The 114583-nt window shown below is 62.0% G+C and carries 100 protein-coding genes and 1 pseudogene (2 of these 101 running past the window's edge); 59 read left to right on the top strand and 42 right to left on the bottom strand.

What is annotated here, in order from left to right; genetic code table 11:
- On the top strand, positions 1 to 774 hold the end of the coding sequence (locus BLS27_RS12880; RefSeq protein ID WP_043213115.1) for an NAD(P)/FAD-dependent oxidoreductase. 840 nt of this gene lie to the left of the window's left edge; only the last 774 of its 1614 coding nucleotides appear in the window; its start codon lies beyond the left edge, outside the window; it ends in the stop codon at positions 772 to 774.
- 221 nt (positions 775 to 995) lie between these two features.
- The gene (gene nhaA, locus BLS27_RS12875) at positions 996 to 2186 is read left to right on the top strand and encodes a Na+/H+ antiporter NhaA (protein WP_090345075.1); all 1191 of its coding nucleotides are present in this window, start codon (positions 996 to 998) and stop codon (positions 2184 to 2186) included.
- A gap of 67 nt (positions 2187 to 2253) precedes the next feature.
- On the opposite strand, the gene BLS27_RS12870 is transcribed toward nhaA, so the two are convergent.
- Complete coding sequence (locus BLS27_RS12870) at positions 2254 to 2718, bottom strand: outer membrane lipoprotein (RefSeq protein ID WP_043213112.1); 465 nt, start codon at positions 2716 to 2718, stop codon at positions 2254 to 2256.
- A 146-nt stretch (positions 2719 to 2864) separates the two neighbouring features.
- On the opposite strand from BLS27_RS12870, the gene BLS27_RS12865 reads away from it, so the two are divergent.
- Positions 2865 to 3098 (top strand): hypothetical protein, encoded by a 234-nt coding sequence (locus BLS27_RS12865; RefSeq protein WP_043213111.1) that lies wholly within the window; start codon positions 2865 to 2867, stop codon positions 3096 to 3098.
- Here BLS27_RS12865 and pdxH read toward each other — a convergent pair.
- The 5 genes from pdxH to dinG form a co-directional block, all read right to left on the bottom strand.
- On the bottom strand, positions 3095 to 3742 hold the full coding sequence (gene pdxH / locus BLS27_RS12860) for a pyridoxamine 5'-phosphate oxidase (protein ID WP_090345073.1): 648 nt from the start codon (positions 3740 to 3742) through the stop codon (positions 3095 to 3097). The genes BLS27_RS12865 and pdxH overlap by 4 nt on opposite strands.
- A 19-nt stretch (positions 3743 to 3761) precedes the next feature.
- The gene (locus tag BLS27_RS12855; protein ID WP_090345071.1) at positions 3762 to 4739 is read right to left on the bottom strand and encodes an OmpA family protein; all 978 of its coding nucleotides are present in this window, start codon (positions 4737 to 4739) and stop codon (positions 3762 to 3764) included.
- Between the two features lie 99 nt (positions 4740 to 4838).
- Complete coding sequence (locus BLS27_RS12850; protein WP_043213107.1) at positions 4839 to 5984, bottom strand: EstA family serine hydrolase; 1146 nt, start codon at positions 5982 to 5984, stop codon at positions 4839 to 4841.
- 154 nt (positions 5985 to 6138) lie between these two features.
- The gene (locus BLS27_RS12845; RefSeq protein ID WP_090345069.1) at positions 6139 to 8364 is read right to left on the bottom strand and encodes a beta-galactosidase; all 2226 of its coding nucleotides are present in this window, start codon (positions 8362 to 8364) and stop codon (positions 6139 to 6141) included.
- Between the two features lie 75 nt (positions 8365 to 8439).
- Positions 8440 to 10584, bottom strand: a complete 2145-nt coding sequence (gene dinG, locus BLS27_RS12840) for an ATP-dependent DNA helicase DinG (RefSeq protein WP_090345067.1) — start codon at positions 10582 to 10584, stop codon at positions 8440 to 8442.
- 98 nt (positions 10585 to 10682) lie between these two features.
- On the opposite strand from dinG, the gene BLS27_RS12835 reads away from it, so the two are divergent.
- Positions 10683 to 11147, top strand: a complete 465-nt coding sequence (locus BLS27_RS12835) for a CopD family protein (RefSeq protein ID WP_043213103.1) — start codon at positions 10683 to 10685, stop codon at positions 11145 to 11147.
- Between the two features lie 313 nt (positions 11148 to 11460).
- Here the strand turns inward: BLS27_RS12835 and BLS27_RS12830 are convergent, their stop codons facing one another.
- The 4 genes from BLS27_RS12830 to BLS27_RS12815 form a co-directional block, all read right to left on the bottom strand.
- The gene (locus BLS27_RS12830; RefSeq protein ID WP_090345065.1) at positions 11461 to 12219 is read right to left on the bottom strand and encodes a hypothetical protein; all 759 of its coding nucleotides are present in this window, start codon (positions 12217 to 12219) and stop codon (positions 11461 to 11463) included.
- Entirely contained in the window at positions 12212 to 12487 is a 276-nt protein-coding gene (locus tag BLS27_RS12825) for a DUF1145 domain-containing protein (protein WP_090345063.1), read from the bottom strand. The genes BLS27_RS12830 and BLS27_RS12825 overlap by 8 nt, the downstream gene beginning before the upstream one ends.
- 95 nt (positions 12488 to 12582) lie before the next feature.
- Positions 12583 to 13299 (bottom strand): PA1041 family peptidoglycan-binding anchor lipoprotein, encoded by a 717-nt coding sequence (locus tag BLS27_RS12820; RefSeq protein WP_090345061.1) that lies wholly within the window; start codon positions 13297 to 13299, stop codon positions 12583 to 12585.
- 85 nt (positions 13300 to 13384) lie between these two features.
- Positions 13385 to 14074, bottom strand: coding sequence for a PA1041 family peptidoglycan-binding anchor lipoprotein (locus BLS27_RS12815; RefSeq protein ID WP_090345059.1), 690 nt, complete (start codon positions 14072 to 14074; stop codon positions 13385 to 13387).
- 158 nt (positions 14075 to 14232) lie between these two features.
- On the opposite strand from BLS27_RS12815, the gene BLS27_RS12810 reads away from it, so the two are divergent.
- From BLS27_RS12810 to BLS27_RS12775, 8 genes are all read left to right on the top strand, one after another.
- Positions 14233 to 14727, top strand: a complete 495-nt coding sequence (locus BLS27_RS12810; protein WP_043213092.1) for a DUF6231 family protein — start codon at positions 14233 to 14235, stop codon at positions 14725 to 14727.
- Positions 14728 to 14731: 4 nt separating this feature from the next.
- Positions 14732 to 15208 carry a YchJ family protein gene (locus BLS27_RS12805; RefSeq protein WP_043213090.1) on the top strand — a complete coding sequence of 159 codons (477 nt, stop codon included), beginning with the start codon at positions 14732 to 14734 and terminating at the stop codon, positions 15206 to 15208.
- Between the two features lie 2 nt (positions 15209 to 15210).
- Positions 15211 to 15687, top strand: coding sequence for an LEA/WHy family protein (locus tag BLS27_RS12800; protein WP_090345057.1), 477 nt, complete (start codon positions 15211 to 15213; stop codon positions 15685 to 15687).
- A 7-nt stretch (positions 15688 to 15694) separates the two neighbouring features.
- Positions 15695 to 15898: an SEC-C metal-binding domain-containing protein gene (locus tag BLS27_RS12795; protein WP_011532538.1), complete on the top strand. Its 204-nt coding sequence runs from the start codon at positions 15695 to 15697 to the stop codon at positions 15896 to 15898.
- Between the two features lie 203 nt (positions 15899 to 16101).
- Positions 16102 to 18543 (top strand): penicillin acylase family protein, encoded by a 2442-nt coding sequence (locus BLS27_RS12790; RefSeq protein ID WP_090345056.1) that lies wholly within the window; start codon positions 16102 to 16104, stop codon positions 18541 to 18543.
- Positions 18544 to 18661: 118 nt separating this feature from the next.
- Positions 18662 to 19675, top strand: coding sequence for a ligase-associated DNA damage response exonuclease (locus BLS27_RS12785; protein ID WP_043213082.1), 1014 nt, complete (start codon positions 18662 to 18664; stop codon positions 19673 to 19675).
- Positions 19672 to 21330 carry an ATP-dependent DNA ligase gene (locus BLS27_RS12780; protein WP_090345053.1) on the top strand — a complete coding sequence of 553 codons (1659 nt, stop codon included), beginning with the start codon at positions 19672 to 19674 and terminating at the stop codon, positions 21328 to 21330. Before BLS27_RS12785 ends, BLS27_RS12780 begins: the two co-directional genes overlap by 4 nt.
- Positions 21331 to 21437: 107 nt before the next feature.
- A complete protein-coding gene (locus tag BLS27_RS12775) occupies positions 21438 to 22553 on the top strand; it encodes a succinylglutamate desuccinylase/aspartoacylase family protein (RefSeq protein ID WP_090345049.1) in 1116 nt (371 codons plus the stop codon).
- A 21-nt stretch (positions 22554 to 22574) separates the two neighbouring features.
- Here the strand turns inward: BLS27_RS12775 and BLS27_RS12770 are convergent, their stop codons facing one another.
- Positions 22575 to 22805, bottom strand: coding sequence for a hypothetical protein (locus BLS27_RS12770; protein WP_080642124.1), 231 nt, complete (start codon positions 22803 to 22805; stop codon positions 22575 to 22577).
- Between the two features lie 97 nt (positions 22806 to 22902).
- Positions 22903 to 23469 carry a dCTP deaminase gene (gene dcd, locus BLS27_RS12765; RefSeq protein WP_043213075.1) on the bottom strand — a complete coding sequence of 189 codons (567 nt, stop codon included), beginning with the start codon at positions 23467 to 23469 and terminating at the stop codon, positions 22903 to 22905.
- Between the two features lie 326 nt (positions 23470 to 23795).
- Here dcd and BLS27_RS12760 point away from each other — a divergent pair, with 326 nt between their 5' ends.
- The gene (locus tag BLS27_RS12760; RefSeq protein ID WP_043213073.1) at positions 23796 to 24008 is read left to right on the top strand and encodes a cold-shock protein; all 213 of its coding nucleotides are present in this window, start codon (positions 23796 to 23798) and stop codon (positions 24006 to 24008) included.
- A 147-nt stretch (positions 24009 to 24155) separates the two neighbouring features.
- Here BLS27_RS12760 and apbC read toward each other — a convergent pair whose 3' ends face one another.
- On the bottom strand, positions 24156 to 25250 hold the full coding sequence (gene apbC / locus BLS27_RS12755) for an iron-sulfur cluster carrier protein ApbC (protein WP_043213071.1): 1095 nt from the start codon (positions 25248 to 25250) through the stop codon (positions 24156 to 24158).
- Between the two features lie 161 nt (positions 25251 to 25411).
- Here apbC and metG point away from each other — a divergent pair, with 161 nt between their 5' ends.
- From metG to BLS27_RS23830, 8 genes and pseudogenes are all read left to right on the top strand, one after another.
- Entirely contained in the window at positions 25412 to 27451 is a 2040-nt protein-coding gene (metG, locus tag BLS27_RS12750; RefSeq protein ID WP_090345047.1) for a methionine--tRNA ligase, read from the top strand.
- 93 nt (positions 27452 to 27544) lie between these two features.
- Positions 27545 to 28093, top strand: a complete 549-nt coding sequence (locus BLS27_RS12745; protein WP_090345108.1) for an Rnf-Nqr domain containing protein — start codon at positions 27545 to 27547, stop codon at positions 28091 to 28093.
- Positions 28090 to 28914: pseudogene (rsxB, locus tag BLS27_RS12740) on the top strand (electron transport complex subunit RsxB); the annotation flags it as partial. The gene BLS27_RS12745 and the pseudogene rsxB, both read left to right, overlap by 4 nt.
- Positions 28915 to 28918: 4 nt before the next feature.
- The gene (locus BLS27_RS12735) at positions 28919 to 29890 is read left to right on the top strand and encodes an RnfABCDGE type electron transport complex subunit D (protein WP_090345043.1); all 972 of its coding nucleotides are present in this window, start codon (positions 28919 to 28921) and stop codon (positions 29888 to 29890) included.
- Positions 29887 to 30489, top strand: a complete 603-nt coding sequence (locus BLS27_RS12730) for an RnfABCDGE type electron transport complex subunit G (protein WP_090345041.1) — start codon at positions 29887 to 29889, stop codon at positions 30487 to 30489. Before BLS27_RS12735 ends, BLS27_RS12730 begins: the two co-directional genes overlap by 4 nt.
- Positions 30482 to 31006 (top strand): NADH:quinone oxidoreductase, encoded by a 525-nt coding sequence (locus BLS27_RS12725; RefSeq protein ID WP_090345039.1) that lies wholly within the window; start codon positions 30482 to 30484, stop codon positions 31004 to 31006. The genes BLS27_RS12730 and BLS27_RS12725 overlap by 8 nt, the downstream gene beginning before the upstream one ends.
- A 4-nt stretch (positions 31007 to 31010) precedes the next feature.
- Positions 31011 to 31649 (top strand): endonuclease III, encoded by a 639-nt coding sequence (gene nth / locus BLS27_RS12720; protein WP_043213057.1) that lies wholly within the window; start codon positions 31011 to 31013, stop codon positions 31647 to 31649.
- Between the two features lie 104 nt (positions 31650 to 31753).
- Positions 31754 to 31930 carry a PA3496 family putative envelope integrity protein gene (locus BLS27_RS23830; protein ID WP_043213055.1) on the top strand — a complete coding sequence of 59 codons (177 nt, stop codon included), beginning with the start codon at positions 31754 to 31756 and terminating at the stop codon, positions 31928 to 31930.
- A gap of 45 nt (positions 31931 to 31975) precedes the next feature.
- Here BLS27_RS23830 and BLS27_RS12710 read toward each other — a convergent pair whose 3' ends face one another.
- The gene (locus tag BLS27_RS12710; protein ID WP_043213052.1) at positions 31976 to 32608 is read right to left on the bottom strand and encodes a response regulator transcription factor; all 633 of its coding nucleotides are present in this window, start codon (positions 32606 to 32608) and stop codon (positions 31976 to 31978) included.
- Between the two features lie 367 nt (positions 32609 to 32975).
- Between BLS27_RS12710 and BLS27_RS12705 the strand changes: the two genes are divergently transcribed.
- Positions 32976 to 33437: a hypothetical protein gene (locus BLS27_RS12705; RefSeq protein WP_043213051.1), complete on the top strand. Its 462-nt coding sequence runs from the start codon at positions 32976 to 32978 to the stop codon at positions 33435 to 33437.
- A gap of 57 nt (positions 33438 to 33494) precedes the next feature.
- On the opposite strand, the gene BLS27_RS12700 is transcribed toward BLS27_RS12705, so the two are convergent.
- Both BLS27_RS12700 and BLS27_RS12695 read right to left on the bottom strand, forming a co-directional pair.
- A complete protein-coding gene (locus BLS27_RS12700) occupies positions 33495 to 34712 on the bottom strand; it encodes an argininosuccinate synthase (RefSeq protein ID WP_043213048.1) in 1218 nt (405 codons plus the stop codon).
- 128 nt (positions 34713 to 34840) lie between these two features.
- A complete protein-coding gene (locus tag BLS27_RS12695) occupies positions 34841 to 35818 on the bottom strand; it encodes a flagellar protein MotY (RefSeq protein WP_043213047.1) in 978 nt (325 codons plus the stop codon).
- Between the two features lie 130 nt (positions 35819 to 35948).
- On the opposite strand from BLS27_RS12695, the gene pyrC reads away from it, so the two are divergent.
- Both pyrC and rnt read left to right on the top strand, forming a co-directional pair.
- A complete protein-coding gene (gene pyrC, locus BLS27_RS12690) occupies positions 35949 to 36995 on the top strand; it encodes a dihydroorotase (RefSeq protein WP_043213044.1) in 1047 nt (348 codons plus the stop codon).
- Positions 36996 to 37051: 56 nt separating this feature from the next.
- Complete coding sequence (gene rnt, locus BLS27_RS12685; protein ID WP_230387848.1) at positions 37052 to 37663, top strand: ribonuclease T; 612 nt, start codon at positions 37052 to 37054, stop codon at positions 37661 to 37663.
- A gap of 61 nt (positions 37664 to 37724) precedes the next feature.
- Here rnt and BLS27_RS12680 read toward each other — a convergent pair whose 3' ends face one another.
- On the bottom strand, positions 37725 to 38327 hold the full coding sequence (locus BLS27_RS12680; RefSeq protein ID WP_043206522.1) for a peroxiredoxin: 603 nt from the start codon (positions 38325 to 38327) through the stop codon (positions 37725 to 37727).
- Between the two features lie 212 nt (positions 38328 to 38539).
- Between BLS27_RS12680 and BLS27_RS12675 the strand changes: the two genes are divergently transcribed.
- A complete protein-coding gene (locus BLS27_RS12675) occupies positions 38540 to 38761 on the top strand; it encodes a bacterioferritin-associated ferredoxin (RefSeq protein ID WP_043206521.1) in 222 nt (73 codons plus the stop codon).
- A gap of 202 nt (positions 38762 to 38963) precedes the next feature.
- Positions 38964 to 39437: a bacterioferritin gene (gene bfr, locus BLS27_RS12670; RefSeq protein WP_043206520.1), complete on the top strand. Its 474-nt coding sequence runs from the start codon at positions 38964 to 38966 to the stop codon at positions 39435 to 39437.
- 104 nt (positions 39438 to 39541) lie between these two features.
- Here bfr and grxD read toward each other — a convergent pair whose 3' ends face one another.
- Positions 39542 to 39877 carry a Grx4 family monothiol glutaredoxin gene (gene grxD, locus BLS27_RS12665; RefSeq protein WP_043206518.1) on the bottom strand — a complete coding sequence of 112 codons (336 nt, stop codon included), beginning with the start codon at positions 39875 to 39877 and terminating at the stop codon, positions 39542 to 39544.
- A 421-nt stretch (positions 39878 to 40298) separates the two neighbouring features.
- Between grxD and argF the strand changes: the two genes are divergently transcribed.
- A complete protein-coding gene (gene argF, locus BLS27_RS12660; protein ID WP_043206517.1) occupies positions 40299 to 41219 on the top strand; it encodes an ornithine carbamoyltransferase in 921 nt (306 codons plus the stop codon).
- Positions 41216 to 42325 (top strand): ABC transporter ATP-binding protein, encoded by a 1110-nt coding sequence (locus tag BLS27_RS12655; protein WP_043206516.1) that lies wholly within the window; start codon positions 41216 to 41218, stop codon positions 42323 to 42325. Before argF ends, BLS27_RS12655 begins: the two co-directional genes overlap by 4 nt.
- Positions 42326 to 42404: 79 nt before the next feature.
- Here the strand turns inward: BLS27_RS12655 and ybaK are convergent, their stop codons facing one another.
- Positions 42405 to 42875 (bottom strand): Cys-tRNA(Pro) deacylase, encoded by a 471-nt coding sequence (gene ybaK / locus BLS27_RS12650; RefSeq protein ID WP_043206515.1) that lies wholly within the window; start codon positions 42873 to 42875, stop codon positions 42405 to 42407.
- A gap of 302 nt (positions 42876 to 43177) precedes the next feature.
- Between ybaK and BLS27_RS12645 the strand changes: the two genes are divergently transcribed.
- The 4 genes from BLS27_RS12645 to glpD all read left to right on the top strand — a co-directional run bounded on the left by BLS27_RS12645 (position 43178) and on the right by glpD (position 48310).
- On the top strand, positions 43178 to 44029 hold the full coding sequence (locus BLS27_RS12645) for an MIP/aquaporin family protein (protein ID WP_043206514.1): 852 nt from the start codon (positions 43178 to 43180) through the stop codon (positions 44027 to 44029).
- A gap of 65 nt (positions 44030 to 44094) precedes the next feature.
- A complete protein-coding gene (gene glpK / locus BLS27_RS12640; RefSeq protein ID WP_043206513.1) occupies positions 44095 to 45585 on the top strand; it encodes a glycerol kinase GlpK in 1491 nt (496 codons plus the stop codon).
- Positions 45586 to 45760: 175 nt separating this feature from the next.
- Entirely contained in the window at positions 45761 to 46516 is a 756-nt protein-coding gene (gene glpR / locus BLS27_RS12635) for a DNA-binding transcriptional repressor GlpR (RefSeq protein WP_043206512.1), read from the top strand.
- 255 nt (positions 46517 to 46771) lie between these two features.
- A complete protein-coding gene (gene glpD / locus BLS27_RS12630) occupies positions 46772 to 48310 on the top strand; it encodes a glycerol-3-phosphate dehydrogenase (RefSeq protein ID WP_090345037.1) in 1539 nt (512 codons plus the stop codon).
- A gap of 56 nt (positions 48311 to 48366) precedes the next feature.
- Here glpD and BLS27_RS12625 read toward each other — a convergent pair whose 3' ends face one another.
- Entirely contained in the window at positions 48367 to 52584 is a 4218-nt protein-coding gene (locus BLS27_RS12625) for an NEL-type E3 ubiquitin ligase domain-containing protein (RefSeq protein ID WP_244155238.1), read from the bottom strand.
- A gap of 490 nt (positions 52585 to 53074) precedes the next feature.
- Here BLS27_RS12625 and BLS27_RS12620 point away from each other — a divergent pair, with 490 nt between their 5' ends.
- The 7 genes from BLS27_RS12620 to BLS27_RS12590 all read left to right on the top strand — a co-directional run bounded on the left by BLS27_RS12620 (position 53075) and on the right by BLS27_RS12590 (position 59943).
- Positions 53075 to 53992 (top strand): glutamate/aspartate ABC transporter substrate-binding protein, encoded by a 918-nt coding sequence (locus BLS27_RS12620; protein ID WP_043206509.1) that lies wholly within the window; start codon positions 53075 to 53077, stop codon positions 53990 to 53992.
- A 144-nt stretch (positions 53993 to 54136) separates the two neighbouring features.
- Entirely contained in the window at positions 54137 to 54883 is a 747-nt protein-coding gene (locus BLS27_RS12615; protein WP_043206508.1) for an amino acid ABC transporter permease, read from the top strand.
- The gene (locus tag BLS27_RS12610) at positions 54884 to 55555 is read left to right on the top strand and encodes an amino acid ABC transporter permease (protein ID WP_043206507.1); all 672 of its coding nucleotides are present in this window, start codon (positions 54884 to 54886) and stop codon (positions 55553 to 55555) included.
- Complete coding sequence (locus tag BLS27_RS12605; protein WP_043206506.1) at positions 55552 to 56286, top strand: amino acid ABC transporter ATP-binding protein; 735 nt, start codon at positions 55552 to 55554, stop codon at positions 56284 to 56286. The genes BLS27_RS12610 and BLS27_RS12605 overlap by 4 nt, the downstream gene beginning before the upstream one ends.
- 62 nt (positions 56287 to 56348) lie before the next feature.
- On the top strand, positions 56349 to 58253 hold the full coding sequence (gene aauS, locus BLS27_RS12600; RefSeq protein ID WP_090345033.1) for a two-component sensor histidine kinase AauS: 1905 nt from the start codon (positions 56349 to 56351) through the stop codon (positions 58251 to 58253).
- A gap of 13 nt (positions 58254 to 58266) precedes the next feature.
- Positions 58267 to 59592 (top strand): two-component response regulator AauR, encoded by a 1326-nt coding sequence (gene aauR / locus BLS27_RS12595; RefSeq protein WP_043206502.1) that lies wholly within the window; start codon positions 58267 to 58269, stop codon positions 59590 to 59592.
- A gap of 24 nt (positions 59593 to 59616) precedes the next feature.
- The gene (locus BLS27_RS12590; protein WP_167358097.1) at positions 59617 to 59943 is read left to right on the top strand and encodes a GlpM family protein; all 327 of its coding nucleotides are present in this window, start codon (positions 59617 to 59619) and stop codon (positions 59941 to 59943) included.
- Positions 59944 to 60001: 58 nt separating this feature from the next.
- Here BLS27_RS12590 and BLS27_RS12585 read toward each other — a convergent pair whose 3' ends face one another.
- Positions 60002 to 60997, bottom strand: coding sequence for an alpha/beta fold hydrolase (locus BLS27_RS12585; RefSeq protein WP_090345030.1), 996 nt, complete (start codon positions 60995 to 60997; stop codon positions 60002 to 60004).
- A 359-nt stretch (positions 60998 to 61356) separates the two neighbouring features.
- Here BLS27_RS12585 and BLS27_RS12580 point away from each other — a divergent pair, with 359 nt between their 5' ends.
- Both BLS27_RS12580 and metR read left to right on the top strand, forming a co-directional pair.
- Entirely contained in the window at positions 61357 to 66654 is a 5298-nt protein-coding gene (locus BLS27_RS12580) for a dermonecrotic toxin domain-containing protein (RefSeq protein WP_139205751.1), read from the top strand.
- A gap of 114 nt (positions 66655 to 66768) precedes the next feature.
- Positions 66769 to 67686 carry a transcriptional regulator MetR gene (gene metR, locus BLS27_RS12575; protein ID WP_043206532.1) on the top strand — a complete coding sequence of 306 codons (918 nt, stop codon included), beginning with the start codon at positions 66769 to 66771 and terminating at the stop codon, positions 67684 to 67686.
- Here the strand turns inward: metR and BLS27_RS12570 are convergent.
- On the bottom strand, positions 67670 to 68083 hold the full coding sequence (locus BLS27_RS12570; protein ID WP_043206497.1) for an NUDIX hydrolase: 414 nt from the start codon (positions 68081 to 68083) through the stop codon (positions 67670 to 67672). The genes metR and BLS27_RS12570 overlap by 17 nt on opposite strands.
- A 124-nt stretch (positions 68084 to 68207) precedes the next feature.
- Here BLS27_RS12570 and BLS27_RS12565 point away from each other — a divergent pair, with 124 nt between their 5' ends.
- The 3 genes from BLS27_RS12565 (at position 68208) to BLS27_RS12555 (ending at position 75033) form a co-directional block, all read left to right on the top strand.
- Complete coding sequence (locus BLS27_RS12565) at positions 68208 to 72494, top strand: DNA glycosylase AlkZ-like family protein (RefSeq protein WP_090345025.1); 4287 nt, start codon at positions 68208 to 68210, stop codon at positions 72492 to 72494.
- 218 nt (positions 72495 to 72712) lie between these two features.
- Positions 72713 to 74332: an FMN-binding glutamate synthase family protein gene (locus BLS27_RS12560; RefSeq protein ID WP_090345024.1), complete on the top strand. Its 1620-nt coding sequence runs from the start codon at positions 72713 to 72715 to the stop codon at positions 74330 to 74332.
- 155 nt (positions 74333 to 74487) lie between these two features.
- The gene (locus BLS27_RS12555; protein ID WP_090345022.1) at positions 74488 to 75033 is read left to right on the top strand and encodes a DUF417 family protein; all 546 of its coding nucleotides are present in this window, start codon (positions 74488 to 74490) and stop codon (positions 75031 to 75033) included.
- Positions 75034 to 75085: 52 nt separating this feature from the next.
- On the opposite strand, the gene BLS27_RS12550 is transcribed toward BLS27_RS12555, so the two are convergent.
- The gene (locus BLS27_RS12550; protein WP_090345020.1) at positions 75086 to 76504 is read right to left on the bottom strand and encodes an amino acid permease; all 1419 of its coding nucleotides are present in this window, start codon (positions 76502 to 76504) and stop codon (positions 75086 to 75088) included.
- A gap of 418 nt (positions 76505 to 76922) precedes the next feature.
- On the opposite strand from BLS27_RS12550, the gene BLS27_RS12545 reads away from it, so the two are divergent.
- The 3 genes from BLS27_RS12545 (at position 76923) to BLS27_RS12535 (ending at position 81459) form a co-directional block, all read left to right on the top strand.
- On the top strand, positions 76923 to 80045 hold the full coding sequence (locus BLS27_RS12545) for a biosynthetic peptidoglycan transglycosylase (RefSeq protein ID WP_090345017.1): 3123 nt from the start codon (positions 76923 to 76925) through the stop codon (positions 80043 to 80045).
- 113 nt (positions 80046 to 80158) lie between these two features.
- A complete protein-coding gene (locus BLS27_RS12540) occupies positions 80159 to 80701 on the top strand; it encodes a PadR family transcriptional regulator (RefSeq protein ID WP_043206492.1) in 543 nt (180 codons plus the stop codon).
- Positions 80698 to 81459 carry a siderophore-interacting protein gene (locus tag BLS27_RS12535; protein ID WP_043206491.1) on the top strand — a complete coding sequence of 254 codons (762 nt, stop codon included), beginning with the start codon at positions 80698 to 80700 and terminating at the stop codon, positions 81457 to 81459. The genes BLS27_RS12540 and BLS27_RS12535 overlap by 4 nt, the downstream gene beginning before the upstream one ends.
- A gap of 150 nt (positions 81460 to 81609) precedes the next feature.
- On the opposite strand, the gene BLS27_RS12530 is transcribed toward BLS27_RS12535, so the two are convergent.
- Both BLS27_RS12530 and BLS27_RS12525 read right to left on the bottom strand, forming a co-directional pair.
- A complete protein-coding gene (locus tag BLS27_RS12530) occupies positions 81610 to 82251 on the bottom strand; it encodes a Pr6Pr family membrane protein (RefSeq protein ID WP_043206490.1) in 642 nt (213 codons plus the stop codon).
- The gene (locus BLS27_RS12525; protein WP_043206489.1) at positions 82251 to 82472 is read right to left on the bottom strand and encodes a VF530 family protein; all 222 of its coding nucleotides are present in this window, start codon (positions 82470 to 82472) and stop codon (positions 82251 to 82253) included. Before BLS27_RS12525 ends, BLS27_RS12530 begins: the two co-directional genes overlap by 1 nt.
- A gap of 177 nt (positions 82473 to 82649) precedes the next feature.
- Here BLS27_RS12525 and BLS27_RS12520 point away from each other — a divergent pair, with 177 nt between their 5' ends.
- The 4 genes from BLS27_RS12520 to lon all read left to right on the top strand — a co-directional run bounded on the left by BLS27_RS12520 (position 82650) and on the right by lon (position 91325).
- A complete protein-coding gene (locus tag BLS27_RS12520) occupies positions 82650 to 84683 on the top strand; it encodes a TonB-dependent receptor (protein ID WP_090345015.1) in 2034 nt (677 codons plus the stop codon).
- A 295-nt stretch (positions 84684 to 84978) separates the two neighbouring features.
- On the top strand, positions 84979 to 86325 hold the full coding sequence (locus tag BLS27_RS12515) for a carbohydrate porin (RefSeq protein WP_043206487.1): 1347 nt from the start codon (positions 84979 to 84981) through the stop codon (positions 86323 to 86325).
- 30 nt (positions 86326 to 86355) lie between these two features.
- Positions 86356 to 88767 carry a glucose/quinate/shikimate family membrane-bound PQQ-dependent dehydrogenase gene (locus BLS27_RS12510; RefSeq protein WP_090345013.1) on the top strand — a complete coding sequence of 804 codons (2412 nt, stop codon included), beginning with the start codon at positions 86356 to 86358 and terminating at the stop codon, positions 88765 to 88767.
- A gap of 134 nt (positions 88768 to 88901) precedes the next feature.
- Entirely contained in the window at positions 88902 to 91325 is a 2424-nt protein-coding gene (gene lon / locus BLS27_RS12505; protein WP_090345011.1) for an endopeptidase La, read from the top strand.
- Between the two features lie 31 nt (positions 91326 to 91356).
- Here the strand turns inward: lon and BLS27_RS12500 are convergent, their stop codons facing one another.
- The 3 genes from BLS27_RS12500 to BLS27_RS12490 form a co-directional block, all read right to left on the bottom strand.
- On the bottom strand, positions 91357 to 92295 hold the full coding sequence (locus BLS27_RS12500) for a hypothetical protein (RefSeq protein ID WP_090345009.1): 939 nt from the start codon (positions 92293 to 92295) through the stop codon (positions 91357 to 91359).
- A 64-nt stretch (positions 92296 to 92359) separates the two neighbouring features.
- Complete coding sequence (locus BLS27_RS12495) at positions 92360 to 93358, bottom strand: alpha-xenorhabdolysin family binary toxin subunit B (protein WP_090345007.1); 999 nt, start codon at positions 93356 to 93358, stop codon at positions 92360 to 92362.
- Between the two features lie 20 nt (positions 93359 to 93378).
- Positions 93379 to 94539 carry an alpha-xenorhabdolysin family binary toxin subunit A gene (locus tag BLS27_RS12490; protein ID WP_043206481.1) on the bottom strand — a complete coding sequence of 387 codons (1161 nt, stop codon included), beginning with the start codon at positions 94537 to 94539 and terminating at the stop codon, positions 93379 to 93381.
- Between the two features lie 125 nt (positions 94540 to 94664).
- On the opposite strand from BLS27_RS12490, the gene BLS27_RS12485 reads away from it, so the two are divergent.
- From BLS27_RS12485 to cmoB, 3 genes are all read left to right on the top strand, one after another.
- Positions 94665 to 95063: a protease inhibitor I42 family protein gene (locus BLS27_RS12485; RefSeq protein WP_043206480.1), complete on the top strand. Its 399-nt coding sequence runs from the start codon at positions 94665 to 94667 to the stop codon at positions 95061 to 95063.
- A gap of 77 nt (positions 95064 to 95140) precedes the next feature.
- Complete coding sequence (cmoA, locus tag BLS27_RS12480) at positions 95141 to 95884, top strand: carboxy-S-adenosyl-L-methionine synthase CmoA (RefSeq protein ID WP_070574921.1); 744 nt, start codon at positions 95141 to 95143, stop codon at positions 95882 to 95884.
- Complete coding sequence (cmoB, locus tag BLS27_RS12475) at positions 95881 to 96837, top strand: tRNA 5-methoxyuridine(34)/uridine 5-oxyacetic acid(34) synthase CmoB (protein WP_090345004.1); 957 nt, start codon at positions 95881 to 95883, stop codon at positions 96835 to 96837. Before cmoA ends, cmoB begins: the two co-directional genes overlap by 4 nt.
- Positions 96838 to 96905: 68 nt before the next feature.
- Here the strand turns inward: cmoB and BLS27_RS12470 are convergent, their stop codons facing one another.
- A complete protein-coding gene (locus BLS27_RS12470; protein ID WP_043206477.1) occupies positions 96906 to 97109 on the bottom strand; it encodes a DUF2790 domain-containing protein in 204 nt (67 codons plus the stop codon).
- A 264-nt stretch (positions 97110 to 97373) separates the two neighbouring features.
- Here BLS27_RS12470 and BLS27_RS12465 point away from each other — a divergent pair, with 264 nt between their 5' ends.
- Both BLS27_RS12465 and BLS27_RS12460 read left to right on the top strand, forming a co-directional pair.
- Positions 97374 to 98048 (top strand): heavy metal response regulator transcription factor, encoded by a 675-nt coding sequence (locus BLS27_RS12465; protein ID WP_043206476.1) that lies wholly within the window; start codon positions 97374 to 97376, stop codon positions 98046 to 98048.
- The gene (locus BLS27_RS12460) at positions 98045 to 99427 is read left to right on the top strand and encodes a heavy metal sensor histidine kinase (RefSeq protein WP_090345002.1); all 1383 of its coding nucleotides are present in this window, start codon (positions 98045 to 98047) and stop codon (positions 99425 to 99427) included. The genes BLS27_RS12465 and BLS27_RS12460 overlap by 4 nt, the downstream gene beginning before the upstream one ends.
- Positions 99428 to 99470: 43 nt before the next feature.
- Here BLS27_RS12460 and pdxJ read toward each other — a convergent pair whose 3' ends face one another.
- From pdxJ to rpoE, 10 genes are all read right to left on the bottom strand, one after another.
- Entirely contained in the window at positions 99471 to 100193 is a 723-nt protein-coding gene (gene pdxJ, locus BLS27_RS12455) for a pyridoxine 5'-phosphate synthase (RefSeq protein ID WP_232111557.1), read from the bottom strand.
- A gap of 62 nt (positions 100194 to 100255) precedes the next feature.
- Positions 100256 to 100939 (bottom strand): DNA repair protein RecO, encoded by a 684-nt coding sequence (recO, locus tag BLS27_RS12450; protein WP_043206473.1) that lies wholly within the window; start codon positions 100937 to 100939, stop codon positions 100256 to 100258.
- 130 nt (positions 100940 to 101069) lie between these two features.
- The gene (gene era / locus BLS27_RS12445) at positions 101070 to 101972 is read right to left on the bottom strand and encodes a GTPase Era (RefSeq protein ID WP_043206472.1); all 903 of its coding nucleotides are present in this window, start codon (positions 101970 to 101972) and stop codon (positions 101070 to 101072) included.
- Positions 101965 to 102654 (bottom strand): ribonuclease III, encoded by a 690-nt coding sequence (rnc, locus tag BLS27_RS12440; RefSeq protein ID WP_043206471.1) that lies wholly within the window; start codon positions 102652 to 102654, stop codon positions 101965 to 101967. The genes era and rnc overlap by 8 nt, the downstream gene beginning before the upstream one ends.
- Before the next feature lie 164 nt (positions 102655 to 102818).
- On the bottom strand, positions 102819 to 103673 hold the full coding sequence (lepB, locus tag BLS27_RS12435) for a signal peptidase I (RefSeq protein WP_043206470.1): 855 nt from the start codon (positions 103671 to 103673) through the stop codon (positions 102819 to 102821).
- A gap of 5 nt (positions 103674 to 103678) precedes the next feature.
- Positions 103679 to 105478, bottom strand: coding sequence for a translation elongation factor 4 (gene lepA / locus BLS27_RS12430; protein WP_043206469.1), 1800 nt, complete (start codon positions 105476 to 105478; stop codon positions 103679 to 103681).
- Positions 105479 to 105716: 238 nt separating this feature from the next.
- Positions 105717 to 107117, bottom strand: a complete 1401-nt coding sequence (locus BLS27_RS12425) for a DegQ family serine endoprotease (protein ID WP_371906690.1) — start codon at positions 107115 to 107117, stop codon at positions 105717 to 105719.
- Between the two features lie 202 nt (positions 107118 to 107319).
- Positions 107320 to 108285: a MucB/RseB C-terminal domain-containing protein gene (locus BLS27_RS12420; RefSeq protein WP_043206467.1), complete on the bottom strand. Its 966-nt coding sequence runs from the start codon at positions 108283 to 108285 to the stop codon at positions 107320 to 107322.
- Positions 108286 to 108297: 12 nt separating this feature from the next.
- Entirely contained in the window at positions 108298 to 108888 is a 591-nt protein-coding gene (locus BLS27_RS12415; RefSeq protein ID WP_043206465.1) for a sigma-E factor negative regulatory protein, read from the bottom strand.
- Positions 108889 to 108919: 31 nt separating this feature from the next.
- Positions 108920 to 109501 (bottom strand): RNA polymerase sigma factor RpoE/AlgU, encoded by a 582-nt coding sequence (gene rpoE / locus BLS27_RS12410; RefSeq protein ID WP_010220971.1) that lies wholly within the window; start codon positions 109499 to 109501, stop codon positions 108920 to 108922.
- A 435-nt stretch (positions 109502 to 109936) separates the two neighbouring features.
- On the opposite strand from rpoE, the gene nadB reads away from it, so the two are divergent.
- Entirely contained in the window at positions 109937 to 111541 is a 1605-nt protein-coding gene (gene nadB, locus BLS27_RS12405) for an L-aspartate oxidase (RefSeq protein WP_043206464.1), read from the top strand.
- 60 nt (positions 111542 to 111601) lie between these two features.
- Here nadB and BLS27_RS12400 read toward each other — a convergent pair whose 3' ends face one another.
- Positions 111602 to 112060 carry a protein YgfX gene (locus BLS27_RS12400; protein WP_090345000.1) on the bottom strand — a complete coding sequence of 153 codons (459 nt, stop codon included), beginning with the start codon at positions 112058 to 112060 and terminating at the stop codon, positions 111602 to 111604.
- Positions 112044 to 112298: an FAD assembly factor SdhE gene (locus BLS27_RS12395; protein ID WP_043206462.1), complete on the bottom strand. Its 255-nt coding sequence runs from the start codon at positions 112296 to 112298 to the stop codon at positions 112044 to 112046. The genes BLS27_RS12400 and BLS27_RS12395 overlap by 17 nt, the downstream gene beginning before the upstream one ends.
- Before the next feature lie 133 nt (positions 112299 to 112431).
- Between BLS27_RS12395 and ygfZ the strand changes: the two genes are divergently transcribed.
- Both ygfZ and BLS27_RS12385 read left to right on the top strand, forming a co-directional pair.
- A complete protein-coding gene (gene ygfZ / locus BLS27_RS12390) occupies positions 112432 to 113373 on the top strand; it encodes a CAF17-like 4Fe-4S cluster assembly/insertion protein YgfZ (protein WP_043206461.1) in 942 nt (313 codons plus the stop codon).
- A gap of 55 nt (positions 113374 to 113428) precedes the next feature.
- Positions 113429 to 114235, top strand: a complete 807-nt coding sequence (locus tag BLS27_RS12385) for an HDOD domain-containing protein (protein ID WP_043206460.1) — start codon at positions 113429 to 113431, stop codon at positions 114233 to 114235.
- Between the two features lie 113 nt (positions 114236 to 114348).
- Here the strand turns inward: BLS27_RS12385 and BLS27_RS12380 are convergent, their stop codons facing one another.
- A protein-coding gene (locus BLS27_RS12380) for a sensor histidine kinase (RefSeq protein ID WP_043206459.1) crosses the window boundary here: on the bottom strand, positions 114349 to 114583 show its 3' end. The gene runs 1145 nt beyond the window's last position; 235 of the gene's 1380 nt are visible here — the last part of the coding sequence; its start codon lies beyond the right edge, outside the window — the gene reads right to left on this strand; its stop codon occupies positions 114349 to 114351.

The following is a 114583-nucleotide window of genomic DNA, read 5'->3' as shown; positions in this document are numbered from 1 at the left end:
ATGGAAGCCAAGCCGTTCTCGGTCGGCTTCCGCATCGAACACCCGCAGTCACTGATCGACAAGGCGCGCCTGGGTAAATATGCCGGGCACCCGAAGCTGGGCGCTGCCGACTACAAGCTGGTGCACCATGCCAAGAACGGCCGCTCGGTCTACAGCTTCTGCATGTGCCCGGGCGGCACCGTGGTCGCCGCCACCAGCGAGCCGGGCCGAGTGGTCACCAACGGCATGAGCCAGTACTCGCGTAACGAGCGCAACGCCAACTCCGGCATCGTTGTCGGCATCGATCCGGAGCGCGATTACCCGGGCGGCCCGCTGGCGGGTATCGAACTGCAGGAACGCCTGGAGTCCCATGCCTACGTGATGGGCGGCAGCAATTATCAGGCGCCTGCGCAGTTGGTAGGCGATTTCGTCGCCGGCCGTCCCTCTACTGAACTGGGCAGCGTTGAACCTTCCTACAAGCCAGGTGTGACCCTGGGCGACCTGGCGCCGAGCCTGCCGGACTTCGCCATCGAGGCCATCCGCGAAGCGCTGCCGGCGTTCGATCGCCAGATCAAGGGCTACAACCTGCACGACGCCGTGCTGACCGGCATCGAGACACGCACGTCCTCGCCGGTGCGTATCACGCGAGGTGCGGACTACCAAAGCCTCAACCTGAAGGGGTTGTTCCCGGCAGGTGAAGGCGCAGGCTATGCCGGCGGCATCCTTTCCGCAGGCGTCGATGGCATTCGTATCGCCGAAGCCGTGGCACGGGACATGCTCGGTCTCGATGCCTGACTCAAATGGAAACGAGGGCTGCAGCACAGCCCTCAACTGAGTTCAAAGATCAGAAAGAACCCTCACACCCGCCAGACTTTTTCCATCACCGTGTCCGGCAAAAGCCCTTTAGGCTTCGCAGATCGAGCCGTAAAAACCTATAACAAAAGCGCAGGGCGTTTTTGTTCCAATACCCCACGCCCCCACGCTAGGGTGTACGTCTTTTTCATCCGAGCCCGTTCATGGAGACCCGTCAGGCCGTGCGTACCCTCATTACCCGTTTTCTCCAGCTGGAGGCCGCCGGTGGCCTGCTACTGATCGCCGCGGCGGTCCTTGCCCTGATCATCAACAATTCTCCCCTTTCGTATCTGTATGGCGGCCTGCTCGACGTGCCGGTCGCCGTGCAGGTCGGCGCCCTGCAGATCGCCAAGCCTCTGCTGCTATGGATCAACGATGGCCTGATGGCGCTGTTCTTCCTGCTGATCGGTCTGGAAGTCAAGCGCGAAGTCATCGAGGGACAGTTGTCCAAACCTTCCCAGGTGATCCTCCCGGCCACCGCAGCCATTGGCGGCATGGTGGTGCCCGCGCTGATCTATTGGCTGATCAACCGGGACAACCCGGCTGCCATCGCCGGCTGGGCCATTCCCACCGCCACCGATATCGCGTTCGCCCTGGGCGTGCTGGCGCTGCTCGGCAAGCGGGTACCGGTGTCGCTGAAACTGTTCCTGATGACCCTGGCGATCATCGACGACCTGGGCGCCATCGTCATCATCGCCCTGTTCTACTCCGGTACCCTGTCGAACGTTTCGCTGATGCTGGCGGGTGCTTGCCTGCTGACCCTGCTGGCGATGAACCGGCTGGGCGTGATCAAGCTGACACCCTACCTGCTGGTGGGCCTGATCCTCTGGGTCTGCGTGCTCAAGAGCGGCGTCCACGCGACCCTGGCCGGTGTGGCCCTGGCCCTGTGCATTCCACTGCGCACTCGCCACGCCGCCTCCTCGCCACTGCTGCGACTGGAGCACGCCCTGCATCCCTGGGTCGCCTATGCCATCCTGCCTCTGTTCGCCTTTGCCAATGCCGGTGTCTCTCTCGCGGGCATGAACCTGGACAGCTTCACTCATCCGGTTCCCCTGGGTATCGCCGTCGGCCTGTTGTTGGGCAAGACGGTCGGCGTGTTCGGCCTGACTTGGCTTGCGGTCAAGCTGCGCCTGGCTGCGCTGCCTGCAGGCGCAAACTGGGGGCAGGTGCTGGGTGTTGCGACCCTGTGTGGCATCGGCTTCACCATGAGCCTGTTCGTCGGCTCCCTGGCCTTCGTACCTGGGGACAGCGAGTTCGCCGGCATGGACCGCATGGGCATCCTGACCGGCTCCCTGTTCGCGGCCCTGATCGGTTACGCAATGACTGCGATGGCCAGTCGCAAGCCCATCAACTGAACACTACGGCACTAAAAAACCCCGACCGGCGTAAACCGAGTCGGGGTTTTTCATTGCCACAGAACGATCAGTGCGTCACACGGCTAGTGCCATCGACGGTCATGATGCGCACGCGCTCACCCACACGGAAGATTTCGTTCTGCTGCACTTGCTGCACATAGGCACGCATGCTGCCATCGTCTTCACGAACGGTGATTTCCACACCCTGGGTGCGGGTCAGGCCTTCTTCGGCGGCGGAGCCTGCCAGGCCACCGGCCACGGCACCGATCACGGCGGCGACGATACTGCCGCGACCGCCACCAATGGCGCTACCCGCCACGCCGCCGACCACGGCACCTGCACCACCACCGATCGGGGTCTTGGTGCCTTCGATTTTCACCGGACGCAGGGACTCGATGGTGCCCATACGCACGGTCTGTACGCGACGGGCCTCATCTCGGGAATAGCTGTCGCCGGTCAGACTGGAAGCACAACCGCCGAGCAGCAGCGACATGGTGGTGAAACTCGCCACCAGCAAAACGGATTTACGCATGGGAAACTCTCCATAAGTCAGGTGTCCATTAGACCCCGCGCGTTGATGACTGTCACGACACAGACGTTACAAATTTGCTTTTATTCAGCTGCAGTACAGCCTGCACACCCCATTGCGGGCTCGACTATCGAAAACCAAGGATAGCCATGGATTACTTCATCGTCGTTGTGGTGACTGTTACAGGCCTGTACTTCCATTGGTGGCTGTATGTGCGCATGCGCCGCTGGATGGACCGCGACCTGGCCTTGTCACTGGCGGGCGAGGACCCGGTCAAACGGGCCTACATGCTTGATTGCCTGGAGCAGGCGCGGGGACAGAAGATCAAGCGGAAGGAATTGGCAGCCTGGCTTGAACGCCAGGCCGCCGCTTACACAGGTTAAGGCGCCAGGCGCTCACGCAGCCACTGCCCCTCTACCCATCGATAGTTCAAACGATCATGCAGCCGGCTGGCGCGCCCCTGCCAGAACTCGATACGCTCAGGCAGCAGGCGGTACCCCCCCCAATGCTCGGGACAGTGGGGCTGAGTATCGGAGAATCGCGCCTCGGTAGCCTTGACCAGGCCTTCGAGTTCCTCACGACCGGCAATCACTCGGCTCTGCGGCGAAGCCCAGGCCCCCAGGCGACTCCCCAGCGGACGCACCTGGTAATAGTCGTCAGACTCCTTGGCCGTAACCTTTTCCACCCGCCCCTCGATACGCACCTGGCGTTCCAGCGCCGGCCAGAAAAACGTCATGGCAGCGTATGGATTGGCCAGCAGTTGCTGGCCTTTGGCACTGTCGTAGTTGGTGAAAAAGGTGAAACCACGCTCGTCGAGCCCCTTTAGCAACAGCACCCGGCAATGGGGACGCCCTTGCTCATCGACAGTGGCCAGGGTCATGGCGTTCGCCTCAACCGGTGCCTGCTCGGTTTTCACGGCTTCGCCGAACCACTGGTGGAACAAGGCGAACGGCTCACCCGGTGCCTGGGGTTCGGCCAGGCCATCACGGGTGTAGTCGCGCCGCATATCGGCCAGAGATTGGGTCATGACTGCGTTTCCTTGACGATCAATTGGTCTTCGCAGAGGCTACTTTCTTTTCAGTCGTGGCCTTCTTTGCAACCGGCTTGGCCGGTGCGGCTTTCTTTTTCGCAGTGGCTTTGGCAGGAGCCTTGGCCTTGACGGCTGGCTTTTTGGCGGCCGGCTTGGCGGCTGCCTTCGCCGCAGGCTTGCCGGCGGCTGCCTTGGCTGCGGGAGCCGGAGCGTCCTGGGTGGCAACCATCGACGCAGGCGCAGGTGCAGGCGCTGCCTGTTGGTACTTGGCCAGCAGCGCAACCATGGTGTTCTGCGGGGTCAGCAGCATTTCAACGCGGCGGTTCAGAGCGCGGCCTTCGGCGCTGTCGTTAGCAGCACGTGGCATTACCGAGCCCATGCCCTTGAGGGTCAAGCGGTCACGCTGCAGGCCGCTGAGGCGGAAAATCGCCGATACCGAAGCTGCGCGCTCCAGGCTGAGCTTCTGATTGGCTGCGGCGGCGCCGCTGGTGTCGGCGTGACCGAGAATCAGCACGGCGGTCTTGGGGTCGGTTTCGACGGTCTTGGCCACGCGAGTGATCGGGCCCAGGGTCATCGGTAGCAGCATGTTAGGGCGATCCGGGTTGTAGGAGCCGTCCACGGGGATGGTCACTGCGAGCACGTTGTCACGGCGTTCCAACTCGAACTTGCTGTCTTTGATGGCTTCACGCAGCTTTGGCTCGTATTCATCGAGCCAGGCCTGGGTGGCCTTCTGGTCGATCTTGGGTGCAACCGGGCCCTTGGCCTGCTTGTCGTCCCCGCCAAACGGCCACCACCAGCGGCTGCCGCTCTCGGACTTGGCATCGGCCTTGGCCACCTTTTCAGTCACGGCTTCCTTCACTTCCTGCTCGGCCACTTTGTCCGAGCCGAACGGCCACCAGCTGTGGCCTGCGTCGCTCGACGCATTTTGCGAATGCTGGGCACAGCCGGTAACGGCCAGGCACAGAGCGAGTGCTAAGGTTTTATGTGAAGACATCAGCGATACACCATGAAATAGAAAGAAATTTTGCCAACACACATCAGGCGTTGGCATTGAGGATAGTCAAAGGGCCTGGGCATTACCCGCACTACCCGATCAAAGGCAAGTGCCAAGAACGCGTACCAGCTTCTGGGCACGAGGGTCCATCAGCACATAGGGGCCCAGCGTATTGGTCACGAAACCAAAGGCTACGTCGTACTCCGGATCGGCAAATCCGACCGAACCGCCGGCCCCTGGGTGACCGAAGGCCCGGGCGCCCAATCCGAACGTCGCGTTGGCCACATCAGGCTGGTCGAGCATGCAACCCAGGCCGAAGCGTGTCTGGGTCAACAAGGTTCGGTCCTGGCCAAGGCTGTGCTCACGGGTCAGCTCATCGAGCAGTTCCGACTCCAGCAAGCTGCCGTCGAGCAGGCCGGCGTAAAACCCCGCGAGGCTACGGGCATTGCCATGGCCATTGGCCGCTGGCTGCTGCATGCGTCGCCACTCAGGTTTGTTGGTGCTGGTGAGAATGGCCGGGGGATTGGTGAAGGCACGAGTGGACAAGGCCTCGGGCTCACGCAGGGTCACCTGTAGCAGGCGCTGGGCCGCCGCGTCGCCGGGGTTACCCTTGCCGCGGGCGATGTGCGCCACGCGATGGAACTCTTCGTCGGCCAGACCGACATGGAAATCCAGCCCCAGGGGACGAGCAGTACGGGCGACGATCGACTCGCCTGGGCCACGCCCATCGACACGCCGGATGAGCTCACCGATCAGCCAGCCATAGGTGATAGCGGCATAACCGTGCTCGGTGCCCGGCGTCCACCAGGGGGCTTCGGCTGCCAAGGCGTCGACCATGGCTTGCCAGTCGTAAAGCGCCTCGGCCGGCAGCAGTTCGCGAATGGCCGGTAGGCCAGCCCGGTGGCTGAGCAATTGGCGTAAGGTCACGGACGCTTTGCCGGCCTGGCCGAACTCGGGCCAGTAGCGCACCACAGGAGCATCCAGGCTGAGCTTGCCCTCCCCGACCAGTTGCAACGCGGTGACGGCAGTGAAGGTCTTGGTGCACGAGAACAAGTTGGCGATGGTGTCGCTGTGCCAGGCCTCGCGGCCGTCCTTGTCGGCACTGCCGGCCCACAGATCCACCACGGTTTCGCCGCCAACCTGGATGCACAGTCCCGCACCACGCTCCTGGGGATCGTCGAACAACGCGGCGAAGGCTTCTCGCACCGCCTCGAACTTCAGCTCATAGTGACCCTGGATCTGCACCCGACAGCTCTCCGTACGACTCATCTCAACGAAAGTCGTGCATTGTTCCAGTAGTTGGCCAATTTGCAAACTGAATGTGGCCGGATGGTCATACGTGGCACGGGGCCGCTACGCTCTGTTGGTACTGCCATATAGCCGCCTAGCGGCCCTGCCCTCATTGCACAGGCTGCTCCAGGCCTTTGCGTAGGTGCTCGAGCGCCTGCTGGTTGCTCTTGCGCACCGCCTCCACAAACCCCGGATACGGCACGTCGGTGATGGCGACCAGGCCAAGGTGGCCGTTTTCCCCATCGAGCAGGCGCCCGCTGGCTGGCTGATCAAGGTACTGGAACCAGTGCGCACCGACGATCATCGGCTGGCCCAGAGCCGCCTTGAGGAAGTTGCCATAGGCCGGCCCACGGTCCTCCTCCCTTGCGACCTCCACCGGCCCCGGCCAGAACGGTCCACGATCGCGCGAGCCGAACTGGAACTCCGAGACCAGTACGGGCTTGTCCAGTTCAGCCAAGCGAGCGAAGTCATAGCCGTCCTCAGGCTTGAGGGTATAGAAATTGAAGCTGAGCACGTCGCAGAACTCGGCGCAGGCCTTGACCGCTTCCGGGGTGCTCACTGCATATCGACCGCCCAGCAACAGGTGGTTGGGTGCATGCCATTTGAGCGCGTCGGAGATGGTCTTGAAATACGTCTCGGCAAATACCTGCTGGAAGTACTGGTAGTCGCGCTCAATCTCGGGATGCTCGGGGTTCGGCAAAGGCGCTTCGAAACCAGGGTCTTCCATCAGCTCCCAGGCCTGCAGGTCGATGCCCCAAGCCTTGGACAAACCTTGCTGGTTGCGGTACTTGTCGCGCAACTGTTTGAGGAAGGCGCGCTTGGCCGGCACATCGGTCGTCAGGCGCAAGGTGCCGTAAGCCAGGCCATAGCGGGCCTTGGGGTCTTCGCCAGGGGCCGCCCAGGCCAGTTCGTTGTCAGCGAAGTAGCCGATCAGCCATGGGTCATCACGGTGATCCCGAGCCGCGATGGCGACCGCACGCTCGGTCGCCATGGCAAAGCGCGGGTCGAACGGATCGGGCATGCGGCCCCACCAATCCATGCCGGTGCTGATGCTGGTGTAGTCGCCGACGATTGACAACGGCAGGGTATAGGGCATCCGCCGAGCCTGCCCCAGCGCCGGATCGCTCCAGTTGCCCAGGGTGTTGAAGCCCCAGACCTGCAGCCGGTCCAAGGTATGGGCCTGCCAGCGTGCAGCATCCAGGGAGGCTGGTGGGCACGGCACCGCTGGGCTTGCCGGACAAGGCTCGCCATAGGTGCGGTATAGATTGGCTGCATAGAAGTCGAACCAGCGACCTTGCTTGAAATTGCGCCCCAGGGATGAGGCATTGCCATCGTCGTTGTTACCCTGCCCATAGAAGGCTGCCAGCGGTTCACCCTCGCCAGGTAAAGCCTTGAACATGCTTTCGCGGCCCGCCACATATGTGCGCCCGCCATCGGCGGCCACTGCATTGACGCCCAGGGAATAGAACGCGTGCCCATCCGGCGTCACCAGGTACCAGCGTCCGTCGCGCTTCTCGGTTCGAAAGAACCCTTTGGCTTCGAATGCAGGCCCGGCCAGCAGCCCCCCGTAGGCATCGAGCTGCTGTTTGCCGCGGGCATCAAGCCAGCCCTTGAGCTGCTGCTGCTCACGTCCTCGGGCGGCTTTCAACTGCTCATCACTGGTGATTTTTTCAGGCCATCGCCCGCGCGTAGACTGGCCGTAGGCATCGAGCAGCCCTTCGTAGGCGGCCGTGAAGACCTGGTCATCGTCCTGGATACCGACCCTCTCGATCAGCAGACTCTGGGCCACCTTCGGATTGGGGATGCTCAGGCTGACGCCAACCACCTGCGCAAGATCCACCTCCCCTGCACTGCTGGCGAGCAATACGCGCTGCCCCTCATACATCCAGGGCATTGGCGGCCCGGCGCGCATGCCCTGGCTCGATGGTGAACGGGCCCGCAAAGGCACCAGCACCGTCTGAGCAGGGCCCGCAGGTAGGTCGATACGGCTGCTCAGGGTGCGACCGTCGCTACTCTGCACCGTTACGTCCACAGTCAATGCCCAGTCCATGGCGCTTTGCAATCGTAGGGTCAGGGCCTGGCCGGCTGACCAATCCCAGGCGCCATTCTGCGGGCTCAGGCGCAAGGTCGGCTGCTGCACTGGGTTGAACACCACGCGCCGCAGCACCTCGCCTTCAGTGGTCTGCTCGGCGTTGTATTGCGGCATATGGGCATCGGTTGTAGTCACATTGACCACCGCTGCCGGACGCACGAAACTGAACAACGTCTGCTGCCCGGCCAGCAAGGGCGAGCTGAACAACAGGGCGAGAACGGCAGGCAGGGTGCGGCGGATCATAGGGTTGAAGCTCTCCTTCAGGACCATGGGTCCGTGACAGGTAATGAACAGCAGGTCGCAGCCGAGCCGCGACCGTCAGGAAATTTCCCGCCGGAACGGCGGCAGCGCATTGAGGATAGCCTTGCCATAGCGCTGGGTGACCAGGCGACGATCGAGCAACGTGATCACCCCGCGGTCCTGCTCGGTACGCAGCAGGCGACCGCAGGCCTGGATCAAGCGCAACGAGGCGTCGGGGACGGCGATCTCCATGAACGGGTTGCCGCCACGGGCTTCGATCCACTCGGCCAGGGCCGCTTCGACCGGATCGTCCGGTACGGCGAAGGGGATCTTGGCGATGACCACGTGTTCGCAGTAAGCGCCGGGCAGGTCGACACCCTCGGCAAAGCTCGCCAGGCCGAAAAGCACACTGTGCTGGCCGTCATCTACGCGCGCCTTGTGCTTGTTCAGGGTTTCCTGCTTGGACAGGTTGCCCTGGATGAGCACCAGCTTGCGCCAGTCTCGATCCAGGCCATCGAACACGTCTTGCATTTGCTTGCGCGACGAGAACAGCACCAACGCGCCACGGGCCTCCTCGAGCATGCCCGGCAGTTCGCGGATGATGGCTGCAGTGTGTCCCGGCACGTCGCGCGGGTCGGCTCCCAGGTCAGGGACCCGCAACAGGCCTGCATCGCCGTGCACGAACGGACTGGGTACGACACAGGTGATCGCATCGCGTGGCAGGCCCGAGCGCATGCGGAATCGATCGAATTTACCCAAGGCAGTGAGGGTCGCGGAGGTCACCAAGGCGCCATGAGCGACGTTCCACAGGCTGCGACGCAGCATTTCAGCAGCCAGAATGGGGCTGGCGTTGACCTCAATGTCGAACAGCGCACCACTTTCGGCAAGTGTGAGCCAACGCGCCATGGGCGGGCTGTCTTCGGGGTCCTCGGCGGTAAAGGCGGTCCATAGCTCCCAGTTGCCCTGGGCACGGGTCACCAGGCTGCCGAACAGCGGGTACCATTCCTCGGCCTGATGACTGGCGATACCGATGTTGACCTCACCGTCCATGCCTTCCTTGAGCAGGTCGGCCAGCCGGGTGAACACATCATTGAGACGGGCGAAGCCTTTCTTCAGCTCGATCCCAATCTCGCGAATCTGCTCCGGCACCACACCGCCCTCGAAGCGGTAGCGTGGACGCTCCCGGCCTTCCATGTCTTCACCGGGACGGAAATCCGCGACCTGCTCGCACAGGGTGAACATGAACTGTTGCTGGGTACGCACTTCCCGCGCCAGTTCCGGCACTTGTTCGATCAGCTTGCCCAGGTCACCCGGCAAAGGATGCTGAGCCAAGAGCTTGGTGAGGTTCTTGGCGGTCTGCTCCAGCCAATCCGCGGTCGAGCGCAGCCGCGAGTAATGGGCGAAGTGGCCAATGGCCTTATCCGGCAGGTGATGGCCTTCGTCAAAGACGTAAATGGTATCGCGCGGATCGGGCAATACGGCACCGCCGCCCAGGGCCAGATCGGCCAGGACCATGTCATGGTTGGTGACGATCACATCGACCTTGCCCATACCCTCACGGGCCTTGTAGAACACGCACTGCTGGAAGTTCGGGCAGTGGCGCCCCGTGCATTGGCTGTGGTCGGTGGTCAGACGGGCCCAGTCCTGGTCCTCGAGTGCCTCGGGCCAGCTGTCGCGGTCGCCGTCCCAGCGGTTGCCGGCGAGCCGCTCGATCATGCTGTTGAACAGCTTCTGGCTCTTTTCATCGACCTCGATGCGGAAGCCCTCTTCCTCGAACAGCTGCGCGGTGGCCGATTGGGCATGCCCCTCCTGCAACAGGATGTCGAGCTTGGACAGGCACAGATAGCGGCCACGGCCCTTGGCCAGGGCGAAACTGAAGTTGAGCCCGCTGCTGCGCATCAGGTCGGGCAGATCCTTGAAGACGATCTGCTCTTGCAGGGCGACGGTTGCTGTGGCGATCACCAACCGCTTGCCGGCAGCCTTGGCGGCGGGAATGGCGGCCAGGCTGTAGGCGACCGTCTTGCCGGTACCGGTACCGGCCTCGACCGCGACCACGGCGGGCTCGCCTGCACGGCGTCCTTCATCGTCACAGGCGATGTCGCCGAGCACCTTGGCCACTTCGGCGATCATCAGGCGCTGGCCGTAGCGGGGCTTTAGGCTCTTGGCTTCGAGAAAACGCGAGTAGGCGCCCTGGATGGTGGCTTTGAGTTCGTTGCTGATCATGGTCTGCAGGCGCCCGGAGGGCTGGATAAATTTTCAGTGTTTCGCATGGGCCGGCTATCATACCCCGCTATTGCCCTTTATGCCGCATGGAGATCCGGATGCTTGCCTTTGCCCTGCCCTACACATTGCATGTCCTCGCGGCCCTGGTTTGGGTCGGCGGTATGTTCTTCGCCTGGCTGGTACTGCGGCCAGCGGCGGTTTCAGCCCTCGAAGGGCCTGCACGACTGAAGTTGTGGGTGGAAGTTTTCCGACGGTTCTTCCGATGGGTCTGGCTGGCAGTGGTCATTCTTGCGATAAGCGGTATCGGGATGTTGCACCTGCGCTTCAATGGCTTCGAGACCGCACCGCGTTACATCCAGGTGATGATTGGGGGTGGGATTGCCATGTTTGCGTTGTTCATGCGGGTTCAGGCGCTGTTGCTGCCACAGCTGCGGGCGGCAGTGACGGCTGAGGACTGGGCGACGGGGGCTGGCGTGCTTGGGCAGATTCGTCGAATGGTCGGGGTTAATTTGCTGTTGGGGATTTTGGTTGTGGTGGTGGCCAGTTCGCGGGTTTTGGTTTGAGGTTGTGCTTGGGCTTCTCCGGCTAGCGGTGCAAGCCTCCATCTCGCGACTTCGGCTCACGCCGAAGGGCACTGCGCGCCAGCTCTACATAAACCTCCACGCGGCCTTGAGGTCGCCATTGGTAGCGCCTGGACTATCGCGCATCAAAGGCGAAACAGCACAGAACCTGGCGCTGGCGAAGCCTGCGATGGGCCGCGCAGCGGCACCAACTTGAATGGTTGACGGTCGCTCCACCGTCCCAAACGGGCCACCATCAGCGCGCCGAGTGGAGGTGCTTGGGACGAACTGAACCAGCTTCGCCCCAAGAATCAACTCATAAGCGCTCCAGGACCAACTCCCCAGCCGCTCCTGCCAACCCGGGCTGCCCCTCCACGCCTGGCCGCCCATCCGCACCGGCGTCGGTTCGATAAACAAGGCATCCCTTGCTGGCGCCGCCCAAGCCAGCCTTGCCCGCCGCACCCGGCTTGCCCGGCGCACCGCCATCGAGCCGAACCTGGATACGCTCCGGCGGGAACCCCTCCGGCACAGCCAGGCGAATGCGCCCACCGGAAGCGCCATCATGCCCGTTTCCACCGTCGTCTCCATTGGCGCCGCGGCTAGCCTGGCCCCAGGTACAACCGCCGGCTTTGCCGTTGGCACCATCGAGCCCGACATAGCCTGGCGCACCGGTGCCGCCTCGGGCATCGATCGACAGCCGCTGCGCCTGCAACCCGTTCAGCCTGAGTTCCAGATCCCGCCCAGGCCGAGCGGCGCGTTCATAAGTGCCGGCAGCGCCGGTGGCACTGAATTCGCTGCCGTCACCCAGCTCGGCAACACCGGTCTCGATACGCAAAGGGGCCTCGGCGGGGGTAATGGCTATGCGCGCATCGCGCCCCAGCACCAGACGATCCACCTTCAGTTCCGTCAGCGTCGCGGGCAGCAACAGTGTCGCCGAATCGGCGATCTGCAATTGCTCAAGGTGCACGCTGCTCGCTTTGTTCGGTAGGCGCAGCACCGAATGGGCCGCAACGTCCAGGCTTTCGGCCTGGACCATGGGACTGGTCAACGCCAGCATCAACATCACCTTACGCATGGCGTGGCGTCTCCAAGGGCTTGGGAATGGACATGACATGAAAAATGCCCGTCAGCAGGATCTGCAGCCGATCGAACCAACGGTGGCTACGCCCGCGCAAGCTGGCATTGAAGAACAGCACTTCCAGGCAGTGCAGGCTCAGCAGGAAGATCCCCACGGCATTGAGTAACAGATTGAACGGCAGCGGTTGCGGCATGAACAGGTTCACCAGCACCACCCACCAGAACACCACCGTCAGGGCCTTGCCCAGGCCCAGGATGAATTTCATACCCGCCCCCTGAATTTGTTGTTATGGCTGCAAGGCCCGAGCGAGCAGGCCGTGCAGCCAACAGTAAACCTATGCCAGGGTAGGCGCTAGAGGTGTCAATTCAGGTGCAGTTCTACCCGTCGATTACGAGCCCGACCTTCTTGTGTGTCGTTGTCGGCCACAGGCTCACTTTCGCCGCGGCCTTGGCTGGTCACCTTGTCCGCGGCCAGACCCTGAGCGATCAGGAACTCCGCGACACTGCCGGCACGCTGCTCAGACAGGCCCTGGTTGTAGGCATCGGTGCCGACGCTGTCGGTAAAGCCAATGACCTTGATACGGGTCACCTGCGGATCGCTCAGCTGAGGGAGCAAGGCACGCAGGCGTTGCTGGGCCTCGACGGTCAACTGTGCCGAGTCGAAGGCGAACAGCACCTGCCCCTGGTCATCCAGGGTAATGACCTCAGGCACCGGCGCTTCGCCTGCCGGTGGCGTTGTCGGATACTGCGGCAACGGGCAGCCCATGTGATTGACCGACGTCCCGGCCGGGGTATCAGGGCAGCGGTCGCGACGGTCGAACACGCCATCACCATCTCCGTCACCGTCCTGGGCGTAACAGATCAAGCCACCGGCGATAGCGCCGAGCGCTCCGGCACCGGCAGCCCAACTGGAATTCTCGATGGCACCCAGGCCGCCGCCGACCAGCCCGCCTAGCAGGCTGCACAGGGGCCAGGTCCTTTGATTGAGGGGCGCGCTGCCATCGCTGTGGGTGGCACAACCGGCGAGCAGGCCTGTAACCAGCACCAGCGGCAACGCCGCCTTCGACATAACACCCATGATCAAGCTCCTGTGTCACCGGTCTCTACCGGTCACCCGAGTAAAGACGCGCCCATGCCACTGCTCAAGGCATGGGCGCATGCCGTCAGCGCTGGATCTTGATCTCGGTGCGGCGGTTCATGGCACGGCCATCAGCCGTCGCGTTGTCGGCAACCGGCTGGGACTCCCCGGCCCCTACCACCGAAACGAAGCTGCTACGTGGCACACCGCTTTCGACCAGATAGTCGGTGACCGAATGCGCACGGCGCTCGGACAGTTTCTGGTTGTAGGTATCAGAACCCACACTGTCGGTATGTCCGGTGACGGTCAGGCGGGCGCTGGGCGCTTCCTGCTTCAGTCGGGTGGCAATGGTGTTCAGTCGCTCCTTGTCGGTGGCAGTCAGGCGGGCGGAATCGAATTCGAAGTGCACGTCGCGGATGACGATGACCTCTTCCTTCTGTACCACCACCTCCTCGACCGGCGCCGGTGCCGGTGGGCAGCCGTTGGCATCGACCTGTACACCGCGTGGCGTGCCAGGGCACTTGTCCCGGCTGTCCGGTACGCCATCGCCATCTTCGTCGCCATCGCCGTGGGCCCAGCAGTAGCCCGCCGCCAGGCCACCGCCAAGCAGCGCGCCCCAACCCGCCCAAGTGGAACTCTCGATGGCGCCGAGGGCTGCGCCACTTACACCCCCGACGGCAGCACACTTCGGCCAGTCGGTTTTTTGCAAACCTGCACAACCAGTCAACACGCTGGTGAGCAGGACCAGGGGTATCGCTGTGCGTACTATGCTCATTTTGTCGCATCTCCTAGGGGGAATCGGCATAAGACCGATCCTTCGGAGTAAAGACCGCCCGCTTCCTCTCTGCCAGCAATAAGCCACACAGGGCACCACGCCTCTTTGCCGAGCGCGCCCGGCCCGATAGGCTAGGACGACCTGAACGAGGATTGGCAATGACCGACAGTTTCTCCCAGCGCACCCCACAGCAGGCCCTGGCAGCCTTGCTCGAGCGCTTCACACCCCAGCGTCTGCTGCTGGTGGGCACGCGCTTCCCGGCCTTGGAAGCCTTCGCCCAGGCGCATCCGCAAGTGCATATCGAAGTGGTCCCGCCAGGCCCGCTGCCCGCACCGGCCGCCGCCCAGCGCTTCGACCTTGCGGTACTGGTGGATTGTCTGGAGCACCTGCCCAAGCGCACCGGCCTTCAGTTGCTCGGCGGCATCCGCAACCTCAATGCCAGCCGGGTTGCAGTGCTCGCCGACCTGCAAGCCTGCGGCTGGCAGGACACGGACTTCTTCGCCCTGGCGCTGTCGGCCAGCGAGAAGTTCCGGCGAGACGAGCAGGTATTGAGCCTGTTCACCTATGATCTACATGACTACAAGCAGGTCCCGGACTGGCTCAACGCCAAGTTCTGGGCAAACCCTGAAAACTTCGGCAAGTACTGGTGGTGATTCAATGAGTGTCTCGGTCTGTCCATGCGGCAGTGGCAACCTGCTCGATGCCTGTTGCGGGCGATACCATGCCGGCACCCCGGCGCCCGACGCCCAGGCCCTGATGCGCTCGCGCTACAGCGCCTATGTGCTGGGCTTGGTCGACTATCTGGTGGACACCACCCTGCCGGCCCAGCAGGCCGGCCTGGACCGCGCCGCGATCGCTGCCTGGAGCGCCCAGAGCACCTGGCTTGGCCTAGAGGTCGAGAACGCCGAGGTATTGGGCGGACAGCCTGAGCACGCCTTCGTAAGCTTCACCGCACGCTGGCATGACCAGCACGGCGATCACCAGCACCGCGAGCGCTCTGCCTTCGTTCAGAACAGTGGTCGTTGGTACTTCATCGACCCGACAGTTTCACTCAAGGCCGGACGCAACGACCCTTGCCCCTGCGCCAGCGGACAGAAGTTCAAGAAATGCTGCGCCAGTTACATTGGTAGCTGACCATGAGCACCCTGGCCCGCCTGCTTGCCCTGTCATTGCTGATGACGCTCCTGGCGGGCTGTGCGAGCTGGGGTGACGACGAATGGCGCGAACCGCAGGTGCACCTGGTCCGGGTCGAGACGGTCAAGGCCCGGTTGCTGCAACAGGAGTTCATTCTCCACGTGCGGGTCGAAAACCCCAACGACAGCCGCTTGTTCATCCGCAGCCTGGACTACTCGGTACGCCTGAACGACCTGTTGCTGGTGCAGGATGGAGCCAGCCTGTGGCGAAGCGTCGGCGGCCACGCCCAGCGCACGTTCAAGATCACGGCCCGAACCAACCTGTGGCAAAAGCTCAAGCCCTTGGCCAAGATGCTCAAGCGCGAGCAGCCTCTGCACTACCGCCTGCAAGCCGAACTGCACACGGGACTGATCATCCATCGGGACCTGCACTTGTCGCGCAGTGGTGAGATAATCCCCGGCGATCTTCAACCGGAGTAACCCTGCAATGACCCAGCAACCCCATGTTCATGGCCCGGACTGCAACCACGGTCACGACCATCACCATGATCACGACCACGGCCACGTGCACGGCCCGCACTGCAACCATGGCCATCAGGAGCCGGTGCGCAACGCTCTGAAAGACGTTGGCCGCAACGACCCGTGCCCGTGCGGTAGCCAGAAGAAATTCAAGAAGTGCCACGGGGCCTGACCCCGCGGCAGCGGCACGTTTCAAGCGACAAGAAAAAGCAGACTCGCCCTCGACCTGCTTTGACTTGAAGCTTGAAACTTCAGGTCCGGCCAACCACTGGGCAGCCCCCTGAAAATAAAGCCTACAGGCACCTTGCATGGCGACCGCGCGCTCACTAACGTAGCGCCTTTCCGAATCCCGCCACGCCCTGCAGGAGCCTTGTCATGGCAGCCCCCGTCCTTCCCCCCTTCCGCCTTCGGTTCGGCCCCGCTGCCGTCGTGCTCGGCATGTTCGGCCTTGCCGGCTGTCAGGTGGGCGGCTACCAGGACAGCGTGCCTCCGACCACTGGTGTGCAACCGCTCAAAGGCCTGGCACAGAATGTCTCGGTACGCCGCAACGCCATGGGCGCACCGCTGATCGAAAGCAGCAGTTTCCATGATGCCCTGTTCAGCCTGGGCTACGTGCAGGCCGGCGATCGCATCGAACAGATGGTCGCCATGCGCCTGCTGGCCCAAGGGCGCCTGGCTGAACTGGCCGGCCCTGACGCCTTGGACATCGATCGTCTGATGCGCGCTGCCAACCTCAAGCAAAGCGCTGGACAGCTTTACGCCGACGCCTCGCCACGCCTGAAGCGGTTCTTCGAGGTCTATGCCCGCGGCGTCAACGCCTATCTGTTCCGTTACCGCGACAAGTTGCCTGCGGACCTGGCCCGCAGCGGCTATCGCCCGGAATATTGGAAGCCTGAGGACTCGGCGCTGATCTTCAGCCTGTATGCCTTCAGCCAGTCGGTGAACCTGCAGGAAGAACTGACCGCCCTGACCCTGGCGCAGAAAGTCGGCAGCGACAAGCTCGCCTGGCTCCTGCCAGGTGCTCCCGACGAGCCACTGGCCGAAGCCGAACTGGACAAGCTCAGGGGTTTGAACCTCAAGAGCCAACTGCCAGGCCTGGAGCGCTTGAGCTCTGCAGGGCAGAAGCTCGCCGACCTGGGCCTGCTGGGCAGCCCCGGCTCGGCCAACCTGGCACTGTCGCCGCAACGCAGCCGCAGCGGCAAGAGCCTGTTGGCCAGCGATAGCCGCGCCACGTGGGCCCTCGCCCCGGTACAGATCCACACCGGCAAGTATCAAGTCGCAGGCCTGGCACTGCCGGGCCTGCCCATCATCCTCGCCGGCTACAACGGCAAGCTGGCCTGGAGCAGCAGCGCGGTGATGGCCGACAACCAGGACCTGTATCTGGAGCAATTGCGTCACCAGGGCAGCCAGGTGAGCTACTTGGCCGATGGCAAGTGGCAACCTGCCCGCGCACGCAGCGAAACCTTCTTCGTCCGCGGTCAACGTCCCCTGCGTGAAGTCATGTACGACACCCGCCACGGCACTCTGCTCAGCCAACCGGCCAATGCCAGCCTCGGCCTGGCCCTGAACCTGCCACAACTCAAAGGCGATCGCAGCCTTGACGCGCTGTTCGACCTGACCCGCGCATCGTCGGTGGAGCGGGCCTTCGACAATACCCGTGAAGTCGGCGCCGCTGCCCTGAACTTCGTCTTCGCCGAACCGCAGCACATCGGCTGGCAGGTCAGCGGCCGCTACCCCAATCGCCGCGAAGGCCAGGGCCTGCTGCCCTCGCCCGGCTGGGATAGCCGTTACGACTGGGATGGCTACGCCGATCCAATGCTGCACCCTTACGACCAGGACCCGGTCGCCGGCTGGGTCGGCCATGCCAACCAACGCAGCCTGCCACGTGGCTACGGGATGCAGCTGTCCAACACTTGGTACTACCCCGAGCGCGCCGAGCGCCTGGCCCAGCTGGCCGGCAACGGCCGCCACGACAGCCGTAGCCTGATGGCCCTGCAGAACGACCAGGTCGCTCTGCTGGCAGACAAACTCAAGCAGATGTTCGACGCCCCCGGCATGGCCCAGTCGCTCACTCAAGCGATCGACGCATTACCGGCCGCCCAGCGGGACAAAGCGCGTGAAGCACTGACCCGGCTAAAGGCTTTCGATGGCCGCCTGAGCCCGGTATCGGCCGATGCCGCGCTGTATGCATTGTTCCTGCAGGAGGTCGCTCGCCAGACCTTCCTCGACGATCTGGGCCCAGAGTCCAGCCCGGCCTGGCAAGCGTTCATCGGCAATGCGCAGCTTTCCTACTCGGCCCAGGCCGACCACTTGCTGGGCCGCGAGGACAGCCCGTTCTGGGATGACCGCAACACGCCGCAAAAAGAAGACAAGCCTGCCATTCTCGCCCGTAGCCTGGCAGGGGCCCTGGATGCTGGCGTCGCCCAGCTGGGCAGCGACCGTCGCGCCTGGCAATGGGGCAAGCTGCACCAGTATCGCTGGCCAGCACCGACCTACCATGGCCTGGGTGATGCCATCAGCCGCAACCCCATGGCCGCAGGCGGCGATTTCAGCACCCTGGCGCTGACGCCTTATGCCTGGGGCGGCAGCTTCGATACCTACCTGCCGGCATCGGCGCGCATGATCGTCGATTTCGGGCAGGCCGAACCGCTGCAGGTGCTGACGAGCAATGGCCAGTCCGGCAACCCGGCGAGCCGGCATTACAGCGATGGCCTGGACGCCTGGTTCCAGGGCCGTTTCATGAACCTGCCGCTGCAACAGCAGAACTTCTCCCGCGCCTATGGCTCGCAGCGACTCACCCTGGTCCCTGGCCGCTGATCGCAAGCCCCCTTTGAACCGCGACGTCCGCCGTTGGACGCTCGCGGTTCCTTCACCAAGAACTTCCGTGACCCTGTCGTGCTCTGAGGTTACAAGCCCTTAGCCAACCGGCACGCCTATGGATCTCGTCATCGCCCGCCCCGAAGGCCTCTATTGCCCGCCCGGTGATTTCTACATCGACCCGTGGCGCCCGGTGGACCGCGCAGTGATTACCCACGGCCACGGCGATCACGCCCGGCCCGGCAATCACCATTACCTGACCGCCGCCCCCGGTGCAGGCATCCTGCGCAGCCGATTGGGGCCGGACATCCAGCTGCAGACGCTTGCCTATGGCGAACGCCTCGAACACCGGGGCGTGACCTTGAGTTTTCACCCCGCTGGCCACGTGCTCGGCTCGGGCCAGGTGCGCCTGGAATACCGAGGCGAGGTCTGGGTCGCCTCGGGAGATTACAAGATCGAGCCGGACGGCACCTGCGCTGCGTTCGAGCCGGTGCGCTGCCATACCTTCATCAGTGAGTCGACTTTCGGCCTGCCGATCTACCGCTGGCAACCTCAGGCCGAGGTGATGGCGCAGATCGATGCCTGGTGGCGGGCCAATCGTGAACAGGGCAAAACCAGCGTGCTGTTCTGCTATGCCTTCGGAAAGGCCCAGCGGATCCTCCACGGCTTGGACCCGCACGCCGGCCCAATTCTGGTCCATGGCGCGATGGAACCTCTGAACCGCGTCTATCGGGAAGCGGGCGTGCACCTGGCCCCGACGCACTATGCAGGCGACATCCCCCGCAACGATCCGATGTTGCGCCAGGCCCTGGTGCTGGCTCCGCCTTCGGCGGCCGGTAGCAGTTGGATGAAGCGCTTCGGCGATTACAGTGACGCCTTGGCCAGCGGTTGGATGCGCCTGCGCGGCACCCGACGACGCCGCGGCGTGGACCGCGGATTCGTGCTCTCCGATCATGCCGATTGGCCGGGGCTGCTATGGGCGATCGAGCAGACCGGCGCCGAGCGGGTGATGGTCACTCACGGCTCGGTCGATGTGTTGGTGCGCTACCTCAACGAACAGGGCCTCGATGCCCGCGCCTTCGCTACCGAATACGGCGACGAGGACGAGACCGACACCGAGGCTGGCACATGAAGACCTTCGCCGAGCTCTATCTGCGCCTGGACGCGACCACATCCAGCAATGCCAAGCTCGAGGCTCTGCGCGACTACTTCGCAGACGCACCTGCCGAGGATGCAGCCTGGGCCGTGTACTTCCTGGCCGGCGGCCGTCCGCGGCAAATGGTCCCTACCCGTCTGCTGCGCGAGCTCACCCTTGAACTTTCGCACTTGCCCGACTGGCTGTTCGAAGAAAGCTACCAGGCTGTGGGCGATCTGGCAGAGACTATTTCCCTGGTGCTCCCGGACAACCCGCATGGCAATGACGAGGGACTGGCCTTTTGGGTCGAGGAGCACCTGCTGCCCCTGCGCGGCCTACCGCCGGAAACCATCCGTCAACGCCTGCCAGGCTTGTGGTCGCAGCTGGATCGGCCCGGTTTGATGCTATGCCTGAAACTTATCACCGGCAGCTTGCGCGTCGGGGTGTCCAAACTGCTGGTGACCCGCGCCCTGGCCCAGCTCGCCGGTCTGGATGCCAAACGCGTGGCGCAGCGTCTGGTGGGCTATACCGATCTCAGCCACCGCCCGACGGCGCAAGACTACCTGCAGCTGATCGCCGCCGAATCTGCCGACGAACATCGCCAACGCGGCGGCCAGCCCTACCCGTTCTTCCTCGCCCACGCGCTGCAGGCTCCCGTCGAGCAGTTCGAGACGTTGCTCGGCTCGGTGTCTGCCTGGCAGGCGGAGTGGAAGTGGGATGGCATTCGCGCACAGGTGGTCAAGCGCGATGGCCAGCTGTGGATATGGTCGCGGGGAGAGGAACTGGTCACCGAGCGCTTTCCGGAACTGCACAGCCTGGCCACCACTTTGCCTGACGGTGTAGTGCTCGATGGTGAAATCCTGGTCTGGAAACCGGGCAGCCAAGCCGGCGATGTCGCCGTGCAACCTTTCGCCCTGCTGCAACAGCGCTTGGGCCGCAAGACGCTGGGCAAGAAGTTGCTCACCGAGGCGCCGGTGGTGCTGCAAGCCTATGACCTGCTCGAATGGCAGGGTGAAGATTGGCGCAACCGGCCTCAACATGAACGTCGGGCCCAACTGCAACACCTGACGCAGCAGTACCCACTGGCCCCGGTGCTGTTGTCACCGTTGCTACAGGGCAGCGACTGGCATGACCTCGCCCGCCAGCGCGAGCAGTCACGCAGTCTGGGCGTCGAAGGTCTGATGCTCAAGCAGCGCGATGCCCTCTATGGCGTGGGCCGCACCAAAGACATGGGCCTGTGGTGGAAGTGGAAGATCGATCCTTTCAGCGTCGATGCCGTGTTGATCTACGCCCAGCGCGGTCATGGCCGTCGTGCCAGCCTGTACAGCGATTACACCTTTGCCGTCTGGGACGGGCCACCGGGGACTCCCGGACGCACCCTGGTGCCTTTCGCCAAGGCGTATTCCGGACTGAGCGATGCAGAAATGCGCCAAGTCGACGCCATCATCCGCAAGACTACGGTGGAAACCTTCGGCCCGGTGCGCAGTGTGACCCCGACACTGGTGTTCGAGCTGGGCTTCGAGGGTATTGCCTTGTCCAAACGCCACAAGAGCGGCATCGCGGTGCGCTTTCCGCGCATGCTGCGCTGGCGCCATGACAAACCTGTGCAAGAAGCCGACGACCTGGCCACCTTGCAGGCCTTGCTTGCCTGAGTGCGGGCAAACCCGCGCAAGGAGGCTGCGCAATGGCAGAAGTTATGCTTCTATCTTTCTGCCGACTGTCATCGCAGACCGTATTCGCCACTTCAGCCAGGACCACCATGCATCATTCGACCCACGACCTGCTGTCCCCTGTCCCGGGCATTGCCCGCCAGCTTCATAGCTTCCACTTCGGCCCTCGCGGCGGTGGCAAGGTGTACATCCAGGCGTCACTGCATGCCGACGAGCTACCCGGCATGCTGGTGGCCTGGCACCTGAAGCGCCGTTTGCTGGAGCTGGAACAGGACGGGCGGCTGCAACGCGAGATCATCCTCGTTCCGGTGGCCAACCCCGTGGGCCTGGAACAGGTGCTCCTGGACGCGCCCTTGGGGCGCTTCGAGCTGCAAAGTGGCGAAAACTTCAACCGCAACTTCGTTGATTTGTCCGACAGTATCGGCGATCAGATCGAGGGCCATCTGACCCACGATCCTTCGCACAACCTGGAGCTGATCCGCGAGTACCTGCGCCGGGGCCTGGATGCGCATCCCGCGCGCACCCCACTGCAATCCCAGCGCCTGACCCTGCAACGCCTGGCGTGCGATGCCGATATGGTTTTGGACCTGCATTGCGACTTCGAGGCCGTGGAGCATCTGTACACCACACCGGAGGCCTGGGATCAGGTAGAGCCGCTGGCCCGCTATCTGGGCGTGCAGGCCAGCCTGCTGGCCACGGACTCCGGCGGCCAGTCTTTCGATGAATGCTTCAGCCTGGTGTGGTGGCAGTTGCAGCAACGTTTTGGCAAGCAGTTCCCCATCCCTCTGGGCAGTTTCTCTGTGACTGTCGAGCTACGCGGGCAGGCAGATGTCAGCCACGACCTAGCCACTCAGGATTGCCAAGGGATACTCAATTTCCTGACCCATGCTGGGGTGATTTCAGGAGAAGCGCCCGCCCTGCCGCCATTGGCGTACCCGGCAACGCCGCTGGCCGCCGTGGAGCCTGTGGTGGCGCCGTTGGGCGGGCTGTTGGTCTTCCACGCGACACCCGGCCAATACCTGGAGGCGGGCGAGCTGATCGCGGAAGTCATCGATCCGCTGAACGACCGGGTGACCGCGGTGCGCAATACCCAGCCTGGCCTCCTTTATGCACGCAGCGTCAGGCGCATGGCCACAGCGGGCATGGTCGTCGCCCACGTGGCGGGCGAGCAGGTCTGTCGCAGCGGTTACCTGCTGGCCAACTGAGCCCGTCGTGCTGGCTGGCCCTCAGGCCACCGGCGAAGGAGGTGGTTCGTCAGGCAAGGTCGGCTCTCCCGGCTCCATGGGTGGCGACTCGCCAGGATCCGGGGGCTGAGGTGTGTCGGGGTCGGGCTGATGGGGTACGCCACCGGCTTGTACGGGCGTTGAAGGGTGCGCCAGCAATGACCAAGCCAGCAGCCCTATCTGGTTGGGCTGCAGGACGGCGAGCTTCGCACTGATTGCGGGGTGAAGTTTCATTGGCGGCTCCCGGCGATGCCCGATGCGCGTCATGCGCACCGGATCGTTCTAGCCATTGGAGTGCCTGGCGGACGAGGAATTCCCCGCGCTCGTCGCCTCAGGTGCGTGGCAGGGTGACGCCGCGCTGCCCTTGGTATTTACCACCGCGATCCTTGTAGGACACTTCGCACTCCTCATCGGATTCGAGGAAGAGCATCTGCGCCACGCCTTCATTGGCATAGATCTTCGCCGGCAAGGTGGTGGTATTGGAGAACTCCAGGGTCACGTGACCCTCCCACTCCGGTTCCAGCGGCGTGACGTTGACGATGATGCCGCAACGCGCGTAGGTGCTCTTGCCCAGGCAGATGGTCAGCACATTGCGCGGAATGCGGAAGTACTCGACGGTGCGGGCCAGGGCGAAGGAGTTCGGAGGAATGATGCACACGTCGCTCTTGACGTCGACGAAGCTGCCGGCGTCGAAGTTTTTCGGGTCGACAGTGGCCGAATTGATGTTGGTGAAGACCTTGAATTCATCGGCGCAGCGCACGTCGTAGCCGTAGCTGGACACGCCGAAGGAAATGACTCGGCTGTCCTCGCCGCCGCGCACCTGGCGCTCGACGAACGGTTCGATCATGCCGTGTTCCTGCGCCATGCGGCGAATCCACTTGTCCGATTTGATGCTCATGGCGGGAGTGTCCTGAAAGTGCTAGGTGAAAAACGAGACGCGCATCTTACCGGTCCCGGCGGCTACGGCAAAGTTCCATCCCGCAATCCCGCGCCGGACGGGAGCTGCAGCCGCCGCCGATCCGATTTTCGACAAAGCCGTCATTGACCATTGGCAGGTCGGGGAAAGTGGGTTAAGGTGGCGCCACTGTGCTGCACGTGACACCGAGAATCTCTGTTTGATGCACGATTCCTATCGGCCCATCGCTGAATTTTCCGCTCTCTTTGCACTCAGTCCCGGCCAGGGTGTTCCTGTGCCGAAATCTACTTTGTCCAAGGAGACATACCATGTCCAACCGCCAATCCGGTACCGTCAAGTGGTTCAACGATGAGAAGGGCTACGGCTTCATCACCCCTCAGTCGGGTGACGATCTGTTCGTACACTTCAAGGCCATCCAGGCTGACGGCTTCAAAACCCTGAAAGAAGGCCAGGCTGTTACTTTCGTCGCTACCCGCGGCCAGAAAGGTATGCAGGCTGAAGAAGTTCGCATCGAAGGTTAATCCTTCTTTCGCGCTTCAAAAAAACCCGCCATATGGCGGGTTTTTTTATGCCTGACGCAGAAATTTGCAGGCTTCTTCGCGGATTGAACCCGCTACCACAGCGGCGGGAGCGGGTTTACCCGTGAAGCAAACTGTCGGTCCTGCGGGTCAGTCCTCGCTGATGGTGATGTTCGGCATCGCAGGCGCCGCAGCTTCCTGCAGCACGATCCGCGCCCCTACCTGGCGGGCCAATTCCTGGTAGACCATGGCGATCTGACTTTCCGGCTCGGCAATGGCGGTCGGCTTGCCGTTGTCGGCCTGCTCGCGGATCAACATCGACAGGGGCAGCGAGGCCAGCAGGTCGACGCCATACTGAGCGGCGAGCTTCTCCCCGCCCCCCTCGCCGAACAAATGCTCGGCATGACCGCAATTCGAGCAGATGTGCACGGCCATGTTTTCCACCACACCCAGCACCGGAATGTTCACCTTGCGGAACATCTCCACGCCCTTCTTCGCATCCAGCAGCGCCAGATCCTGCGGGGTGGTGACGATCACGGAACCTGCCACCGGCACTTTCTGCGCCAGAGTCAACTGGATGTCGCCGGTGCCAGGCGGCATGTCGATCACCAGATAGTCCAGGTTATCCCAGGCAGTCTGGGTCACCAGTTGCAGCAGCGCGCCGGAAACCATCGGGCCGCGCCAGACCATCGGGGTATTGTCATCGGTGAGGAAGGCCATCGACATGACTTCCACGCCGTGCGCCTTGATCGGTACAAACCACTTCTGCTCGCGGATCTGAGGGCGGGTACCCTCGGCGATGCCGAACATGACACCTTGGCTCGGGCCATAGATATCGGCGTCCAGGATGCCGACCCGGGCGCCTTCGCGGGCCAGGGCCAGGGCCAAGTTGGCAGCGGTGGTGGACTTGCCCACCCCGCCCTTGCCCGAGGCCACGGCGATGATGTTCTTGACGTTGGCCATGGCCGGGACCTGAGCCTGGGCCTTGTGCGCCACGACCACGCACTCGACGGACACTTGTGCGGCCGTGACGCCGTCCAGGTTCTCGATGGCCGTGCCCAGCACCTGCGCCCAGCCATTCTTGAACAGCCCGGCCGCATAGCCCAACTGCAACTGCACATTGACCTGGCCGCCCTGGATATCGATAGCGCGCACGCAACCGGCGCTGACCGGATCCTGGTTCAGATAGGGGTCGGTGTACTGGCGAAGCACGCCTTCGACGGCGGCACGTGTGACGGCACTCATGGAGGCTCCCATTGGCAGGCTTTAGATCGAACAGGTGCCTATGCTAACCCGTCAATCGTCAGCAGATGCGTCCTTGGGGTGAAATATATTCGTCAGCCCTTTATAGTTGCCGATCATCTTTATTTTTCCATCCTGTCGCCAGATTAAGTAGCCGAGCCACCATGTCCGAGCCACGCCAGATTCTCGTCACCAGCGCCCTGCCCTATGCCAACGGTTCAATCCACCTTGGCCATATGCTCGAGTACATCCAGACGGACATGTGGGTGCGCTTCCAGAAGCTGCGCGGCAACCAGTGCATCTATGTCTGCGCCGACGACGCCCACGGCTCGGCCATCATGCTGCGTGCCGAAAAGGAAGGCATCACACCCGAACAACTGATCGCCAATGTCCAGGCCGAGCACAGCAGCGACTTCGCCGACTTCCTGGTCGACTTCGACAACTTCCATTCGACCCACTGCGAAGAAAACCGCGAGCTGTCGAGCCTGATCTACACCCGCCTGCGCGACGCCGGCCACATCGCCACCCGTTCGGTCACCCAGTATTACGACCCCGAGAAAGGCATGTTCCTGGCCGACCGCTTCATCAAGGGCACCTGCCCCAAGTGTGCGGCCGAAGACCAGTACGGCGACAACTGCGAAAAATGCGGCGCCACTTACGCACCCACCGAGCTGAAGAACCCAAAATCGGCAATCTCCGGCGCCACGCCGGAGCTGCGCGACTCCCAGCACTTCTTCTTCAAGCTCCCGGATTTCCAGGCCATGCTGCAGCAGTGGACCCGCAGCGGCACCCTGCAGGAAGCGGTCTCGAACAAACTCGCCGAGTGGTTGGATTCGGGCCTTCAGGAGTGGGACATCTCCCGTGATGCGCCGTACTTCGGCTTCGAGATTCCAGGCGAACCCGGCAAGTACTTCTACGTCTGGCTGGATGCGCCGATCGGCTACATGGCCAGTTTCAAGAACCTCTGCGCGCGTCGTCCGGAACTGGACTTCGACGCGTTCTGGAAAGAAGACTCCAAGGCCGAGCTGTACCACTTCATCGGCAAGGACATCGTCAACTTCCACGCCCTGTTCTGGCCGGCCATGCTCGAAGGCGCGGGCTTCCGCAAGCCGACCGGCATCAACGTGCACGGTTACCTGACCGTCAACGGCGCGAAGATGTCCAAGTCGCGCGGCACCTTCATCAAGGCGCGTACCTACCTGGACCACCTGGCCCCCGAGTACCTGCGCTACTACTACGCCTCCAAGCTGGGCCGTGGCGTCGACGACCTGGACTTGAACCTCGACGACTTCGTGCAGAAGGTCAACTCCGACCTGGTCGGCAAAGTGGTCAACATCGCCAGCCGCTGCGCAGGCTTCGTGCACAAGGGCAACGAGGGCGTCCTGGTCGCCGGCGATGCCGCACCCGAACTGAGCGAGGCCTTCCTCGCGGCTGCGCCGTCGATCGCCGAAGCTTACGAGAACCGTGATTTCTCCCGCGCCATGCGTGAAATCATGGCACTGGCCGACCGCGCCAACGCTTGGATTGCCGACAAGGCCCCCTGGTCCCTGGCCAAGCAGGAAGGCAAGCAGGACGAGGTCCAGGCCATCTGCGCCCAGGGGATCAACCTGTTCCGCCAACTGGTGATCTTCCTCAAGCCTGTGCTGCCGCTGCTGGCTGCCGATGCCGAGGCCTTCCTCAACGTCGCGCCGCTGACCTGGAATGACCACCTGTCGCGCCTGGAAAACCACAAGCTCAACCCATTCAAGGCGCTGATGAGCCGCATCGAGCCTGCTAAGGTCGAAGCCATGATCGCCGCCAGCAAGGAAGACCTGGCTGCCACCCAATCCCCGGTCCCGGCAGGCAACGGTGAGCTGACCAAAGACCCGCTGTCGCCAGAAATCGAGTTCGACACTTTTGCCGCGGTCGATCTGCGCGTGGCGCTGATCGTCAAAGCTGAGGCCGTGGAAGGGGCCGACAAGCTCCTGCGCCTGACCCTGGACATTGGCGACGAGCGTCGCAACGTGTTCTCCGGTATCAAATCGGCCTATCCTGACCCGGCCAAGCTCGAAGGCCGTCTGACCATGATGGTCGCCAACCTCAAGCCACGGAAAATGCGCTTTGGCGTGTCCGAAGGCATGGTCATGGCGGCCGGCCCGGGTGGCGAAGAGATCTACCTGCTCAGCCCTGACAGCGGCGCCAAGCCTGGCCAGCGCATCAAGTAAGCGTCCGCGTTTCTGCCCCGGCCCAGTGCCGGGGCATTTCCATCCCCGGCCGCCTACCGGATAATGACGGCAGGCCCGGCCATCGGCATCCCCATGAACGACTACGTCTTGGTTCTGGTCAGCGCTGCGCTGGTCAATCACCTGATCTTGCATAGGACGCCGGTCTCTCGCCTGCGGATTCACTTGCTCGGCGCATCCATAGTCTTACTCATGCTTTTGGGCCTGCCGCTTGGAAAGCTTTTGCATGATCAAGTGTTGAATGCGTTGGGCCTGCAGGACCTGCAATTGTTCCTGTTCCTACCGCTGTTGCTATTACTGGGCTGGGGCATCGCCAATGCGCTCCAGCGGATACAGCCGACCTGGCCATTGCAGGACCTGCTGCCCTGGCTACTCTGCAACGCCCTGGTGCTAGGCTTGCTGCTACAGGTCATCCATGCGAATGATCGATGGTTGGCGGTGTGGGGATGGGGCGTATTCGGTGGATTGGGCTTCTGGCTTGCCCTGGCATTGTTCGATGACCTGCGCCAGCGCAGCGATCATTCAGACCTCCCCAGTGCTTTGCGTGGCCTTCCCATCGACCTGATCGGCGCCGGAGTGATGACCATGGCATTTTCCGGTTTCAACGGATTATTTACACAATGAGTCTGATTCAACGCATCGATGCCCTGCTGCCGCAAACCCAATGCGGCAAGTGCGGCCATGCCGGTTGCCGGCCCTATGCCGAAGGGCTGGCCGCGGGCGAAGCGATCAACAAATGCCCACCCGGCGGCGACGAAACCATCGCCGCCCTTGCCAACCTGCTCAAGGTGCCGGTCATTGCACTGGACACCGGGCGTGGTAACGCACCGCCCCAAGTCGCCTTTATTCGCGAGGCCGAATGTATCGGTTGCACCAAATGCATCCAGGCGTGCCCAGTGGATGCCATCGTCGGCGCTGCCAAGCTGATGCACACGGTCATCGCCAGCGAGTGCACCGGCTGTGACCTCTGCCTGGCGCCTTGCCCGGTCGATTGTATCGACCTGCTGCCCCTGCCCGACAAGATCGTACCTATCGTCGGCGGCCTGGCTCACACTGCCGAACAACTCGATGCCCGCGCCAAACGTCGTGACCACGCCCGTCATCGCCACGAACAACGCAATGCCCGACTGCAGCGCGAGGAAGCACGTCGCCAGGCCGAACGTATGGCACGCAGCCAGCGTGCTGCGAGCAATCCGACCGCCAGTGGCGACGCATCCGACCCGATCAAAGCCGCTATCGAACGGGTCAAGGCACAAAAGGCCGCCCACAACGATGCCGCCCTCAAGCAAGCCAAGATCGCAGCGGCCATGAGCCGCGCGCAACTGAACAAAGCCCGCAGCGCATTCGGCGCCGCACCGAACGAGGCGCAGCACGCCCAGTTAAACCTACTGGAAAAAGCCGCCAAAGACGCCCAACAGCACCTCGACGCCCTTCAGGCCGGGGCGGATCATGCCCGCGCCTGATCCGCGCTTGCGCAGCGCCATGGGCCAAGTGCTGCTGGCCTGTGTGCCAGGCTTGCTAGGGCTGCTTTGGCTGCACGGCTGGGGCGTACTGTTCAACTTGCTGTTTTGCGCAAGCACTGCGCTGGCTTGCGAAGCGTTACTCCTGGCCCTGCGCAGCCAACCTGCGCAACCGACGTTGGCCGATGCAAGCGCATTGGTAACCGCCGTACTGCTGGCCGCCTCACTCCCCCCCCATGCGCCTTGGTGGTTGCCGGTCATCGCCACAAGCGTCGCCATCGGCGTTGGCAAGCACGCTTTTGGCGGGGTCGGCCGCAACCCCTTCAACCCCGCGATGGTCGGTTATGCCTTCGTGCTCCTGAGCTTCCCCCTACAGATGAACCAATGGCCGGGCCACTCGCCCGGGCTCATGGAAAGCCTGCACAGCCTTTGGGCCAGCACCGGACACATCGACGCCTGGGCTACCCCGACAGTGCTCGATGGCCTGCGCCACAATCGCAGCCTGACCATCGATGAACTGTTCGCCCAGCACCCTGGATTCGGCGCGATTGGAGGTCGAAGCAGCGAATGGGTGAATGTCGGTTTTTTGGTGGGCGGGCTGTTTCTGCTTCAGCGCAAGGTCATCAGCTGGCACACGCCGGCAGGCTTGCTCGGCGGATTGTTCCTGTTCAGCCTGCTGTGCTGGAACGGATCAGGTTCCGACTCCAATGGCTCGCCGCTGCTGCACTGGTTTTCCGGCTCGACCATGCTGGCCGCATTCTTCATCGCCACTGAGCCTGTGTCTGGCCCCAAGAGTCCTCCGGCGCGGCTACTGTTCGGTTTCGGCACTGGGCTGCTCATCTACTTGATCCGAACCTGGGGTAGCTACCCCGACGGTACCGCGTTCGCCATCTTGCTGATGAACCTTGCCGTGCCGGCTCTGGAACGATACGCCGCACGTCTCACGCAGGCCGCCCCATGAACCGTACAGCGCGTGGTGTCCTGTTGGTTGTCGTGGTCGGCGCCTTGTCACTGGGCATGACATTGATCTGGAGGCATTGGACGCTCTCGGCCATCCAGCAAGCCGAGCAACAGCTGCAAAGCCGTCAATGGCTTTCGGTGCTTCCTGACAGCAGCTATGACAACCAGCCCCTGCAAGCGCCCCTCGCCCTGCGCGATACCCGTCTGCCCCATAGCGAGTTACTCGCCGGCTACCGTGCCACATTGGGCGCAAGCCCAAGCGCCATCTTGCTGCGCAGTCAGGTCCAGGGTTATGCCGGCCCGATAATCTTGGCAATCGCGATCGCTCCCGATGGGCGTCTGCTGGGCATCCGAGTACTGGAACAACAGGAAAGCCCTGGACTGGGGGCGCGGCTGATCGACCCTGCGGTGCATTGGTTGGAGCAATTTTCAGGCCACGCCCAGACCAGCCGATGGGCATTGAAACGTGATCAAGGGGACTTCGACCAGCTGGCAGGCGCTACCGTCACCTCACGCGCGGTAATCGACGCCCTGCAGGACGCATTGCGCTATTTCGACACCCATCGAACCGCATTGCTGGAGGAAAGTGCACATGAATAGGTTCGGATTGCTGGGGGTGAGCGTGGTGACGTTGGTCGGTGCGACCTCGACCCTGGCGCAAGGGATAATGATCGGCCTTTGCGCGGCCGGGATGATCATCACTCACCAGATCTTGATGCTCCCTCTGCGCAAAACTCTGACTGGCCTCCCCCGTTTGCTGGCCAGCCTGCTGCTGCTCGCCGGTTTGGCCAGTTGCCTGCAATTAAGTTTGAACGCTTGGGCGCTACCCCTGGCCCTGGCGCTCGGCCATTACCCGGTCTTGCTGAGCGTGCAGAGCCTCGCGGTAGATTACCTGCTCCCCACCACGGGGCGGTGGCGCTATCTCGCGGTTCACGTGAGCGCTCTGTCAATGCTATGCGTACTGCTTGGCGCCTGTCGTCAATGGCTGGCAACAGGGCCAGGTCTTCATTTGGCGGGCCTTGTGCCTGGGGGGTTGATGCTGCTTGGCCTGCTGCTGGCCCTGTACAATCGCCTGCATCCGGGGGCTGCCCCCTCACGTTGTCAAGGAAGCCGTTGAGCCCATGAATGCTGCCAAACGCCTGGAGATTTTTCGCAGGCTGCACGAAGACAATCCCGATCCGAAAACCGAACTGGCCTACACTACGCCCTTCGAATTGCTGATCGCCGTAATCCTGTCCGCCCAGGCAACGGACGTCAGCGTCAACAAGGCCACCGCTCGCCTGTATCCGGTGGCCAATACCCCCGAGGCGATCTACGCACTGGGTGTCGAAGGGCTTAGCGAATACATCAAGACCATCGGCCTCTACAACAGCAAAGCCAAGAATGTCATCGAAACCTGTCGTTTACTGATTGAGCACCACGGCAGCGAAGTGCCACAAACTCGTGAAGCTTTGGAAGCACTGCCGGGCGTGGGTCGCAAAACCGCGAACGTAGTGCTCAATACCGCTTTCCGTCAGCCCGCCATGGCGGTTGATACGCATATTTTCCGGGTCAGCAACCGCACCGGCATCGCCCCTGGCAAGACGGTGCTGGAGGTAGAAAAGAAACTCATGAAGTTCGTGCCCCGAGACTACCTGCTCGACGCTCATCACTGGTTGATCCTTCATGGTCGCTATGTATGCCAGGCGCGCAAGCCTCGCTGTGGCAGCTGTCGAATCGAAGACTTGTGCGAGTACAAACACAAGACTTCTGACGATTGATGCAATAGAAAGAAAGGGTTCTACACGATTGAAAAAATCTTTTTTACCGGAATCGGGTTTCTCGCTATAAGGACGGCCAACGGCCCCTTGGCTTGGAGTGACTCATGAGTACCGATAAAGACGAGCTGTCAATCGACGATGAATTTTCCACCTCGGAAGACGACGCAGAGCCTCAGGTGGAACCTGCAAAGACCAATTTGAGCAAGCGCCGCACCATCGACAACCTTCTCGAGGAGCGGCGTTTGCAAAAGCAACTCGCCGATTTTGATTACGACCTATGACGGGTCGGATATCCTAGATAGCCTCCCTTGCGGAGGCTTCGTGTTTCAGGGACGGGATAAGCCATGGCGCTGGGCGAGCTCGATGAGGTCGACCAGCGAATGGGCATTGAGCTTGAGTAATAGACGCGTCTTGTAAGTGCTCACCGTCTTGTTGCTGAGGAACATGCTGTCGGCGATTTCTTTGTTGCTCTTGCCGCTGGCCAGCTCCTTCAACACCATCACCTCTCTGCCGGAGAGGCGCTGGACCATTTCCTCCTCGCTGCCGCCCTTCACGCATCCACGAGCTTTGTGCAGCGCCTGATTGGGGAAATAGCTGTATCCAGACAACACGGCCTTGATCGCACTGAGCAACTCCGTCAGGTCTTGCTGCTTGCACACATACCCGGCAGCACCGGCCTGCATGCAACGCATCGAAAAATGTCCCGCCGCCTGCGAGGTCAGTACCAACACTTTGCTGCCTGGACTGATGCATGCCATACGGCCGATGACTTCCAGCCCATCCAGCTTCGGAATACCTATATCGAGTATCACGATGTCCGGAAGGTGCTCCCGGATCAATTGCAAGGCATCCACACCATTGTCGGTTTCCGCCACCACGTCGTACCCGTGCCGTTCCATCAGCATGCGTACGGCCAGACGAATTACCGGATGATCATCCACGATAAGCACTTTATTCATGCGGCATCCATTGGTTCACTATTACAACTCCAAAGCATTACGATAACCGAGCTGACTGCCTTATGGCGCAGCGAATTGCCGCTCATCACCAAGCAGAGAGAGCCCCTACATAAATTAAAGAATTTTCCTACAAGCCTAGTTACTTAAAACTTTTGCACCCAGGCGCCGCCTATAAAACTAACAATAAGCAATATAAAACCCCACTTCCATAACGCTTCTAACTTGAAGGAATTCTCGATTCAGGCGGGGTAACTTTAGAAAAATGCAGATGACATGAAGCGTCATGTCGCTTCCACGGGAAACAGCTCTATCTTTTCATCAGGCCCAAAACAGGCGAGAGATAGGCAAACATTCGTGGGCAAGCACCATGCAAACAGACTCCATCAGCCCCTTGGCTATCATCGCCATCTTTGCAGGCATCATCGAAGCTTCTGCGCTGGCGACGTTGCCTTTTCTCAGTGAGAACAGTCAGGAAATCTACACGTGGTTCCTGGTAGGCTTTCCCTTCTTCCTGACTATGCTGTTTTTCCTGACCTTGAACTTCAACAATCAATCTTTGTATCAACCTCCCCTGCCGGAGACGGCAGAAAAGACCGACCCTCAGAGCTCCCTTTCATCCCCTCCTGAACACGTCTCGCCAGAACAGCCCCTGAGCATCACCCTTTCCGGCCCAGACACACGCAAGATCGTCGAACCCCACATTCTGCGTGCTCTCAACCAACCTCATACGCTCCCTCGCAGTTGGGTTCTCGAAAACCTCGAGACCGGTGTTCGCATCCATCTCTCGATCAATGTCGAGGGCACAAACGAAAAACGTGAGCAGCCCTGAAATCCAGGCAAAAAAAACCCCGGCACACGGCCGGGGTTTTCGAGGCGCTCGCAAAGATCAGAGCAGCGAACGGCCCTTGTTGGCTGCAATGCGCATACGCAGGGCGTTGAGCTTGATGAAGCCCGCGGCATCGGCCTGGTTGTAGGCACCGCCATCTTCCTCGAAGGTCGCGATGTTGGCATCGAACAACGAATCGTCCGACTTGCGCCCTACGACAATCACGTTGCCCTTGTACAGTTTCAGGCGAACGACACCGTTAACGTTGACCTGGGAAGCGTCGATCATCTGCTGCAGCATCAGACGCTCCGGGCTCCACCAATAGCCGGTGTAGATCAGGCTGGCATACTTCGGCATCAGCTCATCTTTCAGGTGAGCGACTTCGCGGTCCAGGGTGATCGACTCGATGGCACGGTGAGCCTTGAGCATGATGGTGCCGCCAGGGGTTTCGTAGCAACCGCGGGACTTCATGCCCACGTAGCGGTTCTCGACGATGTCCAGGCGACCGATGCCGTTGGCACCGCCGATACGGTTAAGTTCGGCCAGTACGGTGGCGGGGGTCATTTCGACGCCGTCGATGGCGACGATGTCACCATTGCGGTAGGTCAGCTCGATGTAGGTGGGCTGATCCGGGGCGTTTTCCGGAGACACGCTCCAGCGCCACATGTCTTCCTCGTGCTCGGTCCAGGTATCTTCCAGGACACCGCCTTCATAGGAGATGTGCAGCAGGTTGGCGTCCATCGAGTACGGCGATTTCTTCTTGCCGTGGCGCTCGATCGGAATGCCGTGCTTTTCGGCGTAGTCCATCAGCTTCTCGCGGGACAGCAGATCCCACTCACGCCAGGGTGCAATGACCTTTACGCCTGGTTTGAGCGCATAGGCGCCCAGCTCGAAGCGCACCTGGTCGTTACCCTTGCCGGTGGCACCGTGGGAAATGGCATCGGCGCCGGTTTCGTTGGCAATTTCGATCAGACGCTTGGCGATCAGCGGACGGGCGATGGACGTACCCAGCAGGTACTCGCCTTCGTAGACGGTGTTGGCGCGGAACATCGGGAAAACGAAATCACGCACGAATTCTTCGCGCAGGTCATCGATGTAGATTTCTTTCACGCCCATCGCCTGAGCCTTGGCGCGGGCCGGTTCGACCTCTTCGCCCTGCCCCAGGTCAGCGGTGAAAGTCACCACTTCGCAGTTGTAGGTATCCTGCAGCCACTTGAGAATCACCGAAGTATCAAGGCCGCCGGAATACGCCAGTACGACCTTTTTTACGTCCGCCATGCCATCACTCCACGGGGTTGTACGGAAAGCGGTTGATTCTACCGGCCCCATTGAAATATTTACAATGGGGCGACAGCTTGTGACGACAAAGCGACAGGAACAGTCAAGACCGCGACCAGCGGTCGCATTCAGACAGCTTTACCCGTGCGCGGGCCAGCCACGGCAGCAGCCGGGGTCGCTGGGGCGGTGGCGGGAGGCGTCGCTGGCGGTTGGCCAGCGGGCTTGTCGGTGGGGGCTTCCACGGGTTTTTCCACCGGCGCGACGCGATCCAGCTGGATGCTCACCCGGCGGTTGCGCGCCCGGTTGGCGGCACTGTTGTTGCGCGCGAGCGGGTATCGCTCGCCGTGGAAGCGCACGGTGATCTGCTCCTGTGGCACACCATGGGCCTTGAGGTAATCGGCGACCGCCAGGGCCCGGCGCCTCGACGTGTCGCGGTTGGTCAGCCGATTGCCGCTGTTGTCGGAATGGCCATCGAGCTCGATGTGATTCACCGAAGGGTCGGCCTTGAGGTAATCGAGGATCACATCCAGTCGCGCCCTGGCAGCACTGTCCAGCTCGATCCCACGGGGGAAGCTCACCTGCGTCTGGCGAATCTGGTCGAAGTTCATCGGCAGCAATTTGCTGGCGCACACCTGGTAGTCGCTGTAAGCCTTGGCGAAACTCACAGGCAGCACACGCACTTCCATGGGCCTGCCAGCTTCGCCCGTGTAGTTGCGCACCACCGTGCTGCGACCATCGAGCAGGCCATTGATCAGTCGGCTGGCCTGGCCCTGGGACGAGGTGAACAACACCCCCGTGCGGCCCATGCGCACTGAGCCGAGATTGATATCACCGCGACCTGGTTGCCAAGGCGCCGCTGCCGCCAGCAAAGTCGCACCGCCGGCTCCCAGTGCGTTGGTGTCCGAACGCAATTGGAAGATCGGCTGCTCACCGGCCCGACGCACGAACTCACCACTACCGAAACCGTCGATCGGCTGGACAAGGCGGCACTCGAACTGATCCCCTTCGACGTTCCAGGTAACGTTCTCCACGCGAGTCTGGAAGGTCAATGCCCCGGCCGGCAGGCTGGCAAACAGGATGAACAGGGCTAGGTAACGCTGGCGCACGGGCGGCTCCATTGATTCTGACGGCTTACCTGCAAGCTATCGGACGCTGGCAGGAAAACTTGATAGCCGTGCTCGAACGAGGGTTTTCCGGTAGCATTGGCACACGAGTTCGACCCGCCTGGAATCCCCAATGTCCGATCGCCTGACCCTCCTGCGCCCCGACGACTGGCACATCCATCTGCGCGATGGTGCCGTCCTGCCCCACACCGTTGGCGACGTGGCGCGCACCTTCGCCCGCGCCATCATCATGCCCAATCTCGTCCCACCGGTCCGCACTGCCACCGAGGCCGGAGCGTATCGTGAGCGCATCCTGGCCGCACGTCCGGCCGGCAGCCGATTCGAGCCTTTGATGGTGCTGTACCTCACCGACCGAACCAGCGCCGAGGACATCCGCGCGGCCAAGGCCAGCGGATTCGTGTATGCCGCCAAAATGTACCCGGCCGGCGCCACGACCAACTCCGACTCGGGGGTGACCAGCCTGGACAACATCACACCAGCGCTCGAAGCCCTGGCCGAGACCGGCATGCCGCTGCTGGTGCACGGAGAGGTGACCCGCCCCGAGGTCGATGTGTTCGACCGTGAGAAGCGCTTCATCGACGAGCACCTGGTTCGCCTGGTCGAGCGTTTCCCGACTCTGAAAGTGGTGTTCGAGCACATCACCACCGCCGATGCCGCGCAGTTCGTCCTGCAGGCCCCGGCCAACGTCGGCGCGACCATCACTGCCCAGCATTTGCTGTACAACCGCAACCACATGCTGGTGGGCGGTATCCGTCCGCACTTCTATTGCCTGCCGATCCTCAAGCGCAACACCCACCAGGTGGCCTTGCTGGATGCGGCCACCAGCGGCAACAGCAAGTTCTTCCTGGGGACCGACTCGGCACCGCACGCCCGTCATGCCAAGGAAGCCGCCTGCGGTTGCGCCGGCTGCTACACCGCCTATGCCGCCATCGAGCTGTATGCCGAGGCGTTCGAGCAACGTAATGCGCTGGACAAGCTCGAAGGCTTCGCCAGCCTCCACGGCCCGGCCTTCTATGGCCTGCCGGCGAACACCGACACCATTACCCTGGTACGCGAGGAGTGGACTGCCCCGGACAGCCTGCCACTGGGCGACAATACCGTGATCCCCCTGCGCGCAGGCGAGAAGCTGCGCTGGCGTCTGCTGGAGGGTCAGGCGTGAGCGAAGCGTTCTACGAAGAAGACCAGGAAGGTCAAGGCAGCGGCGCTCGCCATCCGATGGCCGAGCGTTTCCGCGGTTACCTGCCCGTCGTGGTGGACGTTGAAACCGGCGGTTTCAATAGTGCGACCGATGCCTTGCTGGAAATCGCCGCAGTCACCATCGGCATGGACGAAAAGGGCTTCCTGTTCCCGGAGCACACCTACTTCTATCGGGTCGAGCCTTTCGAAGGGGCCAACATCGAGCCGGCAGCCCTGGAATTCACTGGCATCAAGCTGGACCATCCGCTGCGCATGGCGGTGAGCGAGGAAACGGCGCTCACCGACATCTTCCGCGGCGTGCGCAAGGCGTTGAAGGCCAATGGCTGCAAACGGGCTATCCTGGTCGGGCACAACAGCAGCTTCGACCTGAACTTCCTTAATGCCGCGGTGGCGCGCACCGACCTCAAGCGCAATCCGTTCCACCCATTCTCCAGCTTCGACACGGCCACTCTGGCGGGCCTGGCCTACGGCCAGACCGTACTCGCACGGGCCTGCCAGAGCGCCGACATCGACTTCGACGGCCGCGAGGCCCACTCGGCCCGCTACGATACGGAGAAGACCGCCGAGCTGTTCTGCGGCATCGTCAACCGCTGGAAGGAAATGGGCGGCTGGCGCGACTTCAACGATTGAGCTCAAATCCGACGCATAAAAAAACCGGCCACGAAGGCCGGTTTTTTTATGCGCTTGGCAATTACAGCTTGCCAGCGTTCTCGCTCAGGTAAGCAGCAACGCCCTCTGGCGAAGCGGTCATGCCTTTGTCGCCTTTCTTCCAGTTGGCCGGGCACACTTCGCCGTGCTCTTCGTGGAACTGCAGAGCATCGACCAGGCGCAGCAATTCGTCCATGTTACGGCCCAGAGGCAGGTCGTTGACGATCTGCGAACGGACAACGCCGTTCTTGTCGATCAGGAAGGCGCCACGGAAGGCCACGCCGCCTTCGGATTCGACGTCGTAAGCCTTGCAGATGTCGTGGGCGATGTCAGCTGCCAGGGTGTACTTGACCTGGCCGATGCCGCCTTTGTCGACTGGGGTGTTACGCCAGGCGTTGTGGGTGAAGTGCGAGTCGATCGACACGCCGATCACTTCCACGCCGCGCGCCTGGAAGTCAGGGATGCGGTGGTCCAGGGCGATCAGCTCGGACGGGCAGACAAAGGTGAAGTCCAGCGGGTAGAAGAATACCAGGCCGTACTTGCCTTTGATGGCCGAAGCCAGGTTGAAGCTGTCGACGATCTCGCCGTTGCCCAGCACAGCTGGAACGGTGAAGTCAGGGGCTTGTTTACCAACGAGTACGCTCATTCGTGATCTCCTGAGGGTGGTGAAATACCGATGCCTGGGTGGGCGGGCCGCCCGGCATCCAGCAAAGGTCGCCCATCATACACGGCTTCTGGTGACAGGCCGAATCCAACCACCGGTCGCTCTAGACGGACGCTTACCGAAAGTTCTTTGACACGCATTCTCATTACCATTAAGCTCCACCCCATCGAGCCTAACCAGCGATGGTCTCCCCTATGTATGTGTGTCTTTGTGTCGGCGTCACCGACGGACAGATCCGCGATGCGATCTATGAAGGATGCTGCAGCTACAAGGAAGTCCGAGCCGCCACCAACGTGGCCAGCCAGTGCGGCAAATGCGCCTGCCTTGCCAAGCAGGTCGTTCGCGAGACGTTGACTGAACTTCAGGCCACCCAGCACGCTGCCCTGCCCTACCCTGTTGAATTCAACGCGGCCTGAACACACCCAATCAAGAAGAACCGGACCCAGCGTCCGGTTTTTTTATGCCCAGAATTCAAGAAGTTAGCGTCCTAACGCGGTTCACAAACATTCTTATTTCTATTAATTTTCACTTACTATTCAATTACTTAGGTTTGACAGAGGCCGTTGGCGGGATCAGACTTCTTGTATTGACACACTTCAACAAGGGCAGGAACCCGACATGAAAGGCGACGTAAGCGTCATCCAGCATCTCAACAAGATCCTCGGAAACGAGCTGGTCGCAATCAACCAGTACTTCCTGCACGCACGTATGTATGAAGACTGGGGCCTGAACAAACTCGGCAAGCACGAGTACAAGGAGTCCATCGATGAGATGAAGCACGCTGATAAACTGATCAAGCGTATTCTCTTCCTCGAAGGCATCCCCAACGTTCAGGACCTGGGCAAGTTGCTGATCGGCGAACACACCAAGGAAATGCTCGAATGCGATCTGAAGATCGAGCAGAAGGGCTTGGCCGACCTTAAGGCTGCGATCGCCCACTGCGAGACCGCAGGCGACTTCGGCTCTCGCGACCTGCTCGAGGATATCCTCGAGTCCGAGGAAGAACACATCGATTGGCTGGAAACCCAATTGGGTCTGATCGAAAAAATTGGTATCGAGAACTACCTGCAATCGCAGATGGGCGAAGAATAAGTTTCGCCAGCAACGAAAAAGCCCCGCCATATGCGGGGCTTTTTCATACCTGTCAAACCTTGTCAGCCCCGCCGGATTGCTCTATCGCGGGGCTGGCGGCAAGATCAGGCTTCGGAGGCCTTGGCCTTGGCGGCGGCTTCCTTGATCAAGGTTTGCAGCTCACCCTTCTCGAACATTTCGAGCATGATGTCGCTGCCGCCGACCAGCTCACCACCGACCCACAGTTGCGGGAAGGTTGGCCAGTTGGCGTACTTGGGCAGGTTGGCGCGGATTTCCGGGTTCTGCAGGATGTCGACGTAGGCAAACTTCTCGCCACAACCCATCACGGCCTGCGCAGCGCGCGCCGAGAAGCCGCACTGCGGGGCATTCGGCGAGCCTTTCATGTAAAGCAGAATGGTGTTGTTGGCGATCTGCTCTTTGATTGTTTCGATGATATCCATGAAGCACCTCGGCTGAACTTTCCGACGCAATCGTCGGCACGGTGACGCATTGTAACGGAAAGCCGAGCAGCATGCTCGGCCTTGCCGGCACCACAGCGGCCTTCACATAGGTATCGACGCCGCGCAATGCTTTGAACATCCTCCGACCTGTGGCACGCGATTCGCGACAAGGGGTTTGCCAAACCGCCGGCAAGCCGTGTACAACCCCTGTAGAAAATAAAAAACAGCAGCCCTACAAAGGGTTATGACACCCGCAGTAATAGAGCAGCTGTTTCCCCTCTTGGTTTGAGGCGACATTTAATTATAGTATTGCGCCTTCCCCTATTCCGTCCGCCTCGTGCGGCTTACGCCGCAGGTCACTCCCGTTGTCAACAAAACCATACGGTCGACCTGCAAACCGTTGCAGATAAGGTAGTCAATCATGAGCGCTAGGCACTTTCTCTCCCTGCTGGATTTCACCACCGACGAATTGCTCGGTGTGATCCGCCGAGGCATCGAGCTGAAGGATCTGCGCAAACGAGGCGTGCTGTTCGAGCCACTGAAGAATCGCGTACTGGGGATGATCTTCGAAAAATCCTCGACCCGTACCCGTGTCTCCTTCGAGGCTGGCATGATCCAACTGGGCGGCCAGGCGATCTTCCTTTCGCCGCGTGACACCCAACTGGGTCGTGGCGAGCCGATCAGCGACAGCGCCATCGTCCTGTCGAGCATGCTTGACGTGGTGATGATCCGCACCCACGCCCACAGCACCCTGACCGAATTCGCCGCTTATTCGCGCGTCCCGGTGATCAACGCCCTGTCCGACGAGTCGCACCCGTGCCAGTTGCTGGCCGACATGCAGACCTTCCTCGAGCACCGCGGCTCGATCCAGGGCAAGACCGTGGCCTGGATCGGCGATGGCTTCAATATGTGCAACTCCTATATCGAAGCCGCCCACCAATTCGACTTCCAACTGCGCATCGCCTGCCCGGAAGGCTATGAGCCCGATCCGCGCTTCCTCCAACTGGGTGGCGATCGCGTGACCATCGTCCGCGACCCCAAAGAAGCCGTGCGCGGTGCACACCTTGTGACCACCGATGTCTGGACTTCCATGGGCCAGGAGGAGGAAACTGCACGGCGCCTGGCGCATTTCGCGCCCTACCAGGTCACCCGCGAACTGCTCGACCTGGCGGCACCCGACGCCCTGTTCATGCATTGCCTGCCCGCCCACCGTGGCGAGGAAATCAGCCAGGACCTGCTCGACGACCCACGTTCGGTCGCCTGGGACCAGGCTGAAAACCGCCTGCATGCGCAGAAGGCCCTTCTGGAATTCCTTGTAGAACCGGCTTACCACCACGCATGAGTCATCCGCTACTGCTTAACCTGCGCAACCTGGCCTGTGGCTATGGCGACCAGCGCATCGTCCAGAACCTAAATCTGCACCTCAATGCAGGCGACATCGGTTGCCTGCTGGGGTCTTCAGGCTGCGGCAAGACCACCACACTGCGCGCCATCGCCGGTTTCGAGCCGGTGCATGAGGGCGAGATCCAGCTGGCCGGCGAGGTCATCTCCCGCGCAGGCTTCACCCTGGCGCCGGAGAAACGCCGCATTGGCATGGTGTTTCAGGACTATGCACTGTTCCCCCATTTGACCGTCGCGCAGAACATCGCCTTCGGTATCGGGAAGCATCCCCGTCAGGGCGAGGTGGTCGACGAAATGCTGGAGCTGGTCAAGCTCAGCGGCCTGGGTAGTCGTTACCCCCACGAGCTGTCCGGCGGCCAGCAGCAGCGGGTCGCCCTAGCCCGGGCTTTGGCGCCGGAACCCCAGTTGTTGCTGCTTGACGAGCCCTTCTCCAACCTGGACGTGGAGCTGCGCCGGCGTCTGAGCCATGAGGTGCGCGATATCCTCAAGAGCCGCGGCACCAGCGCCATCCTGGTTACCCACGATCAGGAGGAAGCCTTCGCCGTGAGCGATCACGTGGGCGTGTTCAAAGAAGGCCGCCTGGAGCAGTGGGATACCCCTTACAACCTCTATCACGAACCGCAGACGCCGTTCGTCGCCAGCTTCATCGGCCAGGGCTACTTCATCCGTGGCCAGATGAGCAGCCATGATGCGGTCAATACCGAACTGGGTGAGTTGCGCGGCAATCGTGCCTACACCATGGCGCTGGGCAGCTCGGTGGACGTGCTGTTGCGTCCGGATGACATCATCCACGCGCCGGACAGCGATTTGCGGGCAACCATCATCGGCAAAAGCTTCCTCGGCGCGTCGACGCTGTATCGCCTGCAGCTGCCCACCGGTAGCCAGCTCGAGGCGATCTTCCCGAGCCATATCGACCATCAGGTCGGTCAGGATGTCGGCATCAGCGTGGCAGCAGATCACCTGGTACTTTTCCCGGTACCAGGCAGCGTGGCGGCGCAGTTGCCACGTCAGGAGAACGGGGTTCGCCGCTACAGCTCGGCAACCTGAGCCACCCGACAAGGGCCGCTGGGCGGCCCATTCCTGATTGTCCGGAGCACCTGCTTCCCTCCATCCAATCCGCTAGGGTTCAGCCTCGCCCGATCCCGGCGAACTTCCCTTGGGTGTGCTCGGCCAGCACCGCCGCCGCCAGCTCCACCTCAAGCCCGCGTCGCCCGGCGCTCACATGGATGCTCTCGAACTGCTGCGCAGAATCGTCGATGAAGGTACGCAGGCGCTTCTTCTGGCCCAGCGGGCTGATCCCACCCACCAGGTAGCCCGTGACACGCTGCGCCGCCACCGGGTCGGCCATCTCACACTTCTTCACCCCTGCCGCATGGGCCAACGCCTTCAAATCCAGCGTGCCTCCCACGGGCACCACTGCCACCAGCAATTCACCTTTTTCACTGCTGGCCAACAGGGTCTTGAACACCCGCTGCGGGTCGAGCCCTAGCTTCTCTGCGGCCTCCAAGCCGTAGGAGGCCGCCTTGGGGTCATGTTCGTAGCTGTGCACGCGGTGTTCGGCACGCGCCTTCTTCAAAAGATCGAGGGCGGGGGTCATGTACGGCTCCAGTCGATGGCAAGTCGCCGGCTACTTTAGGGCAAATCCCACAGAGCGACCAGCGAACCGAGCTCCACCGTGTCTGGCTCGCGGATTCACGCTTGATACAGGCAGTCAGATTGTGAATGACGGTTCACTTTCGACCTTTGACATCAGCGTTTCTTGTCTATATTTTTTCGTTTTTGAATAAATGGCGCCCTTTAAAGGTGCGTTTCCTACATTCGCCCGGGGTTTATGGGGATAGACACCGAGCCTTTTGTCGAGCGCCCAGTGCCTCACAACAACAAGAAACGAGGTTTCACATGACGACTGCTCTACGACAACCCACCCTTTCAAGCCAATGCCTGGCCGAGTTCCTCGGCACCGCCTTGCTCATCTTCTTCGGTACCGGTTGCGTCGCCGCTCTCAAGGTCGCGGGTGCCAGTTTCGGCCTCTGGGAGATCAGCATCATCTGGGGCATTGGCGTCAGCATGGCGATCTACCTCACCGCCGGCATTTCAGGGGCTCACTTGAACCCCGCCGTGAGCATTGCCTTGAGCCTGTTCGCCGATTTCGACAAGCGCAAACTGCCCTTCTACATCCTCGCCCAAGTCTGTGGCGCCTTCTGTGCCGCAGCGCTGGTCTACACGCTGTACAGCAACCTGTTCTTCGAATTCGAACAGACCCACGCGATGGTTCGTGGCAGCCAGGCCAGTCTGGAGCTGGCCTCGGTGTTCTCCACCTATCCACACCCGTCTCTGTCCATTGCCCAGGCCGTAGTGGTCGAAGTAGTGATTACCGCCATTCTCATGGCCGTGATCATGGCGCTGACCGACGACAACAACGGCTTGCCCCGAGGCGCCATGGCACCGCTCTTGATTGGCTTGCTGATCGCAGTGATCGGCAGTGCCATGGGCCCGCTCACCGGCTTTGCCATGAATCCGGCTCGGGATTTCGGGCCCAAGCTGATGACCTTCCTGGCTGGCTGGGGCCAAATCGCCTTCACCGGCGGGCGTGACATCCCCTACTTTTTGGTTCCGGTGTTCGCACCGATCCTAGGCGCCTGCCTGGGCGCCGCCCTGTACCGGGGCCTGATCGCCCGCAATTTGCCGACGGTGCAACCCGCGAACCTACAAACAGACGATAATCCTCAGGGCAAGACCCAGGTCTCCTGATGCCGCCGCCGGGCCAATTGCCCGACCAGCCCTGACTTCCCCCAATTTTGTGCAAGGCCACCGACATGACAGATACCCAGGACAAGAACTACATCATCGCCCTGGACCAGGGCACCACCAGTTCGCGGGCCATCATCTTCGACCGCGACGCTAACGTGGTCGGCACCTCGCAGCGCGAGTTCGCCCAGCACTATCCCCAGGCTGGCTGGGTCGAGCACGACCCGATGGAAATCTTCGCCACCCAGAGCGCGACCATGGTCGAGGCGCTGGCCCAGGCTGGCATCAGCCATGCCCAGGTGGCCGCGCTGGGCATCACCAACCAGCGTGAAACCACTGTGGTCTGGGACAAGGAAACCGGCCGCCCCGTGTACAACGCCATCGTCTGGCAGTGCCGGCGCAGCACCGAGATCTGCGAGCAGCTCAAACGCGAAGGCCATGAGGCGTACATCCGCGAAACCACCGGGCTGGTCACCGACCCCTATTTCTCCGGCACCAAGCTCAAATGGATCCTCGACAACGTCGAAGGTGTCCGTGAGCGTGCCGAACGGGGCGAACTGCTGTTCGGCACCATCGATACCTGGCTGATCTGGAAATTCTCGGGCGGCAAGGTCCATGTCACCGATTACACCAACGCCTCGCGCACCCTGATGTTCAACATCCATACCCTGCAATGGGACGACCAACTGCTGCAGATCCTGGGTATTCCTCGCCAGATGCTGCCCCAGGTACGCCCATCGTCCGAGGTCTATGGTCACACCAAAAGCGGCATCGCCATTGCCGGTATCGCCGGCGACCAGCAATCGGCGCTGTTCGGCCAGATGTGCGTCGAGCCCGGTCAGGCCAAGAACACCTACGGCACGGGCTGCTTCCTGCTGATGAATACCGGCAAGCAGGCGGTGAAGTCGTCCCACGGCCTACTCACCACCATCGCCTGCGGCCCGCGGGGGGAAGTGGCCTATGCCCTGGAAGGCGCGGTGTTCAACGGCGGCTCCACCGTGCAGTGGCTGCGCGACGAGCTGAAGATCGTCAACGATGCCTATGACACCGAATACTTCGCCAGCAAGGTCAAGGACAGCAATGGCGTCTATCTGGTACCCGCCTTCACCGGCCTCGGCGCCCCCTATTGGGACCCCTATGCCCGTGGCGCGCTGTTCGGGCTGACCCGCGGTGTCAAGGTCGATCACATCATCCGGGCAGCCCTGGAATCGATCGCCTTCCAGACCCGCGACGTGCTCGATGCCATGCAGCAAGATTGCGGCCAGCGCCTGAGCGAACTGCGCGTCGATGGGGGCGCAGTGGCTAATAACTTCCTCATGCAGTTCCAGGCCGATATCCTCGGCACCTGCGTCGAACGACCGAAAATGCGCGAAACCACAGCCCTGGGCGCAGCCTACCTGGCAGGCCTGGCCTGTGGTTTCTGGAGCGGACTGGACGAACTGCGGGACAAGGCCATCATCGAGCGCGAGTTCAGCCCACAACTGGAAGAAGCGCAGAAAGAAAAGCTCTACAAAGGCTGGCAAAAGGCTGTGGAGCGCACCCGCGACTGGGAAGAGTAGGCTGCAAGCTGCAAGCTGCAAGCTGCAAGCTGCAAGCTGCAAGCTGCAAGCCAAGCATAGGCACGTCGGCCAACCGAACGCTGCTTTTTCTTATGGCTTGTAACTTGTAGCTTGTAGCTTATAGCCGCCTTTGGTTTCATTGCAGAATTTGTCCGGCAGCCCCAAAGGACCGCCCATGAATCTGCCTCCCCGCCAACAACAAATCCTCGAACTGGTGCGCGAGCGCGGTTACGTCAGCATCGAAGAAATGGCGCAGCTGTTCGTCGTCACCCCACAAACCATCCGCCGTGACATCAACCAGCTCGCCGAGGGCAACCTGCTGCGACGCTACCACGGCGGCGCAGCCTACGATTCGAGCATCGAGAACACCGCCTACGCCATGCGTGCAGACCAGATGCGCGATGAGAAGCAACGCATCGCCGAAGCCGTGGCCCGGCAGATTCCCGATCATGCCTCACTGTTCATCAATATCGGCACGACCACCGAGTCGATCGCCCGCGCCCTGCTCAATCACAACCATCTCAAGGTCATCACCAACAACCTGCATGTGGCCGCGATACTCGGCGCCAAGGACGATTTCGAAGTCCTGGTGGCTGGCGGCACCGTGCGCCGCGACGGCGGGGTCGTGGGCCAGGCAAGCGTCGACTTCATCAACCAGTTCAAGGTCGACTTCGCCCTGGTCGGCATCAGTGGCATCGACGAAGACGGCAGCCTGCTCGATTTCGACTATCAGGAAGTACGGGTTTCCCAGGCGATCATCAACAATGCCCGTCAGGTCATCCTGGCTGCCGACTCGAGCAAGTTCGGCCGCAATGCCATGGTTCGCCTGGGTTCGATCAGCCTGGTCGACTGCCTGGTGACCGACCAGCCCCCAACCCCCGCCCTCACCCAATTGCTCAACCAGCACAAGATTCGCCTAGAAGTCGTCTGATCCGGGCGTCGGAATCCAGCAGATCCTGGGCTGCCTTGCAGCCCATTACAGGTCAGGTCCTCACCGGCCCACCCCCAGTGCTCGCATGCGCCGAATACGGCGCGTTCTATGTTCGCTATCGTTCATTTTCTTGTTCTCTGATCAGTTTTTTCTATAGAGACTGACTGGATAACGGCTATTCGTTGCGCTAATATTTTCGAAAATGAACATCAATGTTCACTTTCGATGTGAACTGCGCCCCCAGGAGGCCTTGCCGTGTCCCAGCCCGCTTCGTCCCAGCCGCCCCTCGCCGATTGTTACGACCTCGCTGTGATCGGGGGAGGCATCAATGGCGTGGGCATCGCCGCCGACGCAGCGGGACGCGGCCTGAAGGTGTTCCTTTGCGAAAAAGACGACCTGGCCAGCCATACGTCCTCGGCCAGTAGCAAGTTGATTCATGGCGGCCTGCGCTACTTGGAGCACTATGAGTTCCGTCTGGTCCGTGAGGCCCTGGCAGAGCGCGAGGTGTTGCTGGCCAAGGCACCGCATATCGTCAAACCCATGCGTTTCGTCCTGCCCCACCGCCCACACCTGCGCCCAGCCTGGATGATCCGCGCGGGCCTGTTCCTCTACGATCACCTGGGCAAGCGCAAGCGCCTGGGGGCCTCTCGCAGCCTGCGCTTCGGTGCTGGCAATCCGCTCAAGCCCGTCATTACCCGAGGTTTCGAGTACGCCGATTGCGCCGTGGACGACGCGCGTTTGGTGGTGCTCAATGCCATGGCTGCCCGTGAAAAAGGCGCGCACATTCATACCCATACCCGCTGCCTGCGCGCAGAGCGCGTCGATGGGGTGTGGGAGGTGGCACTGCAACAGGCCGACGGCAGCCAGCGCACCATCCGCGCCCGCGCCTTGGTCAACGCCGCCGGGCCTTGGGTAGCCAGCTTCATCAAGGACGATCTCAAGCTCGACGCGCCTTACGGCATCCGCCTGATCCAGGGCAGCCACATCATCGTTCCGCGTCTGTACGAAGGCGAACACGCCTACATCCTGCAGAACGAAGACCAACGCATCGTCTTCGCCATCCCGTACCTGGATCGCTTCACCCTGATCGGCACTACCGACCGTGAGTACAGCGCCGACCCAGCCAAGGTAGCCATCACCGAGATGGAAACCGACTACTTGCTCAAGATCGTCAACGAGCATTTCAACCATCAGCTCAGCCGCGCCGATATCCTGCACACCTATTCCGGGGTACGCCCGCTGTGCAACGACGAATCCGACAATCCGTCGGCCGTCACCCGCGACTACACCTTGGCGCTGTCGGCCAGCGACGGCCAGGCACCTCTGCTGTCGGTCTTTGGCGGCAAGCTCACCACGTACCGTAAGCTGGCCGAATCGGCCATGGGCGAACTCAAGCCATTCTTCACCCAGATGCGTGATAGCTGGACGGCCACCGCCCCACTCCCAGGCGGTGAAAACATGACGACGGTTCAGGCGCTGGTCGATGCGGTATTGGCCCGCCACGGCTGGCTGCCGGTGGATATCGCCAAGCGTTGGGCAGTGACCTATGGCAGCCGGGTATGGCGCCTGATCGAAGGCGTGAGTGGGCCCGAGGAACTGGGCCAACCAATCGGTGGCGGCTTGTTCAGCCGTGAAGTGGACTATTTGATCGCCCAGGAATGGGCGGTGCAAGCCGATGACATCCTCTGGCGCCGGACCAAGCTGGGGCTGTTCACCAGCCCGGCTGAAAAGCAGGCACTGGCCGATTACCTGCACCGCGCCCACTCCAACCGAGCCGCCGAGCAGGCAGCCTGACCCTCAATCAAGCCCCCTGGCATGGCGCCCGCGCAGCCAGGGGGCTGACAGCCAGCCTATGGCTTGGCGCGCATGTAGACCTCCCGGGCCAGCGCCTTCACCAGCTCACGTTCGGCCCGGTTGAACTCATCAGCCATCTCCTTCAGCCGTCTTGCGTATTCCCCTTCTGTGATCTGGTCCGCAGCCAGCTTATCGTCGAGCGAATCCAGCTCTCCCCAAGACGCCTGATGCACCGCCTCGAAGCGCTGCGCGTAGTGTTCCCTGACGTAGTGCGCCCAGAACGGGCGTTGAGCGAGCGAGTCGATTAAGGCGTCATCATTTTCCAGCGAAAGCACCCGCGCTTGAGCGATTTCCACGTCGTGCTTGGTAAGCCTGGAAAAACGCCCGAAATGCATCCAGTCCTTCTGCAGCGGCAGACCGATCCATTCATAGAGCGCGACCCGGTAAGCCAGCTCCGTCTCAACCGGATCCACCACACCCGTCTCTTGCCCCAGGGCAAGTTGCATTTCCCGTTCAGACTCCAGCCGGGCGACGTGCTCCTTGGCGATCCGGTCGATCTCATCCAGTCGGAACAATGGACGTGCCAGGCCAAGCAAGGTGCTTTCCACCTGATCCTTCGCAACGCCGAGAATGGCCTGTTCGGCAAGCACGGCCTCTTCGGCGTGACGCAGCGTCAGCAACAATCTGTCATCACAGCCGCGGGGACCATCCATCATCATGAACAGCCGCTGGCGCAAGGGCTCACGCTCGGCACACGCTTGCAGCAATGACCAGATGCGGGCGCGAAAGCGCTGCGGATTCCTCGTGAAATCCCGCGAGCTGGCAAAGTCAGCCAGAAACTGGAACAACGATGCCGAACCAGGCTCCTCCTGCAACGTCTCCCAGAGTGCCTGCCTGCGCAGGCTCTGTTCATCCGCTCCCTCATCCAGCCACCGCGCGCGCAGCGAAGCGTCGACGACAGCATGCTGGTAACCGGGATTCTCCTGGACATCCTCGCCCGCGATCGCCCTCACCGGCGCCAACGACACATCGCCCGAGCTGGAGGACCCTTCGCTGCCGCTGTGCGAGGGCGGATTATCGTGCAGCAGCACCCGCTCGAGTCGGTGGCGAAGCCTGTGGTTGTCACGCTGCAGCAACTGAATACGATTGCTGCGCAAATCCACCAGTGCAGCCAGTGGGAGTCGCTCCGGCAACGCCATCAACCCCGTCGCCCGCAAGCGCATCTCGCGCAGGTGGCGCAGGTGGCTCAGGTCCGGCGCGCGGCCGAGTTCGCCATTATGGCTGAGGTTGAGATGCTGAAGGCGCACCAGGCCGCGCAGACAGTGTTCCCCGGCTTCATCCATGACGATGTGATTACGCGACAGATCGAGCCACCTGAGCTGCCCAAGGTATTCCAGGCCCTGAGGCACGCGGCCAAGGCGGTTGCCCCTCAGATCGAGCTCACGCACATTGGCGAAGCGGTGCAGAAAATCCGCCTCGATGTCGGACAGTTCCATGTTGCGCAGAACCAGCCGCTCGACGTGATCGAACCTCACCCCTTCAGGCAAGGTCGGTAGCCCGCCGACCCGCTCTCCGTCGATCACCAGGACGTAGGAGCCATCTTCATTGACGATCTTGCGTCGCCAGCTACGCCTGATCTGGTCGGCGACCCGACGACGACGCAGACGAGTGAACAGCCCGCTGGCCTCGTTGCGCCAAGCCTCCAGCCCCGTGCGCAACTGCTCCAGATGCAGCGACAACATCGAAAAGTGCTCGTACAACCCCAAATGACGGGTGCGCAGCTCACGAATGTAGGCATCGAGCTGCAGGGCGCTCAACGTCGGGAAAATCCGATGGATGCCTCGCACGATGGCCGATCCATCGACAGCCCCTCTTCCGCTGAGTGCATACCCCGCCTGCCCATCGCCGAAGCGCAGCGGGGCACGTAGGGCCTTCGCATCGCCCATACCAAGGCACTTGGCAACCCGATCACGCGACTCGCTGGCATACGCTGCCAAGCGATTTTCCAGGGCGTCGACCTGCTTTCCCGCAATACCCAACGTACGTTTTTGCCCGTCGCTCAACAGGCCGAACAACAACGACATCAAATCCTGCTCGCCTTTGTGCCCCTGGAGCGCGTATCGATTACCTGAACGGATGATCGACCTCCGCCTGGCAGCCTGCGCCTTGCCCTGTTTGGCCAGCAGCGGTCCCTCGATCGAGCCTTCGCGAATCTCGATCCGCAAATCCGCAGGCCAGGGCGCCAGCAACTCGATCAACTCAAGCGCCAGACGCTGGGTGTCGGCATTGGTCGCCCTGAACAGGCGCAGCCCGGCGCAGGCGCGGTCGAGACGGCTCTCGCGCAGATACCATCGAGCACGTTCGGCCAATGCCAACGGCACTCGCTCGCTGCTCTCCAGGCGGGTGATTTCGGCGCCAGTGGCCTGGGCACAGATTTCCCGCGCACAACGAAGCGACAACCCCGGAAAATCCCGCAGCAATTTGCTTTGCGCTGGACCGGCCATGGGTTCGCGCTCCTTGAACAGCGCCTCGAGCTCAGCGCCCCCCAGATGAGCATGCTGCTGATGCAGTTGATGACGCTCCAGCGCATCGAGCAATCGCGCAGGCGCCCCCTGGTTTTCGAGGTGCAATCGGCGTATCTGCGCCTCGCTGTAACCGGTCGCCTGCAACAAATGCTTTGCCGTTTCATCGGAAAGGTCAGACAAGCGCCCGCTCAGCCGCCGAACCAAGGTACCGGCACCGCTCCAGGTCCGCGGCTGCTCGAATTCGTGGCGCCAGCCCCCTGCTCCGTTGTCTTCTATACGCGGCGTGTACATATCAGCACGCGTGGGATGACGCAGGCGCCCGCCACGCTCGGTCTGCAGCCGGTAGAGCTGATTGTCGTCATGCAGCAACCATTGTTCTTGCGGGGTTTGAGCATTGTGGCTGGCGGGGTCTAGCCGGTAACCCTCGAGCGAGCCGTCGAACAGCTTCACCTTGCCCTGACGGGTGCGAACCAGGCTGAGCTTATCGACGAATGCCACTGGCTTGAGCGCTTTTACCGCCACCGATACCCCTTTAGCCAGCAGCGCTCCAGCGACCATGCTCTCGGCCACCCCAAACACATGGGCGATAGCTCCCTGACGATCGCCCAGGTTCCAATCCTCGTAACCTTCATAGAACTCGCTGGCGATCTGCACCAGGGCCACAGGCAGCAATGCCTCCCCCAATACCGGAACGAACAGCGAAGCGATATTGAGTACATTCAGGCCCAAGGACTCGTAACCGCTTAGCCGTTCGTTACGATCGTTTTCGTCTTCCTGACCTGTCGGCACAGCGAGCACACGTGCATCGTCGAAAATCTTGTCTATCTGCGAGTCAGCCAGAAAGACTCTCAACCGCTCTCCTATCGATTTGTCCTTTTTTGCAATGATCGGCTTATGTCCGCCGGTCAATGTCGCCAACCGTTCGTGCGTCCAGCCCTTGGACTGCTCGGCCAGACGGGTGAAGAACTTGACGCGGTCGGCCTCGCTGACGAATCGGGCAAAAAACTGCCGATAACGACGGCTGACCAAACGCCTGGCCAGCCCGTCGTAGACTGCCTGCCAGGAATCAAAACGCTTCACCGGACAATCCGGATCATTGGGCACCCAGACGATCACACCTTGCAACGCCCCACCATCAGCCGCACTGGCCGCTGCGCAGACCACGCCATGAACGGGTACGCCCAATATATACAGGTGCCGAAGCTCCACGTTGGACGAGGTTGCCGGCACGATTGACGGAAACGCCATCAAGGCCAGCATGCACTGGAAGCTGTCCTCATCCAGCTCGCCCTTGAGCTGCGCCGAGCGCACGGCGACCTCAAGGTGCGCCTGCTGGTTCTCCTGGAACAGGCGATACACGGCCTCAGCGCCGTCTTTGGGTTTGAGAACCGCCTTGAGTTTTTCCTGGTACTTCGCGCCGATGTCCAGCTCTCGGCAGCGCCCGGCAAAGGCATGAAACCCCAAGGCCATCCGCTTACCCGAACGCGTGCGCAGATACCCTTTGCGAGTGTCGGAAGGCCGGGTCTCGACCAGATGAAAGTTGTGCAGCGCAGCGGCCAATAGGCTTTGTGTCGATGATGGAACGAACTGGCGCGTCGAAAGTATTAAAGCAAAGGACGGCATGACCGGACGCCGCCAGATACACACCTGGCTGTGCCTGACGTCAGGAGCCGCTTCACCCAGTTGCACCAGCTTTTCACGTAAAAGCGGCTCGGCGAACGCCTCGATCGAAGGAATCTGCGCCAGCACCGGGCGCAAGGCGGCTACCGCACGCTCTTGCCTGAGCAATGCCTTGTGAAACGCACGCAGGCGATCGATACAGTGCAGGTGGCCGTCCTCACGGCGCAACCAGCTTGGCATCTGTTGCGCGAACAAGGTGTCGATGGAATCGTCAGATGGAGCGGAATCAGGCATGTGCAATCTCGAGCAGTTGAAAAGCTCGATCTCATCAATTGCTTGCCCCGGTGGCGCAGTACCGGAGTACTACCCAGGCCCCTCATTCGGATTTCCGAACACGCAGAGGGTATTCATTCGGAAATCCGCACGTCTGCTCTGGCAAAAAACGGTAAAAAAAAGCCTCAAAACCAGTAATTTCGCGGCGATATGATCGACAGCAGGGCTTGGCACGACTCATGCTCTACACTTGGTAGCCGAATGCACCACGTTTGCTGCTGTATTCGTGGAACGAAGAGTCCGCCAACGGCTCCATAAAAAAAACAAACACGTCGAGGAAAATTTGATGCGCATCGTTCGTCAATTGCTGGGCGCCGCCATCGCGGCCGCTGTCATCGCATCGCCTGTCATGGCCGAAGAACTGACCGGCACCCTGAAGAAGATCAAGGATTCGGGCACCATCACCCTGGGCCACCGCGACTCCTCCATTCCATTTTCCTACCTGGCCGGCAAGCCAGAGCCTGTGGGCTATTCCCACGACATCCAGCTGGCCGTCGTCGACGCGCTGAAAAAGCAACTGGGTACGGACATCAAGGTCCGCTACAACCTGGTCACCTCCCAGACCCGCATCCCGCTGGTGCAGAACGGCACCGTGGACCTTGAATGCGGCTCCACCACCAACAACGTCGAGCGCCAGCAGCAGGTCGGCTTCTCGGTCGGCATCTTCGAAGTCGGCACCCGCCTGCTGACCAAGGTCAAGGACGGTCAGCCAGCCTACAAGGACTTCCCGGACCTGGCCGGCAAGAACGTGGTGACCACCGCCGGTACCACCTCCGAACGCATCCTCAAGGCGATGAACGCCGACAAGCAGATGAAGATGAACGTGATCTCCGCAAAAGACCACGGCGAAGCCTTCAACATGCTCGAAAGCGGCCGCGCCGTGGCCTTCATGATGGACGACGCCCTGCTCGCCGGCGAAATGGCCAAGGCGCGCAAGCCTGCCGACTGGGTCATCACCGGCACCCCGCAGTCCTACGAGATCTACGGCTGCATGGTGCGCAAGGGTGACGACGCCTTCAAGAAAGCGGTCGATGACGCCATCGTGGCGTACTTCAAGTCTGGCGCGGTCAACAAGAGCTACGAGAAGTGGTTCCAGCAGCCGATTCCGCCAAAAGGCCTTAACCTGAACTTCCCGATGAGCGAAGAGCTGAAAAAGCTGATCGCCGAGCCGACCGACAAGGCGGCGGACGAGAAGAAGTCCTGATCCCCAGCCAGTGGCCTACTGCTCGACCCGAGCAGCATCAACCCGACAGGCCACTCATTAGTGTCTAACCTTTCAACCGAGGGCGCTCGCCGCCCTCGGTTGCTCGAAGGTGCCCGTGAAACAACCGTCTGAGGGGAAATCCCGATGAATTACAACTGGGACTGGGGCGTATTCTTCAAGTCCACCGGCGTGGGCAGCGAAACCTACCTGGACTGGTATATCACCGGTCTGGGCTGGACCATCGCCATTGCCGTGACCGCCTGGATCATCGCCTTGCTGCTGGGCTCGCTGCTCGGCGTGATGCGCACCGTGCCGAACCGTGTGGTATCGGGGATCGCCACCGCCTATGTGGAACTGTTCCGCAACGTGCCGCTGTTGGTGCAACTGTTCATCTGGTACTTCCTGGTACCGGACCTGCTGCCTGAAGGGCTGCAGGAGTGGTTCAAGCAAGACCTCAACCCGACCACCTCCGCCCTCATCAGCGTGGTCATCTGCCTGGGCCTGTTCACCGCCGCGCGGGTCTGCGAGCAGGTACGCACCGGCATCCAGGCCCTGCCTCGCGGTCAGGAATCGGCTGGCCGGGCGCTGGGCTTCAGCCTGCCGCAGATCTACATGAACGTGCTGCTGCCCCAGGCCTACCGGATCATCATCCCGCCGCTCACCTCGGAATTTTTGAACGTGTTCAAGAACTCCTCCGTGGCGTCGCTGATCGGCCTGATGGAACTGCTGGCCCAGACCAAGCAGACCGCCGAGTTCTCCGCGAACCTGTTCGAAGCATTCACGCTGGCCACCTTGATCTACTTCACCCTGAACATGGGGCTGATGCTGTTCATGCGTTTCATCGAGAAGAAAGTCTCGGTACCTGGCCTGATCTCCGTGGGGGGCAAGTAAATGGACATGGATTTCAGCGAAATCATCCCCGCCCTGCCGGCCCTCTGGGAAGGCATGGTGATGACCCTGCAACTGATGGTCATGGGCGTGGTCGGCGGTATCGTGCTGGGTACGATCCTGGCGCTGATGCGCCTGTCATCGAGCAAGCTGCTGTCGAATCTGGCCGGCGCCTACGTCAACTACTTCCGCTCCATCCCGCTGCTGCTGGTGATCACCTGGTTCTACCTGGCAGTCCCGTTCGTGCTGCGCTGGATCACCGGCGAGGACACCCCGGTCGGCGCCTTCACCTCCTGTGTGGTGGCGTTCATGATGTTCGAGGCCGCCTACTTCTGCGAGATCGTGCGGGCCGGCGTGCAGTCGATCTCCAAGGGCCAGATGGGCGCCGCGCAGGCACTGGGCATGACCTACGGCCAGACCATGCGCCTGATCATCCTGCCCCAGGCGTTTCGCAAGATGACCCCCCTGCTGCTGCAGCAGAGCATCATCCTGTTCCAGGACACCTCGCTGGTCTACACCGTGGGCCTGGTGGATTTCCTCAACTCGGCACGCTCCAACGGCGACATCATCGGGCGCTCCCATGAGTTCCTGATCTTCGCCGGGGTCGTGTACTTCCTCATCAGCTTCTCCGCTTCGTGGCTGGTCAAGCGCCTGCAAAAAAGGATCACCGTATGATTTCCATCAAGAACGTCAACAAGTGGTACGGGGACTTCCAGGTGCTGACCGACTGCAGCACCGAGGTCAAGAAAGGTGAAGTGGTGGTGGTCTGCGGGCCATCCGGCTCGGGCAAGTCCACGCTGATCAAGTGCGTCAATGCCCTGGAGCCCTTCCAGAAGGGTGACATCGTGGTCGACGGCACCTCCATCGCCGACCCGAAGACCAACCTGCCCAAGCTGCGTTCACGCGTCGGCATGGTGTTCCAGCACTTCGAGCTGTTCCCGCACCTGTCGATCACCGAGAACCTGACCATCGCCCAGCGCAAGGTTCTGGGCCGCAGTGAGGCCGAAGCCACCAAGAAAGGTCTGGCCCTGCTCGACCGCGTAGGCCTGGGCGCCCACGCCAAGAAGCATCCTGGCCAGCTCTCCGGCGGCCAGCAGCAGCGTGTGGCGATCGCCCGTGCGCTGTCGATGGACCCGATCGTCATGCTGTTCGACGAACCGACCTCGGCGCTGGATCCGGAAATGGTCAACGAGGTGCTGGACGTGATGGTCGAACTGGCCCATGAAGGCATGACCATGATGTGCGTGACCCACGAGATGGGCTTCGCTCGCAAGGTGGCCAACCGGGTGATCTTCATGGACAAGGGCAGCATCATCGAGGACTGCCAGAAGGAAGACTTCTTCGGCAACCCCGAAGGCCGCCACGAGCGCACCCAGCACTTCCTCAGCAAGATCCTGCAGCACTGAGTCGGCCATGCCGCTGCCCGGCGATCCGGGCAGCGGACGCTGGTCGTGACAAGGCCACTGTGATGAAATGCGACCCCTCGCTCCTTCGCCCTGCCCAGCCTGCCGTGAAATCCCGCCTGATCCGTCAATTGCTGCTACCACCCCTGATCATTTTGCTGATGGTCGGCCTGGGGATGGCCGGCTACCTGATCAGCGAGAGCAACGGCATCCGCGCCTTGAGCGAGAACGGCGAACGCCAGCTCGAGCTCCACGCACGCACCGTCGAGAGCGAGATCAGCAAATACACCTACCTGCCGAGCCTGCTGGAACTCGAAGACAGCGTCTCGAAACTGCTCACCGACCCCGATGGCGGCTACCGCCAGACCGTCAACGAATACCTCGAAGGCCTGAACCGGCGCAGCCGTAGCCGGGCCATCTTCGTCCTGGACACCACCGGTCGCGTCCAGGCCACCAGCAACTGGCGCGACGCCGACTCCTTCCTTGGCGAGGACTTGTCGTTCCGCGCCTACTTCCAGGATGCCGTGCGCGGCGAGCCTGGCCGCTTCTACGGCATCGGCAGCACCACTGGCGAAGCAGGCTACTACCTGGCCCATGGGCTGGAAGAGCACGGCAAGATCATCGGCGTGGCGGTGATCAAGGTGCGCCTGGACACCCTAGAAGAACGCTGGCAACGCGCCCGCCTGGAAGCCTTCGTCAGCGATGAGAATGGCATCATCATTCTTTCCAGCGACCCGGCCCGCCGGCTCAAGTCGGTGCGCCCGCTGCCCCCGCAGATCAAGGAACGCCTGGCGCGCAGCCTGCAGTACTACTGGTGGCCGCTCAACGAATTGCAACCACTGGCCCGGGAAACCCTGTCCGAGGGCGTGGAAAAACTCACCTTCCCTGCCAACAGCGAAATCGGCCAGGGCAAGCCCCGTGAAATGGCCTACCTGGCCCAGACCCGGCGCCTGGTGGACACCCCCTGGCACTTCACCTTGCTCACGCCCCTGCAGGACCTGCACCGTGAGTCCATGGTCCAGGGCATCCTGGTGGGTGTGGCCTTCGCCCTGCTGACCATCCTGGCGATCGCCTGGAACGAGCGCCGCAAGGTGATCGCCACCCGCCTGGCCGCCCGCGAAGCCCTCGAAGAGGCCAACAGCCAACTGGAGCGACGCATCACCGAGCGTACCGCTGATCTGCGCGCCAGCAACGAGCGGCTCAAGGGGCAGATCCGCGAACGTCGGCACGCCGAGCAGACCCTGCGCCACGCCCAGGACGAACTGGTCCAGGCCGGCAAACTGGCGGCCATCGGGCAAATGTCCACCAGCATCGCCCACGAGTTGAACCAGCCTCTGGCGGCGCTGCGCACGTTGTCTGGCAATACTGTGCGCTTCCTGGAACGCGGGGCCCTGGAAACGGCCAGCACCAATCTGCGCACCATGAACGACTTGATCGACCGCATGGGCCGTATCACCGCTAGCCTGCGCTCCTTCGCAAGGCGTGGCGATGACAGTGGCCAGGCCTCGTTGAGCAAGGCCGTCGATGCCTCCTTGCAGGTGCTGGCCAACCGCATCGCCGGCTGCAAGCTACAGCTGCACAGCCAATTCGAGGACCAGCAACTGGCCATCGACCAGACACGCCTGGAGCAGATCCTGGTCAACCTGGTCGGCAACGCCCTGGACGCCATGACCCACCAGCCCACACCGCAGCTTTGGCTCGAGGGCGAGCTGCAGGGCGACAAATACCGCCTGCGGGTGCGCGATAATGGTCACGGCATCGATGCCGAGGCGCGCAAGCACCTGTTCGAACCTTTCTTCACCACCAAACCGGGCGAGCATGGCCTGGGCCTGGGCCTGACCCTTTCGGCGAGCCTCGCCGCCGCTGCCAAGGGCTCGCTGAGCGTCGAGCATCCTGCCAGTGGCGGGACCGCCTTCGTGCTCGCCCTGCCCTTGGTCACGCCCACCGGCAATTCGGTAGAACCTCTATGAACGCAGGGTCCGTATGAACCAAGTGCCCTTGACTGTCCTGATCGTCGAAGACGACCCCCATGTGCTGCTGGGCTGCCAGCAGGCTCTGGCCCTGGAAGACATCGCCTGCGAAGGCGTGGGCAGCGCCGAGCAAGCGCTGGAACGCATCGGCGATGATTTCGCCGGTATCGTCGTCAGCGATATCCGCCTGCCCGGCATGGATGGCCTGGAGCTGCTCGGCCGGCTCAAGGCCCGCGACCGTAGCCTGCCGGTGGTGCTGATCACCGGCCACGGCGACATCGACATGGCGGTCGGCGCCATGCGCAACGGCGCCTATGACTTCATGGAGAAACCCTTCTCCCCCGAGCGCTTGGTGGATGTGGTCCGCCGCGCCCTGGAGCAACGCGGCCTGTCCCGCGAGGTCCATGCGCTGCGTCGCCAGCTGGCCGGCCACAGCACGCTGGAAGGCCGCATCATCGGCCGCTCGCCAGCGATGCAGAACCTGCGCGAACTGATCGCCAACGTGGCCGACACCTCAGCCAACGTGCTCATCGAAGGCGAGACCGGCACCGGCAAGGAACTGGTCGCCCGTTGCTTGCACGATTTCAGTCGTCGCCAGGGGCAGCCCTTCGTGGCGCTCAACTGCGGCGGCCTGCCGGAGAACCTGTTCGAGAGCGAGATCTTCGGTCATGAGGCCAATGCCTTCACGGGCGCCGGCAAACGGCGCATCGGCAAGATCGAACATGCCAATGGCGGGACGTTGTTCCTCGATGAAGTCGAGAGCATGCCGATCAATCTGCAGATCAAGCTGCTGCGCGTGTTGCAGGAGCGCACGCTGGAGCGCCTGGGCTCGAACCAGAGCATTCCGGTGGACTGCCGGGTGATCGCCGCGACCAAGTCGGACCTGGACGCCATGGGCCAGAACGGGCAGTTTCGCAGCGATTTGTACTACCGCCTGAACGTCGTCACCCTGGAGCTGCCGCCTCTGCGCGAACGCCGCGAGGACATCCTGCAATTGTTCGAGCACTTTCTCGAGCAATCGGCGCTGCGCTTCGACCGTGAGGTGCCGGAGCTGGACAGCCAGACCCTGTCACGGCTGATGGCCCACGATTGGCCAGGCAATGTGCGTGAGTTGCGCAACGTGGCCGAGCGCTATGCCCTTGGCCTGCCAGCCTTCAAGAAGAACGCCAGCGGCGCCAGTCAAGGCCTGGGCTTTGCCGAGGCCGTGGAAGCCTTCGAGCGCAACCTGCTCAGCGACGCTCTACAGCGCACCGGTGGCAACCTTAGCCAGGCCAGCCAGGAGCTGGGCATGGCCAAGACCACGCTGTTCGACAAAGTGAAGAAGTACGGCCTCAGCTGAGGCCAAGGGAAGCCCGTGGACCTCATACTCAAAGCCAGCCTGGGCGCCGCCGTCGTGGTGCTCCTGGCGATCCTTTCCAAGACCCGCAACTACTACATCGCGGGGCTGGTGCCGTTGTTTCCGACCTTTGCGCTGATCGCCCACTACATCGTGGGCAAGAGCCGGTCGCTGGCGGACCTGAAGGCCACCATCCTGTTCGGCATGTGGTCGATCATCCCGTACTTCGTCTACCTGGCCACCTTGTACGTTCTGGTCGACCGGCTGCGCCTGGAAGCCTCGCTGGCCCTGGCCACGGTGGCCTGGCTGGCGGCAGCGACAGTGCTGGTCACGCTGTGGATGCGCTTTCACTGAGCAGCCGCGCCTCGTGATCCTTGTGGGTACGGCTTCCTCACCAGAAGGGCATCACAGGTCAAAGGCCGGCCACATGCCTCGGATCTTCGCGGTGCGAGCTCAAGTAAGGCAGCACCGCCGCCAACAGCGGCGCCTTGAACGGCTCCTGGAAACGGTGCGCCAGCCCCGGGATCAGCCGTAACTGGCTGCCCTGGATATGCGCGGCCAGGTGCACCCCATGCATCACCGGCAACAGCGGATCGGCCGTGCCATGCACGACCAGCGTGGGGACACGCAACTGATTGAGCAGCGCCACCCGGCTGGGCTCGGCCAGAATGGCCATGATCTGCCGCTGAGCCCCTTCTGGATTGAACGCCCGGTCATAAGCCACAGCCGCCTGGTCCAACAGCACCGTGCGCTCGTCGGTGATCGTCGGGCTACCCAGCGCAGCCAGCAGGTCCGCCTGGTGCTCGATGGCCACTTCACGATTCGGCGCATCACGCCGGGCCAGCAGTTGCACCAATGCAGCGCTTGGCGCCGGCAGGCCCTCGGCGCCAGAGCTCGACATCACCAGCGTCAGGCTGCGCACACGCTCCGGCGCCATCGCCGCCAGGTGTTGGGCAATCATGCCGCCCATGCTCACCCCCAGCACATGGAATTGCTCGACCTTCAGCTCATCCATCAGGCGCAAGCCATCGGTGGCCATGTCGGTCAAGGTATACGGGGCCGAAACGGGCAGCCCCAGCTTGTAACGCAACAGCTCGACGGTCAGGTTGGCCGAGGCTGGCAGCTGGTTCCAACGCGACAGCCCGGCATCGCGGTTGTCATAACGAACGACACGGAAACCTTGGCGACACAGGGCCTCGACCACATCGTCGGGCCAGTGGATCAATTGCCCACCCAGCCCCATGACCAACAGCAACACAGGGTCCGACGGTGCTCCCACGCTTTGGTAAACCAGGCTCAATTCGCCCAGTTCGACCCGTTGTACCGGCGCACGCGTGTCGCAGCGTCCTTCGGCGAAGCTCGCCGGCGTGCTGAGTGCCAAAAACAAGAAAACCAAAAAAGCCCGCATGAATGAAACACCAGAATGCAGATCCCCAGTAGAACGCGAGTCTGATGAAAACCGTTCGGGCGCGCTGCCACAAAAGCATGACAGTTTCGTGAACCCTGCCGGGCGGTCCTGCCATATCTGAGTACCTCATCCCTCCTACGCGGTTGCCCTTCAATGATTCCGGCCAATCCGGCCGAACGTTTGATGGAATCCTCATGACCGTTACGACGACATTTTACCTGCCCCCTCACGATGACTCGCGTGCCCTGTTAGCCGATACCCCGTCGACTCGCCGTGCCCTTGCACAGTGGCGCCAGGCACGCCAGACCTTCAACCGTCTGCTGAGCCTTGCGCCTGGCGTTCGCCAATCGGTCAATGACGTGCTGCAAAGCGCACTCGCCAGCGATCCGGAACATACCGGCCTGGTGCTGGAGTCCGATAACCAGTTCGTCAACCTGACCCAACTGTGCGTGTTCGCCGATCAACATCGGACACCACCCCAGGACCTGAACACCAAGGCCAAGGTGAAGGGCAAATCCGACGCCAATCGCCAGCTGACCCAGCTACGCCCGAACGAACTGTATGCCCGCCTCGCCGCGTTTGACCTGTCAACGGCGGTGAGCAAGCGCTGGCAGGCGTATTGGGACGCGCGCGCCGAAGGGACGACCTTGAGCCGGCGTGAGTTCGCCCGCCAGCAATACCGAGCACATTTCCTCGCCACGCTGGATATCGTGCTGGATCAAGGCACCTTGGACGTCGAGTATCGAGCGCCGGTGATCGGCCTGCTGGAAAATCCAGAGTGGTTGATCCACAACCAGAAAAAGGTGCAGCTCGAAGTGCCCTCGAGCCAACCCGGCGCCTTGGTCATCAGCCTCGAAGGCCAAGCACCCCAGGTGCTCTACTCGCCGGACCAGACAACGGCCTTCACGGGCTACGCCACGCGTGAAGCGCTTGAGACCCATCTGGCCTCTATGGGCCAAGAAACGATCACCTACACCGCCGTGGACGGCATCGGCCTGGGCTTCACCGCGCTGCTCGACCAGCTCGAAGCCGACCTGCTGGACACACTGAAAACGGGGGTAGGTCCGGACCTTGAAACCGATGCTGCCACCAGCCTGGCCGGCGCCGACGAACTGGAACAAAGCTGGCGTAACAGCCCGGTGTTCGCCCAAGCGCCCGATGACGACTACCCACACGACCCGGAGGATACCCAGCCCACCCTGTTCGACTTCGGCAACCTAGGGTTGGACCTTGCCCCCACCCTGCGCAAAGCATTGATCGACAAACAGCTCACGCTGCTGGAGGCACTCTCCGCCAGCGAAGTCGAAGCGTGCCAACGGCATCAAGACGCCTTGGCCAAAGCCAGGAACTCGGCCCAAATATTGATTACCCAAGTGATCTCATCGGCCAAATGGCATTCGGACGCCCAGCCTGTGACCGCCAGCACACCACTGATCGAGGCTCATCGCGATGGACTGCTTGCCCATGCACAGTTCCAACATGCGCTGGGGCTGCTCGACGACCAGCATCTGGCGTGGGTGGAGTCGGTCTGCACCGAGACAGGTACCGAAGCAGATACCGAAACAGATACCGAAGCGGTGGCCGCCCAGATCGAACTGCTGCACGAAACGAGCGAGCCCACTGACGGAACGCCGGCCGACATTCTGCACGGTGCGCTGGTCATCACAGTCCAGGCGGCACTGGACGCAACCGATGGTACCCAGACGTTGCTGTTGTATTGGCTAGGTGAACACGGCGGGCTGTTGCGATGCGAAGGACAACGCCAGCTCGAGATTTGCCTGAAAGCGGGTTTGCCTGTGCGTCTGTCCTCACTGTCGGAGAATGCGCTCGGCCACACGCTCGATGGCGTGCTGGCCGCCTGCCGCAAGGAAAAGGACGCTCTGCAGGAGCGTCTTGGCCTGGACGCGATGCCTGCACAATTGCCGCAACTGCGAGAGTCACTTGCCCTTCGTCTGCAAGTGCCGCGTCACGCCGCGCGCGAAACAGCTCTGCTTCTACACAAACGGCAGCAAGACGTCATTACCCAAGCAGGTATTGCACTCGATAGCCTGGAAAAAGTACCCGCCAACGAACGCCAGCCCCTGCGCACGCTCATCCATGACTACCTCACGGCGTTGCGCAAGGCCCAGTCCCTGATTCGTCGCGACCTGCCAGAGCGGACACAGTTCTGCCGGAATCTGATCAACAAACGTCTAAAGCAGGACGTCCAGGGCTTCGTCGACCAATACATCGAACTCGACGTGCCTGTCAGTACAGCCAATAGCGGCAAAGACTTGGTCGCCGGCAGCGGAGCCCCCGGGACGCCGGTCAAATCCACACTCAAGCCCAGTACCGAACGTGTCACGCTCACCCTTGAAACTGCCCTGCTGCAGCACATCGATGACGCGATGCAGGACCGGCTGCGCTTTGTGAATGTGAAGGTCACGCCGGCCGATGACGACCTGCGCCAGCGCTTGCAAGGCCAGCTCGATGCCGCCTATCTGCGCACGCTGGCCAACGAGCTGGACGTTGCAAAGCAATACGAGGCGGCGATCATCCATGCCTTTAGGGGCAATGATGAAAGCGACTTCGAGCAGGCCTACCGACGCGAATGCCTGATCGAGCCCCACCGCTTGATACTCAAGCTGCAAAATCTGCTGTTTCACACCAGCGGTCACCTGGACAGCACCAGCCACGCCATGTTCGCTCAAGTGATCGACTCACGCAGCAAAGCCGACCTGCAGGCCAACGGATTCGACCTGCGCCTGCTGGCTGCACGGCTGACAAGTGGAGGCAAGGACACCTCCGACCAGCCCACCACCCTTGGAGGCATCACGTTCATCGAGGACCGCATCCACAAGACCACGCTCTTGTACCGACCAGACCATCCCGTCGCGCCACTACGCCAGTATCCGGATCTGGAGTCGGCACGGCTCAGCCTGTTCGAGGGCAGCGTGGACGCACGCGAGCGCGACTATCTAGTCAGCCGGGCCCTGGGGGGAAATTCAAGAGCTCACCATTCGCGGCTGAATCAGGCCCATCAACATCGTTTCAACGGCATTATCGGCATTGGCGCCGAGTGGCCCGCAACCCAATCGCTTGCTCAGTTGCAGCTCGATACCCATATGGGGCAACTGCTTCAGGCACATCGCGATACCTCACGAAGCAACCTTGACCTGCATATCGAAAACCTCGCCGCGCAAGCTGGAAAACTGCTGCTGGGCTTCAAGATCGCATTGGGCTTGATCCCCGTCCTGGGCTTACCGGTAAGTCTTTATGATCTGTACGACGCTTCTGCGGAACTGGTTAGAGCCCTGGCCGATGGCCAGACAGGCAATGTGCTCGATGCCATCGAGAATGTACTGGCCAGCCTGATCGATGTCGCCATGGATGTGCTGGGCAGTGGCGTGGACATCCGCGCCCCCGCGCTGCGCCGTTCAGCCAGGCGATACCAACTAGGACGATTGTCGACAGCAGGCGCAACATCGCCCCACCTGCCACCCCCCAGGCCGGAACCGTTTGCCGGACTGGCCGCTTATCGGGTCAGCGAACCCGTCTCCCTGGTAGGACTCTCTCCGGCCAATGAGGGCCGTTACCGAGGCATTTACCGTCATTCCCAAGGCAACTACATCGTGGTGCAGGGCCACCAGTACAAGGTACGGTGGGACGAGACCAGTCATACCTGGGAACTGACCGGCGACACCGGCAGCGCATTCAAACGGGCAATCGCGCTTGATGACACGGATAACTGGAACACGCACTTTGCCCTGTACGGCGTCCACCGCCTGGGTGGAGGCGCAGGCGGTGGTCAGGCATTGGGCCATCTTGCCGACACACTGGACCCCATATGGCCCGCCTTCATCAGAGAACAACTGCCTCGCTGGTGGCGCGACCGGGCCTACCGGCTGCATAACCGCCTTCGCGAGAGCATTCCGCGCGAGTGGAACTTGTTGCAAGCTAGGGCTGAAGCGCTCAAGCATCGTATGGAGCCTTCGCTATCGGTACATTTCCGCGATACCGATCTGATCGCCGAGCTCAAAGCGTGCATCAAGGAGGCCAAACGCCTCCATGCGGACTGCCTGAGTCTGGAAGAAGTATCGTCCGGGCGCGTCAGAGCCAATAGCACGGCTGACGCGAATGAGGCGGCAATAATGATCGTTGACGGCCACTACCGACTGATACAGGTCAGTCAGTTGCGCTACCTGGAAATACTGGACGAACTGGGCAATCTCAGGCAGGCGAGCCACGCAAAAGCGTTTGAGCTGCGTCCTGAAATGGAGAGCTCGCTGTTCCAGGTCAAACTCCAGGAGTACTTGGCCATTCGCCAACAAATGAGCACCCAGCGTGTCAAGGCGCTGGCAGAACTGGACGAGTTTCGCCAACACATACAAACGCTACGCACATGGCGTAATGCAATCACGAACACCCAGCCGCGTCATAAGAATATCGCCACCATAGATGCCGGTATGCAGAGGCTGACAGACCCTGTTCTGGACTACATGGAGATCTCCCAACTGCAAGACCTGTTGCTCAAACCCGTACATTCCCCCGATGGCGGCTGGTTCAATCTCCGCGTTCTGATGGCAGCGCCACAAGCGGATCTGGATCGTGCCCTCTATCTTCTGCATGAACTGCCTAATGTGCAGGCCAGCAACCGTCAACGCCGCGTCATCGTCACCAGATCGATCGACCTGATAGGGCAATTCAAAAGCAGTTTGAGGTACTGGAAGCTCAGCTACACCGACTACTTGGACCTTTCCCGAGTCAAACGCCTGGAAGCCAAGCTCGATGCCTATATGCCCTATGCCAGAAAGCTGCAGGAGGCCGCCAAGCAGCCAGATCCCCACCAGCAACCACAACGCCCCGCTCAGGGACCCAACCAACCACGGGTATTCGAAACCGTGCAGGACGATTACCTGATCGGCACCCGTGACCGGCAACAGGCCAACACCTACCACGTCACAGGCGCGAACGGCCGCACAGAAACCTATCGACAGGACGCCTCCGGCAAGTTCGTCCTCACCAACCCGGCCCCCACCGACCTGAGGCACTTACGCAAGGCAACCCTCAAGGAACTGCAGGCTGAAGCGAATCGCCAGCTCGGCGCGCTAGAGGCCTTCAAGCGTCAGATCGAGCAGTACGCGGCACAGGACATGGACGGGGCAAGCCTGCAAGACCTGATGCAGTTCAAGGCAGCAGACCTTGATGATATTGTCAGCCGGATCACCCAGCTCGATTCCAACGACCCTTCGTTGCCCCGCCTACGCGAGGCTTCCGAGCGTCTTGTCGAACGCGGCCGGACCCTGCGTATCGAACAGATCGTGAAGACTCAGGAGCCCAAGGGTGCGCAGCTCGACTACCTGGTTGAGCAGGATGTCGTGAAGATCGAGAAAGTGGGCGCCTTGGTCGAGCTCAAGCGGCTACCCGATGGACGTCGAGACTTCCTGCAGGAATTCAAAGTGATCGATAAGCGCCAGGACCTGACCAAGGTTCTGTGGTACGCCCATGTGCATTTCAACAAGTCAACACCTGCGTTCGACGACTTCGTCAAGGCGCACCTGAAGACACCGGCCCAACGCTATCTGGGCCGGGAATGGCAAATCAGCCATGTAGAGGCCATCTGGCGCGGCGACCTGAGTCGTGCCCAGGCTCAGAAACACCTCTCACCGCACTTCTAGCTATTGTGGGCACCTGTTCAGGTGCCCTTCTTTTTCCCGCGTCGACAACGCGCTCAACATGAGGGAAACTCAACAACACTCGTTGTTATCCCCATGAATGCCCTCGGAGCCGCCGTGCTGGAAATCCGTCACCTGAAAACTCTTCATGCCCTGCGCGAAGCCGACAGCCTGGTAGAGGCCGCCGAACGCCTGCACCTGACCCAGTCGGCCCTATCACACCAATTCAAGGAGCTGGAAGAACGCTTGGGAATGGCACTGTTCGTGCGCAAGACCAAACCGATCCGCTTCACCAGCGCGGGCCTTCGCCTGCTGCAACTGGCCGATGCCACCCTGCCCCTGCTGCGCGGCGCCGAACGAGACATCGCCCGGCTGGCCGGTGGTACCGCAGGCCGCCTGCACATGGCCATCGAGTGCCACAGCTGTTTTCAATGGCTGATGCCGACCATCGACCAGTTCCGCGATGCGTGGCCTGAGGTGGAGCTGGACCTGGCTTCAGGCTTTGCCTTCGCCCCACTGCCAGCCTTGGCCCGCGGCGACCTGGACCTGGTGGTGACTTCCGACCCTGTGGATCTGCCAGGGATCACCTACGTGCCGCTGTTTACCTACGAAGCCATGCTCGCGGTCGCCAACCAGCATCCGTTGGCCAACAAGCCCTACATCGTGCCCCAGGACTTGCTCGACCAGACCTTGATCACCTATCCCGTGGAGCGCGATCGCCTGGACATCTTCACCCGTTTTCTGGAACCGGCCGACATCGAGCCCGCCGCGGTGCGCACCTCGGAGCTGACGGTGATGATGATGCAATTGGTGGCCAGTGGCCGTGGTGTGTGCGGTATCCCGCACTGGGCACTGCACGAATACAGCTCGCGCGGCTATGTGAAAGGCAAACGCCTGGGTGAGAAGGGCCTGTTCGCCACCCTGCACGCGGCAGTGCGCACCGACATGCTCGATGCGCCTTACATGCGCGACTTCCTGCTGACGGCCAAGGACACGTCCTTCTCTACCCTCGATGGTGTCAGCGCGGTGCGCTGACCGCCTGGCGGTAGAGCGGCAGGATCAGGTCGCGGGTCAGGGGCGCCAACTCTAGATCCGTGATCTGGTCAGCGGCCAGCCAGACCACTTCTTCTATTTCTGCCGCCGGGGCGACGTCCTCGGCGCTGTCGACCCGAAACAGCTCGGCCAGGACTTCGAAGCCTGGCTCGTTGGCAGCCGGTGCGCTGAACTGACCCAGATAGACCGCTTGTGCGGGGTCCAGCCGCAGCCCCAACTCCTCATGCAGCTCACGCACCAGCGCCGCTTGGGGCGACTCACCGGCATCGATCTTGCCACCAGGCTGCATGAAGGCCTGGGTGCCGCGCTTGCGTACGAGCAGGGTACGACCTTGCGGGTCGATCAGCAGGGCGGCGGCGATGCGGATGATCTGGGACATGGGAACTCGCTTACAGGTAAAAAGGCAGCAAGGATCACACGGGCGCAGGGTATGGACAAGGAACCGCTAAGTTCATGACGAACGGCCCCTTGCCAATGGCCGCCTCACCCTCCATAAACGACACATGAACCTTCCCGCCCAGCACCATCCGGTGCTCGACCTGTTCCACCCCGCCGTCGGCACTTGGTTCCGGCAACACTTCGCCACCGTGACCGACGCCCAGGCCCGAGCCTGGCCGCTGATCCACGGCGGCCAGTCGATGCTGCTCGCCGCCCCTACCGGCTCGGGCAAGACGTTGAGCGCCTTCCTTGCCGTGCTCGATGAGCTGTTTTGCCAGGGCCTGGCACAGGGCGGTGAACTGCCCGCGCAGACCCAGGTGGTCTATGTATCGCCGCTCAAGGCGCTGTCCAACGACATCCGTCTCAACCTGGACGTACCGCTGGCGGGCATCAGCCAGGTATTGCAGTACCAAGGCCTACAGGCGCCACGCATCACCACCCAAGTGCGTACCGGCGACACCCCGCAAAAGGAACGCGCCGCCATGCGCAAGCAGGCGCCGCACATCCTGGTGACCACCCCCGAGTCGCTCTACGTGCTGCTGGGCTCGGCCTCTGGCCGCGAGGGCCTGGCCAGCGTGCACACGGTCATCGTCGACGAGATCCACGCCTTGGCCGGCAACAAGCGCGGCTGCCATCTGGCCTTGACCCTGGAGCGCCTGCAAGCGCTGTGTGGACGCCCCCTGCGGCGCATCGGCCTGTCCGCTACGCAGCGTCCCGTGGAGCGAGTGGCGCAGTTTCTGGTCGGTCACCAGCGCCCATGCGCCATTGTCGACGTCGGCCATGCCCGCCGCCGCGACCTTGCCATAGAAGTGCCACCGGTCCCGCTGGGGGCAGTGATGGCCACCGATGTGTGGGACTTGGTCTATGACCGCATCGCCACGCTCGCCCGCGAACACCGCACCACGTTGGTCTTCGTCAACACCCGGCGCCTGGCCGAACGCTTGACCCGTCACCTGGGCGAACGCCTGGGTCAGACTGCAGTGGCCGCGCACCACGGTAGCCTGGCCAAGGAGTACCGCCTCGCCGCCGAACAGCGTCTGAAGGCGGGCGAGCTGCAGGTGCTGGTGGCCACCGCCTCGCTGGAGCTGGGCATCGACATCGGCGAGGTTGAGCTGGTATGCCAGATCGCCTCGCCCGGCTCTATTTCAGCCTTCCTGCAACGGGTCGGGCGCTCCGGCCACCAGGTGGAAGGGGTGCCCAAGGGGCGGCTGTTCCCGACCTCGCGAGACGATCTGATCGAATGCGTGGCCTTGCTCGACAGCATTCATCACGGCGAGCTCGATGAGCTGCACATTCCCAAGGCGCCGCTGGACGTATTGGCCCAGCAGATCGTCGCTGAAGTGGCCAACCAGCCTTGGTCGGAACTGGCGCTTTACGACTGCCTGCGCCAGGCCACGCCTTACAGCGCCCTGGACCAGGACCATTACCAGGCATTGCTGCGCATGCTCGCCGAGGGCTACAACGGACGCCAGGGTATACGCAGTGCCTACCTGCACCGCGATGCGGTCAGCGCCACCTTGCGCGGACGCCGGGGCAGCCAGCTGACCGCCCTGACCAGTGGCGGGACCATTCCGGACACCGCCGACTACGCGGTGTTGCTCGAGCCGCAGTCGCTTAACATCGGCAGCGTCAATGAAGACTTCGCGGTGGAAAGCATCGCCGGCGACATCTTCCAGCTAGGCAACGCGTCCTATCGCATCTTGCGGGTCGAGCCTGGTCGGGTACGGGTCGAAGACGCCCACGGCCTGCCCCCGACCATTCCATTCTGGCTCGGTGAAGCACCGGGGCGCAGCGATGAGCTGTCCGCTGCCGTTGCCCGTCTGCAGGCGCGAATCGATGAACGCCTGCAGGCCAGCGGCGGCGACTTTGCCCCGGTGTTGGCCTGGCTCCAGGACGCCTTAGCGCTGGACGAAGCCTGCGCCAGCCAACTGCTCGACTACCTCGGCCGCACCTGGCAGGTGTTTGGCGCCCTGCCCTCCCAGCAAACCCTAGTCATGGAGCGTTTCTTCGACGAATCCGGCGGCACCCAACTGATCATCCATTCGCCCTACGGCAGCCGTATCAACCGGGCATGGGGCCTGGCCCTGCGCAAGCGCTTCTGCCGCACGTTCAACTTCGAACTGCAGGCCGCGGCCAGTGAAGACGCCATCGTGCTGTCGCTGTCGACCAGCCATAGCTTCGCGCTGGACGATGTCTGGCGGTATCTGTCCAGCACAAGCGCCGAGCCGATCCTGATCCAGGCCTTGCTCGACGCACCGCTGTTCGGCGTGCGCTGGCGCTGGAACGCTGGCGTGGCCCTGGCCTTGCCACGCTATGTCGGTGGACGCAAGGTGGCGCCGCAGATCCAGCGGATGAAAAGCGAAGACCTGATCGCCGCCGTGTTCCCCGACCAGATTGCATGCCTCGAAAACATCGCGGGCGAGCGGCAGATCCCCGACCACCCGCTGGTGCAGCAGACCTTGGACGACTGCCTGCACGAAGCCATGGACAGCGAGGGCTGGCTGGCCCTGCTGCGGCGCATGGAAAGCGGGCAGATACGCCTGCTTGCCCGCGATCTGCCCGCGCCATCACCGCTGGCCTCGGCCATCCTCAATGCCCGGCCTTACACCTTCTTGGACGATGCGCCTCTGGAGGAGCGCCGCACCCAGGCGGTGCTCAACCGCCGCTGGAACGAAGTCCAGGGCAGCGACGATCTGGGCGCGCTGGACATCGACGCCATCGCCGCCGTGCAGGCCGAAGCCTGGCCGCAACCAAGCAATGCCGATGAAATGCACGAAGCCTTGATGAGCCTGGGTGCCATCAGCCAGGCCGAGGTGCAGGCCAACGCATCGTGGGCTGACCTTCTTGGACAATTGGCAGACGCCGGTCGCGCCTGCCGACTGCACCACGGCGAGCACAACCTGTGGCTTGCCCGCGAACGCCAGAACCTGGTGCTGGCGTGTTATCCGCACGCCCACCTGGAGCCTGCATTCGAGCTGTTGCCAGGCTTCGACCACCCGATCGAGCCAGACACCGCGCTGACCGAACTGCTGCGCTCGCGTCTGAGCGGTTTTGGCCCATTGACCGTGGCGCAAATCGCCGCGCCCCTGGGCCTGCCCAGCAGCGATATCGAACAGGCCCTTGCCCGCCTGGAGGTCGAAGGCTACGTACTGCGCGGGCATTTCAGCCCTGGCCAGCACACCCAGCAGTGGTGCGAGCGGCATCTGCTCGCGCGTATCCATCGCTACACGGTCAAGCGCCTGCGCCGGGAGATCGAGCCGGTCACCCTGCAAGATTTCATGCGCTTTCTGTTCGACTGGCAGCACGTGACGACCAGCGAGCGCGTGCAAGGCCCGCAGGCAGTGGCCTTGGTGCTCGATCAACTGCAAGGTTTTCCGAGTGCGGCCGGAGCCTGGGAGGCGGAGCTGCTGCCTGCCCGCATCAAGGACTACAGCCCGCACTGGCTAGACGATGCCTGTCGCAGCGGCCAGTGGGCCTGGAGCCGACTGGCATCGACCGTCTCCGCCAGCACGCTGTCGAGCACACCGCTAGTACTGTTGCCCCGCGAGCACCTCGGTCTATGGCGCAGCCTGGCCCCCGCTCCGGCGCCCGACACACTCAGCCCCAGGGCACAACGTGTGTATCAGACACTCCAAGAACAAGGTGCTTTGTTCTTCGATGAGCTGGCTCAAGAAACGCATCTGCTACCCAGCGAACTCGAAACAGCCCTGCAGCAATTGGTGGGCGCAGGCCTGATCAGTGCGGACAGCTTCACCGGCCTGCGCAGCCTGATCGCTCCCGCAGCCAAGCGCAGTTCACGCAACAGTCGCCGCGGCCATCCGCCGCTTTCGAGCAGCATGGCCCACGCCGGGCGCTGGGCACTGCTGCGCCGAAGCAGCCAGACGCAGGAACCAGAGCAGCGCCTGGAACACATCGCCCGTGCGCTACTGCGCCGATACGGGGTGATCTGTTGGCGATTGCTGGAACGTGAAAGCGACGTGCTACCGCCCTGGCGTGATTTGCTGCGTTGCTATCATCGCCTGGAGGCACGCGGGGAGATCCGCGGTGGACGCTTCATCGCCGGGCTGGCCGGAGAGCAATTCGCCCTGCCCGAGGCGGTCGGTTTGCTGCGCCAGGTACGAAAGCGCACGCCACAAGGCGAGCGGGTGATGGTCAGCGCCTGCGACCCGCTGAACCTGCTGGGAACGTTGCTGCCAGGAAACAAAGTGGCCGCGGCGGGTGGCAATCGGCTGCTGTACCGCGATGGCGTGCCGGTGGCGACCCGGGTGGCGGGGCGTTATGAGTTCCTGCTGGAAGCGCCGACCACAGAACATGAGAGCTGGCGACAGCAGTTGTTGCGTGACAGGCCCTGAAGCCGCTTCGCACCCTTTCGCAGGCATCTGCCGATTGCATGCCACAAAGCCTTGTGAGAACTGGCCAAGCCTGCGCAGGGTCGTGCAGTGGCCCTTGAGCATGACCAATCTTTCATGTGTACAGCGGGCCATCGACTGGCAATACGCCACGCAATGGGGCTAAGGTCGGGGTTTGACCCAGGCCCCTGAGCCTGACCGAGCCATCGCAAGGACCCCGTATGAGCCTGTCACTTCTCAGCCGCTATGCCTTTTTCGCCGCCTGTGTGCTGTTTACCTTGGCCACCCTGCCCTTCCTGCACCACGAATGGTTGTGGCCCTTCACCCTGACCACCGGCGTGCTCAGCCTGATCGGCCTGTTCGACCTGCTGCAGCAGCGCCACGCGGTGCGGCGCAACTACCCGATCCTTGGCAACATCCGCTACTTGGTCGAGGCCATTCGCCCGGAAATCCGCCAGTACCTGCTAGAAGCCGACAGCGATGCCCTGCCCTTCTCCCGGGCCCAGCGCTCGCTGGTCTACGCCCGCGCCAAGAACGAAGCGTCCGACAAACCCTTCGGTACGCTGATCGACGTCTATGAATCGGGCTTCGAATTCATTGGCCATTCCATGCGCCCGGCGCCCTTGGCGGACCCATCGAGCTTTCGCGTGGTGGTCGGCGGCCCGCAGTGCAGCCAGCCGTACTCGGCATCCATCTTCAATATCTCGGCCATGAGCTTCGGCTCGCTCAGCGCCAACGCCATCCGCGCCCTGAATCAGGGCGCCAAGCTGGGCAACTTCGCCCACGACACCGGCGAAGGCAGCATCAGCCCTTACCACCGCGAAAATGGCGGCGACCTGGTCTGGGAGCTGGGCTCCGGCTACTTCGGTTGCCGCACCCCGGACGGACGCTTCGACCCCGAACGTTTCGCCGAGCAGGCGCGCAACCCGCAAGTGCGCATGATCGAGATCAAGATGAGCCAGGGCGCCAAGCCCGGCCATGGCGGCATCCTGCCCAAGCACAAGGTCACCGAAGAGATTGCTGCGACCCGCGGCGTCCTGATGGGTGAGGACTGCATCTCGCCTTCACGCCACAGCGCCTTCTCCACGCCCATCGAGATGATGCAGTTCATCGCCCGCTTACGTGAGCTGTCCGGCGGCAAGCCGGTGGGCTTCAAGTTCTGCCTGGGCCACCCTTGGGAGTTCATGGGCATCGCCAAGGCCATGCTCGAGACCGGCATCCTGCCGGACTTCATCGTCGTCGACGGCAAGGAAGGCGGCACAGGTGCTGCACCTGTGGAGTTCACCGACCATATGGGCGTGCCGCTGCGCGAAGGCTTGCTGTTCGTGCACAACACGTTGGTGGGGCTGAACCTGCGCGACAAGATCAAGCTCGGCGCCAGCGGCAAGATCGTCAGCGCCTTCGACATCGCCAGCGTGCTGGCCATCGGCGCCGACTGGGCCAATGCGGCCCGGGGTTTCATGTTCGCCATTGGCTGCATCCAGTCCCAGAGCTGCCACACCAACAAATGCCCCACCGGTGTGGCCACCCAGGATGCCCTGCGTCAGCGTGCCCTGGTAGTGCCGGACAAAGCCCAGCGGGTACTCAATTTCCACCACAACACGCTGCGCGCGTTGGCCGAAATGCTGGCTGCGGCAGGCCTGGAGCATCCGGCGCAACTGGAGGCCAAGCACTTGGTCCGGCGCATCTCCGCCACCGAAATCAAACTGTTCTCGCAGATGCATGTGTTCCTCAAGCCGGGCGAATTGCTCACCGGCGAGGTGAACGGGCAGTTCTATTCGCGCATGTGGCAGATGGCCCGGGCAGACAGTTTCGAGCCGCACACCGAGGTCGCCGCCTGAAGCTATCCTCATTTGATGTGCCTGCGCTGGGCCAGGCACATCGGGTGATTTAGAGCAATGTCCTACAATGCGCCGAGCCGCCTCCTACCCACCCATTAAATAGTCGTTAATCAATACCCGACATGCTCGATGCCTCTCATTCAGGAGTGCACATCATGTCGTCGACCAACAATCCAAACTTTCCAGAAACCTGCTCGGTCTCCAGGTCTCAGCGCCTGCTGGCGCTCGCCAGGCAGATCGCCGTGCTGGGCGTTGTCATGCCGATGTTGATGATCGGCCTGCTCAAATTCACATCGATCGAAGTACAAGCCCTCAAACCGCTCATCAGCCAGACACCTTGGCTGAGCTGGTTGTATGCCGTGTTTGGCGTGGCAGGGACATCCTACGTGCTGGGGGTAGTGGAAATATTGGCCGCCGTGCTGGTCTTGGCCAGCCGATGGTCGACCAAAGCCGCCATTGCCGGTGGAGGGCTTTGCGCGCTCACCTTCGCCACGACGCTGTCGATCATGCTTGCCGTGCCGATCTGGGAGGTCGCGTCAGGTGGTTTCCCTTGGCTCAACCGCGCCGGCAGCTTTCTGATCAAGGATCTGGCGCTGCTGGGCGTGAGCCTGATGGTATTGGCAGAAGGTCTGCTTCGCCGTCAGCGGCGTGCGCGTTTGCCAGCCAGCAACAGGGCAACGGTCAGTTCCACAGGTCATTGACGCTCAGCACGGTCGAAAAACAAAGCCCCGGCGCTGGCCGGGGCTTCGTTCGTCAGGAGGCGGTACTTGTCACGCCCTGCGTCTCTTTCGGAGCCAGGCGGAACGCGTAGTACAGCACGGTCAGCAACACCAGGAACGCCGGGCCGATGTACAGGGCCACGCGAGTGTCCTCGAAGTAGGCCATCAGGCCGACCACCAGCACCAGGAAGGCCAAGGCCAGGTAGGAGCTCAGCGGCCACAGCCACATGCGGTACTTCAGACCCTGACGCTCAGCGGTGGAGAGACCGGCGCGGAACTTGAGCTGGGCCAGCAGGATCATCACCCAGGTCCAGATCGCACCGAAGGTGGCGATCGAAGTCACCCAGACGAACACCTTCTCAGGTACCAGGTAGTTGGCCAGCACGCCCAGCAGCAACGCGCCGATCGACAACAGCAGCGCATTACGCGGCACGCCGCTCTTGGAGGTACGGGCGAAAGCCGCAGGAGCCTGACCATTTTGCGCCAGGCTGTAGAGCATGCGCCCAGTGCTGAAGATGCCGCCGTTACAGGAGGACAACGCCGCAGTGATCACCACGAAGTTGATGATGCCAGCGGCAGTCTTGATGCCCAGACGCTCGAAGGTCATCACGAACGGGCTGCCTTGGCTGCCGATTTCGTTCCACGGGTAGATCGACAGGATCACGAACAATGCGCCCACATAGAACAGCAGGATGCGCCAGAACACCGAGCCGATGGCTTGGGGAATGGTCTTTTGCGGGTTGCGTGCTTCACCGGCAGTCAGGCCGATCATCTCGACGCCCAGGTAGGCGAACATGACCATCTGCAGCGACATCAGCACGCCGGTCACACCGTTGGGCATGAAGCCGCCGTTGCTCCACAGGTTGGAGATGCCCATCGCCACGCCATCGTTGCCGAAGCCGAAGGCGATGATGCCGATGCCGCCCAGGACCATGGCAACGATCGTGACGATCTTGATCAGGGCAAACCAGAACTCGAACTCGCCGAACGCCTTGACCGCGATCAGGTTGATCGCCCCCATGCTGCCCAGTGCTGCCAAGGCCCAGATCCAGCGGGGTACGTCAGGGAACCAGATGCCCATGTAGATGGCCACGGCCGTGATTTCCGCCACGCAGGTTACCAGCCACAGGAACCAGTAGTTCCAGCCGGTCAAGAAGCCCGCCAGCGGGCCGAGGTAATCCTGGGCATAGCGACTGAAGGAGCCGGCGACAGGGTTGTGAACGGCCATTTCGCCGAGCGCGCGCATGATCACCAGGATGGCCAGGCCACCGATGATGTAGGAAAGCATGATCGCAGGACCGGCCATTTCGATGGCCTTGGCCGAACCGAGGAACAGGCCTACACCGATACAGGCGCCCAGCGCCATCAGACGGATGTGCCGTTCGCCCAGCTCGCGCTTGAGTGGGCCGCCCTGGGCGGTCTCACCATGGGCAGGGTGGTTGCCGACTGGCATAGCAATACAACCTCATTTTGTTATTGGATATGACCTTCGTGCAGCGCCGGCCATGCCGATGGGCGTGGCGTCGTCTTGCCAAGTGAGCCTTGTGGGCCCGCCTGTCCACCGAATCCGGCGGACGAAGGGGTCGAGCAGTATAGGAATCCGCCCGCAGGGCTTTTCACTATATAAACAGGGAAATTTGGAGAGAGTTCTGGACCAAAATCCCTTTCGCGGAAGAGAGAAATCCCTCTCGCCCCCCTCTCGAGGAGAATGGGGCGGCTACCATAGCAACATTGCCGCAGAATGGAAGCTGCACCAAAGGCGGATATTCCGACTCCAGCTTGCGAGGCTTCTTACAATTTTTTCACCAACCCCGCCTAACGTCTAAGCTTCAGACAAGCAAGACGAAAAGTACCTGGCCGGATTGAAGACTATGGGCGCACTGTGGCAATCGGAACCAACCAGAACGGAAGCACCCGAAACCTCTCCGGCTGAAGCGCCACTACCAAAGACTCCCCGCCAGCGTCGCCTATGGTGGCGGCTCATCGTGCTCATCGTGCTGCTCGCTGCCATCGTCATCGGCTTCGCCGCCTACGACGAAATGCGCACCTCCAAGCTGCAATCCAGGGAATTCAGCCGTCTGGCCGGCACCCTCGCCTACTCCCTGGAGCCTGGCCCGAGCGATGCGATCATCTACCCGGGCGACGGCCCGTTCGACAAGCGTCTGGGCTACAGCGCACTGGGCGAGTTCCTGCCACGACTGCTCAAGCGCGACTACCTGATCAGCCAGCAAGTGCGCTTCTCGCCGGCGCTGATGAACTACGTCGAGCACGGCCTGTTCGTTCCCTACGTGGAGAAGATCCAGGCCGGCCTGTCGATTACCGACTGCCGCGGCCAGGATCTGTACCACTACAACTACCCGCAGCACCTGTACCCGGATTTCGCCTCGATCCCGCCGATCATCGTCAAAAGCCTGCTGTTCATCGAAAACCGCGACCTGCTCGACCCGCAAGACCCACGCAATAACCCGGCGGTGGACTGGCCGCGCTTTGCCAAGGCCGCCTACAGCCAGGTGGCCAAGTACCTTGCCCTGCCCGGCCAGTCGGCTGGCGGCAGTACCTTGGCCACGCAGTTGGAAAAGTATCGCCACTCCCCCGACGGCTTGACCGTGTCCGGCTCCGAGAAGATCCGCCAGATGATTTCCGCCAGCGTGCGCGCCTACCAAGGCGGGCCGGATACCACGGTGGCGCGTGAACGCATCGTGCGCGACTACCTCAACAGCGTGCCGCTGTCGGCGGTGCCGGGCCACGGTGAGGTCCACGGCATGGCCGAAGGGCTGCGGGTCTGGTATGGCGCCGATTTCGACCAGGTCAACCAGGCGCTGGCCGGTACCGCCACCGACCCGGACTCCATGGCAGCGCGCGGCCTGGCCTTGCGCCAGGTACTGTCGTTGATGATCGCCCAGCGCCGGCCCTCCCATTACCTGACCAAGGGCCGGGTGGAGCTGGCCGAGCTCACTGACGCGCACATTCGCGTGCTCGCCGCCAACGGTGTGATCGACCGTCCCCTGGCCGATGCCGCCTTGGCCAGCAAGGCGGTGTACCGCGACTGGGTGGCCCAGCCGACCATCGTGCCGATCATCACCAACAAGGGTATCAGCCTGGCCCGCAACCGCCTGGCAGCCATGCTCAACCGGCCGCTTTACGACCTCGACCGTCTCGACGTCTCGGCCACCAGCACCTTGCAGGCCGACTTGCAAATGCAGGTCAGCCAGTACCTGAAAAACCTTTCCGACCCTGAGTTCGCAGCCCAGATGGGCCTGATCGGCGAACGCCTGCTCACGACCAAAACCACCGACCAGGTGCGCTACAGCTTCACCTTGTTCGAGCGCACCGCCGATGGCTCCCGGGTACGGGTGCAGACCGACAGCACCGACCAGCCCTTCGATATCAACGAAGGCAGCAAGCTGGAGTTGGGCTCCACAGCCAAGCTGCGGGTACTGACCACCTACCTGGAAATCATCGCCGAACTCCACGACAAGTACGCCGGCAAGCCTGCCGCGGAGCTCAAGAAGGTCCCGGTGGCCGAGCTCGACCGCATCACTCAATGGTCGCTCGAATGGCTGATGCAGAACCCCAAGGACCAGAGCCTGGATGCCATGCTCGACGCAGCACTGGAGCGCAAGTACTCGGCCAACACCGGCGAAGCCTTCTTCACCGGCGGCGGCATGCACGTGTTCAACAACTTCCGCAAGGAAGACAACAGCCGAAACCCGACCCTCAAGATCGCCCTGCGCGAGTCGATCAACCTGCCGTTCATCCGCCTGATGCGCGACTTGGTGCGCTATGTCACCTATCAGCAGCCGTTCAACCGCGAGCCGCTGCTCAAGGACGATTCCGACCCACGGCGCCAGGAATACCTGGCGCGTTTTGCCGACAAAGAAGGCACCAACTACCTGATGCGGTTCTGGAAAAAGTACCAGCGCAAGACCTCCCAGCAGCGCCTGGACACCTTCCTCGACAGCATGCGCGTCACCCCGCAGCGCCTGGCCGCCGTGCACCGCTACCTGTTCCCGGAGGCCGGACAGGAAACCTTCAACGCCTTCGTCCGCGCCCATAGCGCCAACGACAAGAAGGCTCTGGCCAAGCTCACCGATGGTCGTCTGTCGGAGATGTACGAGGCCTATGGGCCCGGCAAGTACGACCTGCCCGATCAGGGCTACATCGCCAAAGTGCACCCGTTGGACCTGTGGCTGCTGGGCTATCTGCTCAAGAACCCCGGTGCCTCGCTCACCGAGATGGTCAACGCCAGCCGATTCGAGCGCCAGGAGGTCTACAGCTGGCTGTTCAAGAGCCGCCATCAGGGCGCCCGCGACAGCCGCATCCGGACCATGGTCGAGATCGAAGCCTTCCTGGATATTCACCAACGCTGGAAGCGCGTGGGCTATCCGTTCGATCATCTGGTGCCGTCGCTGGCCACCGCCATTGGCAGTTCCGGTGATCGCCCGGCCGCACTCTCCGAGCTGGTCGGGATCATCCAGAACGACGGCGTTCGCCTGCCGACCTTGCGCATCGACACCCTTCACTTTGCCGCCAACACCCCCTACGAAACCAAGCTGATCAGCGACCCGGACCGCGGCCAGCGGATCCTTCCGGTGGAAGTGGCCAGGGCCCTGAAGGGCGCGATGTCGCAGGTGGTGGATGCCGGCACAGCGCGGCGGATCTCCGGCAGCTTCAAGCTGCATGACGGCACGTCGCTGGTGATGGGCGGCAAGACCGGCACCGGCGACAACCGCATCGAAAGCTTCGGTGCTGGGGGCCGCCTGATCGGTTCGCGCTCGCTCAACCGTACCGCCACGTTCGTGTTCTTCCTCGGCGAGAACCACTTCGGCACCCTGACCGCCTTCGTCCCGGGGCGTTCGGCCGAGGCGTTCACGTTTACCTCGGCCTTGCCGGTGCAGGTGCTCAAGGGGATGGCGCCGATTCTCATGCCGTATCTGGAGCCGGGCAGCGCCACCGAATGCAAGGCCCCGGAGGTGGCGATGCATACGCCGTGATGCAACGACTCATCGAAAATACAGATAAGAATCATCCGCATTTTGGCGCTTGTGTTTAGATATATCTTGAGTAATATCTTTCGATATATCGAAACACACGGAGCCGTCTCTCCATGCGCGACCACGTCCCACACGACCCCTTCGAACGCCGCCCCGCCCGGGGCGAGCGTGGCCCGCGGGTCTTCGCCCCTGGCGATCTGAAGCTGTTGATGCTGTCGATGCTGGCCGAGCAGCCCGGTCACGGTTATGACCTGATCCGCCAGATCGAAAGCCTGTTCGACGGCAGCTATACCCCAAGCCCGGGGGTCATCTACCCGACCCTGAATTTTCTCGAAGAAGCCGAGCTGATCACCGGCCAGGTCCAGGGCAGCAAGCGCCTCTACGTCATCACCGAAGCGGGGCGTGAGGCCTTGGCCGAGCAGGCGGTGGCGCTCGATGGCGTGCGTATGCGCATCGAAGTCAGCAAACGCGCCCTGCGTGGGCACGATCGCCCGCCAGAGATCCACGAAGCAGTCGGTAACCTGCGTCACGCCCTGCACATGCATAGCGGTCGCTGGACGCTCGAGGAGATCGAGCGGGTACGCACCCTGCTCAACGACACTGCCAAGGCCATCGCCTCAGGCCCCACCGAGGCTGTTACGGAGAACACCCCATGAGCGATACCATCCATCGCGTCAACCATGAAATCCGCCAACGCCGCCTGCAGGTGCTGCGGGTCACCGACCTGACCCCGCGCATGCGCCGCATCACCTTGGGCGGCCCAGAACTGCAAGGCTTCACCAGCATGGGCAGCGATGATCACATCAAGCTGCTGTTCGCCCTCTCCCCCGAAGAGCAACAGGCCATCGACGCCCGCAATCTCGGTCGCGATGGTGGCGCTCGTCCGACCATGCGCGAGTACACGCCCCGACGCATCGACCTGGTGGCCAATGAATTGGATATCGATTTCGTGCTGCACGGCGATGGCCCGGCGTCCACCTGGGCGGCGCAGGCTGCACCGGGCCAAACCCTGGACATCGCCGGCCCACGCGCCTCGATGGTGGTGCCGGACCTATTCGACAGCTACCTGCTGATTGGCGACGAAACCGCGATCCCCGCCATCGGTCGACGTCTCGAAGAATTGCCTGCTGGCCGCCGGGTGCTGGCGCTGATCCAGATCGAAGACGAGCAGGAGCAGCAGCCATTGCCGAGCAAGGCGCACGTCGAGGTGATCTGGGTGCATCGCCACCAGGACGACCTGTTGGCCATGCTCGAGCAACTGGCGCTGCCGCCCGGTGCGCTGTACGCCTGGGTTGCGTTGGAAAAGACCCTGACCCGCCAGGCCAAGGCATTGCTGCTGGAAAAAGGTGTGAAGGACGATGCGCTGAAAGCTGCGGCCTACTGGCGCCAGGACGGCAGTGTCGATGACGAATGATGTTCTGCAGCTCATGCATTGCAGGTACAACTGGCTTGCTCTGTAGCGTCCTCTTCGCAGGTAAACCCGGTTGCGCAGGTACTTCGGTGCTATAGGGAACACCGCTGTACCTGTGGGAGCAGGGTTACGCGCGAACGGGCCGACACTGCCTCAATAGGCCTGCGTCAACCGACGCCCCCGCCAGCGATCCACCCCGACCAACACCAACCCGATCCCCCAGAATCCCACAAGCACGCCCAAGGCATTGAGCAGCACCTGCCCATAGCCAAGAGTCGCGACATCGATGAACGGGTACGCATAAACGCCGATTTCCCGCCCCCGCCACAAGGCATAGGCAAAATACATTGCTGGGTACAGGGTCCACGCCGCCAAGTGCCACAGCCGCAAGCTGCCCTTGGGCACCTCACGCCACCAATACAGCACGCATACCAGCGGCATCACATCGTGCAGCAATTCATCGGCCACCCATTGCCAGCCCTGGGGTTGCCACAGATGGCGCAGCAGCACGCTATAGGCGAGCGCGACCAGCACGATGCTCGCGGTGATGCCGGAACCCACCACGGGCGAAAGGAAGAACCGCTGCGCACTCGACGCCCGGCCAAACGCCGCATAGCTAAGCACTGTCGCGACCAGGGTATTGGTCAGCACCGTGAAGTAACCAAACACATTCACCAGACCGCCGATCAGGCTAGCCTGCTCCTCCCAGCGGGCCCACAGCACCAGGTAGACCTGTATCGCCAGGCCCGTCCAGCCGAGCCACGCGGCGAAAGTCAGCCAGGGATGACGCGGCATCAGCCAGCCCGCTGGAGTTTCACGTAGAGCTGCTCGACCTTCTCCCGCGCCCAGGGCGTCTTGCGCAGGAAGGTCAGGCTCGACTTGATGGTCGGGTTGCTCTTGAAGCAACGAATGTCGATGCGCTCGGCCAGGCCTTGCCATTGGTAGTGGGCCACCAGCTCGGTGAGGATCTGCTCCAGCGTCTTGCCGTGCAGCGCGTTGTGTTGGGCCGTGCTCATGCCTGTGCTCCCGCGGGTAAAGATGCGCACCTTACACGAGTGTAGTGACAGGCGGCGCTGATTCGGCGTTGCGAGTCGCATTTGCACGAAGCACTGGCCAAAGCGTGAACCCTTGTGCTGCAATAGAGATGTTATATTGTAACAATAAAGCTCTCTGCCAAGGAACGTCACACCCCCATGCGTCACATGTCCCTGCGCCTCTCCCCCCTCGCTGTCGCCCTCTGGCTGGCCTCCATGCCCAGCCAGGCCGTGGAACTAGAACCTCAGGTCATCACCGCCAACCCCTTGGGCAATCGCCAATTCGCCGCGCCCAACACGGTGCTACAAGGCGACGACCTGCTGCATCAACAGCAAGGCAGCCTGGGCGAGACCCTCAACAAACAGCCCGGCGTCGCTTCGACCTGGTTCGGCCCCGGCGCTAGTCGCCCGGTGATCCGCGGCCTGGATGGCGACCGGATCCGCATCCTGCGCAACGGCGTGGGCGCACTGGATGCTTCATCGCTGTCCTATGACCACGCCGTCCCGCTGGATCCGGTCAACGTCGAACGCATCGAAATCGTCCGCGGCCCGGCCGCCCTGCTCTATGGCGGCAATGCCATCGGCGGTGTGGTCAACACCTTCGACAACCGCATTCCCGACTCGCCCATCGAGGGGATCCACGGCGCCGGCGAGCTGCGCTACGGCGGCGCCGACACCACCCGCAGCAGCGCCGGCAAGCTGGAGGCCGGCAATGGGGCTTTCGCCTTGCACCTGGACGCCAACAGCCGCCAGTTCAACGACCTGCGTATCCCAGGCTATGCCCGCAGCTCGAAAGTGCGCGACAGCGATGAGCCCGGCAGCCGTCATCGACTGGAAAATAGCGACGGACGCCAGGATGGCGGCGCCATCGGCGGTGCGTACCATTGGGACCGGGGCTACACCGGCCTTTCTTACAGTCGCTACGACAGTAACTACGGCTCGGTCGCAGAGCCCGGGGTCCGCCTGGACATGCAGCAAGATCACTATGGTTTTGCCAGCGAGCTGCGCGACCTCGAAGGCCCGTTCAGCTCGATCAAAGTCGATGCGGGCTACACCGATTACCAGCACCGCGAGATCGAAAGCGGCGAAGTTCACACCACGTTCAAGAACAAAGGCTACGAGGCGCGGGTCGAAGCACGCCACCAGCCCTTCGGCCCCGTCGAGGGCGTCCTGGGCGCGCAAATCAGCCGCAACGAATTCTCCGCCCTGGGCGAGGAAGCGTTCGTCCCCCACACCGACACCGACAGCCTGGCGCTGTTCATGCTCGAACAATGGCAGACCAGCGAGCGCTTGAACCTGAGCCTCGGCGCGCGTCTGGAACACACCCGCATCGATCCGGATGCCAAGGGCAACGCCACCTTTGCCAGTGCCGACAACTCGGAAAGCTTCACTTCCGCAAGTCTCTCGTCCGGCGCGGTGTACCAACTCGACCCGGTCTGGTCGCTGGCCGCGAACCTCGCCTACACCGAGCGCGCCCCGACCTTCTACGAGTTGTACGCCAACGGCGCACACGTAGCCACGGGCGCCTTCGAAGTGGGCGACCCGAACCTGAACAAGGAAAAAGCCGTTTCCACCGACCTGGCCCTGCGCTTCGACAATGGCACCCACAAGGGCAGCGTGGGCGTGTTCTACAGCCATTTTCGCAACTACATCGGCCTGATCGGCACCGGCAACCTGCGCGAAGGCCACCACCACGATCATGATGATCACGATCACGATCATGGCGAACTGCCCGAATACCTGTACCAAGGCGTGCGCGCCCGGTTCTATGGCATCGAAGCCCAAGACCGCTGGCAGTTGGCCGAAAACCGCTACGGCAGCTTCGCACTGGAGCTCTCAGGCGATTACACCCGCGCCAAGAACCTTGACAGTGGCGAGCCTCTGCCGCGTATCGCGCCGCTACGCCTGAACAGCGGTTTGCTCTGGGAACGGGATCGCTGGCAAGCGCGGGTCGACGTGCAGCACGCGGCCTCGCAGCACCGCAAACCCGCCAACGAGACCAGTACCGACGGCTACACCACCCTCGGCGCCAGTCTGGGCTACCGCTTCGATATCGGTCAGAGCGACTGGCTGGTATTCGTGCGCGGAGAAAACCTGACCGACCAGACCGTGCGTTATGCCAGTTCGATCCTGCGAGACATCGCACCAGCGCCTGGACGCAGTGTACAGGTGGGATTGCGTACCTCGTTCTAAGCATTCTGGCGGCGCCATGGGCCCAATCGCGATGGTCCGGAGCCAGGACAAGCCAGTTCCCTCAGTGGCGCGGGAGCTGGCGAAGCCTACAAAAGGCTGCCCAACTGCCCCAACTATTACTCTCTGAGCAACAATCCGCTGCGACAATTTGTCTTTTTTTCTTACAACTTCCCCTATATCCTCCACGCCGCACGCTGAAACGCTTCATCCACGAACCTTGCAGCCATCTCCATTGAAGGGCCCGCCCTTCGATGCGCTTGCCGTTTTTTCAATAATCAAAAGATAGCGCTATCTCATGCTCCAACTGCCCAAAACCCGTTTTTCCAGCTTCGCCCTCGCCACTGTTCTGGGCGGGTTGTCGTCCACCAGCGCAGCCCATGAGCTGTTCGCCAGCGACTCCCCGTGGATGCTTGGCGACTGGGGTGGCACCCGCACCGAATTGCTGGAAAAAGGCTACGACTTCACCCTCGGCTACACCGGCGAGATGGGCAGCAACCTGCACGGCGGCTATGACCACGACCGTACCGCGCGCTACAGCGACCAGTTCACCTTCGCCAGCCACCTTGATCTGGAAAAGATCCTTGGCTGGCAGGATGCCGAGTTCAAGCTGGCGATCACCGAACGCCATGGCCAGAACATCAGCAACGACCGGATCAACGACCCCCGGGTCGGCGGCTTCACCTCGGCCCAGGAAGTCTGGGGCCGCGGCCAGACCTGGCGGCTGACGCAGATGTGGATCAAGCAGAAGTACTTCGATGGCGCCCTGGATGTGAAATTCGGGCGCTTCGGTGAAGGCGAGGACTTCAACAGCTTCCCTTGCGACTTCCAGAACCTGGCCTTCTGCGGCTCCCAGGTGGGCAACTGGGTGGGTGGCATCTGGTACAACTGGCCCGTCAGCCAGTGGGCCCTGCGCGTTCGCTACAACCTCAACGACTCGCTGTACGCCCAGGTCGGCGTCTTCGAACAGAACCCCTCGAACCTTGAAAGCGGTAACGGCTTCAAGCTCAGCGGCAGCGGTACCCAGGGCGCGGTCATGCCGATCGAACTGGTGTGGAGCCCGCGGGTCAATGGCTTTGAAGGGGAATATCGCGCTGGCTACTACTACAGTAATGCCAAGGCACAGGATGTTCTGAAGGACAGCAACGGCCAGCCGGCTGCCTTGAGCGGCCAGGCCTATCGCAGCAGCTCGAGCAAGCATGGCTTCTGGCTCGGAGCCCAGCAGCAAGTGACGTCGCTGGCCTCGGACCACTCCCGCGGCTTGAGCCTGTTCGCCAATGCCACGATGCACGACAAGAAGACCAATGCCATCGACAACTATGTTCAGGCAGGTGTGGTGTACAAAGGGCCCTTCGATGCCCGCGCCAAGGACGACATCGGTTTCGCCCTCGCCCGCGTGCACGTCAATCCCGGCTATCGCAAGAATGCCCGCCTCATCAACCAGGCCGCCGGCCTGGACGATTACGACAACCCTGGCTACCTGCCCGTCCAAGACACCGAATACAGCGCCGAGCTCTACTACGGCATTCACCTGGCCGATTGGCTCACCGTACGACCCAACCTGCAATACATCCGCCATCCAGGCGGTGTGTCGCAGGTCGACGCCGCCCTGATCGGCGGCCTGAAAATTCAGAGCAGTTTCTAACCCACCCCTTCGACCTACGGAGAACATACGATGAGCACTGACGGTGCCAAGAATGGAACCCGCTGGCTACCGCGCCTTCTGGGCGTGCTGCTGTTGCTGATGGGCCTGGCCCTGCTGGCAGGCGGCATCAAGCTGAGCCAGCTGGGAGGATCCCTGTACTACCTTATCGCCGGCATTGGCTTTGCCCTGTCCGGCATCCTCCTGCTGGCCATGCGCCGTATCGCTTTGGGCCTGTATGGCTTGGTGCTGTTGGGCAGCACGATCTGGGCACTGTGGGAAGTCGGCCTGGACTGGTGGCAACTGGTGCCACGTCTGGCGATCTGGTTCGCCGTCGGGGTCGTCCTGCTGCTGCCATGGGCACGTCGTCCCCTGATCGGCCCGTCATCGAAAATCAACACCGCGCTGCTCAGCGTCGCGGTGGTCGCCGCCGGCGCCAGCGCCCTGGGCAGCCAGTTCACACACCCGGGCGAGACCTTCGGCACGCTCAATCGCGACAACAGCGAAATGGGCAGCGCAGCCCCCGACATGCCGGACGGCGAATGGCAGGCCTACGGCCGTACAGAACACGGCGACCGCTACTCGCCGCTGCGCCAGATCACCCCGCAGAATGCCTACCGACTGGAAGAAGCCTGGCGCATCCGCACCGGTGACCTACCGACCGATGACGATCCGGTAGAGCTGACCAACCAGAACACGCCGCTGAAGGTCAACGGCATGCTCTATGCGTGCACCGCTCACAGCAAGCTGCTGGCCTTGGATCCGGACACCGGTGCCGAGATCTGGCGCTTCGACCCGCAGATCAAGAGCCCTACCGGCTCGCTCAAGGGCTTTGCCCACATGACCTGCCGCGGCGTTTCGTACTATGACGAAAACCGCTACGTCAGCCGCGACGGCAAGCCTGCGCCAAAGATCTCCGACGCAGGCCAGATCGTGGCCCAGACCTGCCCGCGCCGCCTGTACCTGCCGACCGCCGACGCCCGCCTGATCGCCATCAACGCCGACAATGGCAAGGTCTGCGAAGGCTTCGCCAACCAGGGCGTGATCGACCTGACCACCGGCCTTGGGCCCTTCACCGCCGGCGGGTACTACTCCACCTCGCCAGCGGCGGTCACCCGCGAGCTGGTGATCATTGGCGGTCACGTCACCGACAACGAGTCGACCAATGAGCCGTCCGGCGTGATCCGCGCGTACGACGTGCACGACGGCCACCTGGTGTGGAACTGGGACAGCAACAACCCAGAGGACACCAAGCCACTCACCGCCGGCCAGACCTACAGCCGCAACTCGGCCAACATGTGGTCGATCGCCAGCGTCGACGAAGACCTGGGGATGATCTACCTGCCGCTGGGCAACCAGACCCCCGACCAGTGGGGCGCCGACCGTACTCCAGGCGCCGAGAAGTACAGCGCCGGTATCGTCGCCCTGGACCTGGCCACCGGCAAAGTGCGCTGGAACTACCAGTTCACCCACCACGACCTGTGGGATATGGACGTGGGCAGCCAGCCGACCCTGGTGCACCTGAAAACCGACGATGGCATCAAGCCCGCGGTCATCGTGCCAACCAAGCAAGGCAGCCTGTATGTGCTAGACCGTCGCGACGGCACGCCGATCGTGCCGATCCGTGAGATTCCGGTCCCCCAAGGCGCCGTCAAAGGCGATCACACCGCACCGACCCAGGCACGTTCGGACCTCAACCTGCTCGGCCCCGAGCTGACCGAAAAGGCCATGTGGGGCGCAACGCCGTTCGATCAGATGCTCTGCCGTATCCAGTTCCGCAGCCTGCGCTACGAGGGCCAGTACACCCCGCCGTCCGAGCAGGGCTCGCTGGTCTACCCAGGCAACGTTGGCGTGTTCAACTGGGGTAGCGTGTCGGTCGACCCAGTTCGCCAGGTGCTGTTCACCTCACCGAACTACATGGCGTTCGTCTCGAAGATGGTGCCCCGCGAGCAAGTCGCCGCCGGCAGCAAGCGCGAGAGCGAGACCAGCGGCGTGCAACCGAACACCGGTGCGCCCTACGCGGTGATCATGCATCCATTCATGTCGCCTTTGGGCGTACCGTGCCAGGCGCCGGCCTGGGGTTACGTCGCGGCGATCGACCTGTTCACCAATAAGGTGATCTGGAAGCACAAGAACGGCACCACCCGCGACAGCACTCCAGTACCGATCGGCCTGCCGGTCGGCGTACCGAGCATGGGTGGCTCGATCGTCACCGCAGGTGGCGTAGGCTTCCTCAGCGGCACCCTGGACCAGTACCTGCGCGCTTATGACGTGCACAACGGCAAGGAGCTGTGGAAAGCCCGCCTGCCAGCGGGTGGCCAAGCCACGCCAATGACCTACACCGGCAAGGATGGCAAGCAGTACGTGCTGGTCACCGCCGGCGGCCACGGCTCGCTGGGCACCAAGATGGGCGACTACATCATCGCCTACAAGCTCGCCGACTAAGCGGCAAGCGACAAAAGAAAGCGGGGCCTACGAGGCCCCGCTTTTTTCTTGCAGCTTGCAGCTCGAAGCTCAAAGCTTGAAACCCATCCCCCCCCGCCCCATCTAAGCACCATAGTCATTTGCGCAGGTGCCCCATGAGCGACCAGCAAGATCTACCGGACCATCCAGACGAACACGAAACAGTCGAACATCTCCACGCCAAGGCCACCCCCGGCCACCACCTTGCCCTGCCCGGCCAACAACTGCCGGACAAGGTCTATGTGATCCCGATCCACAACCGCCCGTTCTTCCCGGCCCAGGTCCTGCCGGTGATCGTCAATGAAGAACCTTGGGCAGAAACCCTGGATCTGGTCGCCAAGACCCCGCACCACTCCCTGGCCCTGTTCTTCCTGGACGAGCCGCCAGAAGACCATCGTCATTTCGACACCTCTTCCCTGCCGCAGTACGGCACCTTGGTCAAGGTCCACCACGCCAGCCGCGAGAACGGCAAGCTGCAGTTCGTCGCCCAGGGCCTGACCCGGGTGCGCATCCGGACCTGGCTCAAGCACCATCGCCCGCCCTACTTGGTGGAAGTGGACTACCCGCATCAACCCGCCGAACCCACCGACGAGGTGAAGGCCTATGGCATGGCCCTGATCAATGCGATCAAGGAGCTGTTGCCGCTCAATCCGTTGTACAGCGAAGAGCTGAAGAACTACCTCAACCGCTTCAGCCCAAACGACCCATCGCCCTTGACCGACTTCGCCGCCGCGCTGACCTCGGCTACCGGCGCGCAGCTGCAGGAAGTGCTCGACTGTGTGCCAATGCTCAAGCGCATGGAAAAAGTCCTGCCGATGCTGCGCAAGGAGGTCGAGGTCGCGCGTCTGCAAAACGAGATCTCCGCCGAGGTCAACCGGCAGATTGGCGAACACCAGCGCGAGTTCTTCCTCAAGGAACAGCTCAAAGTCATCCAGCAGGAGCTGGGCCTGACCAAAGACGACCGTAGCGCCGACCTGGAGCAGTTCCAGCAGCGCCTGGAAGGCAAGACCCTGCCGGAGCAGGCGAAAAAGCGCATCGACGAGGAAATGAACAAGCTGTCGATCCTCGAGACCGGTTCGCCGGAATACGCCGTCACCCGCAACTATCTGGACTGGGCCACCGCACTGCCCTGGGGCATTTACGGCCAAGACAAGCTTGACCTCACCCATGCGCGCAAAGTCCTCGACCAGCATCACGCCGGGCTGGACGACATCAAGGATCGGATCCTGGAGTTCCTTGCCGTTGGGGCCTGGAAAGGCGAAATCAGCGGCTCCATTGTCCTGCTGGTCGGCCCGCCCGGGGTGGGCAAGACCAGTATCGGCAAGTCCATCGCCGAAAGCCTCGGCCGGCCGTTCTTCCGCTTCAGCGTCGGCGGCATGCGCGACGAGGCGGAGATCAAGGGCCACCGACGCACCTATATCGGCGCCCAGCCGGGCAAGCTGGTGCAGGCCCTGAAGGACGTCGAGGTGATGAACCCGGTGATCATGCTCGACGAGATCGACAAGATGGGCCAGAGCTACCAAGGCGACCCGGCCTCGGCGCTGCTCGAAACCCTCGACCCCGAACAGAACGTCGACTTCCTCGACCACTACCTGGACCTGCGCCTGGACTTGTCCAAAGTGCTGTTCGTTTGCACCGCCAACACCTTGGACTCGATCCCCGGCCCACTGCTCGACCGCATGGAAGTGATCCGCCTCTCCGGCTACATCACCGAAGAGAAACTGGCGATCGCCAAGCGCCATCTATGGCCCAAGCAACTGGCCAAAGCCGGAGTCGCCAAATCCAGCCTGAGCATCAGCGACAGCGCTCTGCGCATGGTGATCGAGGGGTATGCACGCGAGGCCGGTGTGCGCCAACTGGAAAAACAGCTGGGCAAACTGGTGCGCAAGGCAGTGGTCAAGCTGCTCGAGACGCCGCAGGCCAAGCTCAAGATCGGCACCAAGGACTTGGAAGCGGCACTCGGTATGCCGGTGTTCCGCAGCGAGCAGGTGCTCGCTGGCAAGGGCGTGATCACCGGCCTTGCCTGGACCAGCATGGGCGGGGCCACCTTACCGATCGAAGCCACCCGTATCCATACCCTCAACCGTGGCTTCAAGCTCACCGGCAAGCTGGGCGATGTGATGAAGGAATCGGCCGAGATCGCCTACAGCTATGTCAGCTCGAACCTGAAGCAATACGGTGGCGACCCGAGCTTTTTCAACGAAGCCTTCATCCACTTGCACGTACCCGAGGGCGCCACGCCCAAGGATGGGCCGAGCGCCGGCATCACCATGGCAAGCGCCCTGTTATCGCTCGCCCGGGACCAGGCGCCGAAAAAAGGCGTGGCCATGACCGGTGAACTGACACTCACCGGGCAGGTGCTACCGATTGGTGGGGTCCGTGAGAAGGTAATCGCCGCACGGCGACAGAAGATCTTCGAACTGATCCTGCCAGAGGCCAACCGCGGCGACTTCGAAGAGCTGCCGGACTATCTACGTGAAGGGCTGACTGTGCATTTCGCCAAGCGCTATGCCGACGTGGCGAAAGTGTTGTTCGCTTGATTGAACAGAGGGGCCACGGCCCCTCTGTTTTTCAGGCAAAAGCCTCACGCAATCGCTGCGCGTGCACGGCAACCTGTTTCCACTGTCCCAAGAATATTTTGAAGTACACCATGAAAAGCGCCAGCTCTCGCTGGCGTTTCACTTTGCTCAAATGATTGTGTGCACTTTCGACATACGTGCCTATCGCTTGCCAAGCCGTATGAAGTTTTTCAATATTGCCATGCACGCCAGCCAGCTGTAGATCACGCACGCCAAACAAAGCCCTAAGCTGCTCGCGATCTTCTTCTTCAAAAGTCGCTTTCCGACAGTTTGTCCAAAACGGCTCGAATCTCAGCGTGCACTTGCGCACCTCAACCGTATCAAGCGCTTTGATCACCCTATCCAGGTCGGGTTGTAATTCACGCCGGTGCGTTTCGCGAAAGTCCTCGATACCTGACATGTATTCAGTGAGATGGATGTCAAAGGCCTCGACCTCCCTCCGAAGACTGACCACGTATGCAACCATTGTTTCCACACGCGTCAAATCCCTGGGACTGAGTGCCAAATCCTTTTCGCGAGACAACGCCTCCCATCTATCTGCATCACCGTTCGCCATCTCGAGCCGAGACGCAATGTTCTGTATTTCTGCACTCCGCTGCGTGACCGTTTGGGTATGCCCGACCAATGCCTGACTCAGCGCACTTCCACGCTCACGCAAGGACCACCAAAAACCACTCCTGTAGGACAGCCTAGCGATCAGCCGTTCCAAATTACCAATATTCAGGACTGGCTCAGAGACATACGAATAGCTCACCCAACGCGCCAATCGTCCTTGAGGTAAATCGTGAACCCTGCGGACATAGGCATCCAGCTGCGCAACAGAGGCTTTTAGATCACCCACGCCGCTTCGCGCCTGTTTGAAGAGCGCTGCCACTCGCACTTCCATCGCCCGTGCAGCGCTCCCCATCGGCATCAGCATCCTTTGTTCCATGAGCATTAACTCCGTAAGCCTGACCGCCGCTCTGATGAATGGCAGTCAGGCTATTGATCACGAATCAAAATGCATTGCTGATCTGCTTGATCATGCTGCGCTGATAAGCCAGGAGCGTCTTCAAAAACGCATCGATAGCACGCAGGTCTTCGATTCCCTTGTACTTGGCGTTCTTCAGCAGGTTGTAGAAACTCCCCAACGCCATGCTCAGTGCATTCAAGGCAATCAGGCAGGCCTTACGTTGCGCGACGAGCCTAGGCACATTTTCCAGCGCCTTGAGCTGTTGACGGCATGTCGCCAGGGTTCGGCTATTGGCGGCAAGGTCCCGCTGCAGCGTTCTGAGTCCGAGTGTCAATTGCCGACGCTCTGCCTGCAGTCGGCTGTAATTGAGGTCGGCAGACAACTGTCCAAGCGTTTTCTCCAGGTTTTTCAGGGCCTGGGCTGCGGCCTCACTCAGTAAGGCGATCTGCCCACCGGGCACTGCCAGCGCAGCCAATTGCTCGGGCGTGGGAATCAGGCCGTCGAACTTGACCTCGATATCGATAGCTTCCAGCGCTTTGAGGGCGGTATGCAGTGCCTCGATCTTGGACGACTCGGCGTCTATTTCGGCTTTCAAGGCGACACTGGTCGTTTCCAGTTCCATCTGCTGCCTGAATAAACGGGCTTCGTCGCGGGAGGCGTTGGGGGCAGACAAAGCCGACAACTCCGTAGAGGCATTCTTTACGCCACTGATTTGAATCGTCAGATTCGACAGCACTTTATTGATAGTTTCCTGGGCAATGAACAGAAGCTCAGGGTCTTCGCCGATGTCCTCAAGCGCATCGACGATATCCTCTAACCCGCTTGCATGCAGCTCTGCCTCCATCCGCAGGGCTTGAGTTGCCATTCGCTTGGTAATGCTGTCCAGAAACTTGGCATGTCGCTCAATCGATTCATACAACGTCGGCAAGGGCTTCAGGTTGCCCTGCTGCCACTCAAGCAGGAAAACACGGGTCGTCGAGAGAATGTCGTCCAGTACGGGTTGCTGGCTGGCAGGCGACAGATAAGAAACCTTGGCATTCATGGTAATAGTCCTTTAATGAATTAGCGTGCCGATGCGGCATTGTCGAAAACCGCTGTCAGTTGCAGCGAAGTGCGCTCGATTTCCTTCCACTGCCGGAGGAATCGTTTGAAAAAGATCAGAAAGATCGCCAGCCGCTGGCCATCTGTGATCTTTCCGAGCTCTTCGATGGAGCTGGTGATGTAGACCTCGACACGCTCCCAGACCGTCTGCAAATGGGAGGCTGAGGTCAGGACATCGTTAAGACGCACGTCCAGATCATCCACAAACTGGGTCATTTCCTTGAGCCGGCCTTCCAGATTCACACGGGCCTTCAGTTTCGCTGCGACCCCCCTGCGCTGTTGTTCTAACTTTTTACGTTGCTTACGCGCAGATTCTGCTTTGGCGCCATAGATCGCACCGCCGACAATAGCCCCAAGCGGCCCCCCAGCGAGGCTGCTCAGTCCGTTGGAGAGGTACCTGTCGTATTCTTTTTTAAGTTCGCCGATCTCGACGTCGAGGGCTTTGAGTTCAGTGCGCAACGCTTCAACCAGCCCGTCTTGTTTCTTGCGTTTTAGCGCCTTGTCCTTGTTGCCGACTGCAGGCAGCAACTCCTTTTTAACGGTGTCCCTGAAGGCTTCGCTGTCTTTCTTTACACCGTCTACACGCTTGGCATAGTTCCTGACATCGTCGTTGAGGATTTGCATGTACTCGACCAGTTGCGTGACGGCTTTCTGGTCCTCGGCGCCCAGTTTGACCGGCCTCGCGAGCGCCACTTGCTCCCAGGTCATTTGCGGTTTCAGAAATCTCAGGCGACTGCACTCTGCAACAATTTCCTCGCCAACGACATCGATCAAGTTGGCGGTGGTTGCCAGTTCGCTCGAGAGCCGCTTGCTGCGATCTGACAGTGTTGTCCAGGCGTTGGCATGACGACGCAGCCCCTCAAACAGGCTGGACATGGCCGAGGGCTTCAGCTCAGGCTCATCGATGGTCTTGTAGCCCAGCCATTGCTCAACGGTTTGTGGGGTCTTGGGCAGACCAAAAACAAAATTGGCATATTGGTTGATGGTGACGATGTGCTCGCGGCTGAGTGTCAGGCCGCCTTCATTACTACCGTCGCGCTCGGCCATTGCTGTAACCATTGCTACAGGTTGGCTGGCCGCCTCATTTGCCAGCGTTTCATAGCTGGCTCTTTGGAAACTCATACATTTCTCCTTGTACCCAAACCGGGCTGGTTTGGTGGTACAAAGTTATGACTCGCCCCGATGAGTCATCAGATGGCAATCGTTCCTCCTACAAGATCTATTGGCATATTCAGACAGGAGACTTCATGAGATCTCGCCTTGCACTGTTTCCCCTGGCCTTCGGGCTGTTGAGCGCCTGCAGCCAAACCCCGTCCTCCCCTGAACCTATCGTTCTGGAAAAAGCCAGTGAATGCCCAATCACCCTGGTGCCCGGACAAACATTGACCTTGCGTTTGCCCAGCAATCCCAGCACCGGTTACCGCTGGCTGGTTCAACACCCGGCGGCCAACATCCTGCGCAGCCTGGGCCCTGAGGTGTATAGCGATCCAGAAGACACAGGTGTGGTGGGCAGTGCAGGCCAGTCCTTGTGGCGCTTCCAGGCCCAGGGCCAAGGCGTGAGCCATCTCATTCTGGTGTATCAGCAACCCTGGGCACCCGAAGTGCGCCCTGCACAGACCTTCGACTGCGCCGTGACGGTCGACTGAACCTGCCCAGAGGCGATGCGCAAACGGTCAGGGTTGGCTAAAATGCACGCTCTTTACCACCCCCACCTGGTACTTCCGTGAGCCAACAACCCGACCGCCTCTTCGCCCAGCCCTTGGAGCAGGTGCCCGACTTTGCCTTCAACGAGGACGTGGTGCGGGTGTTCCCGGACATGATCAAGCGTTCGGTGCCAGGTTACCCGACCATTGTCGAGAACCTCGGCGTGCTCGCCGCCCGCTTCGCCCAGCCGCACACTGCGCTGTACGACCTGGGCGCATCACTGGGCGCGGTGACCCAGTCCCTGCGCCGGCACGTGCGTGCCGACGGCTGCCGGGTGATTGCGGTGGACAATTCCGCAGCCATGGTCGAGCGCTGCCGTCAGTACCTCACCGCCCAGGACTCGATGTTCCAGGAACTGCTGCCAGTACAGGTGCTGGAGGCCGATATCCTGGCCCTGCCCTTCGAGCCGGCCTCGGTGGTGGCGATGAACTTCACCTTGCAGTTCATCGCCCCGGACCAACGCCTGGCACTGCTAGGTCGCATCCGCCAGGCGCTGCTGCCCGGCGGCGCGCTCGTCCTCTCCGAGAAGCTGCGTTTTGCCGATGACCAGGAGCAGGACCTGCTCAACGAGTTGCACCTGGACTTCAAGCGTGCCAATGGCTACAGCGAACTGGAAATCGCCCAGAAGCGCAGCGCCATCGAGAACGTGATGAAACCCGACACCCTGCAGACCCACAAAGACCGCCTGCATGCCGCCGGCTTCTCCAAGGTCGTGCCTTGGTTCCAATGCCTCAATTTCGCCTCACTGATTGCCCTGCCATGATCGACCTCTCCCCCCTCGTCCGCCGCCTGGCGGGCACGCCCCTTGCCACGTGGTCCCAAGGCCTGCAAGCACAACTGCACACCAAGCTGGAGAAAGGCCATGGCGATCTCGATCGTTGGCGCGGCGCGCTGGATGCCCTGCCGGATCTGCTGCCCAGCGAGGTCGACTTGCAAAACGGCCTGCGTCTGGACAGCGACTGTGACGATGCCACCCGAGCCCGGATGCACCAAGCGTTGATGGGGCTCTCGCCCTGGCGCAAGGGGCCGTTCGACCTGTTCGGCGTCCACGTGGACACCGAATGGCGCTCTGACTGGAAGTGGTCGCGGGTAAGCCCGCATCTGGATCTGAAAGGCAAACGCGTGCTCGACGTCGGCTGCGGCAATGGCTACTACCAGTGGCGCATGCTAGGTGCCGGCGCCGACATGGTGATCGGCGTGGACCCCAACTGGCTGTTCTTCTGCCAGTTCCAGGCCGTGCAAAAGTACCTGCCGGAGCTTCCCGCCTGGCACCTGCCCTTCGCTCTGGAAGAGCTGCCAGCGAACCTAGAAGGCTTCGACACCGTGTTCTCCATGGGCGTGTTCTATCACCGACGCTCGCCCATCGAGCACCTGCTGGCGCTCAAGGACTGCCTGGTCAAAGGTGGCGAGCTGGTGCTGGAAACCCTGGTCGTCGAGGGCGACGAACACCAGGTGCTGGTGCCCGAGGACCGCTACGCGCAGATGCGCAACGTTTGGTTCCTGCCGTCGGTGCCGGCCCTGGAGCGCTGGCTGCGCCGTGCCGGGTTCAGCGACGTGCGCTGTGTCGATGTCAGCGTCACCAGCGTGGACGAGCAGCGCAGTACCGACTGGATGCGCTACCAGTCGCTCGCCGACTTCCTCGACCCGAACGATCACAGCCGCACCATCGAGGGCCTCCCGGCCCCACGTCGCGCCACCTTGCTGGCACGCAAATAAAAAAGGCGCCCCCGTAGGGGCGCCAGACTCGCCTTCGTCAGAGGAGCGACTGCGAAGGCGGCTACACGTCAATCCTTGGCCAATTCACGGGCCTTCTCGTTCGCCTTGCGCTCACGCGCCACCACGGCTTGCTCTTTGTCGCCATGCAGGCGCTGCTGGTCTTGCCGGAACGCCTCCCAGAACTGCCTGGAACGCTCGGCGCCGCCTTCGGCCATTGCCCCAGAACTGCCCAAGGCGAGTACAGCCAACAACAAGTATTGGGTCAGGTTCATCGTGTTTGCCTCGTGATAACCAGTCGTTCGAGGCCATCGTAGCGAGGCGCAGCTAACGCCAAGGTGAGTCGGACATTACAGTGTTGCAAGACTTGAGCGGCGTTTCGGCACAGACTTGCGCAACGCCTTTCAGCCACATGTCCGGCCCATTACAAATCCGTTATTCAAGCTTTCCGCTCGGTTGCATCCCGTAACATCGGCAACCTTGACCCTGATCTCGCTACAGGGTCGAGAATCGCCACCTTTCATTACACCGAGCTTCCCATGCGCCTACTGATCATCGAAGACGAACTGCGTACCGCTGATTACCTGCAACAGGGTCTGCGCGAGAACGGCTACGTGGTCGACTGCGCCCATACCGGTATCGACGGGCTGCATTTGGCCCGCCAGCAGCCCTATGACCTGGTGATTCTCGACGTCAACCTGCCCGGCCTGGACGGCTGGAGCGTACTGCAACGCCTGCGCAGCGAATCGGCCACGCGGATCATGATGCTTACGGCCCATGGCCGCCTGGACGACCGGGTCAAAGGCCTGGACCTGGGCGCCGACGATTATCTGCTCAAACCCTTCGAATTCCCGGAATTGCTGGCTCGAATCCGCAGCCTTCTGCGGCGCAACGACCAGCATCTGCAACCGAGCACCCTGCGCGTCGCTGACCTGGAACTGGACCCTGGCCGCCACCGCGCCTACCGCGCAGGGCGGCGCATCGACCTGACCGCCAAGGAGTTCGCTCTGCTGCACCTATTGATGCGCCAGAGCGGCGAAGTGTTGTCGCGCACGCAGATCATCTCGCTGGTCTGGGACATGAATTTCGACTGCGACACCAACGTGGTGGAGGTGTCGATCCGTCGCCTGCGGGCCAAGATCGACGACCCGTTCGACGACAAACTGATCCACACTCTGCGCGGCGTGGGCTACGTGCTCGAGGCCAGGCCATGAAACCTGCCAGCCTGTCCTTGCGCCTGGGGTTGTCGGTGACCCTGATGGGCGCCACGCTGGTGCTATTGCTGGCTTGCCTGGCCGTGTTCGCTCTGCAGCACGAACTGGACAGCCGCGCCCGCAAAGACCTGGACCGTAAGATGCTGCAGATCGAACACAATCTGCGCGTCGATCTACGCAACGAGGATCTGGCCCGCCGCGCCCATCCCTTGCTCGATGTGATCATGGGCCATGACAACCTGAGCCTGAGCATCCTGGCGCTCGACGGTCGTCACCCCTTGCTGCTGAGCCTGGGACCTGCGCTGGAAGCACGCCTGAACGAGCTGCCGGTCGGCGACCGGCTGAGCTTCCACGAGTGGCGCGACAGTGCCGATGCCCAGATCCTCACCGCCACCCGCCTGATGCGCCTGCGCGACGACACCACCGTTCGGGTGATGATGTCGCTCAATCGCGCCGACGATAACACCCTGCTCCAGGCCTACCTGAACTCGACATTGTTGGCCCTGCCCTTGTTGCTGGTACTGATCGGCCTCAGTGCCTGGAAACTGATGCAAATGGGATTGCGCCCTTTGCGTCACTTTCGCCGGATTGCCGGGCGCGTCTCGGCCCAGGACCTGGGGCATCGCCTTCCCGACACAGGCTTGCCGGTGGAACTGGCCGAGCTGGCCAAGGCCATCAATGTCATGCTCGATCGCCTGGATCAAGGTGTACGCCAGCTCTCGCAATTCTCCGATGATCTGGCCCATGAGCTTCGCACGCCCATCGGTAATCTCATGGGCAAGGCCCAGGTCACCCTGGCCCGGGACCGCGATGGCACCTATTACCGGGAAGCACTGGAGGACAGTGTCGAGGAATTGACCCGCCTCAACCGCATCATCAACGACATGTTGTTTCTCGCCCAAGTCAGCCAACCCCAGGCCCAGGTAATGCTCGGGCCACTGGCCCTGGCTCAGGAAGCGGAGCGGGTCTGCGAACTGTTCGCCGTCAGCGCCGAGCTCAAGGGGATCGAACTGCATCTGCAGGGTTGGGGGACGGCCATGGCCGATCGCTTGATGTTCCAGCGGGCGCTGTCCAACCTGTTGAGCAATGCCATCCGCCACAGCCCAGAGAACCAGGTGGTGACGGTCCTGATCGAACGTCAGGGCGATGAGATACACCTAGGGGTGCGCAACCAGGGGCCAGGCATAGCCGGGTGTCATCTGCCGCACCTGTTCGAACGCTTTTACCGCGCAGGATGCGGACGCTCGCGGCTGGAGGGTGGGACAGGATTGGGACTGGCGATCGTGAAGTCGATCATGCAGTTGCATGGCGGACGAGTCGAGGCCAGCAGCACGCCTGCTGGCCCTACCCGCTTCACCTTGGTATTCCGAGCGCAATGACGGGGGCTGTACCGGCGAAGGGGCCAGTACAGCCGAACGGCAATTAGCGAGAAGCCGCTACGATCAGCGCCTTCATCTCGGCCACAGCCGCCTTGAAACCGACGAACAGCGCATGGGCCACCAGCGCATGGCCGATGTTCAGTTCATTGATGCCCTTGATCGCCGCCACCGCCTCGACGTTGTGGTAGTGAAGGCCATGGCCGGCATTGACGATCAGCCCCTGCCCTACCCCCACGGCCACGCCGTCAATGATCCGCTGCAGCTCTTCGGCCACCTCGGTCGGGGTTTCGGCATCGGCATAGCGGCCGGTGTGCAGTTCGATCGCCGGTGCACCGACACGGCGCGAAGCTTCGATCTGACGCGCGTCCGGATCGATGAACAGTGAAACTTCAGCCCCTGTGCGCGACAGACGCTCCACCGCAGCCTTGATCCGAGCCTCCTGGCCGGCGACGTCCAGGCCACCCTCGGTCGTCAGTTCCTGGCGGGTTTCAGGCACCAGGCAGATATGCGCCGGACGGATCTTCTCGGCGAAGGCCATCATTTCTTCGGTGATGCCCATTTCGAAGTTCATGCGGGTCTGCAGCACGTCCTTGAGCAGCAGCACGTCGCGCTCCTGGATATGCCGGCGGTCTTCGCGCAGGTGCACGGTGATACCGTCGGCGCCCGCTTCCTCGGCATCCAGCGCGGCCTTGACCGGGTCTGGGTAACGGGTGCCCCGGGCCTGGCGAAGGGTCGCCACGTGGTCGATGTTGACGCCAAGAAGCATGCGGTTGCTGTGAGTCACGAAAGGGCTCTCCTGAAAGTTGAGCCCCACAGCATACGATGTGCTCAACGCTTGCGAAACAGTTCCCGGCTCACCAGCGGCTTCGGCCCCAGGTGTACCGCCAAGGCCTGGCGCATCAGGCGCTTGGCAGCAAGCAACGCACCCGGGGCTTGCCAATCGGCCTCGGCCAGTGCCAGCAGCTCTGCCCCGGTGAACAACCCAGGCTGCGCCAGGTAAACCCGCTCCAGGCCCGCATCGACCTGCAGGCGATACAGTCCTTGGGTGTCGATGGGGTCGTCGTTGATATCGTGGGTCAGGGCAAAGGCATAACCTAACTCATCCAACAGGCGCCACTCGAAGGCACGCAACAGCGGCTCCAGGGGCCGACCGGCGGCCAGGGCCTGCAGCGTCAAGGTGTAGTGCTCGAACAACGCAGGATGCGGCGCCTCCGCAGGCAGCAGGCGCATCAACAGTTCATTGAGGTACAGCCCGCTGAACAAGGCATCGCCATGCAACCAGCCGCCGATGCCGACACTGTCCAGGCGACCGACGTTCTTCAGCTCCCCTCGCCCACGCAACTCCACCTCCAGCTCCACGAACGGCCGGACCAGGCTGCCCCCCTTGCCCCGGGCACGGCGCAGCACCGCACGTACACGGCCTTGGGGCGTGAGGAAATCCACCAGCGCGCTGGTTTCCTTGTAGGCACGGCTGTGAAGCACGTAGGCCGGCTGGCCGGCGGGTTGTTCCATCAGCGATCTCTGGGGTTTGAATGTGCCTGTGGGAGCGGGGCCACCTTCGAACGCATCAGTGAAACCACTGTCATTCGAAGGTGAACCCGCTCCCACAGGGTACGAGCCAGCTGTCTGTTGGCTGGAGCGGTTACAGGTCGCCGTAGCCCAGCGAGCGCAGGGCGCGCTCATCGTCGGACCAGCCGCCTTTGACCTTGACCCACAGGTTGAGCATGACCTTGGCGTCGAACAACACTTCCATATCCTTGCGCGCGTCCGAACCGATGCGCTTGATGCGCTCGCCCTTGTCACCAATGATGATCTTCTTCTGACCGTCACGCTCGACCAGGATCAACGCATGGATATGCAGCACATGGCCCTGCTGCTTGAATTCCTCGATCTCCACGGTGATCTGGTACGGAAGCTCAGCACCGAGCTGGCGCATGATCTTTTCGCGCACCAGTTCCGCAGCCAGGAAGCGGCTACTGCGGTCGGTGATCTGATCTTCCGGGAAGAAATGCTCGTTCTCGGGCAGATGCTTGGCGATCAACGCTTCCAAGGCTTCGAGGTTGTGGCCTTGCTGGGCGGAAATCGGCACGATCTCGGCATTGGGCAACTGCTGCTGCAGCCACTGCAAGTGCGGGATCAGCTCGGCTTTCTCATCCATGCGGTCGGTCTTGTTGACCGCCAGGATCACCGGGCCACTCACGTACTGCACACGCTCAAGCACCAGTTGGTCCTCGTCGGTCCAGCGGGTCCGGTCGACCACGAAGATGACTACGTCGACATCCTTCAAGGCAGCCGATGCGTTGCGGTTCATGTAGCGGTTCAAGGCCTTGTCGTTGGCCTTGTGCATACCGGGCGTATCGACGTAGATCGCCTGCACGTCGCCCTCGGTCTTGATACCGAGCATGTTGTGCCGGGTGGTCTGCGGCTTGCGCGAGGTGATCGCCAGCTTCTGGCCGAGGATGTGGTTGAGCAGCGTGGACTTGCCCACGTTGGGGCGACCGACGATCGCGACATAGCCGCAACGGGTCGAAGTGTTCTCAGTCATTGCCATTCTCCACGCCAAGGGCGATCAATGCAGCAGCGGCGGCGACCTGCTCGGCGATACGCCGGCTCACGCCCTGGCCACGGCTCTTGTTGTTCAGCAGCACCACCTCGCATTCGACGAAGAAGGTACGGCAGTGCGGTTCGCCCTGGATGTCCACCACTTCATAGCGTGGCAGTTCGCAGGCACGCGACTGCAGGAATTCCTGCAGACGAGTCTTGGGGTCTTTGTTGGTGTCGACCAGAGTCAACCCATCGAACTCACCGGCCAGCCAGGCCAGGATGCGTTCGCGTGCGGTCTCCATGTCGGCGTCCAGGTAGATCGCCCCGATCAGCGCTTCGAGGGCATCGGCCAGGATCGACTCCCGCCGGAAACCACCGCTCTTGAGCTCACCCGAGCCCAAGCGCAGGTATTCGCCCAGATCGAAGCCCCGGGCCAGACGGGCCAGGGTCTCACCTTTGACCAGACGGGCGCGCAGGCGCGAGAGCTGGCCTTCGCGGGCCTGCGGAAAACGCTCGAACAGCGCTTCGCCGGCCACGAAGTTGAGGATGGCATCGCCCAGAAACTCCAGGCGCTCGTTGTTGCGCCCGGCATAGCTGCGATGAGTCAGGGCCAGGAGCATCTGGTCCTGGTTCTTGAAGGTATAGCCGAGCTTGCGCTCCAGGCGCGCGAGGGAAGCACTCATGGGGCCACCCGTGGATTGTTCAACGCGTTGTTCAAATCAACATCCTGAAAGACTGTTTGGCTGTGGCCCACCACCTTGTGGGCGGCGGAATCTCTCGATCCCTGAGAACACAGCCTATGTCAGAAATGCATTCGGCGCTGTCTGTCAGACAGCGCCGTTGGGTATCAATGGATCAGGCCTACCCGCGACAGGTTGGGGAAGTGGCTGAGCTTGGGCTCCGGCCAGCTCATCCAGACCGCGAAGGCCTTGCCGACAATGTTGCGATCCGGAACCATGCCGTGCAGTTCCTTGGGAATGTTCGGATCGTCCCAGTAGCGGCTGTCGTTGGAGTTGTCGCGGTTGTCACCCATCATGAAGTAATGGCCAGCCGGAACGGTCCATTGCTGGTCCGGCGGCATGCGGTAGCGGCTCATTTCCTTGCGGATCAGGTGCTCGGCCTCGCCGAGTTTTTCCTTGTACAGCTGGGCACTGCCCAGGGTGCCTGGCTCGGTACCGACCAATTGCTCGGCGACCGGCTGGCCATTGACGTACAGGCGCTTGTCGCTGGTGTAGCGCACCTGATCGCCCGGCAGCCCGACCACACGCTTGATGTAGTTGACATTCGGGTCGCTCGGGTAGCGGAACACCATCACGTCGCCGCGCTGCGGGTCTCCCACCTCGATGACTTTCTTGTCGATCACCGGCAGGCGAATACCGTAGGAGAACTTGTTCACCAAGATGAAATCGCCCACTTCCAGAGTCGGTTTCATCGATCCCGATGGGATCTGGAACGGCTCGACCAGGAACGAACGCAACACCAGCACGATGAACAGCACCGGGAAGAACGACTTGCCGTACTCGACGAGCAACGGCTCCTTGTTCAGGCGCTCGAGCACTGCCATCTCGGGCTGGCTGACGCTGCCCTGGTAGTTGGCGACCGCCGCTCGCCGGCGCGGAGCCAGGAACAGCAGGTCGATCAAGCCCAACAGGCCGCAGACAGCTACGGCGATGACTAGCAACAGCGGGAAATTTAGCGACATAGGACCTAGCTATCCAACCTGAGCACGGCGAGGAAGGCTTCCTGTGGGATCTCCACGTTGCCGACCTGCTTCATGCGTTTCTTACCGGCCTTCTGCTTCTCCAGCAGCTTCTTCTTACGGCTGACGTCACCGCCGTAGCACTTAGCCAGTACGTTCTTTCTGAGCGCCTTGACGGTCGTACGGGCGACGATCTGGCCACCGATGGCTGCCTGGATCGCCACATCGAACATCTGCCGAGGGATCAGCTCCTTCATCTTCTCAGTCAGCGCACGGCCCTTGTAGTGGGCATTGTCGCGGTGAACGATCAGCGCCAGGGCGTCTACCTTGTCGCCGTTGATCAGCACGTCCAGCTTGACCAGGTTGGCCGACTGGTAGCGATCGAAATGATAGTCCAGCGAAGCGTAACCGCGGCTGGTGGACTTGAGTTTATCGAAGAAGTCCAGCACCACTTCGTTCATCGGCAGGTCGTAGCGCACCTGTACCTGGCTGCCGAGGAACTGCATGTCGCGCTGCACGCCACGCTTCTCGATGCACAGGGTGATGACGTTACCCAGGTGCTCCTGAGGCACGAGGATGGTGGCGGTGACGATTGGCTCACGGAAGTCCTGGACCGCAGAAACATCCGGTAGCTTGGATGGGTTGTCGACGTAGATGGTCTCACCGGTCTTGAGCACCAGCTCGTAGATCACGCTCGGCGCGGTGGTGATCAGGTCCAGGTCGTATTCGCGCTCCAGGCGCTCCTGAATGATCTCCATGTGCAACATGCCGAGGAAGCCGCAACGGAAGCCGAAGCCCAGTGCGTCGGAGCTTTCCGGCAGGTATTGCAGCGAGGAGTCGTTCAAGGTCAGCTTCGACAGTGCGTCGCGGAAATCTTCAAAATCGTCGGAGCTGACCGGGAACAGGCCGGCATAAACCTGCGGCTGGATCTTTTTGAAGCCTGGCAGCACTTCGACCTCTGGGGTCGAGGACAGGGTCAGGGTGTCACCGACCGGTGCCCCGTGAATGTCTTTGATGCTGGCGATGATGAAGCCCACCTCGCCCGCCTTGAGGTCGGCGGTCTGCGTGTGTTTCGGGGTGAAGACACCGACGCTGTCCACCAGATGCACCTTGCCGGTGGACTTGACCAGGATCTTGTCCCCTTTCTTGACCCGGCCATGACGCACGCGGACCAGGGAGACGACGCCCAGGTAATTGTCGAACCAGGAATCGATGATCAGTGCCTGCAGAGGAGCATCGATTTCGCCTTCCGGGGCGGGAATGGTCTGCACCAGACGCTCGAGGACCTCATCGACGCCCATGCCGCTCTTGGCGCTGCATGCCACGGCATCGGTGGCGTCGATGCCGATGATCTTCTCGATCTCGTCCTTGACGCGGTCTGGGTCGGCCTGGGGCAGGTCCATCTTGTTAAGCACCGGCATGACCTCCAGGCCCTGCTCGATAGCGGTGTAGCAGTTGGCCACGGACTGGGCCTCGACACCCTGACCGGCGTCCACGACCAGCAGCGCGCCTTCGCACGCGGCCAGGGAACGGCTGACTTCATAGGTGAAGTCGACGTGGCCGGGAGTATCGATGAAGTTCAGCTGGTAGACCTTGCCGTCCTGGGCCTTATAGCTCAGCGTGACGCTGTGGGCCTTGATGGTGATCCCGCGCTCACGCTCCAGATCCATGGAATCGAGGACCTGGGCTTCCATTTCGCGTGCCGACAGGCCACCGCACATCTGGATGAAACGGTCGGCCAGCGTCGACTTGCCATGGTCGATGTGGGCGATGATGGAGAAATTGCGGATATGACTCAAATCACTCACGGGTCAACACTCGAAAAGGCTGCGAGCCGGACGCCCGCCGAAAAATAGCCGGGAATTGTACCTTAAGCGGCAGGGATATGGGAGATTCCAGATCAAGCGACATGGTAACGAGCGCTGCCCTGTAGGAGCCCCGAATTGCGCGCGCCCGAGCTACCCGCAGCCCTTGGATGAGGGGCGACAACGGAATATTTCATGAAAAAGGGCAGCCGAAGCTGCCCTTTCCTATGCAGTGCGCAGATTATTCCGCCAACTTGAAGGTAATGAAGCTGGCTCGGCCCTGACGCAGCACGCGCATCGACACCGAACGATTCTTCGGCAGATCCTTGGCAATTTCGGTGAACTGCTTGGCCGAAGCGATCGCCTGGTTGTTCAGGTGACTGATGACATCGCCAGGACGCAGGCCAATCAACGCCGCCGGACCATCCTGGACCTCCTTGATGACCACGCCGCCCTTGAGTTCCAGGGACTTTTTCTGCTCGGCGGTCAGGTCGGCCACGGAAACGCCCAGACGGTTGCTGTTGCGTTCTGCGCCGGCTCCAGCGCCGGTACCGATGTCCGCATCGTCCTCGGGCAGCGCGCCGATGGTGATATCCAGATTCTGGCGCTTGCCGTTGCGGATGATCTCCAGACGAGCCTTGGCGCCGTCCTTGAGGCTGCCGACCAAGTGCGGCAGGTCGGCCGACATGATGATCGGCTGGCCATTCATGCTCAGAATCACGTCCCCTACCTGCAAGCCACCCTTGGCTGCCGGACCGTCCTCTAGCACTTGGGCGACCAAGGCACCGGCTGGCTTGTCCAGACCGAAGGATTCAGCCAGGTCCTTGTTGACCTCCTGGATCACCACGCCAAGCCAGCCACGACTGACCTTGCCGTCCTTCTTCAGCTGATTGGAAACATCCAGCGCCACATCGATCGGGATAGCGAACGACAGCCCCATGAAGCCACCGGAACGGGTGAAAATCTGCGAGTTGATGCCCACCACCTCGCCATTCATGTTGAATAGCGGGCCACCGGAGTTACCCGGGTTGATCGCCACGTCGGTCTGGATGAACGGGACATAAGTGTCGTTGGGCAGGGTCCGCCCCTTGGCGCTCACGATGCCCTTGGTCACCGAATGGTCGAAGCCGAACGGCGAGCCGATCGCCAGCACCCACTCACCGACCTTGAGCTTTTCGGAGTCGCCGAGCTTGACGGTCGGCAGGTTCTTGCCTTCGACCTTGAGCAAGGCCACGTCTGTGCGCGGATCGGTACCGACCAGCTTGGCCTGCAGCTCGCTGCGGTCGGACAGACGCACGATGATCTCATCGGCATCGGCGACCACATGGTTGTTGGTCAGCACATAGCCATCGCTGGAGATGATGAAGCCCGAACCGAGCGACTGGGCTTCTCGTTGACGGTCACCACGGGGCGAGCGCGGCACTTGCGGCATGTTGCGCTCGAAGAACTCGCGGAACATCGGTGGCAGGCCTTCCAGGTCCGGCATCTGCCCTGCGGCGACACGGCGGTCCGGCAGCTTCTGCTTGGTACTGATGTTCACCACAGCAGGCGAGGCCTGCTCGACCAGGGTGGTGAAGTCCGGCAGGGCTTCCTCGGCCTGGGCGGTGAGCACCTGGCCAAGCATCAGCACGGCGGCGAACATCGATAGGTAGGATTTCAAGCGTGGTATTGACATACGGCTCCCGTCACAACGAGCGTAGTTAACAAAGTGAGGCCTTTGCACAAGCAAGAAAGGCCAGACCCCGAGAAGCCTGACCTATAGAAAATTTACGAAGGGATTGCAAATGACAATGCTTTAATTTCATGTCAGAAGCATGCCCTACGAGATGTAGGAAGGCGCGCTATCACTGACGCGCCTGGGCATCCTGGGCCCGCATGGACAGGGCGACACGCTCGGCGGTTCCCAAGGGAATCTCGCCAACCACAGTGACCATGACCTTGCCCTTGGGCGTGTTGAGACGACGCGACACGGCGACGGTAGGCCCTAACTGCGCACGGGTATCCGGTCCGGCATCATCGCTCACCGGCTCCAGGAACACCGAGAAGCGTGCCAAGCCATCGTCATACATGAGGCTGCTGACCATGCTGTCACGCACCGGGTCCCGGCGCACGGAGCTATTGATCAATTCGAAGCCCGGCGGCAACCAGTCCGAACGCCAGGCAGAGGCAGCGTCGGAATGCGCGGCTGCGACGTGCTCGACCGGCTTGCACGAAGAACTGGCGCGCAGGTCGTCATCGCTGGGTAGATCGTCGGTATCCAGGCGGGTCATCTGGAAGCGCTCGAGCAACTGGCCCTTGTCGTTGATCATCAACGAGCGCAAGGGCAGTCCAGTGCGGCGATCCAAATGCAGTTCGAAGGCGTAGCGATGCTGGTCTCGCGGCGTGAGCGTCACGATCACGGCATCGCGCCCGGCAACCCGGGACTTGCCTGCGACGCTCAGGTCGTACCAGCTCATCAGTTTCAGAGGATCGAGCACACGGGGCGCGGAGTCCGGCGGGGTTCCTACGCGGCTAACCAGGGAGCCGCTGACGCACTGGACCTTGCCATCGACCCGCACGATTTCCTGGGTCGCCCCATCGAGCTGCAACAAACGCTCGCTGACCTTGCCGTCCTGGACGCGGTGCCAGATATCGTGTGAGGAGAAGCTGCCATTACGTTCGTAGACGAAGGAACCCTGGTAACTCTGTTCTCGCTCGGCCTGTGCCAGCTTGTTCAGCCACTCGCTCGCCTCGGGCGAGGAGTTGGCCGCCAAGGCCGGCACCATCATGCAACTGCCAAGCAGAAGCGTCAGGAGAGGTAGCGCGCGCATGATCCTCCTTACTTAACGGTTTTCCAGGCTGGCGGCGCGTGCATAGGGCAGAGCGGTCTCAGTACCCTTGAGCGCAGATTCCTGGGCATGCTGGCGCAGATACCCTGGCAGACGCTGATCCCAGCCGGCCTGGTTCTGCAGCACGCCGTTGGCCATCGGCCCGGTCGGTTGCTCACTGCTCTCACTATAGCCTGCCAAAACGGCGGGGCCCTGTGCTTGTGGCACGCTCAGCCCTTGCTGGACAGGCTGCTGGGCAGCGAGCTCGGCACCGGTGATTTCGTCCTGGTTGTACAGGCGCACGCCAGCCAGCACGGCAACGGTCACCGAGGCGGCTACAGCCAGGCGACCAATGGTGCGCCATGGGCCTTGCTTGACCTTGGCAGGCACGGCTTCGTCGGCCAGCGCTGCGGATACCGCCGAGGCGATATCGAGCTTGGGCAGTACCAGCTCGTTGTGCATCGCTGCGCGCGCTACTTGGTAGCGGGACCAGGTGGCACGGGTTTCAGGATCGTCGACCGCGTTCAACACGCGACGCAGTTCAAGTTCGTCCGCTTCGTTATCCATCACCGCGGACAGCGATTCCTGCAAAGCTTCACGACTCATGGCGGTTCCTCTCTTGGCTGTCGCCGCTGTCTCAGGTTTCCTGCAACAAAGGCTGCAGGGCTTTATCAATGGCCTCCCGAGCGCGGAAAATTCGAGAGCGCACGGTACCTACCGGACATTGCATGACACTGGCAATGTCTTCGTAACTCAGTCCGTCGAACTCACGTAGGGTCAATGCCGTGCGCAGGTCCTCGGGCAGTTGCTGGATGGTGCGATGGACGGTGCCTTCGATTTCATCCCTCAACAACGCGCGCTCTGGAGACTCGAGATCCTTGAGGCCATGATCGCCGTCGTAAAACTCCGCATCCTCGGAGCTCACATCACTGTCTGGTGGCCGTCTTCCGCGGGACACCAGGTAGTTCTTCGCCGTGTTAATGGCGATGCGGTACAGCCAGGTATAGAAAGCGCTGTCACCGCGAAAATTTCCTAGCGCCCGGTAGGCCTTGATGAAAGCCTCCTGCGCCACATCCTGGGCCTCGTGGGTGTCGTGTACGAACCGCACGATCAACCCGAGAATCTTGTGCTGATACTTCAGCACCAACAGATCGAACGCTCGCCTGTCGCCGCGCTGCACGCGCTCAACAAGCTGCTGATCCTCTTCCTGGGTTAGCATGAACACTCCTCAGTGGTCTCGAAGGAGCGTTGCAACAGCCATCGTTCAGGCTTGCAACCATAGACTCGGCCTTTGCGCAAAAGTTCTCCCCTCCAAGCAAGTTTCCTGCGGCCCTTGGTCGGCTCGCACGAAAGACGCAGCGCGGTCACGGCCGGCTGCGTCGATAATCTGATTTCGAATACGCAGGTGTCAGCCCCGAAAGAGCTACCGCCATGCGTCGCCGTGGCATTTGGTGGCGTGCGGGCAGCCTTCTTAGGATTTCCACCGGTATCGGAAAGTTCCCATAAAGATCGCGACGCCGGTGCAGATGCCATTGGAAATCAGACACCTGTGACTGCTATAAAGGCAGCCGGACAGGCTTAACGATAGTTTCACAATGCCATCTGCGCATGACTATTGTGCCGCTCCCCTTCCCAAGATTACTAGTGTCAAGACATGAGCCAACAATTCCAACACGATGTCCTGGTGATCGGCAGCGGCGCCGCTGGCCTCAGCCTGGCACTGAACCTTCCCAGCCACTTGCGCATCGCCGTGCTGAGCAAGGGCGACCTGGCCAATGGTTCGACCTTCTGGGCCCAGGGCGGCGTAGCCGCGGTCCTGGACAACACCGATACCGTCCAGTCCCATGTCGAGGACACGCTCAATGCCGGCGGCGGCCTCTGCCATGAAGATGCCGTGCGCTTCACCGTCGAGCACAGCCGCGAAGCCATCGAGTGGTTGATCGAACAAGGGGTGCCCTTCACTCGCGACGAGCATTACAGCGTCGATGACGGCGGCTTCGAGTTCCATCTGACCCGTGAAGGAGGTCACAGCCACCGACGCATCATTCATGCCGCCGACGCAACGGGCGCCGCGATTTTCACCACTTTGCTGAACCAAGCACGCCAACGGCCGAACATCGAGCTGCTGGAACAGCGCGTCGCGGTCGACCTGATCACCGAGCGTCGTCTGGGCCTGCCAGGCGAACGTTGCCTGGGCGCCTATGTACTGGACCGCAATACCGGCGAAGTCGACACCTTCGGTGCGCGCTTCACCGTGCTGGCCACCGGCGGTGCGGCCAAGGTCTACCTCTATACCAGCAATCCCGACGGTGCCTGCGGCGATGGCATCGCCATGGCCTGGCGCGCCGGCTGTCGGGTGGCCAACCTGGAATTCAACCAGTTCCACCCCACCTGCCTGTACCACCCGCAGGCCAAGAGCTTCCTGATCACAGAAGCCCTGCGCGGCGAAGGCGCCCTGCTGCGCCTGCCCAATGGCGAACGCTTCATGCCGCGCTTCGACCCCCGCGAGGAGCTCGCGCCCCGAGATATCGTCGCCCGCGCCATCGACCACGAAATGAAGCGTTTGGGCGTTGATTGTGTCTATCTGGACATCAGCCACAAGCCAGCCGACTTCATCAAGAATCACTTCCCTACGGTCTATGAACGCTGCCTGGCCTTCGGTATCGACATCACCCGCCAGGCGATTCCGGTGGTCCCGGCCGCCCATTACACCTGCGGCGGCGTGATGGTCGATGATCGCGGCCATACCGATGTCCCCGGCCTGTACGCCATTGGCGAAACCAGCTTCACTGGCCTGCACGGGGCCAACCGCATGGCCAGCAATTCGTTGCTCGAATGCTTCGTCTATGGCCGTGCCGCTGCCGCCGACATCGAGGCGCACCTTGATGAAGTGCAGGCTCCGACCGCCCTACCCTGCTGGGACGCAAGCCAGGTTACCGACTCGGACGAGGACGTGATCATTGCGCACAACTGGGACGAACTGCGGCGCTTCATGTGGGACTACGTAGGTATCGTGCGCACCAGCAAACGCCTGCAACGAGCCGAGCATCGGGTGCGCCTGCTGCTCGACGAGATCGACGAGTTCTACAGCAACTACAAGGTCAGCCGCGACCTGATCGAACTGCGTAACCTGGCCCAGGTCGCCGAGCTGATGATCCGCTCAGCCATGCAGCGTAAGGAAAGCCGCGGGCTGCATTACACACTGGACTATCCGGGAATGCTGCCCGAGGCCAAGGACACCATCCTCAGTCCGGTCTGAACTGACGCGTTCGCGGTTCGACCCGCTCCCACAGAACCCTGCGAGCCCTGTGGGAGCGGGTTATTGCACTGAAACCTCGGCCCAGCGCCTGCGGCTGAACTTCAACCTCACGCGCAAACGCCGATGCTGATCCGCATCCAGGGCATCGCGCGGTACGCACTGGCTCTCGCCAAACCAGCGTCCCGATCTGACAAAGCGCAGCACAACCAGACCTGGCATCGCCACGCTATCCCGACACAACCTCACCTGCTGCCATCCTCTGGCACGGCTGAACAGCCGCCAGCCGGTTCGATCACGGCGCAGGCCAGTGATGGCCTCGGGATGGGTCAGCAAGATACGACGGGGGATGGCCCAGCAGGCGTGGGCAAGGCAAGCAAGGACGAGGGGAACGCTCAACCACCAGGGCTGCGCGCTCAGGACCATGGCCCAGAGTGCGAGCACCTGGCAGGTCAGGTAGGCCGCCAGCAGCAGGCGCGAGCCTCGCCAGCGGCACTCGAAATGCTCACTTGGGCTGGACACGGTCCAGGATGATGCGAACCATGCGTTGCAGCTCAGGGTCGTCGGACTCGGTGCGCTCCATGAACCAGCCGAACATGTCCTGGTCTTCGCAGGTCAGCAGGCGACGGTACAGCTCGCGGTCCGCTTCGCTCAGGGTGGGGTAGACCTCCTGGGTGAATGGCACCAGCAGTACGTCCAGTTCCAGCATGCCGCGGCGGCTGTGCCAGAAAAGCCGGTTGAGTTCAGTTTGTTCGACCATGGGGCCCTCCTCGAATGGGTCGCCAGTATACAGCGGGGCGCTCGCGGGGGCACAAGGCGTTGGTCTAGTCACCTACCTATTTTGTTACCGGCGTTCTATGATGGCCGCCAGTCTCAAGCAACCGCGATGACCCATGGCCGATTCCGCTTTCTTCTGTCCCCTGTCCCACGAGGGCATCCTCGCCGTCCGCGGCTCCGATGCCGGCAAGTTCCTGCAAGGCCAGCTGACCTGCAACATCAACTACCTGAGCCAAGAGCACGCGAGCCTCGGCGCCCGGTGCATGGTCAAGGGCCGCATGCAGTCGAGCTTCCGCATTCTCCCCGAGGGCAACGGTTACTTGCTGGCCATGGCCAGCGAGCTGCTCGACGCGCAACTGGCCGACCTCAAGAAGTACGCTGTCTTCTCCAAGGCTACCTTGACCGATGAGAGCGCCGCGTGGGTCCGCTTCGGCCTGACGCAAGGCGATGCCGCGCTAAACGCGCTGGGCTTGGCCACGCCGACCGAAGCTGGCGCCACGGTACGCCACGACGGCCTGATCGCCATTGGCGTCAGCACCGGCCGTGTGGAGCTCTGGGCGCCCGCCGCGCAAGCAGACACCGTGCGCCAGACCCTCGCCACTCACCTGACCGAAGGCAGCCTCAACGACTGGCTGTTGGGCCAGATCCGTGCCGGCATCGGCCAGGTCATGGGCCCCACCCGTGAACTGTTCATCCCGCAGATGATCAATCTGCAGGCGGTCGATGGGGTGAGCTTCAAGAAAGGCTGCTACACCGGCCAAGAGATCGTCGCGCGTATGCAGTACCTGGGTAAGCTCAAGCGCCGACAGTACCGCTTGGCCCTGGCCCAGCGGGACGTGCCCGCCCCTGGTGCCGAGATCTTCTCGCCCACCCACGGTTCGTCGGTGGGCGAAGTGGTCATCGCCGCCAGTACCGGTGACGGCTGCGAACTGCTCGCCGTGCTCAGTGCCGAAGCCGTGGCAGACGACAACCTGCACCTGGCTAGCCTCGAAGGCCCGCGCCTGACACTGCTGGACCTGCCCTATGAACTGGACCGCGACCGGGAAATCCTTCGCTGACCAGCCTGCCCCGCTGCCCTGCGGGGTCGCACCACCACTGCGGTAGAGAAGTTAGATGAACAAGCTGGCCGAGACGGTTCAAGCACAATTGCTCGCAGCCATCGACAAGGACGACCTGGTCCTGCCGACCCTTCCGGAGGTTGCCTTGAGCATCCGCGAGGCGGCGGAGGACAGCGAGATCAGCGTCGCCGCCTTGAGCAAGGTGATCGGCCGCGACGCCGCCCTCTCGGCGCGCCTGATCAAGGTGGTCAACAGCCCGCTGCTGCGTGCGGCAGTGGAGGTCACCGACCTGCACACCGCCATCACTCGCCTGGGTATCAACTACAGCTGCAACTTGGCGATCGGCCTGGTAATCGAGCAGATCTTCCACGCCCGCTCACCGGCCGTCGAACAAAAACTGCGCGATATTTGGGCCAACAGCCTTGAAGTCGCGGGTATCAGCTATGAACTCTGCCGCCGCTACACCCAGCTCAAGCCTGACCAGGCCACCCTAGGGGGCTTGGTCTACCAAATCGGCGCCCTGCCAGTTCTGATCTACGCCGAGGAGCACAACGAGCTGCTTTCGGACCCTGTGTGCCTGCACTATGTGATCGAGCAGATCCAGCCGGTGCTGGGCGACAAAATTCTCAAGGCCTGGGAGTTTCCCGAGCAGTTGGTCAACCTGCCCAGCCAGGTGCAGGACCTGGATCGACGCACCGAGAGCATCGACTACATCGACATCGTGCAGATCGCTCGTCACCTCAGCCATCGGACCCGCAGCCGGCCCCTGGCGGCCTTGCCTGCCTACCAGCATCTCGGACTCCCTTACGGGACCGAGTTGGATGTCGCCGACCTGCTCGATGCCCGCAGCATGCTGCGCTAAGCAAGACACCCGCTCCACAAGGATCACCGCCAACCCCGTGGGAGCGGGTTTACCCGAGAATAGGCCAGCGCAGATAACCCAGGACAGTTGCTCTCCAAGCCCCGGGAAGCCGCTCAATCGGCGATAAAACTCACCCGCACGCGCAACCCGCCTTTTTCGCCATCATGCAGGCTGATCTGCGCCAGGTGCGCGCGGCAGATTTCGCCGACGATCGCCAGCCCCAGGCCTGTGCCCTGGGCGCTGCGTCGATAGAAGCGCTCGAACACGCGCTCACGGTCAGACTCGGGAATACCCGGCCCGTCATCCTCCACTTCCAGCATGGCCGGGGCCATCACGCGCAGGATCACG

The sequence above is a fragment of the Pseudomonas guariconensis genome, assembly GCF_900102675.1.
Classification (GTDB): domain Bacteria; phylum Pseudomonadota; class Gammaproteobacteria; order Pseudomonadales; family Pseudomonadaceae; genus Aquipseudomonas; species Aquipseudomonas guariconensis.
Note: the sequence above shows the minus strand (reverse complement) of the source record. Positions and strands in the feature narration are given on the sequence as shown.

Excerpts from the sequence above, each read along its gene's own strand:
- nhaA (WP_090345075.1), top strand. The coding sequence starts at position 996 with ATGGAGACCCGTCAGGCCGTGCGTACCCTCATTACCCGTTTTCTCCAG.
- BLS27_RS12870 (WP_043213112.1), bottom strand. The coding sequence starts at position 2,718 with ATGCGTAAATCCGTTTTGCTGGTGGCGAGTTTCACCACCATGTCGCTG.
- BLS27_RS12865 (WP_043213111.1), top strand. The coding sequence starts at position 2,865 with ATGGATTACTTCATCGTCGTTGTGGTGACTGTTACAGGCCTGTACTTC.
- pdxH (WP_090345073.1), bottom strand. The coding sequence starts at position 3,742 with ATGACCCAATCTCTGGCCGATATGCGGCGCGACTACACCCGTGATGGC.
- BLS27_RS12855 (WP_090345071.1), bottom strand. The coding sequence starts at position 4,739 with ATGTCTTCACATAAAACCTTAGCACTCGCTCTGTGCCTGGCCGTTACC.
- BLS27_RS12845 (WP_090345069.1), bottom strand. The coding sequence starts at position 8,364 with ATGATCCGCCGCACCCTGCCTGCCGTTCTCGCCCTGTTGTTCAGCTCG.
- dinG (WP_090345067.1), bottom strand. The coding sequence starts at position 10,584 with ATGATCAGCAACGAACTCAAAGCCACCATCCAGGGCGCCTACTCGCGT.
- BLS27_RS12835 (WP_043213103.1), top strand. The coding sequence starts at position 10,683 with ATGCTTGCCTTTGCCCTGCCCTACACATTGCATGTCCTCGCGGCCCTG.
- BLS27_RS12830 (WP_090345065.1), bottom strand. The coding sequence starts at position 12,219 with ATGCGTAAGGTGATGTTGATGCTGGCGTTGACCAGTCCCATGGTCCAG.
- BLS27_RS12825 (WP_090345063.1), bottom strand. The coding sequence starts at position 12,487 with ATGAAATTCATCCTGGGCCTGGGCAAGGCCCTGACGGTGGTGTTCTGG.
- BLS27_RS12820 (WP_090345061.1), bottom strand. The coding sequence starts at position 13,299 with ATGGGTGTTATGTCGAAGGCGGCGTTGCCGCTGGTGCTGGTTACAGGC.
- BLS27_RS12815 (WP_090345059.1), bottom strand. The coding sequence starts at position 14,074 with ATGAGCATAGTACGCACAGCGATACCCCTGGTCCTGCTCACCAGCGTG.
- BLS27_RS12810 (WP_043213092.1), top strand. The coding sequence starts at position 14,233 with ATGACCGACAGTTTCTCCCAGCGCACCCCACAGCAGGCCCTGGCAGCC.
- BLS27_RS12805 (WP_043213090.1), top strand. The coding sequence starts at position 14,732 with ATGAGTGTCTCGGTCTGTCCATGCGGCAGTGGCAACCTGCTCGATGCC.
- BLS27_RS12800 (WP_090345057.1), top strand. The coding sequence starts at position 15,211 with ATGAGCACCCTGGCCCGCCTGCTTGCCCTGTCATTGCTGATGACGCTC.
- BLS27_RS12795 (WP_011532538.1), top strand. The coding sequence starts at position 15,695 with ATGACCCAGCAACCCCATGTTCATGGCCCGGACTGCAACCACGGTCAC.
- BLS27_RS12790 (WP_090345056.1), top strand. The coding sequence starts at position 16,102 with ATGGCAGCCCCCGTCCTTCCCCCCTTCCGCCTTCGGTTCGGCCCCGCT.
- BLS27_RS12785 (WP_043213082.1), top strand. The coding sequence starts at position 18,662 with ATGGATCTCGTCATCGCCCGCCCCGAAGGCCTCTATTGCCCGCCCGGT.
- BLS27_RS12780 (WP_090345053.1), top strand. The coding sequence starts at position 19,672 with ATGAAGACCTTCGCCGAGCTCTATCTGCGCCTGGACGCGACCACATCC.
- BLS27_RS12775 (WP_090345049.1), top strand. The coding sequence starts at position 21,438 with ATGCATCATTCGACCCACGACCTGCTGTCCCCTGTCCCGGGCATTGCC.
- BLS27_RS12770 (WP_080642124.1), bottom strand. The coding sequence starts at position 22,805 with ATGAAACTTCACCCCGCAATCAGTGCGAAGCTCGCCGTCCTGCAGCCC.
- dcd (WP_043213075.1), bottom strand. The coding sequence starts at position 23,469 with ATGAGCATCAAATCGGACAAGTGGATTCGCCGCATGGCGCAGGAACAC.
- BLS27_RS12760 (WP_043213073.1), top strand. The coding sequence starts at position 23,796 with ATGTCCAACCGCCAATCCGGTACCGTCAAGTGGTTCAACGATGAGAAG.
- apbC (WP_043213071.1), bottom strand. The coding sequence starts at position 25,250 with ATGAGTGCCGTCACACGTGCCGCCGTCGAAGGCGTGCTTCGCCAGTAC.
- metG (WP_090345047.1), top strand. The coding sequence starts at position 25,412 with ATGTCCGAGCCACGCCAGATTCTCGTCACCAGCGCCCTGCCCTATGCC.
- BLS27_RS12745 (WP_090345108.1), top strand. The coding sequence starts at position 27,545 with ATGAACGACTACGTCTTGGTTCTGGTCAGCGCTGCGCTGGTCAATCAC.
- BLS27_RS12735 (WP_090345043.1), top strand. The coding sequence starts at position 28,919 with ATGCCCGCGCCTGATCCGCGCTTGCGCAGCGCCATGGGCCAAGTGCTG.
- BLS27_RS12730 (WP_090345041.1), top strand. The coding sequence starts at position 29,887 with ATGAACCGTACAGCGCGTGGTGTCCTGTTGGTTGTCGTGGTCGGCGCC.
- BLS27_RS12725 (WP_090345039.1), top strand. The coding sequence starts at position 30,482 with ATGAATAGGTTCGGATTGCTGGGGGTGAGCGTGGTGACGTTGGTCGGT.
- nth (WP_043213057.1), top strand. The coding sequence starts at position 31,011 with ATGAATGCTGCCAAACGCCTGGAGATTTTTCGCAGGCTGCACGAAGAC.
- BLS27_RS23830 (WP_043213055.1), top strand. The coding sequence starts at position 31,754 with ATGAGTACCGATAAAGACGAGCTGTCAATCGACGATGAATTTTCCACC.
- BLS27_RS12710 (WP_043213052.1), bottom strand. The coding sequence starts at position 32,608 with ATGAATAAAGTGCTTATCGTGGATGATCATCCGGTAATTCGTCTGGCC.
- BLS27_RS12705 (WP_043213051.1), top strand. The coding sequence starts at position 32,976 with ATGCAAACAGACTCCATCAGCCCCTTGGCTATCATCGCCATCTTTGCA.
- BLS27_RS12700 (WP_043213048.1), bottom strand. The coding sequence starts at position 34,712 with ATGGCGGACGTAAAAAAGGTCGTACTGGCGTATTCCGGCGGCCTTGAT.
- pyrC (WP_043213044.1), top strand. The coding sequence starts at position 35,949 with ATGTCCGATCGCCTGACCCTCCTGCGCCCCGACGACTGGCACATCCAT.
- rnt (WP_230387848.1), top strand. The coding sequence starts at position 37,052 with ATGGCCGAGCGTTTCCGCGGTTACCTGCCCGTCGTGGTGGACGTTGAA.
- BLS27_RS12680 (WP_043206522.1), bottom strand. The coding sequence starts at position 38,327 with ATGAGCGTACTCGTTGGTAAACAAGCCCCTGACTTCACCGTTCCAGCT.
- BLS27_RS12675 (WP_043206521.1), top strand. The coding sequence starts at position 38,540 with ATGTATGTGTGTCTTTGTGTCGGCGTCACCGACGGACAGATCCGCGAT.
- bfr (WP_043206520.1), top strand. The coding sequence starts at position 38,964 with ATGAAAGGCGACGTAAGCGTCATCCAGCATCTCAACAAGATCCTCGGA.
- grxD (WP_043206518.1), bottom strand. The coding sequence starts at position 39,877 with ATGGATATCATCGAAACAATCAAAGAGCAGATCGCCAACAACACCATT.
- argF (WP_043206517.1), top strand. The coding sequence starts at position 40,299 with ATGAGCGCTAGGCACTTTCTCTCCCTGCTGGATTTCACCACCGACGAA.
- BLS27_RS12655 (WP_043206516.1), top strand. The coding sequence starts at position 41,216 with ATGAGTCATCCGCTACTGCTTAACCTGCGCAACCTGGCCTGTGGCTAT.
- ybaK (WP_043206515.1), bottom strand. The coding sequence starts at position 42,875 with ATGACCCCCGCCCTCGATCTTTTGAAGAAGGCGCGTGCCGAACACCGC.
- BLS27_RS12645 (WP_043206514.1), top strand. The coding sequence starts at position 43,178 with ATGACGACTGCTCTACGACAACCCACCCTTTCAAGCCAATGCCTGGCC.
- glpK (WP_043206513.1), top strand. The coding sequence starts at position 44,095 with ATGACAGATACCCAGGACAAGAACTACATCATCGCCCTGGACCAGGGC.
- glpR (WP_043206512.1), top strand. The coding sequence starts at position 45,761 with ATGAATCTGCCTCCCCGCCAACAACAAATCCTCGAACTGGTGCGCGAG.
- BLS27_RS12620 (WP_043206509.1), top strand. The coding sequence starts at position 53,075 with ATGCGCATCGTTCGTCAATTGCTGGGCGCCGCCATCGCGGCCGCTGTC.
- BLS27_RS12615 (WP_043206508.1), top strand. The coding sequence starts at position 54,137 with ATGAATTACAACTGGGACTGGGGCGTATTCTTCAAGTCCACCGGCGTG.
- BLS27_RS12610 (WP_043206507.1), top strand. The coding sequence starts at position 54,884 with ATGGACATGGATTTCAGCGAAATCATCCCCGCCCTGCCGGCCCTCTGG.
- BLS27_RS12605 (WP_043206506.1), top strand. The coding sequence starts at position 55,552 with ATGATTTCCATCAAGAACGTCAACAAGTGGTACGGGGACTTCCAGGTG.
- aauS (WP_090345033.1), top strand. The coding sequence starts at position 56,349 with ATGAAATGCGACCCCTCGCTCCTTCGCCCTGCCCAGCCTGCCGTGAAA.
- aauR (WP_043206502.1), top strand. The coding sequence starts at position 58,267 with ATGAACCAAGTGCCCTTGACTGTCCTGATCGTCGAAGACGACCCCCAT.
- BLS27_RS12585 (WP_090345030.1), bottom strand. The coding sequence starts at position 60,997 with ATGCGGGCTTTTTTGGTTTTCTTGTTTTTGGCACTCAGCACGCCGGCG.
- BLS27_RS12570 (WP_043206497.1), bottom strand. The coding sequence starts at position 68,083 with ATGTCCCAGATCATCCGCATCGCCGCCGCCCTGCTGATCGACCCGCAA.
- BLS27_RS12565 (WP_090345025.1), top strand. The coding sequence starts at position 68,208 with ATGAACCTTCCCGCCCAGCACCATCCGGTGCTCGACCTGTTCCACCCC.
- BLS27_RS12560 (WP_090345024.1), top strand. The coding sequence starts at position 72,713 with ATGAGCCTGTCACTTCTCAGCCGCTATGCCTTTTTCGCCGCCTGTGTG.
- BLS27_RS12555 (WP_090345022.1), top strand. The coding sequence starts at position 74,488 with ATGTCGTCGACCAACAATCCAAACTTTCCAGAAACCTGCTCGGTCTCC.
- BLS27_RS12550 (WP_090345020.1), bottom strand. The coding sequence starts at position 76,504 with ATGCCAGTCGGCAACCACCCTGCCCATGGTGAGACCGCCCAGGGCGGC.
- BLS27_RS12545 (WP_090345017.1), top strand. The coding sequence starts at position 76,923 with ATGGGCGCACTGTGGCAATCGGAACCAACCAGAACGGAAGCACCCGAA.
- BLS27_RS12540 (WP_043206492.1), top strand. The coding sequence starts at position 80,159 with ATGCGCGACCACGTCCCACACGACCCCTTCGAACGCCGCCCCGCCCGG.
- BLS27_RS12535 (WP_043206491.1), top strand. The coding sequence starts at position 80,698 with ATGAGCGATACCATCCATCGCGTCAACCATGAAATCCGCCAACGCCGC.
- BLS27_RS12530 (WP_043206490.1), bottom strand. The coding sequence starts at position 82,251 with ATGCCGCGTCATCCCTGGCTGACTTTCGCCGCGTGGCTCGGCTGGACG.
- BLS27_RS12525 (WP_043206489.1), bottom strand. The coding sequence starts at position 82,472 with ATGAGCACGGCCCAACACAACGCGCTGCACGGCAAGACGCTGGAGCAG.
- BLS27_RS12520 (WP_090345015.1), top strand. The coding sequence starts at position 82,650 with ATGCGTCACATGTCCCTGCGCCTCTCCCCCCTCGCTGTCGCCCTCTGG.
- BLS27_RS12515 (WP_043206487.1), top strand. The coding sequence starts at position 84,979 with ATGCTCCAACTGCCCAAAACCCGTTTTTCCAGCTTCGCCCTCGCCACT.
- BLS27_RS12510 (WP_090345013.1), top strand. The coding sequence starts at position 86,356 with ATGAGCACTGACGGTGCCAAGAATGGAACCCGCTGGCTACCGCGCCTT.
- lon (WP_090345011.1), top strand. The coding sequence starts at position 88,902 with ATGAGCGACCAGCAAGATCTACCGGACCATCCAGACGAACACGAAACA.
- BLS27_RS12500 (WP_090345009.1), bottom strand. The coding sequence starts at position 92,295 with ATGGAACAAAGGATGCTGATGCCGATGGGGAGCGCTGCACGGGCGATG.
- BLS27_RS12495 (WP_090345007.1), bottom strand. The coding sequence starts at position 93,358 with ATGAATGCCAAGGTTTCTTATCTGTCGCCTGCCAGCCAGCAACCCGTA.
- BLS27_RS12490 (WP_043206481.1), bottom strand. The coding sequence starts at position 94,539 with ATGAGTTTCCAAAGAGCCAGCTATGAAACGCTGGCAAATGAGGCGGCC.
- BLS27_RS12485 (WP_043206480.1), top strand. The coding sequence starts at position 94,665 with ATGAGATCTCGCCTTGCACTGTTTCCCCTGGCCTTCGGGCTGTTGAGC.
- cmoB (WP_090345004.1), top strand. The coding sequence starts at position 95,881 with ATGATCGACCTCTCCCCCCTCGTCCGCCGCCTGGCGGGCACGCCCCTT.
- BLS27_RS12470 (WP_043206477.1), bottom strand. The coding sequence starts at position 97,109 with ATGAACCTGACCCAATACTTGTTGTTGGCTGTACTCGCCTTGGGCAGT.
- BLS27_RS12465 (WP_043206476.1), top strand. The coding sequence starts at position 97,374 with ATGCGCCTACTGATCATCGAAGACGAACTGCGTACCGCTGATTACCTG.
- BLS27_RS12460 (WP_090345002.1), top strand. The coding sequence starts at position 98,045 with ATGAAACCTGCCAGCCTGTCCTTGCGCCTGGGGTTGTCGGTGACCCTG.
- pdxJ (WP_232111557.1), bottom strand. The coding sequence starts at position 100,193 with ATGCTTCTTGGCGTCAACATCGACCACGTGGCGACCCTTCGCCAGGCC.
- recO (WP_043206473.1), bottom strand. The coding sequence starts at position 100,939 with ATGGAACAACCCGCCGGCCAGCCGGCCTACGTGCTTCACAGCCGTGCC.
- era (WP_043206472.1), bottom strand. The coding sequence starts at position 101,972 with ATGACTGAGAACACTTCGACCCGTTGCGGCTATGTCGCGATCGTCGGT.
- rnc (WP_043206471.1), bottom strand. The coding sequence starts at position 102,654 with ATGAGTGCTTCCCTCGCGCGCCTGGAGCGCAAGCTCGGCTATACCTTC.
- lepB (WP_043206470.1), bottom strand. The coding sequence starts at position 103,673 with ATGTCGCTAAATTTCCCGCTGTTGCTAGTCATCGCCGTAGCTGTCTGC.
- BLS27_RS12425 (WP_371906690.1), bottom strand. The coding sequence starts at position 107,117 with ATGTTCGCCGCCGTGCTGATGCTTGGCCAGGTGCTCACCGCCCAGGCC.
- BLS27_RS12420 (WP_043206467.1), bottom strand. The coding sequence starts at position 108,285 with ATGCGCGCGCTACCTCTCCTGACGCTTCTGCTTGGCAGTTGCATGATG.
- BLS27_RS12415 (WP_043206465.1), bottom strand. The coding sequence starts at position 108,888 with ATGAGTCGTGAAGCTTTGCAGGAATCGCTGTCCGCGGTGATGGATAAC.
- rpoE (WP_010220971.1), bottom strand. The coding sequence starts at position 109,501 with ATGCTAACCCAGGAAGAGGATCAGCAGCTTGTTGAGCGCGTGCAGCGC.
- nadB (WP_043206464.1), top strand. The coding sequence starts at position 109,937 with ATGAGCCAACAATTCCAACACGATGTCCTGGTGATCGGCAGCGGCGCC.
- BLS27_RS12395 (WP_043206462.1), bottom strand. The coding sequence starts at position 112,298 with ATGGTCGAACAAACTGAACTCAACCGGCTTTTCTGGCACAGCCGCCGC.
- ygfZ (WP_043206461.1), top strand. The coding sequence starts at position 112,432 with ATGGCCGATTCCGCTTTCTTCTGTCCCCTGTCCCACGAGGGCATCCTC.
- BLS27_RS12385 (WP_043206460.1), top strand. The coding sequence starts at position 113,429 with ATGAACAAGCTGGCCGAGACGGTTCAAGCACAATTGCTCGCAGCCATC.